We start from the raw sequence: 110288 nt of genomic DNA, 5'->3' as shown, positions 1-110288 counted from the left end.
TGCCGTCCCGGAGACCGCAACGCGATCGCTCACCAACGCCACCCTCCCCTACGTCTCGGCGATCGCCGGCAAGGGCTGGGAGCGGGCGGCCGCCGACGACCCCGCACTCGCGAAGGGGCTGAACGTGCAGGGCGGACGCATCACTCTGGATGCCGTCGCCCAGGCCCACGGCTTCGTCACCGCCTGAGCCGGACCGACGCGAAAGAACCCGGATTCTTGTCGACCTCCTCCCCTCCGCCGCGCCGATGCGGCCGGGTACGCTCGTAACGTGACCGAACGCGCACCCCTCTCCCGCAAGCTGTCCGCCATCGCAGAGTCGGCGACCCTCAAGGTCGACGCCAAGGCCAAGGCCCTCAAGGCCGAGGGCAAGGACGTCATCTCGTACGCCGCCGGCGAGCCGGACTTCGCCACGCCGCAGTTCATCGTGGATGCCGCGGCCGAAGCCCTGGCAGACCCGGCCAGCTACCGGTACACGCCGGCTCCCGGCCTGCCCGCGCTGCGCGAGGCGATCGCCGCGAAGACGCTGCGCGACTCGGGCCTCGAGGTCTCGCCCAGCCAGGTCATCGTCACCAACGGCGGCAAGCAGTCGGTGTACCAGGCCTTCCAGGCCGTCGTGAACCCCGGCGACGAGGTGCTGCTGCCCGCTCCGTACTGGACCACGTACCCCGAGGCGATCCGTCTCGCCGACGGCATCCCCGTCGAGGTCTTCGCGGGCGCCGACCAGGACTACAAGGTGACCGTCGAGCAGCTCGAGGCCGCGCGCACCGAGCGCACGACCGTGCTCGTGTTCGTCTCGCCCTCGAACCCGACCGGCTCGGTGTACACGTCTGACGAGACCAAGGCCATCGGCGAGTGGGCTGTCGAGCACGGCATCTGGGTGGTCTCGGACGAGATCTACCAGAACCTCACGTACGAGGGCGCGACGGCCACCTCGATCGTCGCAGCCGTCCCCGAGGTCGCGAACCAGACGATCCTCGTCAACGGCGTCGCGAAGACCTACGCCATGACCGGATGGCGCGTGGGCTGGATGGTCGGACCCGCCGACGCCATCAAGATCGCCGGCAACCTGCAGTCGCACCTGTCGAGCAACGTGAACAACGTCGCCCAGAAGGCGGCCATCGCGGCGCTGAACGGACCGCAGACCGAGGCCGAGCAGATGCGCGAGGCCTTCGACCGTCGCCGCCGGCTGATCGTGTCGGAGCTGTCGAAGATCGACGGCCTCGTGGTGCCGAACCCCCTCGGTGCGTTCTACGTCTACCCCGACGTGCAGGGTCTCCTGGGTCGCACGTGGGGCGGTGTCACGCCGACGACGTCGCTGGAGCTCGCGGACCTCATCCTCGAGCAGGCCGAGGTCGCCGTGGTTCCCGGCGAGGCGTTCGGCCCCTCCGGCTACATCCGCATGTCGTACGCGCTGGGCGACGATCAGCTTCTCGAGGGCGTTCAGCGCCTGCAGCGGCTTTTCGCCTCCTGAGCGCGATCCGTCTCGCTCCTCGGGTCGATGAGCAAGGAGCGCAGCGACGAGACGACACGCGCCGCCGCGCTCACTCCTCCTGGAAGCCGATCAGCCAGCGGATGCCGTAACGGTCGACGAGTGTGCCGTCGTAGTCGCCCCACGGTCTCTTCTGCAGCGCGTCGATCACGCGGCCGCCCGCCGAGAGCTGATCGAACCAGCTGGTGAGCGTCGTGGCGTCGGCGGTGCCGAGCAACGACAGGAACATGCCGCTCATCTGCACGGCGTCGTCGTCGGCGCCGGCATCGGCTCCTGCGAGCGCGACGGGACCCGAGAGCTGGCCGTGGGCGATCGCATCGCCGGGACCGTCGTGCCGTCCGGCATCCGCGTAGCTCATGGTCTGCAGTTCGCCCCCGAAGACGGATCGATACAGGTCGAGCGCCTCCGCGGCGTTACCGGGGAACAGCAGGTACGGGATCAGTCCGCTCATGCCGCGAGTGTACGACGATCGGACGACGTCGCCTACAGCTCGACGCCCACGAGCACCGGCTCGGGCTGCAGGACGAGCCCGAACTCGGAGTGCACCCGGCTCTGGATGAAGCGCGCGAGCTCCGACACCTCGGCAGCAGTCGCCCCACCGCGGTTGGTGAGTGCGAGCGCGTGCTTCGTCGACACGGAGGCGCGGGAGCGCGGGAGGTGGAACCCTTTGCGGATCCCGGCCTGCTCGATGAGCCACGCCGCGCTGACCTTGACGTCCGGCGCCTCGGTCTTCGTGGCGGGGACGAGGCCCTCGTACGCGTGCAGCGGGATCACCGTCACCGCGTCGAGATCGGGCGTCACCGGCCAGCGAGGGCACTCGGGAGGAAGCGAGCGGGCGACGGCCTCGGGCACGATCGCGTTCTGGAAGAACGAACCGACGCCGTGCGTGTCGGGGTCGTCCGCATCCCACAGCATCCCCTTCGAGGCCCGCGTGGCGAGGATGCGCTCGCGCACCCACGCGAGCGGCACCGGCTCATCGGAGCTCAGCCCGAGCGCGCGACGCAGCTGCTCGCCGCGCACGATCCGCTCCCCGGCGACGAGCAGGTCGACGGTGACGGAGAGGATCACGGCGCGGCGCTGGGGCTCGCTGCCGTAGTGATGCTTGAACACCGAGGTGCGGAAGCCGAGGCCGAGCTCCGCCGCCGGAACGGTCGAGACGTGACCGGTGATCTGGTCGATCAGGTCGACCTCGACGAGCGTCTCCTGGATCTCCTGGCCGTAGGCTCCGATGTTCTGCACCGGAGCGGCGCCGACGGTGCCGGGGATGCCGCTCATCGCCTCGAGGCCGGCGTACCCATGCTCGACCGCGAAGGCCACGAGATCGTCCCAGCCGTGTCCTGCCTCGACGCGCAGGCGGATCCGTCCGGGGTGCGGCGAGGGCAGCTCCTCGATGCCGCGCGTCAGGACGCGGATGACGGTGCCCTCGAACGCCTGGTCCCCGATGAAGAGGTTCGAGCCGCCGCCGAGCACGAGCAGGTCATCGCCGCGCGACCACACCTCGGTGAGCGCGGCGACGAGCTCCTCGCGGGTGGCGGCTTCCAGCATCCTCTCCGGCGCACCGCCGGTGCGCAGGGTCGTCAGCGTCGAGAGCCGTATCGGCTCGACCTCGCGAACGGCGGACTCGCCCATCACGCCGCGATGCGCAGCTGCGCCTTGACCAGCACGGTCGTCCCGCCGAACGTCACGGTGAGATCGATCCGGGTGGCGTTCTCGTCCACGGCCCCGACGGTCGCGAGCACGTGCAGGTCGGCTCCGGACTCGGGGTCGACGACGACCGGCTTCGTGAAGCGGACGCCGTAGTCGAGCACGCGGGCAGTCGGCTCGAGCGCGGCGACGACGACCGACGAGGCGATGCCCATCGTGAGCATGCCGTGCGCCAGCACACCGGGCAGCCCGACCGACGCCGCGATGTCGTCACGGTAGTGGATGGGATTGAAGTCGCCGGAGGCGCCGGCGTAGCGCACGAGGGATTCGCGCGTGAGGTGGACGGTGCGCTCCGCGATCACGTCTCCGACGGCGTACGGCATCACTGCGCTCCCTCTTCCGCACCGACGAGCAGGACGCTCGTGGCGGTCACGACGTGCTCGCCCTCGGCATCCGCGATCGCGGCCTCGCTGGTGATCATGGCGTTGCCGCCCATCATGCGGATGCCGGTGACCCGCAGCTGCGCGGTGAGCTCGTCGCCCGCGACGATCGGCCGCGTGTACGCGAAGCGCTGCTCGGCGTGGATCGTGCGCGCCAGCTCGATGCCGGAGTCCGGCTCGCTCAGGAGCTGCTGCAGAGTTAGATCCTGGATGACCATGGCGAACGTCGGCGGCGCGACCACGTCGGAGAAGCCTGCGGCGCGCGCGGCATCGACATCGGTGTGCTGCGGAGCATCGGCGAACACCGCGCGCGCGAACTCGCGCACCTTCTCACGGCCGACGAGGTAGGGGGAGGTCGGCGGGAACTCCCGACCGATCAGTTCTTGGTTCACTGCCACCCCTCGATCCTACTTTCTCGCCATCGGGACGACGACCGCGAGGACCGGAGGAAAGCGGGGGCTCAGTCCTTCTTGCGGCGGCCCTTGATCGCCTTCATCGCCATCTGCACGGCGATCACCACGAGGTATGCCGCGAACAGCATGTTCGCGGCACCCGGATCGATGATCGTCGCCAGCCAGGCGCCGAGCGCCGTCGTGGTGCACGCCGAGACGCCGACGACGGCTGCCGCGACGATGTCGACGTTGTGGTTCCGAAGGTTTCCGATGGTGCCGGAGATCGCGGTGGGGATCATCATGAGCATCGAGGTGCCCTTGGCCACGAGGTCGCTCGTGCCGAACGCGAGCATGAGGACGGGGACGACGACGATCCCACCGCCGACGCCGATGAGCCCGGAGAGGATACCGGTCGCGACGCCCACCACGACGAGCGCTATCCCGCTGAGGACCGTCAGCTCGAAGACGGCGTCGCGGGAGGGGATCACAAGGAAGAGGCTCACGATCACGACTACCAGGAAGCCCACGAAGAACCATCGCAGGGTCGTCTGCGAGATGCGGGGCAGCAGCCTGGTGCCGATCTGCGCGCCGACGACGGAGCCCGCGGCGAGGATGAGCGCGGGGATCCACGCCACAGAGCCGTGCACGGCATAGGACACGACGCCGACCGTGGCGGTCGGCACGATCGCCGCGAGCGATGTGCCGGCGCCGAGCCTCTGGTTGAAGTGCAGGAACAGCACGAGCAGCGGGACGATGACGGTGCCGCCGCCGACGCCGAAGAGCCCGGAGAGGAGGCCGGCGGTCAGGCCGATGCCGATGAAGGAGACGACGGCGCGGGGCCCTCGGTTCAGAGTCTGCGCATCACTCACCGCAACAGCCTACTCTCGCGGCATCCACGTCGAGATCACCCTGGGACCGAGTGCCCTTTCATGCGACACTGGATCGCACCGGACGACGCCGTCCGACCCGGATCGAAGGAGATCTCATGGTGCGCAGTTCCTATCCCGACGTCGAGATCCCCGCGACGTCCATTCACGAGTTCCTGTTCGGCGACCTCGACGAGGACCGACTCGACGCCGTCGCGCTCGTCGACGGGATGAGCGGGGCGACCACGACCTACCGACAGCTCCTCGCACAGATCGATCTGTTCGCGGGGGCGCTCGCCCATCGCGGGGTCGAGGTCGGAACCGTCGTCGGCCTGCTGTGCCCGAACGTTCCCGCGTTCGCCACGGTGTTCCACGGCATCCTGCGTGCCGGCGCGACCGCGACGACGATCAACTCCCTCTACACGGCCGAGGAGATCGCCAACCAGCTGACGGATGCCGGAGCCACCTGGCTCGTCACCGTCTCCCCTCTGCTCGCCGGGGCGCGGGAGGCCGCCGAGCGCGTCGGCCTCGACGCCGATCACGTCATCGTGCTCGACGGCGCCGACGGGCATCCGTCACTCCCTTCGCTTCTCGGAGAGGGGCGAGGAGCGCCCGAGGTGTCGTTCGATCCGGCCACGCATCTCGCCGTGCTGCCCTACTCGTCCGGCACGACGGGGCGTCCGAAGGGCGTCATGCTCACGCACCGCAACCTCGTCGCGAACGTCAGTCAGTGCCGCTCGACGATCTCGCTCGCCGACGACGACCGCGTGCTCGCGGTGCTGCCGTTCTTTCACATCTACGGCATGACCGTGCTCCTCAATTTCGCGCTCCGGCAGCGGGCAGCGCTCGTCACGATGCCGAAGTTCGATCTCACGGAGTTCCTCCGGGTCGTCCAGGAGCATCGGACGAGCTGGGTGTTCATCGCCCCGCCGATCGCGGTCGCCCTCGCGAAGCACCCGCTCGTCGACGACTACGACCTGTCGTCGGTGAAGGTGATCTTCTCGGGCGCTGCCCCCCTCGACGGCGCACTGGCCACGGCCGTCGCCACCCGTCTCGACTGCGTGGTGTGCCAGGGATACGGCATGACCGAGACGAGTCCGGTGACCCACGCGATCCCCTACGACCGCCCGGAGATCGATCGCTCGTCGGTCGGACTGCTGCTCGCGAACACCGAAGCACGTCTGCTCGCCGAGGACGGCAGCGACGTACAGGTTCCCCCGTCGGGCGCGAGCGAGCCGGGCGAGATCCTCATCCGCGGCCCCCAGGTCATGGCGGGCTACCTCAACCGCCCCGACGCGACGGATGAGATGCTGGATGCCGACGGCTGGCTGCACACCGGCGACGTCGCCACGGTCACGGCCGACGGCGTGTTCCGCATCGTCGACCGGCTCAAGGAGCTCATCAAGTACAAGGGCTACCAGGTGGCTCCGGCCGTGCTCGAGGCGGTGCTGCTGGAGCATCCGTCCATCGCCGACGCCGCCGTGATCGGCGCTCCGGACGACGAGGGCCAGGAGGTGCCGAAGGCTTTCGTCGTCCGCCAGCAGGGCGCCGACCTCGACGCGGATGCGGTGATCGCTCACGTCGCAGCCCATGTGGCGCCGCACGAGAAGGTGCGTCAGGTGGAGTTCATCGACGCGGTCCCGAAGTCGGCGTCGGGCAAGATCCTGCGCAAGGACCTTCGCGCCCGCCCCTGACCCGCTTCTGCGGCCTCGGTCATGTTCTGCGGCCACGACGCGACGTCGTGGCCGCAGAAGTCACCGATGGCCGCAGAACCTGCTGCGGCATACGACGAAGCCCGCCGTCCCTGAGCGGGGCGGCGGGCTTCGTGGTGTGCGAGAGGCTTACTCGGACTTGTTCTCGACAGCGTCCTCGGCGGCCGCCTCAGCGGCCTCGCCCTCGGCCTGCGACTCGGCGCCGGCGTCGGCAGCGGTCTCGTCCTCGGTGGTCTCCTCGGCGGGAGCCTCCTCGGCGGGCTTCTCCTCGGCGGCAGGCGCAGCGGCGGCCGGAGCAGCCTTCTTGGTCGACTTCGCCTTCGGCGTGACGGGCTCGAGGACGAGCTCGATCACGGCCATGGGAGCGTTGTCGCCCTTGCGGTTGCCGACCTTGGTGATGCGCGTGTAGCCGCCCTCGCGGTCCGCGACGAGCGGAGCGATCTCGGCGAACAGCGTGTGCACGACGTCCTTGTCACCGATGACCGAGAGAACGCGACGACGGGCGTGCAGGTCTCCGCGCTTGGCGAAGGTGATCAGACGCTCGGCGAGCGGACGCAGGCGCTTGGCCTTGGTCTCGGTCGTCTTGATGGACTTGTGGGTGTAGAGAGCCGCCGCGAGGTTGGCAAGCAGCAGGCGCTCGTGGGCGGGGCCGCCTCCGAGGCGGGGACCCTTGGTGGGCTTGGGCATAATCGTCTAACTCCTGGTCAGGAAGGGTCGGGTATCAGAAGGACTCGTCTTCGCTGCCGCCGTAGAAGTGGGCGCCGTCGAAACCGGGCACCGAATCCTTGAGCGACAGACCGAGCGAGATGAGCTTGTCGCGCACCTCGTCGACCGACTTCTGGCCGAAATTGCGGATGTTCATGAGCTGCGTCTCCGAGAGGGCGACGAGCTCCGAAACGGTGTTGATGCCTTCGCGCTTCAGGCAGTTGTACGAGCGCACGGAGAGGTCGAGGTCCTCGATCGGCATCGACAGCTCGCTGGAGTTCACTGCCTCCACCGGCGCCGGGCCGATCTCGATGCCCTCTGCCTCGACGTTCAGCTCGCGGGCGAGGCCGAACAGCTCGGTGAGCGTCTTGGCAGCCGAGGCGACGGCGTCGCGCGGGCTGATCGAGTTCTTCGTCTCGACGTCCAGGACGAGCTTGTCGAAGTCGGTGCGCTCCCCGGCACGGGTCGCGTCGACGCGGTAGCTGACCTTGAGGACCGGCGAGTAGATCGAGTCGATCGGGATCTGACCGGCCTCGGCGTACTCGTTGCGGTTCTGGGTCGCCGAGACGTAGCCGCGGCCGCGCTCGATGGTGAGCTCCAGCTCGAACTTGGCCGTGTCGTTGAGCGTGGCGATGACGAGCTCGGGGTTGTGCACCTCGACACCGGCCGGAGCCGAGATGTCGGCGGCGGTCACTTCACCGGCACCGGTCTTGCGCAGGTACGCCGTGATGGGCTCGTCGCGCTCGCTCGAGACGACGAGCTGCTTGATGTTGAGGATGATCTCGGTGACATCCTCCTTCACGCCGGGGATGGTGCTGAACTCGTGCAGCACGCCGTCGATGCGAACGCTCGTGACGGCAGCGCCGGGGATCGACGACAGCAGGCTGCGACGGAGCGCGTTGCCGATCGTGTATCCGAAGCCGGGCTCCAGAGGCTCGATGATGAACCGGCTCCGGTTCTCGACGATCTTTTCCTCGGTGAGTGTGGGACGCTGTGCAATAAGCACTCTGTGTTCCTTTCGATCACATGCCCGCTATATGACATGTGGTGGGTGAGGTCTTGAGTTGTGGAAGTCGATGCCCGCTGACGGGCGTCGAGCCGCTCACCCTTGACGGGCGAGCGGCTCAACGAGCCGGGTCAGACGCGGCGACGCTTCGGCGGGCGGCAGCCGTTGTGCGCCTGCGGGGTGACGTCCGAGATCGAGCCGACCTCGAGGCCTGCGGCCTGGAGCGAGCGGATCGCGGTCTCGCGGCCGGAGCCCGGACCCTTCACGAGGACGTCGACCTTCTTGACGCCGTGCTCCGCAGCCTGACGGGCGGCGGACTCGGCAGCCATACCGGCGGCGTACGGGGTCGACTTGCGCGAGCCCTTGAAGCCCACGCCACCCGACGATGCCCAGGCGATGACGGCGCCGGACGGGTCGGTGATCGAAACGATGGTGTTGTTGAACGTCGACTTGATGTGGGCCTGGCCCAGCGCGATGTTCTTCTTCTCCTTGCGGCGCGGCTTGCGCGCGGCGGCCTTGGGTGCAGCCATGAAAGTGTTCTCCTAGTCCCTGGGGCCGCGCTTAGCGGGCCTTCTTCTTGCCTGCGACGGTGCGCTTCGGGCCCTTGCGGGTACGGGCGTTGGTCTTGGTGCGCTGACCACGGACCGGGAGGCCACGACGGTGGCGGATGCCCTCGTAGGAGCCGATCTCGACCTTGCGGCGGATGTCTGCGGCGACCTCGCGGCGCAGGTCACCCTCCACCTTGTAGTTGCCTTCGATGTAGTCGCGGAGGGCGACGAGCTGGTCGTCGCTGAGGTCCTTCACGCGGATGCTCTCGTCGATCTCGGTCGCCTTGAGGATCTCGACCGAGCGGGTACGGCCGACGCCGTAGATGTAGGTAAGGGCGATCACCACGCGCTTGTCGCGCGGGATGTCAACGCCGGCAAGACGTGCCATGCGGTTCTCCTGAGTGTGGTGGAGGTGTGGAGCAGGATCGGTGCTCGGGCCTCCGCCCCGAGGTGTCCCCCACCGGAGTGGGATCTGATCCTGCCAGTTTCTTTCGGTCGTTGCGCGAGCGGAGCGAGACGAGACGCCTCGACCATCGCGCGACCTGTATTGAGTTGTGAGTCAGATCCGGTCGATCAGCCCTGGCGCTGCTTGTGGCGCGGGTTGCTCTTGCAGATCACCATGACGCGGCCGTGACGGCGGATCACCTTGCAGTGATCGCAGATGGGCTTGACGCTGGGGTTGACCTTCATGATGATTCCTGTTCGCTGTCTTCACCGGGCAGGCACGGATGCCTGGGGTGTTACTTCTCGACCGATCAGCGGTAGCGGTAGACGATGCGGCCTCGGGTCAGGTCGTAGGGGCTGAGCTCCACGACCACACGGTCCTCGGGGATGATGCGGATGTAGTTCTGCCGCATCTTTCCGGAGATCGTCGCCAGGACCTTGTGTCCGTTGGTGAGCTCGACGCGGAACATCGCGTTGGGCAGAGCCTCGGAGATCACGCCCTCGATCTCGATGACACCGTCTTTCTTAGCCATAGCCTCGCTTGCGCTTCTGCAGACCGGTCGATCTGCGTTGTGAGTGGGATTGCGGCGTCTCGCCGACTCGGACACGCCGAATCAAGGCACAAGGCACCAAAGATCTATGTTAGACGACGAAGGGAGTTCCGGCAACCTGAGCAGGATGCCGGAACTCCCGTATCGGAGGTCGAGCCGATCAGCCGAGCAGATCGGTGAACTTCTTGAAGTCCGCCTGGTCCTGAAGGTTGAGGCGCGTGCCGTTGACCTCGACGGTCGGCGTGCCGCTGATCTCGTTCTTCTTGGCCTGCGCCGCACCGAACTTGCGGTACGTCTCGTCGGTGATGCACGCGACCGCGTCGTCTGCGCCGACCTGCGTCGCGAAGTCGGCAAGCTGATCGGTCGTCAGACCTGCGGTGTTCTCGGCGGGCTGGTTGTCGAACAGCGTCTTCGCGTAGTCGAGGTAGAGGTCGGGGTTCGACTCGGCGACACAGACCGCAGCGCCGGCCGAGCGGGACGAGTACTCCGTGCCCTGCGAGTAGCGGTCGAGAATCGCGATCGGGTGGTACTCGAGCGTGATGCGCCCGTCGGCAGCCGCTGCCTCGAGGTCGGCTCCGTACTGCTCCTCGAAGCTCTTGCAGACGGGGCACTGGAAGTCGACGAAGACCGCGACGGTATCCTCGCCGTCGCCGAAGCCGATCGAACCCGTCTCGGAGTTGAACGTGTCATTGCTCTTCGGAGCCGCACCGGGATCGGTCGCCTGGTTGTTGAGGAGGACGACGACGAACGCGAGGACGGCCAGCACGACCACCACGGCCGCCGAGACGCCGATCACGAACCAGTTGGTGTTGCTGCTCTTCGCGGCTGCCATGGGTTTCCGTTTCTGTCGAGGTCCACCCACGGCGGACCCGGCTTGAAGTCTGCGGATGCATGCGCACCCATACAGCTCTATTCTGCCCGCAGAAACCTATGCGCCGGTTGTGACGGCAGCGGCCGATACGACCTCGTTACGCGATCGGGGCGGGGGTCACACCGAAGGGCGCCAGCCCGGCCGCTCCCCCGTCCGGGGCAGTGAGCACCCAGATGCCGTCCGCATGCAGCGCGACGCTGTGCTCCCAGTGCGAGCCATCGGAGCCGTCGGCCGTGGAGACGGTCCAGTCGTCCTCCTCGACGAAGGTCTCCTCTCCCCCGGCGGTCACCATGGGCTCGATCGCGAGCACGAGTCCTGGTTTGACCTCCGCTCCGGGGTCTGGTGTCCGGTAGTTGAACACGCTCGGGGCCTCGTGCATCTTGCGACCGATCCCGTGACCGACGTACTCCCGCAGGATGCCGTAGGTGCGACCGGAGACGGACGAGACGCCCTGCGCCTCGATGTACCCCTGGATCGCCGCACCGAGGTCGCCGAGGTGAGTCGCCGTGGCCATGGCCGCGATACCCGCCCACATCGATCCCTCGGTCACGCGAGAGAGCTCCTCGCGCCGGGCGACGAGTTCGGGCCTCTCAGCGCCGGGCACCACGACCGTGATCGCGCTGTCGCCGTTCCACCCCTGGTACTGCGCGCCGCAGTCGATCGAGACGATGTCGCCGGCTTCGAGCACTCGTTCGCCGGGGATGCCGTGCACGACCTCCTCGTTCACCGAGATGCAGGTCGTGTGACGGTAGCCGCGCACGAGCTGGAAGTTCGACTCGGCACCGCGTTCGAGGATCACGCGGTTCGCCTCGGCATCCAGCTCGAGCGTCGTCACCCCCGGACGGATCAGCGGGCGTACGGCGTCCAGCGCCGCCGCCGTGATGAGGCCAGGCTCCACCATCGAGCGCAGCTGAGCGGGGGTCTTGTAGATCGACCGGCGGAACATCGGGAGGCGATCAGGCGGCGAGGCGGAGGCCGCGCGCGGCCAGCGCCGCGAACACGCGCTCGGTGATCTCGTCGAGCGAGCCGACGCCGTCGATCCGGTCGACGATGCCACGCTCCCCATACACCTCGAGGATCGGAGCCGTCTCGTGCTCGTAGATGTCGAGTCGGTGCGCGACTGCGGCATCCGTGTCGTCGGAGCGTCCCTGCTCCGCTGCACGGAGCTTCAGGCGGGAGATGCTCTCGTCACGAGGCACGTCCAGCAGGATGACGGCGTCCAGCGACTCGCCCCGCTCGCCGAGGAACTCCTCGAGGTGCGCCACCTGCGCGGTGTTGCGCGGGTAGCCGTCGAGCAGGAACCCGTTCGCCGCGTCGTCCTGCGACAGGCGATCGCGCACGATCTCACTCGTGAGCTCGTCGGGGACGAGGTCGCCCTTGTCGAGGATCTCGGTGACCTGCTGGCCGAGGGGCGTGCCCTCCTTGATGTTCGCGCGGAACATGTCTCCCGTCGAGACCACGGGGATGCCGTAGGACTCCGCGATGCGGACCCCCTGCGTGCCCTTGCCCGAGCCCTGCGGGCCGACGATGAGGAGACGAGCGGATGCTGTCATCGGAGGAGCCCTTCGTAGTGACGCTGCTGCAGCTGCGCATCGATCTGCTTGACCGTCTCGAGACCCACACCGACGATGATGAGGATCGAGGCGCCGCCGAACGGGAAGTTCTGGTTGGCGCCGACGGTGGCGAGGGCGATGAGCGGGATGAGCGCGATCAGACCGAGGTAGATCGAGCCGGGCAGCGTGATGCGCGTGAGCACGTAGTCGAGGTACTCGGCGGTCGGACGACCGGCACGGATGCCGGGGATGAAGCCGCCGTACTTCTTCATGTTGTCGGCGACCTCGACCGGGTTGAACGTGATCGCGACGTAGAAGTAGGTGAACCCGATGATCAGCAGGAAGTACGCCGCCATGTAGATCGGGTGGTTGCCCGTGGTGAAGTACGTGCTGATCCAGGTGACCCACGCGGCCGGCTCGGAGCCGTCCTGCGGGGTGTTGAACTGCGCGATGAGCGCGGGGATGTACAGCAGCGACGAGGCGAAGATCACGGGGATCACACCCGCCATGTTGACCTTGATCGGGATGTACGTGTTCGTGCCGCCGAAGGTGCGGCGGCCGACCATGCGCTTGGCGTACTGCACGGGGATGCGGCGCTGCGACTGCTCGACGAACACGACGAGGCCCATCACGATGATGCCGACGAGGAGCACGAGCAGGAAGACCTCGAAGCCGCGGCTCTCCCAGATCAGCCACATGGCACCGGGGAACGTGGCCGCGATGGAGGTGAAGATGAGAAGCGACATGCCGTTGCCGATGCCGCGCTCGGTGACGAGCTCGGCGAACCACATGATGAGGCCGGTGCCGGCGGTCATCGCCATGATGATGAGCAGCTGCGCCCACCACACGTCGTTCGTCAGCAGGTTCTGGCACGCGGCCAGGTCGCTCGTGCCGAAGAGCTGACCGCTGCGGGCCACCGTCACGAGCGTGGTCGACTGCAGGAGCGCCAGCGCGATCGTGAGGTACCGCGTGTACTGGGTCAGCTTGGACTGGCCGGCCTGACCCTCCTTGTGCAGGGCCTCGAAGTGCGGGATCACCACGCGCAGGAGCTGGGTGATGATCGTCGCCGTGATGTACGGCATCACACCCAGGGCGAAGATGGAGAGCTGGAGGAGCGCCCCGCCGGAGAAGAGGTTGACCAGACCCAGCAGTCCCTCGGTGCCCGAATTCTGAGCGAGGCACTCCTCGACGTTCGGGAAGTTCACGAACGGAGCGGGGACGTTGGAGCCGAGTCGGTAGATCGCGACGATGGCGAGAGTGAAACCGATCTTCCGACGCAGGTCGGGCGTGCGGAAGATCCGCGCGATGGCGCTAAACAAGGGACGTTCCTCCTGAAAAGGTTGCCGATCCCTGAAGGACGGCTGAAAGAACAGGCTAACCCATAAGAGGGGCCGGAGAATCTCCGACCCCTCTCATGAAGTGGTTACTTGACGGATCCGCCCGCTGCCACGATCTTCTGCTCGGCAGAACCCGAGACCTTGTCGACCGAGACGGTGAGCTTCACGGCGATGTCGCCGCCGCCGAGAACCTTGACCTTCTCGTTCTTGCGAACCGCACCCTTGGCGACCAGGTCGCTCACGGTCACGTCGCCACCCTGGGGGTAGAGCTCCGCGAGCTTCTCCAGGTTCACGACCTGGTACTCGACGCGGAACGGGTTCTTGAAACCGCGCAGCTTCGGGGTGCGCATGTGCAGAGGCATCTGCCCACCCTCGAACCCGACGCGAACGGTGTTGCGAGCCTTGGTGCCCTTGGTACCGCGACCCGCGGTCTTGCCCTTGGAGCCCTCACCGCGACCGACACGGGTCTTCGCGGTGTTGGATCCGGGGACCGGACGCAGGTGGTGCACCTTCAGGACGCCGGGACGCGATGCCGGAGCATCCGTCTTCGGCGCGGCCTTCTTGGCGGCGGGCTTCTTCGCAGGAGCCTCGGCCTTGGCGTCGGCCGCAGCAGCGGACGACTTCTTGGCGGCGGGCTTCTTCTCGGCGGCAGCCTTGGGAGCGGCAGCCTTCTTCGGGGCCTTCTCGGCCTCGACGGCTTCGTTCTTCTCAGCCATTAGTCGATCTCCTCAACCTTCACGAGGTGCGCGACGGTCTTGACGTAGCCGCGCGTCTGCGCGTCGTCGGGACGGACGGTGCTGTCACCGATCCGCTTGAGACCGAGCGAACGCAGCGTGTCGCGCTGGTTCTGCTTCTCACTCACCTTGGACTTGATCTGCGTGACCTTGAGCCGGGCGGCCATCAGGCACCTACCTTCTGTGCGGCGATGGCATCAGCCTCGGCGCGGACAAGACGCGCGGGGGCGACCTGGTCGAACTCGAGGCCACGACGAGCGGCGACCGCACGGGGCTCCTCGAGCTGCTTCAGCGCCTCCACCGTCGCGTGCACGATGTTGATCGTGTTCGACGAGCCGAGCGACTTCGACAGCACGTCGTGGATACCGGCGCACTCGAGCACGGCGCGCACGGGACCACCCGCGATGACACCGGTACCGGCAGCGGCCGGACGCAGCAGCACGACGCCGGCTGCAGCCTCACCCTGCACGGGGTGCGGGATGGTGCTCGCGACGCGCGGCACGCGGAAGAAGTTGCGCTTGGCCTCTTCGACACCCTTCGAGATCGCCAGAGGGACCTCGCGGGCCTTGCCGTAGCCGACGCCCACCAGACCGTTGCCGTCGCCGACGACCACGAGAGCGGTGAAGCTGAAGCGACGACCACCCTTCACGACCTTCGAGACGCGGTTGATGGTGACGACGCGCTCCAGGAACTGGTTGTCGCCACGGTCGCGCGAGTTGCGGTCGCGGCCGCCCTGGTTGCGGTCACCACGGCCGCCACGGCGACCGTCGCGCTGGTCGCGAGACGGCTCGGACTGCGTGGTGCCCGCAGCGGTCTCGGAAGTGGCAGCAGCCGCTTCGGTCACTTCGTTCTCCTTGTTGTCACTCACAGTGCCAGGCCTCCTTCACGAGCGCCCTCGGCGATGGCGGCGACACGACCCGCGTAGCGGTTGCCGCCACGGTCGAACACTGCCTCGGAAACGCCGGCGGCCTTCGCACGCTCGGCGACGAGCTCGCCGACCTTGCGGGCCTTGGCGGTCTTGTCACCCTCGAACCCGCGCAGGTCGGTCTCGAGCGTCGAAGCCGACGCAACGGTGTGACCCTTGCTGTCGTCGACGAGCTGCACGAAGACGTGGCGAGCCGAACGGTTGACGACGAGGCGCGGACGCACCTCGGTGCCCACGACCTTCTTGCGAAGGCGGGCGTGACGACGCGCGCGGGCGTCAGACTTTGACTTGAGAGCCATGGTTACTTACCACTCTTTCCGGCCTTGCGACGCACGTTCTCGCCGGCGTAGCGCACGCCCTTGCCCTTGTACGGCTCGGGCTTGCGGATCTTGCGGATGTTGGCAGCTGCCTCGCCGACAGCCTGCTTGTCGATCCCGCTGACGGTGAGCTTGTTCGTGCCCTCGACCGTGAGCGTGATGCCGGCGGGCGGGTCGATGAGGACCGGGTGCGAGAAGCCGAGGGCGAACTCGACCGAGCTGCCCTTCTGCGCCACGCGGTAACCGGTGCCGACGACCTCGAGGCCCTTGGAGTAGCCCTGGGTCACGCCGATGATGTTGTTGTTGATGAGAGTGCGGGTCAGGCCGTGGAGCGACCGCGACTCGCGCTCGTCGTCGGGACGGGTGACGAGAACCTGGTTCTCCTCGACCGCGACCTCGATGGGGTTGGCCACCGTGAGGGTCAGCTCACCCTTGGGGCCCTTCACCGCGACCTCACGGCCGTCGACCGAAACGGTCACGCCCGCGGGAACGTCGATGGGAAGTCGTCCGATACGCGACATCTGGGATCACCACACGTAGGCGAGAACTTCTCCGCCCACGCCCTTCTGCTCAGCCTGACGGTCGGTGAGAAGACCGGAGGAGGTGGACAGGATGGCCACGCCGAGGCCGCCGAGGACCTTGGGGAGCTCGGTCGACTTCGCGTACACGCGGAGACCGGGCTTCGACACGCGCTTGATGCCCGCGATCGAGCGCTCACGGTTGGGACCGTACTTGAGCTGCAGCGTGAGGTTGGTACCGACGCGGGCGGGAGCGGTCTCCCAGCCGGCGATGTAACCCTCCTGCTGGAGGATCTCGGCGATGTGCGTCTTGAGCTTGCTCGACGGCAGGGTCACGGAGTCGTGGTGCGCCGAGTTCGCGTTGCGCAGACGGGTCAGCATGTCTGCGACCGGGTCTGTCATTGTCATGGGTGTTTTCCTTCGTTCATGAGGTTCCGGCTGCCGTTACACGACAGACGGCCTGCGATGAGCACGCAATCTTCAATTGTACGTGCACTTCGACGGGCTCAGTGACCACTGGCCGCTGAGCCCGTCGAAGGTGTTACGCCTGGGCGTCGTCCGACCGGAACGGGAAGCCGAGGTGGCGCAGCAGGGCGCGGCCCTCGTCATCCGTCTTCGCGGTGGTCACGACGGTGATGTCGAAACCGCGAACCCGGTCGATCTTGTCCTGGTCGATCTCGTGGAACACGCTCTGCTCCTGGAGACCGAAGGTGTAGTTGCCGTTGCCGTCGAACTGCTTGGCCGACAGACCGCGGAAGTCGCGGATGCGGGGCAGTGCGAGCGAGACCAGGCGGTCGACGAACTCCCACGCGCGGTCACCGCGGAGGGTGACGTGCGCGCCGATGGCCTGACCCTCGCGCAGCTTGAACTGCGCGATGGACTTGCGAGCCTTCGTGACGATCGGCTTCTGGCCGGTGATCTTGGTGAGGTCGTCGACCGCACCATCGATCACCTTGCTGTCGCGAGCTGCCTCGCCGACACCGGTGTTCACGACGACCTTGACCAGGCCGGGGATCTGCATGACGTTCGCGTAGCCGAACTCGTCCTGCAGCGCCTTCTTGATCTCAGCGTTGTACTTCTGCTTCAGGCGGGGCTGGATCTTGCCAGCCTCCACGGCAGTCTCGGTTGCCATCAGAGGTCCTTACCGCTCTTCTTCGCGAAGCGCACGCGGACGGTGCGCTTGACGCCGTCCTTGGTCTGCTCCTCGACACGGTGACCGACCTTGGTCGGCTTCTTGGTCGAGGGGTCGACGAGTGCGACGTTCGAGATGTGGATGGGAGCCTCGACAGTCTCGAGGCCACCCGTCTTGGTGCCACGCTGCGTCTGACCGACGCGCGTGTGCTTGGTGACGTAATTCACGCCCTCGACGACGACGCGGTTGCGCTCGGACAGGATCTCGAGGACCTTGCCCTGCTTGCCGCGCTCGTCCTTGGGTCCGGTGATGACCTGAACCAGGTCACCCTTCTTGATCTTCGCCATGACTTAGATAACCTCCGGCGCCAGCGAGACGATCTTCATGAACTTCTTGTCGCGAAGCTCACGGCCGACCGGGCCGAAGATGCGGGTGCCGCGGGGCTCCCCGTCGTTCTTCAGGATCACGGCGGCGTTCTCGTCGAACTTGATGTACGAGCCGTCGGGACGGCGCGTGGACTTGACCGTGCGGACGATGACGGCCTTGACCACATCGCCCTTCTTGACGTTTCCGCCCGGGATCGCGTCCTTGACCGTCGCGACGATGGTGTCGCCCAGACCGGCGTAGCGGCGGCGCGAGCCACCGAGGACGCGGATCGTGAGCAGTTCCTTCGCGCCGGTGTTGTCGGCGACCTTGAGGCGAGACTCCTGCTGAATCACTTGGCCTTCTCCAGAATCTCCACCAGACGCCAGCGCTTGGTGGCGCTCAGCGGGCGGGTCTCGTTGATCAGGACGAGGTCGCCGATGCCGGCGGAGTTCGCCTCATCGTGCGCCTTGACCTTCGAGGTGCGGCGGATGACCTTGCCGTAAAGCGGGTGCTTCACGCGGTCCTCGACCTCGACCACGATGGTCTTGTCCATCTTGTCGCTGACGACGTAGCCACGACGGGCCTTGCGGTAACCGCGGGCCTCGGCGTCGCGCACATCGTGCGCGGCGTGCTCGACCTCAGCGGCTGCAGCCTTCTTCTCAGCCATCACTCGGCCTCTTCCTTCACGGCGTCGTCAGCGGCATCCGCCTTCTTCGCCTTCGACTTGGACGCCTTCTTGGCCGGAGCCTCGACGGGAGCGGGCGTCGCACGGATGCCCAGCTCGCGCTCGCGGATCACGGTGTAGAGGCGCGCGATGTCGCGCTTGACGGCGCGGATGCGGCCGTGGCTCTCCAGCTGGCCGGTGGCCGACTGGAAACGGAGGTTGAACAGCTCCTCCTTGGCCTTGCGCAGCTCCTCAACGAGGCGCTGGTCTTCGAACGTGTCGAGCTCTGCCGGAGCGAGCTCCTTGGTGCCGATCGCCATTACGCGTCGCCCTCCTCGCGCTTGATGATGCGTGCCTTGAGCGGCAGCTTGTGGATTGCTCGGGTCAGTGCCTCACGAGCGAGTTCCTCGTTGACACCGGCGACCTCGAAGAGGACGCGACCCGGCTTGACGTTGGCGACCCACCACTCGGGCGAGCCCTTACCGGAACCCATGCGGGTCTCAGCCGGCTTCTTGGTGAGCGGGCGGTCCGGGTAGATGTTGATCCACACCTTTCCACCACGCTTGATGTGACGGGTCATCGCGATACGAGCGGACTCGATCTGACGGTTCGTCACGTACGCCGGGGTGAGGGCCTGGATGCCGAACTCGCCGAAGGAGACCTTCGTGCCGCCGGTGGCCTGGCCATCGCGCTTCGGGTGGTGCTGCTTGCGGTACTTGACCTTGCGGGGGATAAGCATCAGGCAGACGCTCCTTCTGCGACGGGAGCCTCGTTGCGGGGCGCGCGGCGGCGGTCGCCACCACGGTCGTCACGACGGGACTTCGGTGCGTTGGCCTGCTCGCGAGCAAGCTCCTTGTTGGTCAGGTCGCCCTTGTAGATCCAGACCTTCACGCCGATGCGGCCGAAGGTGGTCTTGGCCTCGTAGAAGCCGTAGTCGATGTTCGCGCGCAGCGTGTGCAGCGGCACACGACCCTCGCGGTAGAACTCCGAACGGCTCATCTCGGCGCCGCCGAGGCGGCCGGAGACCTGGATGCGGATGCCCTTGGCGCCAGCGCGCTGCGCGCCCTGGAGACCCTTGCGCATCGCGCGACGGAAAGCCACACGAGCAGAGAGCTGCTCGGCGATACCCTGCGCGACGAGCTGAGCGTCGGCCTCGGGGTTCTTCACCTCGAGGATGTTCAGCTGGATCTGCTTGCCCGTGAGCTTCTCGAGGTCGCCGCGGATGCGCTCGGCCTCTGCACCACGACGACCGATCACGATGCCCGGACGGGCGGTGTGGATGTCGACGCGGACGCGGTCACGGGTGCGCTCGATCTCGATGTTCGAGACGCCGGCGCGGTCGAGCTGCGTCTGCAGCAGACGACGGATCTTGATGTCCTCGGCCACGTAGTCGGCGTAACGCTGACCCGGCTTCGTCGAGTCCGAGAACCAGCGCGACACGTGGTCCGTGGTGATGCCGAGGCGGAAGCCGTACGGGTTTACCTTCTGTCCCATTACTTGCTCGCCTTCTTGTTGCTGTCGCCCGCAGCGGCCGGAGCCGCCTCAGGCGTCGAGAGCACGACCGTGATGTGGCTCGTGCGCTTCTTGATCTGGAAAGCGCGACCCTGTGCACGGGGCTGGAAACGCTTGAGCGTCGTGCCCTCGTCCACGTACGCGTTCTTCACGTACAGGTCCTGCTCGTCGAGGTACTCGCCGTCACGATCCGCCTTGACCTGCGCGTTGGCCATGGCCGACGCGACAAGCTTGTAGATCGGCTCACTGGCGCTCTGCTGTGCGAACTTCAGGATCGCGAGAGCTTCCTGGGCCTGCTTGCCCTTGATGAGCGCGACGACACGACGAGCCTTCTGAGGGGTCACGCGGATGTGTCGCACGCGTGCGATGGACTCCACCATTTCTCTCTCCTCTATCGCCCCCGCGTCAGCGGCGGCGGCCCTTCTTGTCGTCCTTCTCGTGGCCGCGGAAGGTGCGGGTGGGCGCGAACTCGCCCAGCTTGTGACCGACCATGGTCTCGGACACAAACACGGGGATGTGCTTGCGACCGTCGTGGACCGCGATCGTGTGACCCAGCATGGCCGGGATGATCATGGACCGACGCGACCAGGTCTTGATGACGTTCTTCGTGCCGGCTTCGTTCTGACCGATCACCTTGCGAAGCAGGTGCTCGTCGACGAAGGGGCCCTTCTTGAGACTGCGAGGCATCTTCTCTTACTCCTACTTGCGCTTCTTGCCGGCGTTACGGCGACGCACGATGTACTTGTCGCTTTCCTTGTTGGCGTGACGGGTACGACCCTCAGCCTGGCCCCAGGGGGTGACGGGGTGACGACCACCGGACGTCTTGCCCTCACCACCACCGTGCGGGTGGTCGACCGGGTTCATCGCGACACCACGGACGGTGGGACGGACGCCGAGCCAGCGCTTGCGGCCGGCCTTGCCCCAGTTGATGTTCGACTGCTCGGCGTTGCCGACCTCGCCGATGGTCGCGCGGCAGCGCGCATCGACGTTACGGATCTCGCCCGAGGGGAGACGCAGCTGAGCGTAGGGGCCGTCCTTCGCGACGAGACGGACGGACGCACCGGCCGAACGCGCGAGCTTCGCACCGCCGCCGGGACGGAGCTCGATCGCGTGGATCACCGTACCGGTCGGGATGTTCTTCAGCGGGAGGTTGTTGCCCGGCTTGATGTCGGCGCCTGCACCCGACTCGACGATGTCGCCCTGCTTCAGCTTGTTCGGCGCGATGATGTAGCGCTTCTCGCCGTCGAAGTAGTGCAGCAGCGCGATGCGAGCCGTGCGGTTGGGGTCGTACTCGATGTGAGCGACCTTGGCGTTGACGCCGTCCTTGTCGTTACGACGGAAGTCGATGACGCGGTACTGGCGCTTGTGGCCACCACCGATGTGACGGGTCGTGATGCGGCCCTGGTTGTTGCGACCACCGGTCTTGGCGAGCGGGCGCAGCAGCGACTTCTCCGGCGTCGATCGGGTGATCTCGGCGAAGTCAGCCACCGACGAGCCGCGGCGGCCCGGGGTCGTGGGCTTGTACTTGCGAATAGCCATGATTGTCCTTTATCCCCCGGATCAGCCGATTGCCGTGAAGATGTCGATGGTGCCCGACTTCAGGGTCACGATGGCGCGCTTGGTGTCCTTGCGCTTGCCGGTGCCGAAGCGGGTGCGACGAGCCTTGCCGACGCGGTTGAGGGTGTTGACCCCTGCGACCTTGACGCCGAAGATCTTCTCGATGGCGAGCTTGATCTCGGTCTTCGAAGCGCGCGGGTCCACGAGGAAGGTGTACTTGCCCTCGTCGATCAGACCGTAGCTCTTCTCGGACACGACCGGCTTCAGGATGATGTCGCGCGGGTCCTTGTTCAGGGCCGTCTGGAGAACAGATGCCTGCTCGCTCATGCGGAGACCTCCTGGTTGGCGCCGGACTTCGAGGAGATGAACGCCTCGAGAGCGGCCTGGGTGAAGACGATGTCGTCGGAGACGAGTACGTCGTAGGCGTTGAGCTGGTCGAACGACAGCACGTGGACGTGGCTGAGGTTGCGGATGCTCTTCAGCGCGAGCTCGTCGCCGCGCTCGATGACCACGAGCACGTTCTTCGACGTGGCGACCTGGGCGAGGAAGCCCGCCGCGGCCTTGGTCGAGGGAGCACCGTCGGTGCCGAACGAGTCGATGGCGTGCAGGCGGTCACCGCGGAAGCGGTCGCTCAGCGCGCCCAGGAGGGCGGCCGCGATCATCTTCTTCGGGGTGCGCTGCGAGTAGTCGCGCGGCTTTGGGCCGTGCACGATGCCACCACCGGTCATGTGCGGCGCGCGGATCGAGCCCTGACGGGCGTTACCCGTGCCCTTCTGCTTGAAGGGCTTGCGGCCGGCACCGGAGACCTCGCCACGACGCTTGGTCGAGTGCGTGCCCTGGCGAGCCGCCGCGAGCTGCGCGACGACGACCTGGTGGATGAGCGGGATGTTCGTCTTGACGTCGAACAGAGCGGCGGGCAGCTCGACGGAGCCTGCCTTCTTGCCGTCTGCCTTGAGGACGTCGAGCGCGAGAGTGGAGTCAGCCATGATCAGGCACCCTTCACTGCGTTGCGGACGTAGACGATGCGGCCACGAGCACCGGGGACGGCGCCCTTGACGAGCAGCAGACCCTTCTCGATGTCGACGGCGTGCACCGTGAGGTTGAGGACGGTCACGCGCTCGCCACCCATACGGCCGGCCATGCGCATGCCCTTGAAGACGCGGCTCGGGGTCGACGATGCGCCGATGGAGCCGGGCTTGCGGTGGTTGCGGTGCGCACCGTGCGAAGCGGAGACGCCCTTGAAGTTGTGACGCTTCATGACACCGGCGGTGCCCTTGCCCTTGCTCGTGCCGACGACGTCGACGAGCTGGCCGGCCTCGAAGGTGCCGTCGACCGTGAGCTCCTGGCCCAGGGTGTAGTCGCCGGCGTCCGCGGTGCGGATCTCGGTGACGTGACGACGCGGCGTGACGCCGGCTGCCTCGAAGTGGGCGGTCAGGGGCTTGTTCACCTTGCGCGGGTCGATCTGGCCGTACGCGATCTGGACGGCGTTGTAGCCGTCCTTCTCGGGGGTACGGATCTGCGTGACCACGTTTGAGGCGAGCTCGATGACGGTGACGGGAACGAGCTTGCCGTTCTCGTTCCAGACCTGGGTCATGCCGAGCTTGGTGCCGAGCATGCCCTTGGAAATCTTTGCGTTGATGTCAGCCATGTCGAACCTCAGAGCTTGATCTCGATGTTGACGTCGGCCGGCAGGTCGAGGCGCATCAGCGAGTCGACGGCCTTGGGCGTCGGGTCGACGATGTCGATCAGACGCTTGTGGGTGCGCATCTCGAAGTGCTCGCGGCTGTCCTTGTACTTGTGGGGCGACCGGATGACGCACACGACGTTCTTCTCGGTCGGAAGGGGCACGGGACCGACGACGGTCGCGCCCGCACGGGTCACGGTGTCGACGATCTTGCGTGCGGACGTGTCGATGACCTCGTGGTCGTACGACTTCAGGCGAATGCGGATCTTCTGTCCCGCCATTGTCTGCTCTCTCTCTTTAAGCGTCTTACCGTCCTGAGCCGGGTGACCCAGGGGCATTGGACGCACGTCGGCGCTGTTCGCGCCTCGGCACTCGATCGGTTCTGCGAACCGGTCTGCGCACCACTGTTCTGCTGTCAGCCCGCCCGCCTCGCGGCGAGCGGATTGCCGACCTCCGCCGCGCACGGCGAAGCCCTCGTGATGAAGGTGTCGGGGGCGTTCTGCCACCCGCGGCCTAGGTCCCTGCGCTGTCGCGCCGCCTATGCACTGCCCTGGTGGTGATCCGGCGCACGCTGAGCGCGCCGAAATGTCGAACCTGTCTATTCTGCCACGGCGGTTTTCCGTTCTGCAAACCCGGGCGTGTCGCGCTCGCTGAGCATCCGCTGAACATGCTCCGTCGCGTGCGCGCGGCGCTGTCAGCAGCGTCGCATCGAGCCGCTATTCAGACGGAGAGCGGGGCGAGGCATCCCCATGCCTCGCCCCGCTTGGGGAGGGCGTTCAGTGCGAGGGGGCACACCGAACGCGAGGACCCCGACGTGAAGGGACGCCGGAATCCTCGACCGAGGGCACGGCGGAGCATCCGCCGTGCAGGCGGGAAGACGCCAGGGCGCACAGAGTGCGCGCGTCGCACGATGATCCCCAAAATCGATTCCCCAGTTGTGACGCGGCGAGCCGCGTGGATACGGGAGGTCGAACCCCTTCGACGTCCCTCGACCGCAAGTTCCCCAGGCGGTCGACTTCATTCTAAAGGCATCCGGCTCCGAAACGCGATACCGCCCTGTGGAATACCCGGTCCCGGATGCAGAGAGGCGGCGGCCCTCCCCCCGGAGAGCCGCCGCCGTGCGTCTGTGCGACGCTGCTCACTCGTTGCCGATGGCCTTGTCGGCGCTGTCGCGGATCTCGTCGATCTTGTCGGCCGCACCCGGCGCGATCTTCTTCGCGAAGTCCGCGACGCCGTCGAGCACCTTGTCGCTGATGTCCTCGGCCTGCTCGCTCTTCACGGCCTCGGCGATCTTGTCCTTGTTCTGCTCGTACAGATCCTTGCCCTTGTTGACGGCGTCTTCGATACCCATGCGGGCCCCCTTTTCCACTGATCGACGACGAGGGATCTCGCGCGTCACGTACATTCTGCACGGAGGGGACTGCACGCGGAAGGAAGAGGTGTGACGGAGCGTCATCGAGCGGCTCCATCGCACCTCTTCCCCGGGGAACTCCTATTCCGCCGCCGACCGGCGACGTCGGTCGGCCAGCAAAAGTCCGCCGACGAGCATGACGAGCGCGGCGAGGAGGGCGAGGCCCCACTCCGGTTCCGCTCCGGTCGTCGCGAGCGGGTCGGCCGCCTGCACGTCGACGTCCGCCGCGGAGACGAGTCGCGCTGCCGACGTCTGCTCGCTCGCGGAGGCGACCGAGACGACGTTCGTCACTGCGGGGTACGCGGCCTGCGCCAGGTTCACTCGCACAGTGAGCGTGACCTCCTCGTCGACCGCGAGCCCATCGGCGAGCATCCAGCTCACGACGCGTCCGTCCACGCGCACCGTCGAGTCGGGCGAGCCGGCGAAGGACATCCCCTCGGGCAGGGCATCGGTCACCACGATCGCACCGGGGTCGGCGGTCGGGCCGTCGTTGCGGACGACGATCCGGTACAGCCCCGTCTTGCCCGCCTGGAAGGTCCCTATGGCCGTCTTCGTGACCGTGAGCGCAGCCATCGGCGGCACGGCGACGGCATCCTCCGCGCTGTTGTCGTCCGGCGTGCGGTCGGGATGCTGATCGCCGATCTCCGCTGCGGTGACCGCCGCCGTGTTGACGACCTCGGGATACGCGCCGACCAGCACGCGCGTGTCGATGACGAGCGGTGCGGCGTCCTCCGCCGGGGCGAGAGGCTGCCCGTACCGCGCGACGACTCGGGTTCCGGCGCTCGGGTCATCCTGGTCGACGGGCTCGACGGCCTCGACGGTCCAGCCGCTGCCGACGTCGTCGCCCACGGCGGTGAGCACCTCGAGTCCGGCCGGGACGGTGTCGGTCACGATGACGTCCGTCGCCTCCGACGGCCCGGCGTTCGCGACCTGCAGGGTGAAGGGCAGCTCGTCGCCGATGCGCACGGCATCCGCGTCATGCTTCTTCACGATCGACAGGTCGACCTCCTTCGCCACGGTCACGTCGGCCGTATCGCCGTCGTTCGCGGGATTCGCGTCCGGAGTGCCCGACGACACGACCGCGGCGTTCGTGAGCACGGTGCCGTGCCCGACCGAGGGGTCCACGAGCGCGTCGAACTCGATGGTCGGAGCGGAGGCCCCGCTCACGAGACCGGTACCGGCCGGAGCGAGCGTGAAGGTCACGGACTGCGGAGCGGACGGATCGACCCTCGCGGTCCAGGCGTCGGCGGCTGCGCCGACCAGACCCGTGAACGCGGTGCCGACCGGCAGCTCGTCGACCACGGAGATCGGGCCGACCGCGTCGCTCGCTCCGAGGTTCTCGACCTCGAGGCGATAGCGGGTGCTCTCCCCCGCGACGGCCGTGGCCACCTCGGCGCCGTCGGCGTCGACCGCGGTCTTCGTGAGGCGCAGATCGGCCTCGGTCGTCACGTCGATGACCGCGGTGTCCGACACCTGATGCGGAGACGTGGCCCGGCTGTCGTTCCACGACAGGGTCGCCGTGTTGGTCAGCGACGTGCCGGTGAGGACGTTCGAGCCGACGAGCGCCACGATGGTGATCGTGCTGTCCCCGAGCGGGTGAGCAGTGCGCTCGCAGCTCTGATCCGAGACGTCGCACGTCCATCCGGCACCCGCGATCGACACGGCTGTGAGCCCCTCGGGCAGCACGTCCGTCACGAACGCATCAGCGACCGAGGGCCCGTCGTTGCGCACCGTGAGCGTGTACTCGACCTCGGTTCCCGCGATCCACGGGCCCGCGGCGACGTCCTTCTCGAGCGTGAGCTCGGCGAGCGTGACGATGTCGATCGACGCCTCGCCGTGGTTGTCGCTCGGGTCGGAGTCCTCCGGTCCGGTGACGTCGGCGGTGTTGACGAGTCGCTGCGGACGCACGTCCGGTGCGACGGCGGCCGTCACCACGATCGCGATCGTCTGCCCTGCCGCCAGCGTGTCGGCGCCGGTGAGGGCTGCCCACGAGAGGGACCGGCCGTCATCCGAGACCGAGGCGGTGGCGGTGCGCGCACCGGCGCCGGCCACGTCGATGGTCGACGAGACGTACGTCAGCCCTGCCGGGAGACGGTCGGAGACGTCGATCGGCGCGCTCGAGATGCTCGGGCCGTCGTTGGCCACCGTGAGAAGGAAGCGCGTCTGGGTGCCGGCCGTCACCTCGGGCACCACGCCGTCGGCGACGGGCGAACCATCGGCGCCGAGCGCCTGCTTGACGATCGACAGGTCGGCCACGCGGTTCGATCCCGTGGTGTCGGCGTCGCGAGGGGTGTTCGTCGAGTTCGTCGCCTCAGCCCTCGCCCGGTTCTCGACATCGGAACCCGGCGTCAGCGCGGAGTCGACGGTGTAGGTGACGACGAACGACCGGGTGTTGTCGCCGGCCGCCGCGGGCACGGTGCCGGCGACGGCGAACGTGTCGTCCGTTCCGGGGCCGGCGGTGCGCGTCCAGCGCCCGTTCTCGCCCTCCACCGAGGCGTAGGCGAGCATGCCGGGCACCTCGTCCACGACGCGGACGTCGCGGGCATCGGCCGGACCGTTGTTGGTCACGACGATGCGGTAGCTGACCGTCTCACCGGCGACGAGAGCGGGGAGCGGGCCGCCGTACTGCGCGGCGTCCTTCCACGTACCGCCCTCACGGACCACGCGGGTCTTCGTGATCGCCAGCGTCGTGTCGTCACCGGGGGTGACCGACGCCTCGCCCGTGTTGTTCGAGGCGACCGGATCGGTCGTCGCGCCGGGGGTGACGACCGCGACGTTGCGCACCGCGCCACCGGTCCACGAGGCGTCGACCGTGCCCGTGAGCGACAGGCCCTGCGCCGGTCCGACCGGCAGTTGGGCGCCCGTGAACGTCCAGGTGACGGTGTCGCCGGCGGCGGCGGGCCACCCGTTCGACGCCGAGACGGTCCACGCCGTCAGGCCGGCCGAAGGATCCTGCACGGCGCTGATGCCGTCGGGGATCACATCGGTGACCGTGATGGGGGACGCGTCGGTCGAGACGGCGACGGACGGACCGTTGTTGCGCACGCTGATGCCCCACGTGACGGGACGGCCTGCGGTGACCTCCGTCGTGTTCACGGTCTTCGTCACCGCGAGGTCGGCCGCGCTCGAGATCGGCTTCGAGACGGAGGTGGCGTTGTCCTTCGTGATGTCAGCCTGGCGCTCGAACGTGCGACCGACGACGTCGGCCGTGTTCGTCGCGGTACCCGTCGCCGGAGCCTGGATCGACACGTTCGCGACGAGCACGATGCGGTCGGTGCCGTCGGCCTTCAGCGTGCGGGAGCGGTCGCCGACCACGAACGGAGCGGATGCCGAGCCGGAGCCCGACAGCGTCAGTGCGACGCCGGTGGTGTCCGCGGCGCTCGCGTAGTACCGGGCTGTGAAGGCACCGGTCGTCACGCCCGCCGGGAGGTCGGCCGTGTCCGTCACGCGGAACGGCCCGCTCGCGGCATCCGGCCCCTGGTTGGTCACCGTGATGCGCCACTGCGGCTGGGTGTATCCGGCCCTTGCTGTGTCGCCGGCGGTCCAGGCACCTTGCGCGTCGCCGCCCACGGCCTGCTTGACGATGCGCAGATCCGCTCGTCCGATGTGGGCGTCGGCGGTGGCGTCGGGACCCGCATAGGCTCCACTCGCGTTGCGCCTCGATCCGGTCGCGTCGGTGGCTGAGCCGCCGACCGTGTTCCGGTGGTTGATCGACAGACCGGCACCGGGCGTGGTCACGGCGCCGGGGTGCGGCACGGTCGCGAACGTCACGAGCAGCGTGCGCTGCGCGAGCGTCGCACCGCCGTCGGAACCGGGCAGGATCGGCTGTCCGTTCGCCGAACCCAGCGTCCAGGTCAGCGTCTGGCGGCCGTTCTGGGCCCCGATGGCCGGAGCGCCCAGGGCGACCGAGGCCGCCGAGCCGACCGTGAGGCGCGGCGTCACGGTCGCGTCGTACTCCCAGTTCGCAGGCAGCGTGTCGGTGAGCGTGATGGTCTGCGCACCCCCGGTCCCGGTGTTCCGCGCCTGGAGGGTCCACGAGAACGACTCGCCGACGAAGGCCTCGGTACCCGAGGTCGCCCGCTTGCTCAGCGCGACCTGCGGGAACCGCGGCGTGATGTCCGCCGTGCCCGACGTGGCGGTGGCCGTCAGCGGCGCACCTCCGGGGCGAGTGCCGGTGCCGGGCCGGTAGGCCCAACCGCCGGTCGATGCCGACTCGTACCTCGTCACGACGACGCTGTTCCCGAGCTTGCCGTTGCCGAGCGACTGCGCGGCGATGAACGTGCCGTCGTAGACGAAGTCGCGGGTGTTCGACCCGGCGACGTTGCTCAGCGGACCGTCGATCGTCCAGGTGATCACTCCGCCTCGTCCCTCCTGCAGGGCGGTGGCGTCGGAGAACGTCGCCCCGGCGAACGCAGGCTGGGCCGTGTCGATGCGGATCCCGGCATCCACCGTGTCGGTCACGACGACGCCGTAGGCCGGTGCCGTGCCGGCGCCGCTCGCGTTCGTGACGCGCACGCGGTAGGTGAACGACTGGTCGGGACCGCCGAGGGAGGCCGAGCCGTAGCTGCTGTCGGGCGCGCCCGTGTTCTTGACCGCCTTCGCGATCGTCACGTCGGGGTTGAGGATCGCCACGGGGGCGGATGCCGTCGCCGAACCGCGCTCGGCGGGATCCGTCGCCCCGTCCACGCGGTTCCAGGCGAAGGTGGCGCTGTTGACCGGAGCGGCCGACGTCACGGCCGTGGTGAGGCGCGCCTGGTAGGTCACGGTGATGGTGCGCGGATCGCCCGCCGCGAGGATGTCGTCGCGATCGATGGTCCACGACAGCATGTTGCCGCGCAGCGTCGGGGCGCCCACGGTCGGCTGGTCCGCCGCGCCCGCCCACTGCACGCTCTCGGTGCGGGAGCCCTCGGGGAGGAACTCCACACCGGCCGGCAGGGTGTCGGTGAGCACGACGTCGTAGAAGTTCGTGCTCGAGGGCAGGGTCGTCGTCACCGAGTAGGTGACGATCTCACCGATCGCTGCGGATGCCGGCGACGCGCTCTTCGTGACGGAGGCGTCGGGCATTCGCACCGTGGCGGCCGCAGAGCGCGTGACGAGGCCGCGGCGCTGGGCCGTGTCCTGATCGGCGCCCACGGCGAGGGGCAGTGTGTATCCGCTCAGCTCGGCGCGGTTGACGAACTGGGAGCCGCCGCCCGCGAGTGCCTCGACCGTGCCGGTGTAGGTCAGGGTGGGGGCCGCACCCGTGCCGCGGACGGCAGGGATGGTCCACTCGATGAGGGTGCCGCTGCCGGTGCCCTTCTGGATCGCCGCGTTCGCCGATCCGGAGCAGGTGTCGGCGAGGATGCGCGCCGTGCCTACGGAGGGCGCGAGTGCGGACGGCGTGATCTGCTGCGGCACGCAGTCGATCACCGTGACGTCGTAGAGCGCCGGGCGGTTCGCCGCGTTGCTCGCGGTGAGCGTGTAGGTCACGGTCCCGTTCGCCGGAACGGTGGCCGACGACGTGGTCTTCTTCAGCGTCGGCGAGGGCTCGACGAAGTCGACGGATGCCGTGTCGGTGCGCGTCAGGCGCGCACCGCCCTGCGCGTTGGGGTCGAGGAACGTCAGCCGTGCCGTGTTCGTGAGAGTCGTGCCGTGGGCGATATCGGCCCGCGAGCTGCCCGCGGTCGAGGCGTCCTTGTCGGTCACCCACACCGTGATGCGCGCCCGGAAGGTCTGCGGCTCCGACGTCTCGTTCGTGTAGACGTCGGGAAAGGTGAGCACGCCGTGCGTCTCACCGGCCCGCTCGGAGGACCGGAAGTCGTCGGCAGTCGCGCCGATCGCCAGCGGTGCGCCCGATGGGCCGAAGAACTCCGCACTGCCCTCGACGTACTGGTATGCCATCGATCCGGAGCCGGGCGAGATGCCGAGCCTGCCGTCGTCGGAGAGTACGGCGCCCCGGACGGTGGTGCGCGCGGGGATCGTCACGGCGTACTCGAACGTCGCCTTCTCACCCTGCACGATCTGCGTCGCGCTGTTGCGGGAGCCGTCGCCCAGGTCGCTGGTCCCGGTCGACGTGTTCGCCGCCGCAGCGACCTCGGTCGACACGAGCCTCTTGTCGACCGCCACATCGGGCAGGTGCACCTCGGCCGTGCCGACGGTGTCGTCGTCGGATGCCGCGACCTCGCCGTCGCGCGGGGCGCGGGTGGTGAGCTGCTGCCCTCCCCCGTCGCCCTGGGGTACGACCGTGGTGGTGCGGCTCGCGGTGTTCTCGACGGCGTAGCTGACGAGCCCCGCGGTGTTGGTGTAGCTCTGCGTCAGCTGTGCGGCGGCTCCGCCGCCCGCGACCCCCGCCGGTACCGTCAACGTGTAGCCGAGAGTCAGCCCGTGCACCTGCGCGCCCGTGGTCTCGGTGGCTGCCGTGGAGCCGGCCACCGAGGCGCCGATCTTCCACGCGATCACCGAGCGCCCGGCGAACTCGCTCGCCAGCGAGATGCCGTCGGGCAGGGCGTCGCCGTCATCGTACGCTGCGACCGTGACGTCGCCGGCCGGGATGGCCGTCGTCGTCCCCGCGGCGTAGAGCTCCGACGCGAACGAGCCGACGTCCGCCTTGGTGACGCCGGCGGGCAGGACGTCCCAGACGACGTAGTCGGTCGTCGTGTTCTGCGGCGCCGTGACGTCGATGCGGTAGTCGACGGTATCCCCTTGCACGACCTGACGCGTGGGGATCCGCGCGCCGAAGTCGTCGCCGATCACGGAACCGTTGACCGCGCGGATGCCCTTGGTCAGTGTCGCGCCCCAGTCGAGGTCGATGCCCGCGTCGTCGCGCAGGAACGAGATCTCCCCGTCGACGTTGACCTGCTGGTACTTGGCGTGGTTCAGCGGGCTGTCGACGTCGTCTCGCGACGCCGACTGCGCCACGACCTCGGCGCGGATGTAGATGATCGCTGCGCTCCCGGCCGGCATGAAGCGGTCGCCGCTGCCATTGCGGTTGTGGGCGCCGAACTCCCAGGTGAGCGAGGTGCCGCTCGCCGCAGTGTTCGGGATGTAGTCGGTCGGGAACGAGCCCGACCCCCATGTCACGGGCCCCGCGGTGTTGCCGAAGCCGGGGATGCCGCGGTAGCCGTACTGGATCTCGGCGATCTCGACGCCCTCGGGGAGGTAGTCGGTGAGGATCGGATTGCGCGTGTCGATGCCCGTGGCGAAGGGCACCGTCACCCGGTACCAGACGTCGTCGCCCGGCGAGAACGGCGTCGTGCTCTCCGCGGACCAGGTCGCGTCTGCATCGGCGGGCGACTGGCCCCGCTCCAGGACCACCTTCTCGAGCCCCGTGTAGTTCGAGGTGATCAGCGCGGACGAGTCGTCGAGCGCGTGACGGGTGCCGCCGACCTCGGCGCTCAGCGCCGGGTCGTTCGCGATCGCCGCGATCGGGGTGGTCTCGGCCGCGACCTGGACCTTGTTGAGGAACCGGTCGCCCGAGCTCGTGCCGCCGTTCGCGCCGGTGTAGTTCGGTCGCTGCATCACGGAGTACTGGCCCGTGAACGAGGCGCCCGCGGCGAGGTCGTCGACGGCGAACGTCGCGGTGAACGTGCCGTCGGTCGTGGTGTAGACGAGGGAGGTCAGGTGGAGTCCTGGCGAGAGCACGGCGCCACGAGCCTCGGTCGGCAGGTTGCACGCGTCGCCGGGGACCTCGAGGTTCCAGCCCTCCTTCGACACGGTGCGGTCGTCGATCTTCAGCACGGCGTCGTCGCCGGAGACCGGGAAGGCGGGGCAGAGACCGTTCGGGATCACGTCGGTCAGCACGATGTTCGAGGCGTCCACGTACTCGCTCACGTCCACGCGCACCGAGTAGGTGGCGACGGAGCCCGTCGTGAAGAGACCGCCCGACTCGACGCCCTTCACGACGCGGATGTCGACCGCCTCGATGATCTCGTCGTCATCGTCGCTGGCGGCACGGTAGGCGGGGTCGCCGCCGAGCACGGGCCCCTGGTAGGTGCCCGCGACGACCGCGACGTTGCGGAACGTCTGAGCGGCCTCGGCGGTGTCGGCGCCGCCGTGGCGCGTGGAGGCGCCCGTGTTGTTGTCGAGGTTCGCAGCCTGCGTGCCCGCTGCGGCCGCCGGAGCGGCGCCGGCGGGCCACAGGGCGTTGGCCAGGAGCGGCACGGCGGCGTGATAGCGGATCTCTGCCGTCGCGCCGGCCGTCAGGTCGCCCAGCGTCCACACGATCTTCGTGTACACGCCTGCACCGGGCAGTCCCAGCGCCGCTGCCTCTGCCGCGGTGACCGCGATCGTGTCCACGCTCTCCCCGGCGGTCGTACCACCGGAGACCGGACCCGCGCCCTGGTATTCCGCACCGGAGGAGTTGTCGATCGCGGCGAGCCCGAGGTACTCGAGACCGGCGGGCAGGTAGTCGGTCACCGTCACGCCGGACGTCGCCCCACGCGTGGTGTTCTCGACTCGCAAGGTGTAGGTCGTGACGTTGCGGTGCACGCCGCGGAGGAGTTCGCTCTCGACGCTCGGCTCGCTCTTCACGATGCGCAGGGCCTGCACGGGTACGTCGTCGGTCGCGGTGCCCGCGCCGGACGTGTGGGTCGTTGTCTTCGCGACGCTGGGCGATCCGTCGAACGTGGGAAGGCGGGAGGGGTCGTCGCTCGTGTACGCGCGGATCGAGAAGCCGACCTCGCCGCCGACGGGGTACAGGTCGGCGATCGGAGCAACCGTGACCGTCGACGAGACGGTCGCGCCCTGCGGAAGGTCGTTGACGTTCGACCACACCCAGACCTGCTGCCCCTCGGGGACGGAGCAGAGCGGGGGATCGTCCGACAGAGCAAGGCCGGCCGCGAGGCAGTCGGTGTCGACCGTGCGCGACCGGTTCGGCAGCACCTCTCCGGCCTGGAAGACCGTCGGGGCGCCGAACGCGCCGGCCGAGACGAAGGAGACGGATGCCGGGAGCGTCGCGACGAGGCTCAGGTTGAACTGCGCTCCCCCGTCGGTGTTCGCGACGGCGATGTCGAAGCCGACGTTCTCGCCCGCGAGCACGAAGTCCTTGCCTGCGGACGCCGGATCGACGTTCTCCGCGGACACCCGCGGCGCCCACGGCGCAGCGGTCGCCACCTGCGCCGACACCCCGAGAGCCAGTGCTCCCGCGATGAGGGAGACGACGGCGGTGATGGCCGTCAGTCTCCGGGCGCGCTGATTCCTCTTTCGACGCAGGGTCGAACGCATGCTGAAACTCCCCTATGACCCCGCACGCCACTCCCCGGCGTGCAGGCACTCCCCTCGCGCATGCACACCATGGATGCGGGACCGCGGCCCCTCGGGGGTCTCAGCGGAGCGCAACGACAGTCGTCATCCCGGCCTTGACCCCGGGAGACGCACACGGGCTGCACGAAGTGCAGCAGGGTTCACGGTATACGACACTTCAAGTTGTATTCAAGCCTATATATCAAACCGTTATATCGGGGAACGACGAAAGGGGCCGGACCCGAAGGTCCGACCCCTTTCGCAGGAAGCAGATGCTTACTTGATGATCTTCGTCACCGTACCGGCGCCGACCGTACGACCACCCTCGCGGATGGCGAAGCCGAGGCCCTCCTCCATGGCGATCGGCTGGATCAGCTCGACCGTCATGTCGGTGGTGTCGCCGGGCATGACCATCTCGGTGCCCTCGGGCAGCGAGATGACGCCGGTGACGTCGGTGGTACGGAAGTAGAACTGCGGGCGGTAGTTCGTGTAGAAGGGGTTGTGACGGCCACCCTCGTCCTTGGACAGGATGTACGCGGTGCCCTCGAAGTCGGTGTGCGGCGTGACCGAACCCGGCTTCACGATGACCTGGCCGCGCTCGACGTCCTCACGCTTGGTGCCGCGGAGCAGCAGACCACAGTTCTCGCCGGCCCATGCCTCGTCGAGCTGCTTGTGGAACATCTCGATACCGGTGACGGTCGTCTTCTGCGTCGGGCGCAGACCCACGATCTCGACCTCGGAGTTGATGGCCAGGGTGCCACGCTCGGCGCGACCCGTGACGACGGTTCCACGACCGGTGATCGTGAAGACGTCCTCGACGGGCATCAGGAACGGCTTGTCGCGGTCACGCTCGGGGTCCGGCACGCTGTCGTCGACGGCCTGCATGAGCTCGAGGATCTTCTCGGTCCACTTCTCGTCGCCCTCGAGGGCCTTGAGAGCGGAGACCTGGACGACCGGAGCGTTGTCGCCGTCGAAGCCCTGGCTGGAGAGCAGCTCGCGGACCTCGAGCTCGACGAGCTCCAGGATCTCCTCGTCGTCGACCATGTCGGACTTGTTCAGCGCGACGAGCAGGTACGGAACGCCGACCTGCTTGGCGAGCAGCACGTGCTCACGCGTCTGAGCCATGGGGCCGTCGGTGGCGGCGACCACGAGGATCGCGCCGTCCATCTGAGCCGCACCGGTGATCATGTTCTTGACGTAGTCGGCGTGGCCGGGCGCGTCGACGTGCGCGTAGTGGCGCTTCGGGGTCTCGTACTCGATGTGCGAGATGTTGATGGTGATTCCACGCTGGCGCTCTTCCGGCGCCGAGTCGATGGAAGCGAAGTCGCGCTGCACGTTGGTGTCGGAGGGGTACTTGTCAGCAAGCACCTTCGAGATCGCTGCGGAGAGCGTGGTCTTGCCGTGGTCGACGTGACCGATCGTTCCGATGTTGACGTGCGGCTTGGTCCGCTCGAACTTGGCCTTAGCCACTGGGTCCTCCTCAGGACGTCGTTGTAGAGGTGCCGGGCACTGGATTGCGACCGGTTCTCTACGGGTTTGATTCTCAGTTTAGTAGAGAGGGAATGTGAAGTTGTAGGTGACCTGGGAGCCGGGCCGGAACCCGGCTCCCAGAAAGGGTTACTCGCCCTTGGCCTTCTGGACGATCTCGTCGGCCACGGCGCGCGGGACCTCGGCGTAGCTGTCGAACTCCATGGAGTAGACGGCACGGCCGGAGGTCTTCGAACGCAGGTCGCCGATGTAGCCGAACATCTCGGACAGCGGCACCGACGCACGGACGACCTTGACGCCTGCGGCGTCCTCCATCGACTGGATCTGGCCACGACGCGAGTTCAGGTCGCCGATGACGTCGCCCATGTACTCCTCAGGGGTACGGACCTCGACGGCCATCAGCGGCTCGAGCAGCACGGGGTTGGCGCGACGAGCGGCCTCCTTGAAGCCCATGGAGCCCGCGATCTTGAACGCCATCTCCGAGGAGTCGACGTCGTGCGCCGCACCGTCGACGATGGTCGCCTTGACGCCCACCATCGGGTAGCCGGCGAGCACGCCGACGTTCATGGCGTCCTGGAAACCGGCGTCGATCGAGCCGATGTACTCACGCGGGATGCGACCACCGGTGACCGAGTTCACGAACTCGTAGGTCTTCTCGCCGTCGAGCTCGAGCGGCTCGATGTTGAACTGGATCTTGGCGAACTGGCCCGATCCACCGGTCTGCTTCTTGTGCGTGTAGTCGTGCTTCTCGACGGCCTTGCGGATCGTCTCGCGGTACGCCACCTGCGGCTTGCCGACGTTCGCCTCGACGCGGAACTCGCGCTTCATGCGGTCGACGAGGATGTCGAGGTGCAGCTCGCCCATGCCCTTGATGGTCGTCTGACCGGTCTCGGGGTTGAGCTCCGTGCGGAAGGTCGGGTCCTCCTCGGCGAGCTTCTGGATCGCGAGACCCAGCTTCTCCTGGTCGGCCTTGGTCTTCGGCTCGATGGCCACCTCGATCACCGGCTCCGGGAACGTCATCGACTCGAGCACGACCGGCGCGTCGATCGCGGCGAGGGTGTCACCGGTGGTGGTGTCCTTCAGGCCGATCACGGCGTAGATGTTGCCGGCGGTCAGCTTGTCGACCGGGTTCTCCTTGTTGGCGTGCATCTGGAAGATCTTCCCGATGCGCTCCTTCTTGCCCTTGGTCGAGTTGATGACCTGGGCGCCCGACTCGAGCTCGCCCGAGTAGACGCGCACGTAGGTCAGACGACCGAAGAACGGGTGCACGGCGACCTTGAAGGCCAGGGCCGCGAACGGGTCCTTCGCGTCGGGGTGACGCTCGATGATCTTCTCTTCGTCCTTCGGGTCGTGCGCCTCGATGGCAGGCACGTCCAGCGGGGACGGGAGGTAGTCGACGACGGCGTCCAGCATCGGCTGCACACCGCGGTTCTTGAACGCCGAGCCGCAGAGCACGGGGTAGATCTCCGAGGCGACGACCATCTTGCGGATGGCGCCCTTGATCTCGGCGACCGTGAGCTCCTCGCCGCCGAAGAACTTCTCGAGAAGCTCCTCGTCGGTCTCGGCGACCGTCTCCAGCAGCTGCTGGCGGTACTCCTCGGCCTTGTCCTTGAGGTCGGCCGGGATCTCCTGGATCTCGTACGACGCACCCATGGTCACGTCACCCTTGGCATCGCCGGGCCAGACCAGCGCGCGCATCTCGACGAGGTCGATGACGCCGACGAAGTCGTTCTCGGCACCGATCGGGAGCTGCAGCACCAGCGGCTTGGCGCCGAGGCGGTTGATGATGGTGTCGACGGTGAAGTAGAAGTCCGCGCCGAGCTTGTCCATCTTGTTGACGAAGCAGATGCGGGGGACGTTGTACTTGTCGGCCTGACGCCACACGGTCTCGGACTGGGGCTCGACGCCCTCCTTGCCGTCGAACACGGCGACCGCGCCGTCGAGGACGCGGAGCGAGCGCTCCACCTCGACCGTGAAGTCCACGTGACCGGGGGTGTCGATGATGTTGATCTGGTTCTTGTTCCAGAAGCAGGTCACGGCGGCAGACGTGATCGTGATGCCGCGCTCCTTCTCCTGCTCCATCCAGTCGGTGGTCGAGGCGCCGTCGTGCGTCTCGCCGAGCTTGTGGTTGACGCCCGTGTAGAACAGGATGCGCTCGGTCGTCGTGGTCTTGCCAGCATCGATGTGCGCCATGATGCCGATGTTCCGAACCTTGCTCAGGTCGGTGAGCACGTCTTGTGCCACAGGAGTGTCCTTATCTTTTCTGGCAGTCGTACTGCGAAGAGGGGGTGCCCGCCCCCGGCGGGTGGCCGGGGGCGGGCGAAGCTGTTACCAGCGGTAGTGAGCGAACGCGCGGTTCGACTCGGCCATCTTGTGGGTGTCCTCGCGGCGCTTGACCGCGGCACCGAGGCCGTTCGAGGCGTCGAGGATCTCGTTCTGCAGACGCTCGGTCATCGTCTTCTCACGACGACCCTTGGCGTAGCTCACGAGCCAGCGCAGCGCGAGGGTGTTCGCACGGTGCGGCTTGACCTCGACCGGCACCTGGTAGGTCGAGCCACCGACGCGGCGGCTCTTGACCTCGAGAGTCGGGCGGACGTTGTCGAGCGCCTTCTTCAGCGTGGCGACGGCATCCTGACCGTTCTTCGCCTCGACGCCGCGGAGGGCGTTGTAGACGATCGACTCGGCGAGCGACTTCTTGCCGTCGACCAGGATCTTGTTGACCAGCTGGCTGACGATCGGAGCGCCGTAGACCGGGTCGTTGACGACGGGACGCTTGGGGGCGGGACCCTTACGAGGCATTGGACTCAGCCCTTCTTCGCGCCGTAGCGGCTGCGAGCCTGCTTACGGTTCTTCACGGCCTGGGTGTCCAGGGCGCCACGGACGATCTTGTAACGGACACCGGGGAGGTCCTTGACACGACCACCGCGCACGAGCACCAGCGAGTGCTCCTGCAGGTTGTGGCCCTCACCGGGGATGTACGCGGTGACCTCGGTGCCGTTGCGGAGCTTCACACGAGCGACCTTGCGCATCGCCGAGTTCGGCTTCTTCGGCGTGGTGGTGTAGACGCGGGTGCAGACCCCGGCCTGCTGCGGGTTCGACTTGAGCGCCGGCGCCTTGGTCTTCGAGACCTTGGGCGAGCGACCCTTGCGAACCAACTGCTGAATGGTTGGCACGTTCTCTCCTCATAGTGCTGCACGGTGACAGCGTGATGGGTTTCACATCATGACCCACCGGCACGCCGGAACCGGCGAGCTTTTGCGGTGGTGGGTATGCCGTGGGGGCGGACCGGCCATGGAGCCGGCGCCCAGCGCGCACGTCAAGACGTGCACACACCTGATCAAGTGTAATGCCGCGTAACGTGACCGGTCAAATGGCGGCGCGCCCCGCCCTGCTAGGAGGCGTCCGGATCGAACGGGGAGTCCAGCGACTGCGTCAGCTCGGCCAGCAGCGCCTCGATCTGCGGCTCCACGTGCTGCGAGATCGCGGCCTGGATGCGGATGCGGTGACGGAGCAGGATGCCGCAGATCTCCCGCCCCACCATGTTGGCGTACTCGTCGGCCAGTGCGACCTCCTGCCGCAGGGCCGCCTTCGCCTCATCGGTCAGCGGTGGGAGCGGAGGGAGCGCTGCGGACTCGTCGTCGGCCATGCCGGCGATCGTGAAGAGGAACGGCGCTCCGGGAACCGGCTCCGGGTCGAGGGGCAGCCCGTCGAACTCCGGGTCGAGGTCGTCGGCCGGGCGGTACGTGCGGGCCCGGTTGCGCGCCGCCTGCTGGTCGAGCTCCCGCTGCAGCATCGGCAGGTTGCGCGTCGTGTACTCGGCGACGGCGTGGTCGACGATGGTCTTCATCCGCGTGGAGAGGCCGTGCTGCACTCCGTGCGGGGCGTTCGCGCCGATGCCCGCCGCGGAGAGGATCGGCGACCCGAGGCACCGTCGGCAGGGCGCGACGCGCCCTCGGTGGGTGGCCGGCTCCCAGCGCGGCACCCAGCGCAGCCAGGCCTCGACGGCCTGGTCGACCTGCGTCTCCAGCGAGCGCTCCACACGTAGAGCGTACGATGCGCACACCCCGAGCGCGGCGATTTCCCGCAGGACGGCGGGGTGTCACTCCTCGTTCTCGTCCTCCCAGGGCCATCGAGGACGGCGCGACCTCGTGCGGCGCAGTGCCACCCCGGACCATGCCGCGATCGCCGCTGCCGCGAGGAGCACGGCACTCGCTCCCCCTCGCACGAGGTCTCCGGCCACGGCCGTCGCGATCACGACGTCGCCCCGCGCGACGAGCACGGCCGCCCAGAGCATGATGAGGTGGGAGAGGGCGGTGGCGAGAGCGGTCGCCGGCACGGAGAGGAACGACGGATGCTCTCGGCGCAGCGACGACCACAGCATGAGCGCGAAGCCGAGGAGGGCGGCGAGCATCCCGGCCACTCCCGGCACCTGCCCGAGACCGCGCACCGCGATGATGTCGGTGTCGGTCGCCACGCTCAGCGCGCCGAGCCCGAACACCGCGAGCGCGAAGAAGCCGATCGTCGCGAGGGTGAGCGCCAGAACGCGCGAAACCCCCGCGGACTCGGGTCCGCGGGGGTTCGACGACGGGGTGTCCGTGGTCACCTCGAGAGGGTCGGGCCCGCCTCGAGCGTGCGCTCGTACTCGCGCTGCGCCTCGGCGTTGAGCTCGGTCTTGCGGGCACCGCTGCGGGCGACCCAGGCCCCGAACCAGATCGTGAGCTCACGTCCGAACACGAAGGCGGCGATCGCGAGCGGCGCGAACAGCTGCTCGCCGATCAGCTCGCTTCCCTCACGGGCGGTGAGCAGCCAGAACCGCTCCTCGAACAGCTGGCCGAGCAGGTGGCCGCCGTAGGCGAAGACGCCGACGATGATGCCGAACACGACCCACAGGCCCCAGCGGCCACGGTTGATGAACGCCCCGAGCAGCCAGAAGCCGAGGAAGAACACCACGACCGGAACCCAGAAGCCCCAGGTCGTCAGCGGTGCGAGGGCCGATTCGCCGATGTTCTCGGCGGTGACGTCTCCGGTCCACGCCCCGAGGCCGAGGGTCGTGCCCAGGTAGAGGATCGCGAACGCCAGGGTGGCGAGGAGGCCGATGGCTCCGGCGGTCCCGCGGTTGCCGCGCTCGCGCGGCGGCTCCGGGGCCTGGACGAAGATGGGCTGCTGGGCGAAGGCCGGCGCTCCGACGGGCTCCGCCGCCTCGGCCCGCTCGGCGACGACCGGCTCCGACGGCACCACGCGGGTCTCGGTGTCGTCCGGCGCGGAGTAGGCGGCGGACGCCATGCTCGACTCGCTGTGCGCGACGGGCGCGGAGTGGACGGCCGTGGCGTCGGCATCCCGCTCGGGGAACGCGGAGTCGCGCTCCTCGGACCGCGCGAGGTCGTTCAGCTCCGGCGTGGAGAAAGTGCCGGGGTGGTCGCGTTCGGCCGCTTCGAAGGCGGCGAGATCGGGATCGGCGGCGGGGTCGCTGCGCGATGCGGGCACGTCGTCCACCGCGGCATCCGTCGTCGAACGTCCGGGGACGTCCGCTCGGGCGGCCTCGGCGGCGTCGAGACCAGCGTTCGCGCTGTCGACGACGTCATCGACGTCCTTCCGCCGCTCGGGCTGGGGAACCTCGGGGTCACTCATGGGTGCGCCTCTCATCGGATGTGTGCTCTGCGAGATTACCGCCGCCCGTCGGCGCGCCATCGGAGGCGTGCCGACGTGTCGTCCGACCCGTCGCGGCGCGGATCTCCGACTCGCCGACGTCAGGGAAGGAGCGTCCGCAGCGTGTCGCCGGCGAACGCGGCAAGGGTCGGCACGATGGGGATGGCGAACCAGATGAGCCCGACGACGACGCCCGCGCACAGCACACCCGCGATCCAGCTCATCGCTGGATTCCGTCCCCCGACCCTCGCCATACCCCCCACGGTACGACCGGCGTGCGCGCGGACGGGGTAGCAACGCCGACGCGTGCCCCGCGCGTCGGCGATCGTTACACTCTCTGTATGGCTGACAGTTCCTTTGACATCGTCTCGAAAGTGGATCACCAGGAGGCTGAGAACGCCCTCAACCAGGCCCGCAAGGAGATCGAGCAGCGCTACGACTTCAAGGGCACCGGTGCCTCGATCGCGTGGAGCGGCGAGCAGGTCCTGATCACAGCCAACACGGAAGAGCGCGCGAACGCGGTGCTGGACGTGTTCCAGTCGAAGCTCATCAAGCGCGGCATCTCGCTCAAGAGCCTCGAGTCCGGCGATCCCTTCGCGAGCGGTAAGGAGTTCCGCATCGTGTCCTCGCTCAAGGACGGCATCTCGTCGGAGAACGCGAAGAAGATCGGAAAGATCATCCGCGACGAGGGCCCGAAGGGCGTCAAGAGCCAGATCCAGGGCGACGAGCTGCGGGTGCAGTCGAAGAGCCGTGACGACCTCCAGGCCGTCATCGCGCTGCTCAAGGGCTCGGACCTCGACATCGACCTGCAGTTCATCAACTACCGGTAGACCCCGCCTCCTCTCCCTCTTCTGCCGCGCGGAGAGCGACCCCCTCGACGCGGTCATCCACAGGCGTCAAGCGCATACCGGTATGCCGGTCACAGCACAGGACACTTGCTCTGTCGCATCTCGATGCGGCGGGTGGCGAGTCCGTGCGTGCGCGCGCGCTCGCCGTCGTTCCGCTCCACGCGCGGCCCGCTCGACCACTCCTGTGAGAGCGCGGTGTTCACACGTGGTCACTGGCAAGGTGAACGACTTCGTGATGTAGTGGCCGTCTGGGCGCTCATGGGCACGGATCGGGGACCGCACTGGGGGGTATTCCATGACAAGCAGGACCAACACGATGACGACCGCGCGGGAGGGCAAGCAACTGCTCGCCGAAGAGGTCTTCCAGCACATCGCCGCCCAGATCATCGAAGGCGAGCTGCCTCCCGGGTACCGGGTCCGCGATATCGACGTCGCGGAGGAGCTCCACGTCTCGCGCACTCCCGTCCGCGAGGCACTCCAGCGGCTCGAACGCCTCGGACTCGTCACGATGTATCCGAGCCGCTACACCGAGGTGACCGCGGTGACCCCCGACATGGTCGAGCAGACCCTCGAGTTCGCCGGCTACCAGGCGGGCATCGCTGCGCGCATGGGCGTCGCCCGCATGTCGGAGGAGGATCGGAACCTGCTCGCGGCGCTCGTCGACGAGATGACGACGGGGGTCGCACCCCACGAGCACGTGTTCGAGAGCCGCTGGGCTGTGTTCGCTTTCCTGAGCGGTCGCAGCCGCAACGGGCAACATCAGTCCCTCCTGAACGACGCGAGCATGGCCATGGCCAGGAACCTCCGCGCCTGGCGCGTGCCGTTCAGCGACCATGAGCGGATGCTCGGCATCTATCGCGACTTCCGCGAAGCAGTCCTCACCGCCGATGCCGACGCCGCGGAGCGCCTCGCCCGAGCGATGCACTACGTCTGATCGATCGCCGCGGGTGTGCCGTGCTCAGTGAACGGCGACCCAGCCGGATACCCACCGCTCAAGTCGCGCATAGGCCTCTTCGCGGGCCTCATGCCGGGAGAGGAACACGTCGTGCAGGGCGCCGTCGATCCGCTCGACCGTCACAGACGGCCCCAGCTTGAGTGACGCACGGGCGATGTCATCGACCACGAGGACGGAGTCGACGCGAGTGAGATCCTCCGACCACCGCGTCGGCGGAGCCGACCTCGCCGAGAGCAGGACGCACACGGGCGCATCGATCGCGAGTCCTGCCGCCACGGCCCCGTGCCCGACGAGGATCGCGTGGAACCACCCCGCGTGCACCGCCATGGTCTGCGACGGCCGCCAGGTGAGATCGATGTCCATCGGGTCGGTGTCGTCCGCGACCTCCTGCTGGGCGCGCGTGTAGAACCCGAGGTCGACCTGCGGCGCGACGTCTCGCGGCGCCCACCGAGCTTGGAGTTCGGCGACCGGCGCGATGAGCGGTCGAGCGGACGCGACCTGGAATTCCAGCCAGGGACTGTTGAGGATCACGGCATCCGCCGTCTTCGGATGCCGTGACGCCCAGAGGCTGAGGGTCAGACCACCCGTTGAATGTCCGAGCAGAACGAGCCGGCGCCCCGACGCCCGTCCCTCTCCGCCGCGGCCCATCGCGTCGAGGGCGGCGCCGATGTCCTCGTCGTATGTCGACAGGTCGGTGATGAATCCGGGAGTCTGCCCGTCTCGCAGGCTGCGACCGTACTTGCGGAGGTCCAGTGCGAAGAAGCGCGCGCCGCGCGCCGTCCAGAATCGGGCGAGGCGCCTCTGGAAGAAGTAGTCCGACCAGCCGTGCACATAGAGCACGTCGACACCGTGCAACGGCTTCGCGCGGCCCAGAGCCCGATGCCACCAAGAGGCCTCCTGCGGGAGTGCGCGCACGAGCGTGGCGACCACAGGGCCCTCGTCATCGGAACCGAGGTCGAGCGTCAGTTGCTCGAACTCGTCGCCGAGGACGTCGGGGATCCAGTCAGCCATGCGGCCAGGCTAGCCGACCTCACTCGGACTACTGCGGCGCGGCGACCCCGACGGTGAGGCTCCGTACGATCATCTCGGCCAACGGACGAGGATCCGCAGCTCCCGAGCCGTTGTCATAGGTGACGAGGCGGATCCAGTCGGCACCGACGCGGACGTCCAGGATGTTCTCCGCGTAAGGGCCGACGCTGGCCTTCGCGCTCTCCGCACCCTCGACCTCGGCGGGCGCACCATCTTGGATCTCGTAGGCCCAGGCGCCCGCCGGGAGCGCGGTGATCATGAGGTAGCTGGTTCCGCCTACCTCCGCTGTGGCGTAGTAGCACATGCGTGAGCCGTTCACGACGTGATAGACCTCGGCCGGAATTCCCCACCCTCCGAAGGCAGTGATGAGCCGCGCATCGTCGACGGCCACGATGGCATCGACCTGCTCGGGCGTGATGTAGCGCTCACACGCCGCACCCACGAGGTCGCTGTCGATGTAGTCCACCTCGTGGATACTCGCCGCGGCGGTCGCCGCCAGGCGTCGCAGCACCTCACCCACCCTCTCGGTGTCGCTCTCGCCCAGGGCGGGCTCGAGGATGGATGCGGAGAGGAGGACGTCGCCGTCCGGGAGCTCGAAAGAACACTCGCCCTGACTGCACTGAGCGATGTCACCCCAATAGCCCTGGCGCTCGGTGGCCCCGGCGATCACCGTCGCCGCGTCGGGCACGATCGTGACCTCCCAGTGCCGATCCGTATCGCCCGCCGAGCAAGCGATGCCGTTCGCGCGCTGGAACATGTACTGGGCAGGCCCGGGCAACCAGCTCATCCCGGAGACGATACTCATCTCCGGCTTCATCGGCGCGGAAGGTTCCCCGACGAGCCCCGACATCTCGGCGGCCACGTCATCGCAGGTCACGTCGAAGGCCGCCTCCGGTTCCACCACCGCCTCGGGCGTGGGGGTCGGGGACGGAGTGGGCGCGGGGGACGACGACCGCGTCGGCGTCGGACTCGGCGAGGGCTGCGGGGCGCATGCCGTCACGAGGAGAAGGACGGTTGCGCTGAGAACGAGCAGGGGACGCAATCGCATGCGCCCAGCCTATTGACGAGTCGCCTCCGACGTGCGGAGGGGCGGCAACGATCCGATGACGTTCACTCGCCCCGGGAGACGCGCACCATCTCGTCGCGCGGCACGACCTTGACGCGCGCACGCTCGTGCGGCGCGCCGAGCGAGATCTCGTGCTCGTCGAGACGGTGCCAGCCGTCGAGATCGGTCCACTTCACGTCGCGCTCCTGAAGCAGCGCGACGACGGCATCCTCGGACGGGTCCTCGGGATGCCACCACGACCCCTGGTCGTTGATGATGTGGCGCACGGTCTCCATGGCATCCGACTTCGTGTGGCCGATGAGGCCGACCGGTCCGCGCTTGATCCAGCCGGTCGCGTAGACGCCGGGCAGCTGCTGGTTCGAGTCCTTCGCCAGCACCTGGCCCTCGCGGTTCGGGATCACGCCGTGCTTCTTGTCGAACGGGACGCCAGGCAGCGGCGACCCGAAGTAGCCGATCGCGCGGTAGAGGGCCTGCAGCGGAACCTCGCGCATCTCCCCGGTGCCCACCGCGCCTCCCTGGCCGTCGGGCTGAGTGCGCTCGTAGACGAGCGCCGCCACGCGGCCCGACTCGTCGGTGCGCACCTCGACCGGACGCGCCCAGAAGTGCAGGTGCAGACGGCGGGATGCCGTGCCGCCGGCGTTGTTCACGGAATCGCGCTTGCGCCACGACTGCAGGATGCGGTCGATCACCATGACCTGCTTGTTGCTGGCGACGGCGTCCTTCGAGGCGTCGTCATAGTCGAAGTCCTCGTCGTAGACGACCATGTCGACGTCGCGCAGTTCGCCGAGCTCGCGCAGCTCGAGGGGCGTGAACTTCACCTGCGCCGGGCCGCGACGGCCGAACACGTGCACATCGGTCACCTGGCTCGCCTGGAGCCCCTGGTACACGTTCTCGGGAACCTCGGTCACGAGCAGATCCTCGGCGTGCTTCGCGAGCATGCGGGCGACGTCGAGCGCGACGTTGCCGTTGCCGAGGACGCCGACGGATGCCGCATCCAGCGGCCATTCGCGCGGCACGTCGGGGTGGCCGTCGAACCAGCTCACGTAGTCGGCCGCGCCGTACGAGGCGACCGCGTCGATCCCCGGGATGTCGAGCGTCGTGTCGCGAATCGCCCCGGTCGCGAAGATCACCGCGTTGTAGTGCTTCTTGAGGTCGTCGAGAGTGATGTCCTCGCCGAACCGGACATTGCCGAACAGGCGGATGTCGCCGCGGTCGAGCACGTCGCGCAGCGCCGTGATGATGCCCTTGATGCGCGGGTGATCGGGCGCGACGCCGTAGCGCACGAGGCCGTAGGGCGCCGGAAGCTGCTCGAACAGGTCGATCGAGACGTCGAACTTGCGCTCGGCTTTGAGGAGGATGTCGGCCGCGTAGATCCCGGCGGGGCCCGCCCCGACGATGGCCAGTCTGAGCTTGGTCATGGTGATCCTTTCGTATGCCGTCACGTCCGGCGCGGGCGGCCTCGCGGCCGCGCATCGTCAGCTGGAGCGTTCGACGAGGGTCTCTGCGAAACGCGTCAGCGCCTCGCGCACGGTTCCCCGGGGAAGCGCGGTGAGCGCGTCGATCGCATCGCGCGTCCAGGAGTGCGCGAGCGCGAGGGTCTTCTCGGTGCCGACGTGATCGCGCAGCTCGGCGAGGGCGTCGTCGAGGATCGAGGGATCCTCCCCGGCGGCGATGCGAGCCACGCCGTCGTCGATGCGCGCGGCGAGATCGATCGACGCCGCGTCGGTCTCAGCCTTCAGCAGCAGGTACGGCATCGTCGGAACGCCCGCACGCAGATCGGTGCCGGGCACCTTGCCGGTGTCTTCCGGCTTCGCCGACAGATCGATGACGTCGTCGAGCAGCTGGAACGCCACGCCGATCTTCTCGCCGTAGACGCGCAACGGCTCCTCGTACTCGGCGGGGGCGTTCGAGAAGATCACTCCGCCCTGCGTCGCCGCGGCGATGAGCGAGCCCGTCTTGTCGGCGAGCACCTGGATGTAGAAGTCGATGGGGTCGTCGTCGGGCTGCGCCCCGATGGTCTCGTGCATCTGACCGAGCACGAGACGTTCGAACGTGTCTGCCTGCAGGCGGATCGCCCGCTCCCCGAGCCGCGACATGAGCTGGCTCGCGCGGGAGAAGAGGATGTCGCCCGTGAGGATCGCGATGTTGTTGCCCCACACCGTCTGCGCGGCAGGGACGCCGCGTCGGCGGTCGGCTCCGTCCATGACGTCGTCGTGATACAGCGAACCGAGGTGCGTGATCTCGAGCGCCTTCGCGACGTCGATGACCTGCTCGGTGTTGCCGTCGCCGAGCTGCGCGGCGAGAAGAGTGAGCACCGGGCGGATGCGCTTGCCGCCCGCCTCGTACAGGTAGCGGCTCGCGGCATCGGCCAACGGGTCGGCGACTCGCACGTCGTCCGCGAGACCCGTCTCGACGAGCTCGAGCCCGTCTTCAATGGCCTGGGCGATGCGACGACCGGCGGTGCCGATGAAGATGCGGTCGCTGAAACCGAGACGGCTCGCCAGTCGCGAACCCGGGGCTACGCGGCTCGAAGTCACGGGTTCAGCCTACCGTCGTCCGCTGGGCGGATTCGCGCGTCACGGTCACGCCGTCACGCCGGACTTCGGCTTGCGCGCCCGATGCAGGGCGACGATCCCGAAGGACAGGTTGCGGTAGGCGACGTCGGTCCACCCGGCATCCCGGATCCACGCGGCGAGCGTCTTCTGGTCCGGCCACTCCCTGATCGACTCGTTGAGGTAGTCGTACGCGGCGCCGTTCGTCCCGGCGACCCGAGCCACACGGGGCAGCACCTGCGCGTTGTAGAAGCGGTACGCCGAGCGGAAGAGCGGCCGAGGGGGCGTCGAGAACTCGTTGATGACGAGGCGGCCGCCGGGCTTGGTCACGCGGAACAGCTCGCGCAGCGCCTTCTTCGGGTCGTTCACGTTGCGCAGCGCGTACGACATGGTCACCGCATCGAACTCGTCGTCGGCGAACGGCAGGTCGGTCGCGTCGGCCTGCACGAACGAGAGGTTGCGCATGCGCCCGTGGCGGCGCTGCCCCTCGGCGAGCATCCCCGGCGAGAAGTCGGCGGCGACCACCTCGGCACCGCTGCGTGCGAGGGACGCGGAGGACGACGCGGTGCCTGCGCCGAGATCGAGGATCTTCTCGCCCGGCTTCGGCGCGACGGCCCGCGTCGTGGCGGCGCGCCACAGCGCATCGTTGCCGACCGTCATCGCGGTGTTCGTGCGGTCGTAGCCCGCTGCGACCTGATCGAACATGCCGCTCACGCGGGAGGGGTCCTTGCCGAGGTCGGCGCGGTTGTCATCGTTCGGGGTCACGCGTCCAGTCTAGGTGCGGGGCCTGGGCGCGAGCCGCAGAGCCTCCAGCCGATCCAGCCAGGCGTCGGCCGTCGCGTCGTCGAACGGAGCGACCTGCGCGCGCACCCGGTGCTCGAGGTCGAGGGCGAGGTCTTCGAGCTGGGCCCGTACATCGGCGGGATAGCCGAACTGCACGCTGTGCTCCGCCCACTCGTCGCGGTCATCGACCCAGGTGCCGCGCTCCCCCACGACCCGCACGACGTCGAGATCCATGTCGATCCCCGTCGCGAGCAGCGGGTCGTCGGACCACCGCACATCCCAGCCGAGATCGATGTACACGCGCATTCCCCGGGGATGCTCGCGGTTCACCGTGAGCGCGAAGTCCGTGCGCCGCGGGATCAGGGTCACGTTCGGCGTCTCGGCGATGAACGACGCGCCGGGACGGGCACTCGGCCAGCCCGTGGGCTGCCCGATCCAGTCGCCCCACTCGTCGGCGCCCAGGTACACGCACTCATGACGCCAGTGCGGAGAGCCGTCCCACTTGCGCCACTGGAAGATCATCTCGGCGCCGGGAGAAGGACGGGCATCGCTCATGTGCTCAGCGTAAGCCGAGCGGCGGGGCTCCGGGGCGACGCGCGGAACTAGGCTGGGAGCGTGAGCAGCAGGCTTGTCGTGCGGACCCGAGAGATCGACCCGATCGAAGACCCCCTCGCCTACGCCGACCCCGCTCGTCCGCTCGCCTGGCTGCGACGCGGTGACGGCATCGTCGCCGTCGGCGACGAGGTCGTGCAGACCATCACGGTCAGCGCCGGCACGGGCCGCCCTCGCTCGGGCGCGATCGCCGACGCCTGGCGCGAGCTCAGCGCCGACGCCGACATCGACGACCCCCTCTCGCTCCCCGGCAGCGGGCTCGTGGCGTTCGGGGCACTCGCCTTCGACGAGGACTCCGCCGCCGACAGCGTGCTCGTCGTCCCCGCCCTCGTGGTCGGACGCCACCGGGGCCGCACGTGGCTCACCACCATCCGCTCCTCCGACGACGATCGCCCACGGGATGCCGCGCCCCGGCCGTACGGCCCGCACTGGGCGGGCACCGTCGGGCCCGGAGCACAGACCCCGCAGGGCTACCAGGACTCGGTGCGACGCGCGCTCACGCGCATCGCCGACGGCGAGCTGAGCAAGGTCGTGCTCGCCCGCGATCTCACCGGCAGCATCCCGGCCGGCTCCGATCTGCGCCGCCTCGTACGGGCGCTGTCGACCGGCTACCCCGACACCTGGGCGTTCGCTGTCGACGGCCTGATCGGCGCGAGCCCCGAGACGCTCGTCACCGTGCAGCAGCGCACCGTGACCGCGCGAGTGCTGGCCGGAACGATCGGACGCGGGGCGGATGCCGACGCCGACACCGCCGCATCCGCTCATCTCGCGTCCAGCACGAAGGATCTCGACGAACACCAGTACGCGGTCCACAGCGTGCTCGCGTCGCTGCGCCCGCACACGCGGGCGCTCGCGGCGAGCGAGCAGCCGTTCCTGCTGAAGCTTCCGAACCTCTTCCACCTTGCGACCGACGTCGAGGGGGAACTGGCCGAGGGCGGGTCGTCGCTCGATCTCGTCGGCGCTCTGCATCCGACGGCGGCCGTCGCCGGCACACCCACTCCCGTCGCCATCAAGGCGATCCGCGAGCTGGAGCCCTTCGACCGCGGACGCTACGCGGGTCCGGTCGGCTGGGTCGACGCCCACGGCAACGGCGAGTGGGCGATCGCGCTGCGCTGCGCGCAGTTCACGACCGACGACGAGGGCATCGCCGTCACCGCGTACGCCGGCGCCGGGATCGTCGCGGGCTCGGATCCGGAGTCGGAGCTGCTGGAGACGCGGGTGAAGTTCCGCCCGCTCGTCGACGCGCTGGCCTGACCGGCGCGTTCCGTCTCGTCGCTGCGCTCCTCGCTCGACGACCCGGAGCCGACGCGGTCGCCGAGCGAGCGAATCGAGAGGAAACGCGGCGAGGGATCAGCTGGCGGCGAGGCGCTTCTTCTCGGCCTCGACATCGAAGTCGGCGGCCGGCCACTGCGGGTCGATCTGCTGCAGCGCGTCGAGCAGCAGCTCCTGCACGGCGAGGCGCGCGTACCACTTGTGATCGGCGGGGATCACGTGCCAGGGCGCAGCCTCGGTCGAGGTGCGGTCGAACACGGCCTGGTACGCCTCCATGTACTGCGGCCACAGCATCCGCTCGTCCACGTCGCCGGGGTTGTACTTCCAGTGCTTGTCCGGACGGTCGAGGCGCTCCATGAGGCGCGATTTCTGCTCGTCCGGCGAGATGTGCAGCATGACCTTCACGATGCGGGTTCCCGACGCGGCGACCCGCGCCTCGAACTCGTTGATGGCCCAGTAGCGACGCTCGATCTCGTCGGCCGGCGCGAGCTGCCGCACGCGACCGATCAGTACGTCCTCGTAGTGCGACCGGTCGAACACCCCGATGAAACCCGGTTCAGGCAGCCGACGTTCGACGCGCCACAGGAAGTCGTGCGAGAGCTCCTCAGGCGTCGGCGCCTTGAACGCGGTCAGCGCGACGCCCTGCGGATCGACCCCTCCGACGACGTGACGCACGATGCCGCCCTTGCCCGCGGAGTCCATGGCCTGCAGGATCAGCAGCACCGAATCGGTCGCGACCCCGACGCGACTCTCGGCGAACAGGCGCTCCTGCAGACCGTTCAGCTCGTCGAGCCCCGCCGCGAGGTCGCGCGTGCCGTCGGACTTGCGACCGTGATACCCCGGCGTGCTCGACGGGTCGACGTCGGCGAGGCGGAAGCCGTCGCCCACCTGCAGGGTGCGGGACCAGGAGTGCGCGTTCATGTGCTCATCCTGCCACCGCCCGTCGACACCGGGCGGGACACCGCCCGACCGGGCCCGGTCACCGACTCAGAGGCACCTCGATCAGCTGGCGCCCTCCCGCGGGCGTCGTGAGAGCCTGGTCGAGCGCGGCGCGCGTCGTGATGCGCTGATACTCCCAGCCGTAGGCCCGCGCGAGGTGCTCGAGGCGCACGGTGTGCGGCGTGTAGAACGCGCGGTCGAGCGCAGCGCGACCCGCCGTACCGGCGACCTCGAGGCCGTCGAAGATCGTGCCGCCCCCGTCGTTGCCGACGATGACCTGCAGCCGCGGCTCGCTCTCGTCGGGCGGGAGGAGGAGGGAGCCGACGTCGTGCAGGAAGGCGAGGTCGCCGAGCAGCACCCGCGTGACGCCCGGCGCTCCCCCGGCCTGACTCGCGAGCGCGACGCCCGTTGCGGTCGCGATCGTGCCGTCGATGCCGGCCAGGCCGCGGTTCGCGTGCACGGGCACCTTCTTGCCCCCGAGCACCGCGTCGGCCACGCGCACCAGGCGGGAGGAGCCGAAGACCAGCCGGTCGTGCGGCCAGGTCGCGCGCCACACGGCGTCGACGAGCAGCTCGCGGTCGAGCGGTCGGCGGACGGCGGCCAGCTCGGCCCGCATCGCCTCACGACGGGCCGACGGATCGGCCGAGGAAAGCCCGCTCTGGTCGGGTGCGCTCTCGCTGAGGTCGACGACGTGCGAGGCGGATGCCGTGAGCCATGCGCCGAGCCACTCGCGGTCACTCTCTCCCGCGGCCACGGACACCGCTGCGACCGAGGTCGTCCGGCCGTTGAGGTCGAGCTCCTCGCCGCCGCGGCGCACCGCGACGACCTCGACCTCGGGGCGCGACAGCAGTCGGGCGACTTCGCGGCTGAGCGTCGGATGCCCGAGCACGATCGCGCGTTCGACCCTGCCGCCGAGCTCGGGATCGCCGAGGAGGGTGCGGTAGCCGTGCACGAGGTGGCGGCCGAAGCGCGCTCCGCTGACGATCTCGGCGATGAGCGGCCAGGATCCGGCGTGGGCGATCTCCTCGGGATCCGGCCCGGCGTCCGCGCCGGCGATCACGACCGTGCGCGGACCGCGCTCGACGACGAACGCGTCGCCCACGGCGCGCGGCGGCGCGTCGCCCTGCACCAGCGGAAGCACGGGGAGCTCGCCGGACAGCGGCTCGCGTGAGGGGAGGTTGAGGTGCACGGGACCGGCGACTCCGGGAAGACCGCGCGGGGCGTCGCCGCCCATCGCCGCAGAGATGGCGCGCGCCCCGAGACCCGCCCACTCGCCGTCACCCGGCACGGGCGCGTCGATCTCGTCGCGCACCCACGGGGAGAACATGCCGGGCTGGATCGTCGCCTGGTTCGCGCCGACTCCGCGCAGCTCGGGCGGACGATCGGCGGTCAGCAGCAGCAGCGGGACTCCGGAGTGGAACGCCTCGAGAGCCGAGGGGAGCAGGTTCGCGACAGCCGTACCCGACGTGCAGATCACCGCGGCGGGGACGCCGGTCTCCCTCGCCAGGCCCAGTGCCGTGAACCCGGCGACGCGCTCGTCGATCCGCACGTGCACGCGCAGCGCGCCCGCGTCAGCCGCTCGCACCGCGGCGAGCGCCAGCGCCTGCGATCGGGAACCGGGCGAGAGCACGACGTCGCGGACGCCGTGGCCGACGAGTTCCGCGATGAGGGATGCCGCGGCATCCATCGCCGGCGATGACGTCACGGACGCGGGTCCGGGGCGGCGCCGTCGTCGGTCTCGTCGTCGAGGCGCGCGAGCTCCTCTTCCAGACGGCGGATGCGCGCATCCTGCTCGCTCTTGCTGATGCTGCGGAGGAACTGCGGGTCGTCGTCGGGCGCGACCGTGCGGATGGTGCCCTTGTCGTTCGCGCGGCGACGGCCGATCGTGAACCAGAGGATGCCGCCGATGACGGGGATGAGCACGACGATCGCGATCCAGGCGGCCTTGGGCACGCCCCGGTGCCGCGTCGACGGCTGCACGGCGCAGTCGACGATGCTGTACACCCAGAACACGGCGGCCAGGAAGCCGCCTACGATCAACAGTCTCGCCACGTCTCCAGTCTAGGCGCGCGGGAAGCCGACGGCTCTGGGCGCAGGGTCTCGGACAGCACCGAGGCCGGATCGTTAGACGACGAGAGGCCGCGGTCAGCGCTGGGCGAGCGCCTCGGCCATCCGGTCGACGGCCTGCTCGATGATCGGGCGGGACGTCGCGAAGACGAACCGCAGGAAACCGACTCCGGCTGCCCCGGTCGCCGACCCGTCGGTGAGGGCCACGCCCGCCTGCTCGCGGAAGAAGTCGGCCGGGGTCGGCCCCAGGTCGAGGGCCCTGGCGTCGAGCCACCCGATGTAGGTGCCCTCGGGAGCGCGATAGGCGATCTCGGGGATGCGCGCGGCCAGCGCCTCGCCGAGGAAGCGGCGGTTGCCGTCGAGATACTGCACGACGTCGGCGAGCCAGGCCCGGTCGTCGCGGTAGGCGGCGGTGTTCGCGATCACTCCGAGGTTGCTCGCGCCGTGGGACTCCATGGGTCCGATCGGCTCCCAGATCGCACGATCGGCGTCGTTGGTGAGGATCAGCTGGGCGGTCTTCAGGCCGGGGAGGTTCCAGGCCTTCGACGCCGAGGTCGCGGTCACGGTGTGCCCTGCGGTGACCGGCGAGACCGAGGCGTACGGCGTGTGCGCTCCCGGCGCGTACACGAGCGGCGCATGGATCTCGTCAGAGAACACGCGGCCGCCGTGGCGCGCGACGACGTCGCCGACCGCCACGAGCTCGTCGCGGTCGAACACGCGGCCCACCGGGTTGTACGGGTTGCAGAGCACCAGCAGATCGGCGCCGGCACGGAACGCCGCGTCGATGCCGTCGAGGTCGAGCGTGTACCGCCCCTCGGTCACGATCATCGGCACCTGGATGACCTCGCGCCCCGCGGCGATCGGCACCGTGAGGAAGGGCATGTAGGCGGGCGTGGGCACGATGACGGGAGCGCCGGGGCGCGAGAAGTGCTCCATCGCCAGCTTCAGACCCTGGATCACGTCGGCGATCGGATGGATGTCGGATGCCGGGACGACCCAGCCGTAGACGTCGCGCATCCATTCGGCTGCCGCCTGCGACATCTCGTCGGACACCGACGACGGCAGGTACCCGAACAGCCCCTGGTCGACCGCGGCGTGCACGGCCCGGGAGATGCCGGGGGCGACCCCGAAGTCCATCTCCGCGACGAAGGCGCCCACCGCGTCGGGGAACGTCGACCACTTGAGGCCGCCGATCCGTCGGAGGTGCTCGACGTCGATGGCGTCGAAGGATGCGGCGAGGGTCATGCGGGCTCCTTGTCAGGGATCGGAGGGGTGCCTCCATCTTCCCGCGTGCCGCGGACACCGGGCGCGCGGAGATCGTCAGTCGAGGTCGATCCGCACGATCCGGTCGTCGCCGTCGCGGGGACTCCCCCGGCCGTCGGTGTTGTTCGTGACGACCCAGACGCCGCCGTCCGGTCCCGCGACGACGTCCCTCAGCCGGCCCAGCTCCCCCTGCAGCAGCTCCGTGCTCGTGCCGAGATCGTCGAGCGGCACGACCCGCAGTCGCTCCCCGCGGAGGTTCGCGACGACCAGGTCGGCGCCGATGACGGCGACGCCGCTCGGACTCGCGGCATCCGGCTCCCACTGCTGCACCGGGTCGATGAAGTCGTCGTTCCCGGCGATGCCCTCGACCTCGGGCCACCCGTAGTTGCCGCCCGGTTCGATGACGTTGAGCTCATCCCACGTGTCCTGCCCGAACTCGCTCGCGTACATCGTGCCGTCGGCATCCCACGCGATGCCCTGCGGATTGCGGTGGCCGAGGCTCCACACCGGCGAGCCGTCGACCGGATTGTCGTCCGGCACGTCGCCCTCGGGGGTGAGCCGGAGGATCTTCCCCGACAGGGCGTCCGGATCCTGCGCGCTGTCGCGGTCGCCGGCGTCGCCGGCGGTGACGTACAGCATCCCGTCCGGTCCGAAAGCGATGCGTCCGCCGTTGTGGGTGCGCGCGGCGGGGATGCCGTCGATCACCGTCGTCGCCGGTCCGAGCGCGAGGGCGCCGGCGTCGCCGCGGATCTCGCGCCGCTCCACGCGGTTCTCACCCTCCGCGGTGAAGAAGGTGAACAGCTCGCCCTCGTGCACGGCCAGTCCGAGGAGGCCGCCCTCGCCGCCCGGCACCACTCCCTCGATCGTGCCGACCTCGCGGGGTCCCTCGTCGCCGAGCTCCAGGACCCGTGCACTGTCGCGCTCGCTCACCAGCGCGACGCCCTCGTGGAACGCGACGGACCAGGGAGCGTTGAGCCCCTCGGCGACGGAGCCGGCGGCGGCCGGCGACGCCGGACGAGGGGCTGCCGAGCATGCGGCCAACAGGAGAGCGGATGCCGTCGCCACCGCGGCGAGCGCGCGACGTCGCGCGGGGCGAAGCGTGCGGGCTCCGGGTGTCATGCCTCCATCCAACGCCGCGGCGGCTCCGGCGACAAGGGCCCGGTCACGGGACCGGCACCGCCCTCCCGTGACCGCTCCCCCGTCGCTACGCTGAGCGCATGACCGAGGCGCGCAGCACCCCGCATCCCGTTCTGGCCGTCGTGCGCCGCATCCCCGCGACGCTGACGATGGTGGCGCTGATCCTCGCGGTGGGCGTCGTGTCGCAGGGGCTGTGGCGCCCGTTCGAGGACTCCCCGCTGTTCGGAACCGTCGCCTACGGCCTGCCCCACCTCGCCGAGGGCAAGTGGTGGACGCCGCTCACCGGCACGTTCTTCGTCAATGAGCCGTGGGTGTACGTGTTCACGATCGCCGGCTTCTGGGGCATGGCGTACCTGGAGTACGTGCGCGGCAGCCGCGTCGCGCTCGCCTACTACTGGATCGGCCAGCTCTTCGCGATCCTCGCCACCGCCCTGCTGCTGTTCGTGCTCGCGCAGTTCCCGTGGGCGTGGGCGAGCACGCAGGCGCAGGCCCTCGACGTCGGCGCGTCCGGCGGCACGATGGCCTGCATCGCGGCCGCGGTGGGCCGGTTCCGCCCGCCGTGGCGCGTGCGCGGCTGGCTCATCCTGCTTGGCTTCGTGTTCATCGCGATGCTGTTCTGGGGCAAAGTCGCCGACCTCGAGCATCTGCTGGCCGTGCTGCTCATCCTCGCGGTCGACCGTTCGCTGCGGGTGGCACGGACGACGGTGCGCGAACAGCGTCTCATCGCAGTCGTCGCGATCCTCGTGCTCGGCGCGGTCGAGATCATCACGACACTCATCGCGACCGACGGCCCGTTCGGGCCCACCGAGCCGGTGTCCGGCGGGTTCATCGATCTCGCGATCGACCTCGTCGTGATCCTCGTGCTCGTGAACGGGCTGCGTCGCGGGCGCCGCTACGCGTGGGTGCTCGCGATCCTGCTCGGGCTCTTCAACGTGCTGATCGCCGCGCTCGTGCTCACCCTCATCACGGTGTTCAGCCAGGCCCAGGTGGACTTCCGGTGGGACGGCGAGACCGAGCTCGCGCTCGCGAACGGCTTCCTGTGGATCATCATGCTCGCCTACCTCGTCGGCGTCCGTCGGGCGTTCCGAGCCAAGCGGCGCTCGCTGCTCGGCGTCCAGCCCGCGCCCACCGTCGACGACGTCAAGACCGCCTTGCGTGCGCACGGCGGCGGCACGCTGTCGTGGATGACGACGTGGGAGGGCAACAGCTACGCCCGCCTCTCGGGCGGCGGCATCGTCGCGTATCAGCGACGGGCGGGAGTGGCGCTCGCCCTCGCCGACCCGATCGGCCCCGCCGAGAGCCGCGGCGAGGCGGTCGCCGACTTCGTCCGCACGGCCGAGCAGGCCGGACTCGTGCCCTGCTTCTTCAGCGCCGACGAAGCCACGCGCGACGCGGTGCCGGAGGGATGGCGCAGCCTCGTCGTCGCCGACGACACGATCGTCGACCTGCCGGGGCTCGAGTTCACCGGCAAGCGCTGGAACGCGGTGCGCACCTCGCTGAACAGGGCGGGCCGCGAGGAGATGACCTTCCGGATGACGCGCCTCAAGTCGGAGTCGTGGGGCGTGCAGCAGCAGGTGCGCGCGATCTCCGAGGCCTGGGTCGGCGACAAGGACCTGCCGGAGATGCGCTTCACCCTCGGCACCCTGGAGGAGGCGGAGGATCCCGAGGTGCGGCTCGCCCTCGCCCTCGCGCCGAACGGCGACGTCGACGGATTCCTGTCGTGGCTGCCGGTCTACGGCGAAGGGGGCGTCGTGCGCGGCTGGACTCTCGATCTCATGCGGCGACGCGACGGCGGGTTCGGACCGGTCATGGAGTTCCTCATCGGCTCGTCGGCCAGGCAGTTCTCCGACGAGGGAGCGCAGATCATGTCGCTCTCCGGGGCACCGCTCGCCCACGACTACCCGCCGGACGCCGGCATGATCGCCGCGCTGAGCGACCGCCTCGCCGACGCGCTCGAACCCGTGTACGGCTTCGGGTCGCTGCACCGCTTCAAGCAGAAGTTCCACCCGCGCTACGAGACCATGTACCTGCTGTTCCGCGATGAGAGCGACCTCGCCGCGATCGGGCCGGCGCTCACCCGCGCGTTCCTCCCCGACGCCACCCTGCGGCAGTTCGCCGGTGCCGGGCTCGAGCTCGTGCGCGGAGGCGGGAAGGACTGACGGTGGGGGTGGACCCGCGTCGCAGATGTACGCGCGCGTCGCAGGTTCTCGGGGGCATCCTGCGACGCGGGTGCACAAGTGCGACGCGCGTCAGACGTCGCGCGGCCGACGCCGCATCTGCTTGACGTCCGTGCGGCGGTGCTTCGCGGTCAGGCGACGCTCCTTCGACCCCCGGCTGGGTTTCGTGGGGCGTCGCGGCGGAGCCGGAGGTCGGAGCGCGGAGGCGACGAGGGCCGCGAGACGCTCGCGCGCGGCATCCCTGTTGCGCAGCTGCGCGCGGTGCTCGGATGCCGCGATCGTCACGACTCCGTTGACGAGCCGCGATGCGAGCCGGTCGAGGAGACGCGCGCGCTGCTCGGGAGTGAGCACGGGGCTGCCCGCGACGTCCCAGCTGAGCTCGACCCGCGAGTCCGCCGTGTTCACGCCCTGACCCCCAGGCCCGGAGGAGCGGGAGAAGCGCCACGACAGCTCCGTCTCGGGGATCGTGAGCCCCGGCGAGACGCGGAGGCCGGGGCGGAGGGGTGCGGCCATGTCATCCATCTTCCCGCTCGCGGCTCGCTAGCGCCGCATCCGCCCGTCGTCAACCCGCTCGGCCGCCGGGGCGGGGCTCTCGTACCGTCGACCGCAACGACGACGAGTGAGGAGCAGGATGATGAGCACGGGCATCGAGGCGGAGGCACGACGGGCGATCGTGACGGCGGCGGACTCCGGGATCGGACGGGCGACGGCGGTCGCCCTGGCCGCGGCGGGGATCGACGTCGGCATCACCTGGCACTCCGACCAGGCGGGAGCCGAGGAGACGGCCGCCGAGGTTCGGGCTCACGGGGCGCGCGCGGTGGTGACGCAGCTGGACGTCTCCGACGTCCCCGCGTGCGGCGATGTGATCGACGGACTGATCGCCGAGCTCGGAGGCGTCGACGTGTTCGTCAACAACGCCGGCACCGGTGCGAGCACGCGCTTCCTCGACCTGTCGCTCGACGACTGGAACCGCGTCGTCGACACCGACCTCACCGGCGCGTTTGTATGCCTGCAGCGTGTGGCGAGGGCCATGGTCGCGGCCGGACACGGCGGGCGCCTGATCTCGGTGACGAGCGTGCACGAGCACCAGCCCATGGTCGGCGCCAGCGCGTACGACGCCGCCAAGCACGGACTCGGCGGACTCATGAAGAACCTCGCCCTGGAGCTGGGCTCCTCCGGCATCAGCGCGGTCAGCGTCGCGCCGGGCGAGATCGCGACGCCGATGACCGGGAACGAGGACGTGGACCCGCACACGGTGGACCGCCCTGGCATCCCGCTCGGGCGTCCGGGCGACGCGCGCGAGGTCGCCGCTCTCATCGCGTTCCTCGCCTCGCCGGAGGCCGCGTACATCTCGGGAGCGTCGATCGCGATCGACGGCGGGATGCTGCAGATGGGCCCGCAGGCGGGGGCGGCGATCACGGACCACAGCTGGCGAACCGTCTGACGCCTCCCCCGACCCGGCTGTTCAGCGCGCGGCGGGGCTGGGCTCCTCGACCGCCGCATCGACCGCCGCCTCGTCGGCCGGCTCGCCGCCGTCGCCGGGGGCGTGTTCCCGCTTCGCGGTGTTCGCGATGTGCGCACGGCCGACGACGATCGCCGCGACGATCATGAGGACGACGCCGAGCCAGTAGGGCGCGGCGTGGCTGACGGTCGTGTAGAGCGCGGCCGCGATGAGCGGCGCGACCGTGCTCATCGCGGCGTTGAGCGACTGGGTCGCTCCGCCGAGCCACCCCTGCTCGTCGTCGCCGACCGTGTTCGACATGGCGCCGTCCATCGCGGCCTGCGATGCCCCCTGGCCCGCCGCCAGCAGGAGGGCGCCGACGATGAACACCCAGGGCTGGGCGAGGACCGACGCGACGATCGCGAGTCCGGCGAGACCGATCATCTGCGCGACGATGCCGCTCACGATCACGCCCCTCTCGCCGATGCGCGGGAGCAGGATGCCGAGCAGCACGCCCTGGATCAGGATGTCGATGATGCCGACGCCTGCGGTGAGCAGACCGATCTGCGTCGGTCCCCACTGGATCGAGTCGAGCGCCAGCACGCTGAAGTTGTTCACGAAGAACCCGAACGGCAGGGCCAGCAGGCCGAAGCCGATCATGAGGGCGCGCAGCTCCTTCCGACCGAAGGCCTCTGCGAAGACCGCGAAGGGCTGCACGTCACGCGCGCGGATCGCGGGGATGCGGTTCTCGGGCTTCAGGCTCTCCGGAAGGAGGAACAGGCTGAGGATCGCGATCACGAGCGACACCGCCGCCGTGAGGAACACGGGCAGCTGCAGGCTGACTGCGGCGAGGAGGCCGCCGATGGCCGGGCCGAGCATCATGCCGATGCCCGAGAGCGCGCCGAGCAGTCCGAACCGCTGCGCCCTCTTCTCGGGCGGCGTGATGTCGGCGAGGTAGGCGAAGAGCGCCGGCATGTCGCCGGCCGTGAGGCCCTGGATGACGCGGGCGAGCACGAGCACCCAGATCGCGCCGCCGATACCGAACAGCGCCATCGAGAAGGCGGCTCCGAACGCGGCGGCGATGATGATCGGGCGGCGGCCGAACCGGTCGGAGAGGCGGCCGAGGAACGGGGCGACGAGGAAGGCGCACAGGCCGTTGATGGCCTCGAGCACTCCGACCCAGAGGGCGAGATCGTGCTCGTGGGTGACGTACTGCAGCACGACGAACGGCAGCACGGGGAGGACGACGGTCATGCCGATCACGGTGAGCATCGTCAGCACGACGAGCATGATCCAGGCGCGCGTTCCGCCGCGCGCAGACGAGTTGAGTGAAGTCACTCCGTAACTGTATCAATACCAGTTTCGGTGTCAAGCCAGTTTTGTATCGTCTTCGCGATAGGCTGTCGACATGACGACTGCCGAGCCGGTGGGCCGCCGCGAACGCAAGAAGGCCGCCACCCGCAAGAACATCTCCGACGTGGCGACGATGATGTTCCTGGAGCGCGGATTCGACAACGTCAGCATCCGGGAGGTGGCCGACGCGGCCGACGTCTCCCCCACGACCGTCTTCGCGCACTTCCCGCAGAAGGAGGCGCTCGTCTTCGACGAGGACGACGAGCAGCGCGATCGCCTCGTCGCTGCCGTGCGCGACCGGACGGACGGTGTGACGATCAGCCGAGCCATCCACGACTTCTACCGGGGCGAGATCGGCGTGAACCTCGACGAGCACGGCGAGGACGTCGCGCGCACCTTCATGCGCTTCCTCAACGAGACCCCCGCGCTGCGCGACTACGCGGCGAAGATGTGGCTGCGCCACGAGGATGCTCTCGCCGAGGCCATCGCCGACGAGCTCGGCCTCGACGCACCCACCGCCGAGCTGCGCGTCTTCGCCCGTTTCGTGCTGCAGATGCAGCTGCTCGTCACAGACAGCGATGACCAGCTCGCGACACTCGAAGCCGGCTTCGCCGTGCTCGAGGGCGGGTGGGATCCCATCGAGCAGCGGCTCGCGCAGGGGTCCTGAGGCGGTGGACGCGACGGCGGGAGTCGAACCCGCAACGCCGTCAGATATGAGCTGAGGCCCGGGACCGCCCGGATCGCCGCGATGGGGTCGACGTTACCCGGCGGTGGCGGGGCGCACCAGGATCATTCCCCGGATTTACCCCTCGTGTCGCCCCGTGACGGCACGCGACGTTCTGCGACGCCGCGCGACCTCCGACGACGTCGGCGGGTTCGGTGTACCGTCACGACCATGGCCGCCTCTCCCGCTCCTCCGACGACCGGCCAGAAGACGCACAGGTACCTGCGGCTGTCGCTCGCGCTCGTCGTCGCCGCACTGCTGATCGCCGTGTCGCTGCAGAGCGTCGTCGCGATCTGGCATCCGTTCCAGTTCGGCTGGCACCCGCTCCCGTCGATCAGTCACGCGTTCTACACGCCGATGCGCGACGTCTTCGCAGGATCGCTGATCGCGGTCTCCGTGGCCCTGCTCGCACTGTCCGGGCGGAACCGCGCGACGACCCTGCTCGACGTATGCGCGGTGTTCGCACCGCTCATCGCGATCGTGCCCACAGGGATAGCGGACTCCCGCGCGCAGGACCACCTCCCCTGTCCCTCCACGGCCGACTGCATCCCGGCCGGGGCCTTGGAGTCGGCGAAGGCGGGGATCGCGGTGTATGCGATCGTCGTCGTCGTGACGGTGATCGTGATGGCGGTGGTCCGGGCGCGCACGCGCACGCCGAACCGTTCGGCGGTGCTCGTCTCGGTGATAGCGGTGGCGACGGCGTCCGTCGTCTGGGCTCTCGCGTTCGTCCCGTCGGTGAACGAGCTCTTCCCGTTCAACTTCTGGCCGGTGCACAGCATCCACTTCGTCGTCACGCTCGTGTTCTTCGGCGTGTTCACCGCTGTGCCCCTGCTCTACGCGGGCGGGCCGCTGGAACCGGGCGAGACCCCGCCCACGCCGCGACAGCGCTCGATCTACCGCTGGATCGCCGGGCTCCTGATCGTCGACCTGCTGTTCCTCGCGGCGGCCGTGCTGTTCCGGCAGGTGTTCGGCGAGACGCCGGCCGTGCTGATCGGCGAGGTCGTGGCGCTGCTGCTGTTCGCGTGGTTCTGGCTCATGCAGACGATCCAGCGGTGGAACGACGCGAACCCGCCGTCGATCGTCGCACCGCGTCGCTGACTCCCGGGCGGCGCCGGGTCAGCGCCGGATCGAGTCGTGGAAGGGATTCGGTTCGAGGGTGAAGTCGGTCGTCGCGTCGGCCCAGGTGCCGCCGTCCGATGTCACTCGTCCGCGGCGCGCCCGACCGAGAGCCGCCGTCGCAGGCACCCCGATCGCCAACGCGGCAGCACCGCTGAGTGTGCGGTCGTGCCTCCCGAGCACGCTCGCGCGATGCCATGCCTCGTGCAGCGCTCCTCCGCGCGGCGCCGGCACGGTGCGGGCCGGCAGGCGGCCCGCACGCCGCCTCGCGACGAGCTCCTCGACCCGGCTCCACCAGGTCGACTCTGCCGGGTGGTGGAAGTAGTTGTCGCGCAACCACGCGGGGAGCGGATGCCGGAACCTGCCCGCGATGACCTCGCCGCGTCCGCCGAGCAGCCCGCTGCCGACGAACACCGTGTTGAGGAGGGTCTTGCTCACCCCGAAAGAGTCGAGGGCGATGACGGGGATGCCGAGCGCGACCGCCTCGACGGCCGCGGTCGAGCTCACGGTCACGAGACCGGCCGCGGTCGACAGGGCTGCGCCCATCGAGTCGTACGACACCACGAGGTTGTCGGGCCTGCGGTCTGGCAGCAGGTCGAGATAGGGATCGCGTTCGACGTGCGTCTCGGACTCGCCGGGCCGCGAGCGCAGCTTCACGACCACGCGACGGTCGGGGTCGGCGTCGGCGGCTCGCACGAGGGTCGCGGTGATCTCGGCGCGCTCCTCGCGGGCGGTCGGCACGAGCGCCTGCGCCGCGAAGACGATGTCGGTGGCCGGCTCGCGCTTGGCGCGGGGTTCGTGTGCACTCGGACGCTCCGCGAGCAGGGTGGTCGCCGGCCGCGCCGTGCCGGCGGCGAGCGCCCGTGCCCGGTCGAGCGCCAGCATCCGAGATCGGGGCTGCGCGAAGGGCAGCGTCGCGAGCGCCGTCGGCACGTCGACTCCGATGCGCCGCCCGAGCTCGGCGAACGCGCGCTCCTCGCGGTGGGAGTGCACGACGAGCAGGTCGGCGTGACGGCGGTAGTCGAGCGCACCGCGCTGCGCCGGGATCGCCATCCCGGGAAGCCCTGCCACCACCACGGGCCGGCGGGTGAGCCGATCGATCACGCGGCCGAGGAGCCGGACGAACGGCCCGCGGCCCGCCAGCAGCACCACGTCGGGGCGCTGCCCCTCGAGCCACGCCTGCACGGCGGCGAAACCGAGGCGTGTGACGTCGCGCTCCTGCATCCCGGTGCCGGCCAGAGCCGTGCGCTGCTGGGCGACGCTGGCGGTAAGCGGTGTGCGCACGATGAGGAGATGGCGGCGGATGCCGTCCACACCGCCCAGCAGCGACGCCGCCCACTTCACGAAGGAGTCGGCGTCGGCGATCGCGACGACGCGGAGGGAGTCCCCGCCCTTACCCGCGGCTGCGCTCATGCCGGGATGCGGCGGAGCTTCGCCATGGGAGCGCGCTCGCTCTCGAACACGCGCTTGACACCATCGCCGAGGGCCTTCTCGATCACGCGGATGTCGCGCACGAGGTGCTCCAGCCCTGTGGGCTCCAGGGATGCCGCGTGGTCGGAGCCCCACATCGTGCGGTCGAGCGTGATGTGCCTTTCGACGGCGACGGCGCCGAGCGCGACGGCGGCGAGCGAGATCTGCAGCCCGCGCTCGTGGCCCGAATAGCCCACCGGCACGCCGGCGTAGCGGTCGCGCAGCGTCGAGATCATGCGGAGGTTGGCCTCCTCGGGCTCCAGCGGGTACGTCGACGTGGCGTGCAGCAGGACGACCCGGTCGGTGCCGAGGGTGTCGAGCGCGCGGTCGATCTGCTCCATGGTCGACATGCCCGTGGAGAGGATGACCGGCCTGCCGGTCTCGCGCAGCGCGACGAGCAGCTCGGTGTCGGTGAGGCTCGCTGACGCGACCTTGTGGGCGACCACGTTCAGGTCTTCGAGGAATTCCACGCTCGGCACGTCCCACGGCGAGGCGAACCAGTCGAGACCGAGCATCGTCGCGTGGTCGCCGATCTCGACATACTCGTCACGACCGAACTCGATGCGGTGCCGGTACTCGAAGTAGGTCATGGTGCCCCACGGCGTCTCGCGCATCACGTCGCGCATGTGCTCGGGCGTCGAGATCTCGGGGGTGCGCTTCTGGAACTTCACCGCGTCGGCACCCGCCTTCGCCGCCACGTCGATCAGCCGCTTCGCGATGTCGACGTCGCCGTTGTGGTTGAGGCCGATCTCGGCGATGACGTAGGCGGGACGACCGCCTCCGATGACGTGCGATCCGATGCTGACAGTCATGGTTCCTCCGGTCGTCGAATGGCCCTCCCTCCTGAGTACGCGCCGGGGGTGAACACCGCGCGACAGGAGGGTTACCGGCTCCCGTCAGGCGGGCAACACCCGTTCGACGAGCTCGCGCACGGCGCCGCGACCGCCCCGCCGCGACAGCACGACCCGCGCCTCGGCCCGCACGCGCGGGTGCGCGTCGGCGACCGCGATGGGCCACCCGACGATGCGCATCGCCGGCAGGTCGTTGACGTCGTTCCCGAGGTAGGCGATCTCGTCGAGGTCGATCGCGTTCTCCTCCGCCCACCCGCGCAGCGCCGACTCCTTGTCGTCGATGCCGTGCAGCACGGGCACCCTGAGCTTCTCGGCCCTGGCACGCACGACCGCATTGACCTCGGTGGAGAGGATGAGCATCGGGACGCCGGCCGCGCGCAGCAGCGACACCCCCATCCCGTCCTCGCGGCTCACGCGTACCCGCTCGACCCCGTCGGCGTCGACGCTCGCGGTGTCGTCGGTGTGCACGCCGTCGAAGTCGGTGACGACCGCGCGCACGGGGATGCGCTCCGGCGTCTCGTGCAATGGGGCGAGCGCCCTGGCGATCTCGAGCTGATGCTGGTCGTCGATCTCGATCGCCGACCACTCGGGCACCTCGGCGATGCGGATGCGTCCGAAGAACCGGTGCTGCGCTTCGCGGAATCCGTCCGCGCGGAAGACGTAGAACGCGCCCGTCTCGAGGTAGTGGGGGTCGCGGTCCTGCCTCCGCGGACGGTGGCCCGCCTCGTGGTTGAGTGCGACCGCGGCGTCGTCACCCGTGCGTCCCCAGAGGAAGCCGTAGGTCTCGAAGGCCGAGAACACGCTGTCGGCACGGTCCTCGCGCACCTCGCGCACGGCCTCGGCGAGCGCCGCCGAAGGGATGAACGGCGATGTCGCCTGCAGGAAGGCGACGACGTCGACCGGCTCCCCGACGGCCTCGATCTCGTCGAGTGCGTGCAGGATCGCGCTCTCGGATGAGGCGGTGTCGCCCGAGAGCTCGTCGGGTCTCCGCACCACGAGCGCGCCCGCGGCTGCGGCCACCGCCGCGATCTCCGCGTCGTCGGTCGTGACCGCGACGAGGTCGATCCCGTCGGCGGCGAGCGCCGACCGCACCGCGCGTGCGATGAGCGGCACTCCGCCCACGCGCTGCACGTTCTTGCGGGGCACGCCCTTCGACCCGCCTCGGGCGGGGATGATCGCGACCGTGCGGCCGGTCGTCGTCGCAGGGTTTGTCATCGTCATCGTCCTCTCAGGGCGCGCCATGCCCGTCTGATGCGGCGTCGCGCGCCGAGCGCGGTGAGCCGCAGCTCCTCCACGCGCCCGATCCCACCGGCGGGGCGCAGCGCGCGGTCGGTCAGGGTCGGCGCCGGAGCCCCCGGCAGCCGCAGCTCGGCGAGTCGCTTCGGCGAGAAGTAACGGTCGCGGTCGGAGGGGCGGATGCTGCGCAGCAGCGCCTCTGCGCGCGGGCGCAGGTGCGCGGCGACCAGCGGCTGCATGGCGTAGCCGACCGCGTCGATCAGCAGCTGCAGCTGCGCGGGCTCCCGGTAGGCCGAGTCGTGGCGAGTGAGCACGTCGACGATGGTCGCCGGGATGCGGTTGCTGTTCTCGAACGGGGTGAGGCGGCGCAGCACGGCGTCCGTGCCGACCGCGTCGATGTCGCGCTCGAAGAGGGCGCGCACGGTGGGCAGGGCCGTCGAGAAGCCGGCGATCACGGCCTGCGCGTCGAGCCGCTCCGCGAGCACCTCGGCCGAGAGCGGGCCGCGGTACTCGACGAGGTCGAGCCCGTGGAGCCCGGCTCGTTCGCGCAGCGCGTCGGTCACGCGCGGCGGCGCCGAGGGGTGCGGTTTGAAGACGATGCGCTGCGGGTGCCGGTTCGCGGCGAGGTCGATCATGTCGCGCTGCAGCGCGACCTCCTCGCTGTCGGACACGAGGCCGAGAGCGGCGAGATACTGGCCGAGCACGAGCACGACCGGTCCGTCGCCGAGCGGCGGGTCCTCCCCCGGGGACGCCTCGAGCAGCGCCTGCCGGAACAGCGCGGGCGGCACGGGCACGAGCTCGGCGCCAGGAGAGCCGACGAGAGGCGTGACTCCCTCCACGACGTCGGCGTGCACGACGCGGCCGATCCGCGCTGCGATCGTGTGCGGGAGCCTGATCCGCATCGGCGAGTAGGTCATGAGCCCGTCGCCCACGATCGTGATCCTCGCCCGGGGGAACAGACTCATGAGGGTCAGCGCCGGGGCCACCTGCGGGCTCTGCACGAAGAGCTCCAGATCGTCGCCGAGATCCCACGCCCGCGTGATCAGCCGCTCGAGCACGACGAGATCGGCCGGCTCGGGGGTCCACGAACTCGGGTGCAGCGGCCCCAACAGCGCGTCGAGGTCCTCGACCCGGTCGAAGCGGGTGCGCAGACGCGCGAGCGACGGGTCGGCCCCGATGCCGACGGTGGTCTCCGGCACGCGCGACGACACGAACGGCACGAGGACGCGGTCGCCGCCGTCACCGAGCAGCCCGCCGTCGATCGCCGCCGCCGCCGTCGCGAGCGCGTACGCGCTGTGCAGCGCGAAGAGCTGGGTCATGCCGTGCGCTCCACCGCCCGCAGCAGCGGTGCGAGGACGCGGCGCCGCGGCCCGTCGAGACGGGCGAGCACGGCCTCGGTCTCGCCGGACGGGAGACGACCCAGCAGATCGCGGATGCCGGAGCGCATCTCCGCACGCAGGGCCGGCGTCATCCGCCGCGCCCGCACGAGGTGGCGGGAGCTGAGAGCGAGCACCGTCCACACCGCCTTCGGCAGGAAGCGGTCGGCTTCGGCATCCGCCTCGACGATGTCGATCAGCTCGCGCATCGCCGTGACGAAGTCGATCTGTCGACGATCGCGCACCTGGGTGAGCGAGGTCGAGACGCCCCGGCGGTAGAGCAGCGCCGGGGCGTCGACCACCGCGAACGATCTCGCCGACAGGTGCAGTCGCCAGATCCACGGGCGGTCCTCGGCGGTGAACAGGCCGGGCGTGAAACCGGCGATGCCCTCGTCGAGCACGCGGCGGTGCAGCATCCCCGCCCACGCGAACGGGTAGTCGACCATGGTGGGTTCGTTTTCGGGGAGGATCGCGTCGCGCGGCGACACCACACGCTCACGCCACGGATGCGGCGCCCGCACGAGAGCCCGCGCGCCGTCCCGGACCGTCACGTGGTCGGTGCGCACGAAGTCGCAGTCGAGATCCCGCAGACGGCGGGAGAGCACATCGAGGCGGCGCGGCTGCATCCAGTCATCGCCGTCGAGGAAGCAGAACGCCTCCCCCTCGACCTCCGCGAGACCCTGGTTGCGCGCGCTCGCCAGGCCCCGGGGGCGCGGGTTGAAGATCACCGTGGCGTGCGGCAGCCGTTCCGCGTAGGTGCGCATGATCGCGCCGGTATCGTCGCGGGAACCGTCGTCGATCGCCACGAGCTGCAGAGCCGCCGGGTCGTCGAACTGCCTGGTCAGCGTCTCGAGCGTGGTGCCGATGAACGCTCCCGCGTCTTTCGCGGGCAGGATGACGGTGACGAGCGGTGTGCGCACGGAGCTCCCGGTGGTGGACGGTCCCGGCATGGTCGCAGGCGCTCGTTGCCGGGCGGCGACGCCCAGGTGAACGGGCGGTGACCTCGTGCGACGCGCCCTGACGCATTCGCACCAGAGGGAGGGATCGGCGACGATGGGGGGATGCTCTGGCCGTTCGGAACCACCTGGCGCCCCGTGCGGCAGAAGCGTCGCGACGCGGTCGACCTGCACTGGCTGACCGCCCGCTCGTGGACCAGACGCTGGTACCCGCAGGGCATCGATCTCGGCGTGTGGCACGGACGGCGCACGCTCGCGGTCAGCTGGTTCCGCCAGCGCCTCGACGGGCACCACCTCGCTTCCCGGGTCGCCCTCGTCGATCTCGACCGCTCCCGCCACCTCGACGTGCTGCTCGCGGTCGAGGAGGACGGCGAGCTGCAGCCCGCGCCCATCCACGCCGGAGGGCTGGCGTGGTTCGACGACCGGCTGTTCGTCGCCGCCACCCGCGACGGCATCTGGGAGTTCGACCTCTCGCGGGTCCGCCGGGTGCGCGGCGCCCTCGCTCGGCGCCTGGCCGGGTCGACACGGCGCGGTCCGCGCGTCACGGCTCTCGTCGCAGTGCGCACCCGCGTGCACCCTGTCGCGCTGCGCTGTTCGTACATCGGCCGCGTGTTCGACGCCGACGGGGCGCCGCTGCCGCGCGTGCTGATCGGCGAGTACCGGAAGGACGACGACGGCCGGATCGGCGAGTTCGCGCTCCCCGACGCAGGGGAGGGACGCTTCACCGAGATCGAGCGCACAGCCCCCGGCATCCCGCGCATGCAGGGCGCCGTGCGCTGGGGCGAGCGGCACTTCGTGTCGCAGTCCGACCTGCTCCGGCCAGGCGCCCTCTGGACAGGTCGGCGCGACGCCCTCGAGCGCAGCCCCGTCCCACTGCCGGTCGGGTGCGAGGACCTCGCCCTCGACCTCGACGCCGGCTACCTGTGGACGCTCGGCGAGCACCCGTGGCGACGCGTCGTGCGCGGCATCCCGCTCTCCTCACTCGGCCTCTGAGGCCGCACTGCCGCCGGTCGCTCTCAGCCGGCTGATCGGCACCCGAACGTAGACTGTCCTGGTGAAGAAGCCTGCACCCCTCCTCGTCTACACCGTGCTGCGGCTGCTGGCGTTCCTCGTCCCGCTCGCCGTGATGTGGTTCTTCTTCCCGATCTTCCGCGAGTTCTGGTGGCTCGCCGCGATCTTCGCCGCGCTCATCGGGGCCAGCATCTCGATGATCTTCCTGCGCGCGCCGCTGTCGGACGCGTCTGCACGCATCCACGAGCGCCGTGAGGGACGTCCGGTGGCCGGGCAGGCCGATGCCGACGTCGAGGATGCCGCAATCGACGCTCGAACCGACGACACCGACCGCGCCTGACGCCGCGCCCCCGGATCGGCCTCAGCCGGCGAAGGCCCAGAACAGCGCGCCCGCGTAGAGCAGCGCCGTCAGCGACGTGAGAGCGAGAGCGATCACGAGCTCCTTCGGCTGCCGATACGTCCACACGATGAGGATCGCCGGAAGGCCCGCGAGGAGAGCGAGCAGGCCGATCCACGCGATCGGGTACAGCAGCGCGAGGAAGATCAGGATGCCGAAGGGCGCCAGCACGAACAGCGTGAACAGCATCTGGGTGGGGCGACGGCCGATCAGCACGGTGAGCGTGCGCTTGCCGACCACGCGGTCCTGATCGATGTCGCGGAGGTTGTTCGCGAGCAGCACCGCGCAGGCGAAGAGTCCGGCGGCGACGGCGCCGAGCCAGGCCTGCTGCGGCAGCTCGAACACCTGCACCCAGGTCGTGCCGAGGGTCGCCACCAGACCGAAGAACACGAAGACGAAGACCTCGCCGAGACCGAAGTAGCCGTAGGGGCGCTTGCCGCCGGTGTAGAACCAGGCGGCGACGATGCACGCGGCCCCGACCGCCAGCATCCACCACTGCTCCGTGCGGATCACGATCGCGACGCCGACGGCCGCGGCGAGCGCGAAGAAGACGAGGCCGATGATCAGCACGGTGCGAGGCTTCACGCGGCCGGAGGCGGTGAGGCGGGCGGGTCCGACCCGCACGGCATCGGTGCCGCGGATGCCGTCGCTGTAGTCGTTCGTGAAGTTCACGCCGATCTGCAGCAGCACGGCGACCGCGAGGCAGGCGAGGGCGATGACCCAGTGGAACTCCGGCCCGGTGCTGCGGGCGGCACCGGTGCCGATCACGACCGGGGCGATCGCCAGCGGAAGAGTGCGCAGCCGCGCCGCGCCGATCCAGTCGCGCGCGGTGATGGGGCCGGCCTCGACGATCGGCTTCTTCGCGGGGTTGCCGCTCGTTCCGGACCGGGTCTTCTTCTTGCGCTGGGAGGATGCTGCCACGGAGGGAATCCTACTGGCCGCGGCTTTCCCGCCCTCTCACGGATTCGGGTTCGAGTCCTTGCCGTCGAGCCACAGCGTGTCGCTCTTGTCGGCGTGCGCTCCGCCCGTGCCGACGTGCTTGTCGCTGATCTTCGGTCCCTTGAGGATGACGTGCACCATGGCCTGGGCGTGCCCATGGCCGAGGGAGTACTCCTCTTTCAGCCAGTTCAGGACGACGGTGGACTTCGTCGTCTCGTCGAACCCCTTCTCCCGCGCGAGTTCGATGAACTGACGAGGGGTGAGGCCGGTCTGGGCCTCGACCTTGTCGAGATAGGCCTGGAATGACATGCGTGCTCCTGAGCGTCGGTTGCGGTCACAGTACCGCGCCGCGACAGCCGCGCACTATCCCGCCGCGACCGTGACGATCGGCCGGTGCTCGTAGTAGGTCTGCAGCACCACGGTCGTGCGGGTGTTGACGTTCGCGGCGAGGCGGATGTCGCGCACGAGCTCCTCCAGGTCGCGCGGAGTCGCCACGCGCACGAACAGCATGTAGCTGGCGTCGCCCGCGATGGAGTGGCAGGCCTCGATCGCCGTGAGGTGCTCGAGCAGCTCCGGAGCGTCGTCGGGCTGGGCTGGGTCGAGCGGCGTGATCTCGATGAACGCCGACAGCGGAGCGCCGACCTGCTCCGGATCGAGCACGGCGCGGTATCCCGTGATGACGCCACGGGTCTCGAGGCGGCGGAGCCGGGATTGGACGGCGGACACCGACAGGCCCACCGTCTCCGACAGCTGGGCGAGCGTCGCGCGCCCTTCTCGAGAGATCTCGGCCAGGATCGCGCGATCGACAGAATCATCCATAGATGTAAGATTATCGTCAGGATTCCGTGATGACCGGAATTTTTCCGCCTGTTGCCCCGATCGGAGGTTCCATGTCCACTCCTACCCTGAACTCTCAGGCCATCGTCGGCGAGCCAGAGGTCGTGGAGGACGCGTCGACCGCCGAGCAGTCCGCCGCCTGGGCGCAGCTCAAGGAGGCGGCCATCGCGATCCGCGAGATGCAGGTGAAGGACGGCTCGATTCCGGATGCCGCGCACCACGCCGCCGCCCGCGACCTCGTCTCCGCGATCACCGCCGCCATCCGCGCGCTGGCTCCGGCCTTCCCGCACGACGCCGAGTACCTCGCGGCCTCCGTCGTCGACTTCGAGCGCTGGTCCGCCTCGGACTTCGGCACCCCCGACTTCCTGGACTCGCTGAACGCGTTCCAGCCGCAGCAGCACCGCGTCGACGGCATCCGTCATCTCGTCGTCTTCCCGATGTACACGCAGAACGGCTCGAGCGAGCGGCTCGTCGAGGCGCTCATCGTGGAGACCATCTGGCCGGAGTTCATCGCCGCCCTCGAAGCAGGCGATTACGGCAACAAGCTGTTCGTCTCGCTGCGTCTGGTCGACTTCACCCCGGGATACGACACGAACTCGGCCGTGCTCTTCCCCGAGACCGTCGCGATGCGGGAGATCCCCTCGTTCACCTGGGGCGCGATCTTCCAGGACCGCGAGGCGGCCCGGTACCGCCGCGTCACGCGTGCCGCCGCCGAGATCACGAAGCTCGACCTGCCCGAGCGCGCTGCCGCGATGCTCGACGACCAGGCCCTCACCGAGCGCGCGTTCGTGATGTGGGACATCATCCACGACCGCACCCACATGCGCGGCGACCTGCCGTTCGATCCGTTCATGATCAAGCAGCGCATGCCGTTCTTCCTCTACTCGCTCGAAGAGCTGCGGTGCGACCTGACCGCGTTCCGCGAGTCGGTGAAGATCCAGCGCAGCCTGTCGGCGCGGGTGGACGCGGGCGACGAGGTCACCGCCGCCGAGCGGGAGATGCTCGAGCACGCCGACCTCGTGCAGTACGCGGTGATCTTCGACCGGATCTTCCGCTTCGCGATCACGGGATCGCGAGTGCGCAACTACGACGGCCTCGGCGGGCAGCTGCTGTTCGCGTGGCTGCACCAGCGCGGCGTGCTGCACTGGACCGACACGGCCCTCGCGTTCGACTGGGACGCCGTGCCCGACGCGGTCGTCGCCCTCGGCGACGCGATCGACGAGCTGTACTGGCGGTCGATCGACCGCCCGAAGACCGCCCACTGGCTCGCAGCCTACGACCTCGTCCGTTCGGTGCTCACCCCGAACCCGGCGTCGCAGTGGGCGCGCGGGCTGCCTGACGAGATCCTGGCCGGTGCACCCAAGGGCTACACGGATGCCGTGCTCGACGACGAGTTCCCGCTGTCGATGTTCTTCGAGGCCCTCGACAAGAAGATGAAGCCCGTCATCGAGTCGACGGTCGGCATCCGCGGCACCGACGTCTGACTCGGAGCCCTCTGCCTGGATTCGGCGCGCTTTCTGCGGCCGAACACAGGTTCTGCGGCCATCTCGTCCCAGGATGGCCGCAGAACCTCCTCATCACCGCCGAAATCGACCGTCCGCGAAGGGAATCACATGAGCGTCGATGGCCGCACCATCGTCCTGGCCGGAGCCACGAGTGCGTCGGGCCTCGCCGTGGCGACGTCGCTCGTCGCAGCGGGTGCCCGCGTGATCGCGACCGGTCGATCGGATGACCGGCTCGCGCCGCTGCGGGAGCGGGGCGCCGAGACCGTGGTCGCGGACGCCACGTCCCTGACGGAGATGAGCGGACTCGCGTCGGGCCTGGAGGCCGTCGACGGTGTGATCCCGCTCGTGGGCGGCTGGCGCGGGGGCGGCGGCCTGGCCGGGCAGTCGGACGAGGATCTGCACGCGCTCCTTCCCGCTTTCGAGGCGGTGCGGGCCACGAGTCGCGCGTTCGAGGGACTGCTGAAGGTGTCGGACACCGGGCGCTTCGCGCTCGTGTCGTCGACGGCCGTGGCCCGCCCGCTCGCCGGGGGAGCGAACTACGTCGCGGTCAAGGCCGCGAGTGAAGCCTGGGGACGCGCGGTGGCGCAGGGGTTCACGAAGGCGGCGCGCGATGCCGGGGGGCCTCTGCGCGCCGCCTCCGTGATCTTCCGGGCGAAGGCGCTGGATGCGGACGCGCTGGCACCGGCCGTGACCGCCCTGTGGGATGCCGAGGCTGACGCCCTGAACGACCGGATCATCGAGCTCTGAGCCGCCGCACCCCGCCTCACCCGGGGATGACGTCGCCTCACCCCGGGGATGATGTCGCGGTGCCGTCGCCGTCAGAACTCGCGACGCATGACGACGCGGCGCGTGGTGGGATGGCTCACCTCGACGAAGCCCGCGGCTGTGAACGCCCCGACCGATCCGACGTTCATCTCACCCCAGGACACGGTCGACCCGCCCGTGAGCATCGGGTATCCCTCGATCACTGAGGCTCCCCGTTCGCGTGCGTGCTCGGCAGCCGCGGCGACGAGGGGGTGCGTGAGGCCGCGACCGCGGAATCCGGGTCGGACGATCAGGCAGACCACCGCCCACACCCGCTCATCGCCTGCGTCTTCGTCGCGCCCCTTCCACGGCACCGACGAGCCGCGCAGTCGCCCGTAGACGCTGCGCCGGTCGACCGCGCACCAGGCGACCGGCTCGGCATCGAGAGAGGCGATGAGGCCGATGGTCTCGGTCGCGCGCGGGTCGTCGCAGTGCGCTTCGCTGCGCAGCAGGTTTCGGCGCTCATCGACCGGCATATGCCACCAGTCGCCGTCGCCCAGCCGCTGCCGTTCGCACTGGCAGCGACCGGCGGTGCCGGTGAGGATCGTCTGCAGGTCGTCCCAGCGCGCCTCGTTCGCCGGCACGATCCGAAGGCCGGGGAAGGGCTCCGGTGCCTTGCCGTCCCCGTGTTCCCTCAGCTCAGTCCGCGCCACGGTCCCGCTCCGGAGGGACCGCGTCCTCGGCCGAGGCGCGCCCTCCCCGCGCTGACACGGGGTCGACGAGGGCTCCGGTCTCGGCCAAGCCACTGGCATCGGCCAAGTCACCGGCATCCGTAAAGCCACCGGCATCCGTCGAGCCACCGGCATCGGTCGACGCCCAGGCATCCGTGGCGTCCCCGTCCGTCGTCGTCTCCCCCGCATCAGCGGCGTGGCTCGCGTCGCCCTGGGGATCCTGCTCCGGAGCGTTCGCATAGAGGTCGGTCAGCCTGCGGTACGACTTCGTGAGGAAGGCGAGGCCGCCCACGACGACCATGATCAGTCCGGCGAAGAGGCAGATCAGGGCGATGCCGCGTGCGTCGCCTTCGCCCAGCAGCCACCCCCACTGGCGCTGACCGGCGGGCGAGTCCATGTACGGGATGATCAGGAACTCCGCGATCGGGGCGATGAGGAACGCCGTGATCGGCGCTGCCGCTGCCTCCATGGCCGCCGCGACCCCGAACACGCGCCCCTGTCGGTCGTACCTGACCACCTTCTGGATCACCGTCTGCTCGGCCGCCTCTGCGGGCGGGACGAGAGCCATGTACACCCACATGCCCAGCACGTACAGCGGCCACCACTCGCGCAGCATGAAGAGCGAGCCCAGCAGCCCCATCGCGATGACCACGAGCAGCAGCGTGCGCATGGGTTTCGCGCCGAGACCGAACTTCGCGACCAGCGCCCCGCCGATGATGAAGCCCGTCGACGAGAACGCGAGCGCGAAGCCCCACATCTGCGCGTCGAACAGCGTGAGCCCGTACGGGTCCATGAGCGCCATGTAGACGCCGCCGATGAGGTTGTTGAAGGTCGAGAAGACGATCAACGCGAAGAGCCCGGGGGCGAGCCTGATCGCCGCCACGCTTCCGCGGAAGTCGAGCGCGCTCGGCGCGTTCGGATCGGGCTGGGGCGCCCCCTCGGGGATGCGGATGAACAGCAGATGCACGAAGGTCAGAACCATGGCCACGATCGCGATGCCGAGGGTCCACCCCATGCCGAGGAATCCGATCGAGAGCCCGGAGAACACGCTCGTGACGAGGAAGGCCAGGCCCTGCACCGTGCCGACGAGCCCGTTGGCGTTGGCCCGCCGCTCCTCCGGCACCAGCAGCGTCACGGTCGTGGACAGCGCGATGTTGCGCAGCTGCTCGATCACGCCGCCGAAGAGGATCACGAGCGAGAACATCCAGAACCACGGCCCGCCGAGGTCGAGCAGGGCGGACTCCGGCTGCCAGACGTAGAGCACGCCGGCGACCAGGAACGCCGCGGCGGAGATCACGCTCGACAGCAGCATGACCGTGTGCTTGCGGTGCCGGTCGACGATGGTGCCGAAGATCATCGCGAAGAACGCGATGAACAGCATGTACGCACCGCCGATGATGCCCGTGGCCAGCACCGACTGGGTCTCGATGTAGACCCAGAACGTGAGCGCGAACCAGAGGAAGCTCGTCGTCACGTTGGCGATGAGCGTGTTGACGAGAACGTTCGCGAAGGCCCGCTGGGCGGCTGTGCGTTCCATGGCTCCGAGGGTAGGACTCCCCTCCGACATTGGGTAGGGGCATCTGCGGCGCCGATTAGGCTTGACCGGTGAGCATTCAGCATGATCCCGCGATCCGCGGCTTCGCCAGCGACAACTACTCCGGCGTCCACCCCGAGGTCCTCGCGGCCATCGCGGAGGCCAACGGCGGGCACCAGATCGCCTACGGCGAGGACGCCTACACCGAGCGTCTGCAGGAGGTCTTCCGCTCCCACTTCGGCGAGGGCGTCGAGGCCTTCCCCGTCTTCAACGGCACCGGGGCCAACGTCACAGCGCTGCAGTCGATGCTGCCGCGCTGGGGCGCCGTGATCGCGGCATCCTCCGCCCACATCAACGTCGACGAGGGCGGTGCTCCCGAGCGCATCGGCGGGTTCAAGATCCTCGCCGTGCCCACCGACGACGGCAAGCTCACCCCCGAGCTCGTCGACCGCGAGGCCTGGGGCTGGGGCGACGAGCACCGCGCGCAGCCGCTCGTGGTGTCGATCACGCAGTCGACCGAGCTGGGCACCCTGTACACGGTCGACGAGATCCGCGCCCTGGCCGACCACGCCCACGAGCGGGGAATGACGCTGCACCTCGACGGCGCCCGCATCTCGAACGCCGCGGCCGCGCTCGACCTGCCCTTGCGCGCCTTCACCCGCGACGCGGGAGTCGACGTGCTGAGCTTCGGCGGCACGAAGAACGGCGCCATGCTCGGCGAGGCCATCGCGGTGCTGAACCCCGAGGCGTCGACCGGACTCACGTACTCGCGCAAGTTCAACATGCAGCTGTCGTCGAAGATGCGCTTCGTGTCGGCACAGCTGATCGCGCTGCTCGACGGCGACCTGTGGCTGCGCAACGCCCGGCACGCGAACGCGATGGCGCAGCGCCTGCGCGGCTCCATCGAGGCGGGCATCGCCGACGGATCGATCGCCGGCGTGGCCTTCACGCAGCCGACCCAGGCGAACGGCGTCTTCGCGGCCCTGCCCGACGGCATCGCGGACAGCCTGCGGGAGAGCTTCCGCTTCTACGACTGGGATGCCGCGCGCAACGAGGTCCGATGGATGTGCGGCTTCGACACCGAGGAGGCCGACGTCGACGCGTTCGTCGCCGAGCTCGCGCGTCTCACCACCGCCTGAGCGCGGCGCAGGAGCGCGGCGCGGGTCGGGGCGGACCGGTCAGCGCAGCAGGCCGAGGTTCGCGAGCGCCTGGCGGATGAGGGTGCCGCGGCCGCCCTCCATCTCGGCGGCGACGGCGTCGGAGCCCGCCGCCTCGGGCGAGAACCAGGTCACCTCGAGCGCATCCTGACGCGGCTCGCACGTGCCCGTCACCGGCACGACGAAGGCGAGCGAGACCGCGTGCTGGCGGTCGTCGTGATAGGCGCTCACGCCGGGGATCGGGAAGTACTCGGCGACCGTGAACGGCAGCGGCTGCGGCGGCAGCAGCGGGAAGGCCATGGGTCCGAGATCGTTCTCGACGTGACGGAACAGCGCGTCCCGGATCGTCTCGCCGAACCGCACCCGACCGGAGACGATCGTGCGGGTGATCTCGCCGAGCGGAGTGGACCGGAGCAGGATGCCGATCTCGGTGACCTGACCCGATCCGTCGGTGCGTACGGGGATGGCCTCGACGTAGAGCATGGGCAGGCGACGGCGCGCCTCCTCCAGCTCGAACTCGCTCAGCCACCCCGGGTTCGCATCGGGCGCCGGGGGCTTCGCGTCGCCGAACCCGCCGATGCCGTCGTCGGGTTCTGGTTCGGGATCAGGTGTGCGGACGGCCATGTGTCCTTTCTACCAGCCGCCTCCACGGGCGGACAGTGACGACCGGCATGCAGCCGCCCGTGCCGACGTCGGACCCCGCTGGCAGGATGGAGGGGTGAGCGAGGAACTGAGGCTCGACGGCGCGCTCACGCGCTGGTCGACGGGCGAGAGAACGGATGCGCCGCTGCTCGTGCTGCTGCACGGCTACGGCGCCGACGAGCACGACCTCTTCGGGCTGGTGCCGTATCTGCCCGAGGGCATCGCCGTGGCATCCGTCGCCGCCCCGCTGGCGCCGCCGTGGCCGATGCCCGGCCGCTCCTGGTACCCGATCGAGGGTCTCGACGGCCGCAGCTCGACCGCCGTGACCGCGGCCGCGCAGGCGTTCCTGCACTGGCTCGGGTCGGAGCGGGAGGATGCCGCATCCGTCGCCCTCCTGGGCTTCTCGCAGGGCGCCGCCGTCGCTCTGCAGACTCTGCGTCTCGCGCCCGAGAAGGTCGACGCCGTGGTGGCGCTCAGCGGTTACGCCGCCCCGGGCGAGCTGCCTCGCGACGTCGAGCTCGCCGAGCTCCGGCCGCCGGTGTTCTGGGGGCGGGGGACGAACGACGACGTCATCCCCGCCGCCCTCGTCGCGCACACGGCCGAGTGGCTGCCCGCGCACTCCGAGCTGTCGGGGCGCGTGTACACGGGGCTCACGCACAGCATCTCGGAGGACGAGCTCGGCGACGTGCGCACCTTCCTCGACAAGTGGGTCGACCGCACACGGACAGCGGGCGCTTAGCGCGGGGTCGGATCCTCGCTGTCCGTCCGATCGTCGGGGTCGCCGACCGGATCGTCGGCCGGCGCGCTCCGGCGCCCCCAGGGCGCCTGGCCGATCGCGACCGAGAGCGACAGGCCGATGATCACGCCGATGCTGATCCCGAGGATCCAGTTGTCGAGGGAGACGCCGAGTGCGACCCCGATGCCCATGCCGACCGCGAGGCCGGCGCCGAGGCCGAGTCGGGTGCGCATCTCCTGAGGACTGGGTTCGCGATCTGCCATGCCTCCACGGTACGGACCTCGCTGACATCCGGCATCCCCCGTCCGAAGGACGCCGGTCGGGCCGGTGCGACACGCCCGGGGTTGCGCCGTCGCGACACGCCCGGGTATCGTCAGGGAGTCCTGTCCGCCGTGTCTGGAAGTCCTTTGATCTGAATCGTCGCCTCCGCGCTCTCTCATCCGCGCGCTGACCCGACGATCGCCGACTCCACGGCCGACCATCGCCCTCCGTCGTTCCGACGGACGCCGCTCCTCGCGGTCTCCCCTCGGGGATCCCGTTCCGGGAGCAGGGCGACCCGGTGTCAGTGCACCCCGCACTCGACAGGAGACCCCATGACCACCCCCACCCTTCATGCATCCGTCACGCTCGACCGCGTGACCTTCACCTGGCCCGACGGCTCGACGGCGCTCGACTCCGTGTCGGGCTCCTTCGGATCGGGCCGCACCGGCCTCGTCGGCCGCAACGGCGCAGGCAAGTCCACACTGCTGCGGCTGATGGCCGGAGAGCTCGAACCGACGTCCGGGACCATCTCGACGACGGGCGAGGTCGCGTACCTGCCGCAGCAGCTCACCCTCGACGTCGACCGCCGTGTAGCCGATCTGCTGGGCGTCGCGGAAGCACTCGACGCGGTGCGCGCGATCAGCGCCGGCGACGTCGACCAGGCCCGTTTCGATGCGGTCGGCGACGACTGGGACATCGAGGCGCGCGCCGAGGTGGCTCTCGCCGATGCAGGACTCGCGCCCGAGTTCCTCGACCGACGCGTCGGGGAACTGTCCGGAGGGGAGGCCGTGCTCGTCGCGATCGCCGGCATCCGTCTGCGTCGAGCGCCGATCACGCTGCTCGACGAGCCGACCAACAACCTCGACCGGGAGGCGAGGACGAGGCTCGCCGCGATGGTGCGCGCCTGGAAGGGCACGCTCATCGTCGTGAGCCACGACCTGTCGCTGCTCGAGCTCATGGACGACACGGCCGAGCTCTACGCGCAGACGCTCAGCGTGTTCGGCGGACCGTACTCCGAGTGGCGCGCCTGGTTGGACGCCGAGCAGGAGTCCGCTCGGCAGGCCGAGGCGACCGCGAAGCAGGAGTTCCGCAAGGAGAAGCGCCAGCGCATCGAGGCGGAGGTCAAGCTCGCGCACCGTGCTCGCACCGCCAAGAAGGCGGAGATCGAGAAGCGGGTGCCGAAGATCATCGCGCACGGTCGGCGGATGGCCGCCGAGGTGTCGGCCGGTCGACTCCGCACCGAGGTCGGTGCGAAGGAGGAAGCGGCCAGGGCATCGCTCGACGAGGCGGGGCGGCGCATCCGCTCCGACGCGTCGATGAAGATCGAGCTGCCGGATCCGCAGGTGTCGCGCACCCGCCGCATCGTCGAGATCGGCGACGGCGAGCGCTCCTGGGTCGTGCAGGGCCCGGAACGGGTCGCGGTGATCGGACGGAACGGCGCCGGCAAGACGACGTTGCTCGAGGATCTCGTGCACCACCGCGTGCGGGAGCCGCTGACGGCCTTACCGCTGACGGATCGCGTCGGGTACCTGCCGCAGCGGGTCGACGGGCTCGACGAGACGCGGTCGGTGTTCGAGAACATCGCGGATGCCGCACCGCACGTTCCCGAGAAGGAGCTGCGCAACCGACTGGCCCGGTTCCTGATCCGCGGAGCGACGGCCGACCGTGCGGTGGCCGCGCTGTCGGGCGGGGAACGGTTCCGCGTCGCGCTCGCGAAGCTGCTGCTCTCCGACCCCGCCCCGCACCTCGTGCTGCTCGACGAGCCGACGAACAACCTCGACATCGACACCGTCGACCAGCTCGTCGAGGCCCTGAAGGCGTACCGGGGCGCGGTGCTCGTCGTGAGTCACGACGACGCGTTCCTCGCACGGCTGGACCTCGACCTCACGCTCGAGATCACCGGGGACGGGATGCTGCAGCAGGTCGAGTGACGCGGAGCGCGACGCCCGCGCTCAGGCCCGCCGGCTCCGCATCGCCCTCGTGTGGGCGAGCGCGGGGTCGGCGGCACGGAGCGCATACTCCTCGGACTCGCGCGCCACGAGGGCGACGCGCCCCTCCGCGTCGTGGTCGATGCCCCAGCCGTAGCGCTTGCCCAGGGGAGAGGAGCGCAGGCACGGCTGCCCCTTCGCGAAGAAGGCCTCCCGCGCGGCCTCGTCGTCGGGGTCGATGCCCTGTCGCAGCGCATGGGTGGCGAAGATCACGTCGTCGGACGTGCGCCCGTACGGCTTCTCGGTGATCAGCCGGTAGTGCAGCGCGGCGATCGTGGGCGTGTCGCCCTCGGGCGGCTCCTGCGCATGGTCCGTCGGGCAGTCCTCGGCGACCTCGATGAACGTGGAGCGGTAATCGGTGGTGTGCGACGCCATGCCTACAGCATGCTCCGGGGGTCGGACAATCCGGAGGCCGATGTCGGTGGCCCGGGTGATGATGGAGGGATGAGCGACGCTTCGACGGGCTCAGCACACGACGTGCTCGACCGCTTCACCCCCGCGACCCAGGACTGGTTCCGCGGGGCGTTCAGCGCGCCCACCCCCGCGCAGGCGGGAGCGTGGGAGGCCATCTCGGCCGGCAAGCACGCCCTCGTCGTCGCTCCGACCGGTTCGGGCAAGACGCTGTCGGCGTTCCTCTGGGCGATCGACAGCGTGTTCCGCGAGCGCATCGCGACAGAGGCGGCACAGCCCCGGGGCCCGCAGCCGCAGGGCACGAAGCCGCAGGGCACGGCAGGGAAGAAGAAGGCGCCGAGGGATGCCGAGGCGTCGCGCACCCGCATCCTCTACATCTCCCCACTGAAGGCGCTCGGCGTCGACGTCGAGCGCAATCTGAGGTCGCCGCTCATCGGGATCGGGCAGTCCGCCAGACGGCTGAACATGTCCGCGCCCGCGGTGACGGTCGGCGTGCGGTCCGGCGACACCACGTCGAGCGACCGCCGCAAGCTCGTCGCCGATCCGCCCGACATCCTCATCACGACACCCGAGTCGCTGTACCTCATGCTCACGAGCCGGGCGGGCGAGACGCTGCGCGATGTGCACACGGTGATCATCGACGAGGTGCATGCGGTCGCCGCGACGAAGCGCGGCGCCCACCTCGCCGTGAGCCTCGAACGACTCGACGCGCTCCGCCAGACCCACGGCCACGACGAACCCGCCCAGCGCATCGGGCTCTCGGCGACGGTGCGGCCGATCGACGAGGTGGCGCGGTTCCTCGGCGGCGCGGCACCGGTCGAGATCGTGGCTCCCCCGGCGTCGAAGACCTTCGAGCTCGGCGTGGTCGTCCCCATGGACGACATGACGAACCCGCCTCCGCCGCCCGGCGCCGCCGCGTCCGCCGACGACGACGGCTCGGCCGAGTACACCGAGGTCACGGGGTCGATCTGGCCGCACGTCGAAGAGGCGATCGTCGACCGCATCCTGCAGAACAGCTCGACGATCGTGTTCGCCAACTCGCGGCGCCTCGCCGAGCGTCTGACGGGTCGGCTGAACGAGATCTACTCCGAGCGCATCGGCGTCCCCCTCCCCGAGGCGACCGTCCCGGCGGGCATGATGGCGCAGGCCGGTGCCACCGCGGGCGCCGACCCCGTGCTCGCCAAGGCGCACCACGGCTCCGTCTCGAAGGAGCAGCGCGCCCAGGTCGAAGAGGAGCTGAAATCCGGTGTGCTGCGCTGCGTCGTCGCCACGAGCAGCCTCGAGCTCGGCATCGACATGGGCGCGGTCGACCTCGTCATCCAGGTCGAGGCCCCGCCGTCCGCGGCCTCCGGCCTGCAGCGCGTCGGTCGAGCCGGTCACCAGGTCGGCGAGATCAGCCGCGCGGCCCTCTTCCCCAAGCACCGCGGCGACGTGCTGCACACCGCGATCGTCACGGAGCGGATGCTGGCGGGCAAGATCGAGGCCATCCAGGTGCCGCGCAACCCGCTCGACATCCTCGCGCAGCAGACCGTCGCGGCGAGCGCGCTCGGCGCCATCAGCGTCGAGGAGTGGTTCGAGACCGTCCGACGCTCCGCCCCGTTCCAGTCGCTGCCCCGGTCGGCGTACGAGGCGACGCTCGACCTGCTCGCCGGGCGCTTCCCCTCCGACGAGTTCGCCGAGCTGCGGCCGCGACTCGTGTGGGACCGCGACGCGGGAACGCTCACCGGTCGACCGGGCGCGCAGCGCATCGCCGTCACGAGCGGCGGCACGATCCCCGACCGCGGACTCTTCGGGGTCTTCGTCGCGGGCGAGAGCACCGGCGCGCGTGTCGGCGAGCTCGACGAGGAGATGGTCTACGAGTCCCGCGTCGGCGATGTGTTCACCCTCGGCACCACCAGCTGGCGGATCGCCGAGATCACGCACGACCGCGTCAACGTGATCCCCGCCTACGGCCAGCCGGGCAAGGTGCCTTTCTGGCACGGCGACGGCATCGGCCGCCCGTTCGAGCTCGGCGAGGCGCTCGGCAGGTTCTCGCGCGAAGTGTCGTCGGCGAGCCCCGAGAAGGCCGCCCAGCGACTGATCGACGCCGGACTCGACGAGCAGGCCCGCGCCAACCTCATGGCGCATCTCACCGAGCAGCGCGAGGCGACCGGCACGCTCCCCACCGACCGCACGCTCACGGTCGAGCGCGGTCACGACGAGGTCGGCGACTGGCGGGTCATCCTGCATTCGCCGTACGGCATGAAGGTGCACGCGCCGTGGGCGCTCGCGATCAACGCCCGCGTCCGCGAGCGTCTGGGGGTCGAGGGATCGGCGGTCGCGAGCGACGACGGCATCATCGTCCGGCTCCCCGACGCCGAGTCGGAGCCGCCCGGTGCCGAGCTGTTCGTGTTCGACCCCGACGAGCTCGAACAGCTCGTCACGCAGGAGGTCGGCGGCTCCGCGCTGTTCGCCTCCCGTTTCCGCGAGTGCGCGGCGCGCGCGCTGCTCATGCCGCGCACGAACCCCAACCGTCGCACGCCGCTGTGGCAGCAGCGGCAGCGGTCGGCCCAGCTGCTCGAGGTGGCACGGCGGCATCCGACCTTCCCGGTGATCCTCGAGACCCTCCGCGAAGTACTGCAGGACGTTTACGACCTGCCCTCGCTGCGCCGTCTCGCCACCTCGATCGCCGACCGCAGCATCCGTCTCGTCGAGACCCAGCCCGGCCAGCCCTCCCCCTACGCCCGCGACCTGCTGTTCGGCTACGTCGGCGCGTTCATGTACGAGGGCGACTCGCCGCTCGCCGAACGCCGCGCTGCCGCGCTGTCGGTCGACCCGGCGCTGCTCGGTGAACTGCTGGGCACGGTCGAGCTGCGCGAACTGCTCGACCCCGCCGTCATCGCGCAGTTCGAACGCGAAGCGCAGCGCCTCGACCCCGAGCGTCGCGTGCGCGGCCTCGAGGGCGTCGCCGACCTGCTGCGGATGCTCGGACCGATGGGTGCCGATGAGGTGGCCCTCCGTCTCGAACCAGCGACGGAGACAGCGACCGCGACCGCAGAGACTGCCCCCGCCGCCCCTGCGACGCGGGAGCCCGCGCACGCGACGCGGGAGGAGGCCGCCGCGCACCTCGATGCCCTCGTCACCGCGCGACGCGCGATCCCCGTGACCATCGCCGGCGCGACCCGCATCGCAGGGATCGAAGACGCCGGCAGACTGCGCGACGCCCTCGGCGCGGCGCTGCCCACCGGCATCCCCGTCGCCTTCCTCGAGCCGCTCGCCGACCCACTCGGCGACCTCGTCGCCCGGTACGCCCGCACCCACGGCCCCTTCACGACAGACGCCCTCGCCACCCGCCTCGGCATCGGAGCCGCGGTCGCCCGGCACACCCTGCAGCGGCTCGAGCACGCCGGACGTCTGACGAGCGGCTACTTCCTGCCGGAGGCCTCCGGCACCGGCACCGAGATGGAGTGGTGCGACACCGAGGTGCTGCGGCGGCTGCGCATGCGCTCGCTCGCCGCGATCCGCGGCAGCGTCGAACCGGTCTCCCCCGAGGCGTACGCGCGCTTCCTCCCGGACTGGCAGCACCTCAATCGCCCTGTGGAGGGCCTCGACGGCGTGCTCACGGTCATCGAGCAGTTCGCCGGAGTGCCGGTGCCCGCGAGCGCCTGGGAGTCCCTCGTGCTCCCCTCCCGGGTGCGCGACTACTCCCCCGCCCTGCTCGACGAGCTCACTGCGGCGGGCGAGGTGATCTGGTCGGGCCACGGCACCCTCCCGGGTCGCGACGGGTGGGTGTCGCTGCACCCCGCCGACCTCGCGCCGTTCACGCTCCCCGAGCCCGACGACGAGATCGCCGCGGATTCCCTCGAAGCCCGTGTGCTCGACGCCCTCAGCGCGGGAGGCGCGTACTTCGCCTCGCAGCTCCGCGATATGGCGGGGGCCGAGAACGAGCAGTCCGTGCTCGAAGCCCTCTGGTCGCTCACCTGGTCGGGGCGGGTCACCAACGACACGTTCGCTCCCATCCGGTCGCTGCTCGCCGGCGGCTCGCAGGCCCACCGGGTGACGCGCCGCGCCCCGCGCACCCGCGCGTACCGGGGCATGTCGCTCGCCCGCTCGACGCCGCGACCGGCATCGGTCGGCGGGCGCTGGTCACTCCTGCCGACGATCGAGACGGATGCCGCGCGCCGCGCGACCGTCACCGCGGGGCTCCTGCTCGACCGCTACGGCGTCGTGACGAGGGGCGCCGTGCAGAGCGAGGGCGTTCCCGGCGGTTTCGCCCAGACCTACCGGGTGCTGGCGGGATTCGAGGAGGCCGGTCACTGCCGCCGAGGGTACGTGATCGAGAAGCTCGGCGCCGCCCAGTTCGCAGCCTCCGCGACCGTCGACCGGCTCCGCACCTTCGCCGGCCTCGCCGACCCGCCGCCTCTCACCGCGTCGACCCTCGCGGCGACCGACCCGGCGAACCCGTACGGCGCCGCGCTCGGCTGGCCCAAGCGGGCCGACGTGTCGCACCGACCGGGTCGCAAGGCCGGCGGCCTCGTCGTTCTCGTCGACGGCTCGCTCGTGCTGTACCTCGAGCGCGGCGGCAAGACGGTCCTGTCGTTCAGCGACGACCCCGACGTGCTGCGCGCTGCCGCCGCCGACCTGGCCGCGACATCGCGCGCCCGCCGCCTCGACACCCTCACGGTCGAGAAGGTCGACGGAGACGGCGTCTACGGCACGGCGCTCGCCACCGCCCTGCAGGAGGCGGGCTTCGTCGCCACCCCGCGCGGTTACTCGCTGCGCAAGGCGATCTGAGCCGCCCTCAGCCAGGTCGCCGCGTCAGCGACGTGCCCTGCAGCGACGCCTGCACCTGGAATGACATGACGTCGGGGAGGTATCGGTCGTCCCCGGTCTCGATCGCCCGGCCGTCGGCCGCATAGCTCACCCGTCGCACCCGCAGCAGCGGACTCGACCGCCGCACGTCGAGCAGCCGTGCGTCCTCGCTCGGCGCGGCGATCGCGTCGATCGAATGCTCTCCGTGCACCATGCGCACACCGTGCTGCGACTCCAGGGCGCCGACGACAGAGGGCTCGTCCGCGGGCAGCGCCTCGATCAGGGGCGCGATCCACGGCGGATACGCCGTGCGCTCCAGCATCACGACGCGCCCGTTCAGGGTCCGCAGCCGCACGACCTCCAGCACCTCGGTCTGGCCGTTCCCGCCGCCGCCGTGCCCGCGCAGCGTGCGCAACTCCGTGGGCGTCGCAGGACGGCGCTGCTGTGCCACGACCCGTCCGCCCGGTTCCATGCCCCGGCTGCGCGCCCACTGCGCGAACGACCGCACTTCCGAGAACCTCTGGCTCAGGGCGGCCGTGCGCACCAGCCACCCCGACCCGCGGCGCGGTGCGATCGCACCCTGCCGCGCCATGAGCACGAGCGCGTTGCGCACCGTGCCGCGCGACACCGCGAAGGTCTCGGCGAGCTGGGCCTCCGCGGGCAGCATGCCGGTGGCGTCGAAGTCGCCGTCGGCGATCCGGATCGTCAGGTCGCGGGCGATCTCGCGGTACCGGTGCACGGCTCGCTCCCCTCTCGCGTCGCCGGGCTCGGGTTCCAGCGCATCAGGCGTCAGCGTAACCCCGCGTCCGCACTCCGCCCCGCGGCTCAGGGCCGAGACGTGCACACGTGCACGCACCTGTCCGGAGGGTTTCCCTCTCCGTCTCCCTGCCGTTCACCCGTCGTTCGCCGGAGCGCCCCGGCGCGGCCTCCTCCTCGCGAGCGGATGGAGTCGGCGGTCCGGTCGGGATCGACGCGACCGGAGGAGGACGATGTCGGGCGAGCAGTCTGCCGGATGGGCCGTGCTGAGCGACATGGACGGCACGCTCCTCGACACGGAGAGCACCTGGCTCCGTGTGGTCGAGCGGTTCGTGCACGATCACCCGCCGTCGGGACGCGAGAGAGCGGATGCCGAGGACCTCGTCGCGACATCCGAAGGGCTCGACCTCGTCCGCACCGCCGCGCTGCTGCGCGATCGGCTGGACCTGCGGTCCGACGTCGACGCCGTCGCGCACGCGCTCGACCGCCGAGCACTGGCGGCCTACGGAGACGAGGTCTCCTGGCTCCCCGGCGCACGGCGGCTGCTGGCGGAGCTCGCGGCGGCCGGCATCGCGCTGGCGCTCGTGACCTCGTCGCCGCGGCACTGGGTGGAGCATTTCGCGCAGCACGTCGACCTGTCGCCCTTCCGGGCGTCGATCACCGCCGACGACACCCCGCGCACGAAGCCCGCACCCGACCCCTACCTGCTCGGCGCGAGCGCCCTGGGAATGCCGCCGGAGCGCTGTCTCGTGCTCGAGGACTCGGTGGTGGGCGCCGCGGCCGCCGTCGCCGCCGGCTGCCCGACGCTCGTCGTCGGAGATCTCGAGCGCGTCGTGCCGCCGGGGGTGCACCGTGCGGCATCCCTCGCGGAGGTCGACGTGACGACCCTGCTCGCGATCGTGGGAGCGCCCGTCTCCTAGGCTGGACGCATGATCCGCGAGTTCGGCGAAGGCGTCCGCATGCTCTTCCGCGGCTTCGGCACGTGGCGGCGGCGCCCCGGACTCATGGCGCTCGGCCTCGTGCCGGCCGTCATCGCGGGGGTGCTGCTGCTCGCGGCGCTGATCCCTCTCGCGTTCTCGCTGTGGACGATCGCCGACTGGGCCACACCCTTCGCCGACGGATGGGCCGAGCCGTGGCGCGACCTGTTCCGCGGGGTCGTCGGCATCGTGCTGTTCGCGGCCGCTCTCGCCCTCGCCGGTGCAGTGTTCAGCGCGCTGGCGCTCGCGATCGGCGACCCGTTCTACCAGCGCATCTGGCGCGCGGTCGAGGCCGACCTCGGAGACCCGCCCGCGTCCGACGGCGGCGGGTTCTGGTCGGCGCTGGGCGAGGGCATCCGCCTGGTCCTGCTCGGCCTGCTCGTCGCGATCGTGGTGCTGCTGCTCGGCCTCATCCCGCTCGTCGGCGGCATCCTCGGGCCGGTCTTCGGCGTGCTGCTGTCGGGGCGCGTGCTGGCTCGCGAGCTCACCGGGCGAGCCTTCGACGCCCGCGACCTCTCCCCCGCCGACCGAGCCGCGCTGTTCCGGGGCAGCCGCGCCAGGGTCCTCGGGTTCGGCGCGGCCACCCAGCTGTGCTTCCTCGTGCCCGGCGGCGCGGTCGCGGTCATGCCGGCGGCCGTGGCCGGGGCGACGGTGCTCGCGCGCAGCCTGCTCGAGCGCACGCCGATCGCGGCGGTCGCGCACCCGCCGGCACCTCACCCGCCGACACCTCACCCGCCGGCACCTCACCCGCCGACCGGGAGCGCCTGATGCCCGAGGGCGACACCGTCTTCCGCACGGCCCGCCGTCTCGAGGAGGCCATCGTCGGCGCCGAGGTGACGCGCTTCGACCTGCGGGTCCCGCGCTTCGCGACGGTGGACCTGACCGGGCAGCCCGTCGTGGCCTCGGTCGCCCGCGGCAAGCACCTGCTGCTGCGCATCGGCGAGACCACCCTGCATTCGCATCTGCGCATGGACGGCGCCTGGCTGGTCTACCGGCAGGGCGAGAAGTGGCGGCATCCGGCGTTCAAGGTGCGCGCTATCGTGGGCACCGCCGAGCGCGACGCGGTCGGCATCGACCTCGCCGAGATCGAGGTCGTGCCGACGCGCGACGAGGAGGAGCTCGTCGGCTACCTCGGTCCGGATCCGCTCGGCACGGACTGGGATGCCGTGGAGGCCGCGCGCCGCGTGAGCGCCGACGTCCGCAGCATCCACGTCGCCCTGCTCGACCAGCGCAATGTCGCGGGATTCGGCAACGAATACGCGGCTGAACTGCTGTTCCTGCGCGGCGTGCTGCCGACGACGCCGGCCCCCGAGGTCGACGTGCCCGCGCTGCTCGCGCTGGGTGTGCGCACGATCAGGGCGAACCGCGACCGCCGCCACCGCACCTTCACGGGCGTCGATCGGCCGGGTCAGGGCACGTGGGTGTACGGGCGCGCCGGCCGCCCGTGTCGACGATGCGGCACGCCGATCAGGAAGGGCGAGCTCGGCGCCGATCCCACCCGCGAGCGCATCACGTTCTGGTGCCCCATCTGTCAGCGATGATGTCAAGCCCCCATCCATTCCGGGGAATGAATCCGAACATCCTGTGGTTGTTGATATATCCGGAGGTCTCCGGAACACGGGAGGAACAGTGGGCAAGAACTACGTCGACATCGAGAACGACCAGGGAGCGACGCTGCGATACCGCAAGCACGCGAACGGTCGGGGTCTCGTCGCGCACGGCGCGAAGGTCCATCCGAAGGCGCACATCGAAGCGGGCGCCTACATCGAACCCGGTGCCCGAGTGGGCGCGGGGGCGACCATCGCCCGCGGCGCATGGATCGAACCGGATGCCGTGATCGGCGAGGGTGCGCACATCGAAGCGCACGCGCACATCGGAGAGGGCGCGGCCGTGGGCGACCACGCGCACATCGGCGTCCGCACCGAGATCGGAGCTGGAGCACGCATCGTCCGCGGTGCTCGCATCGGCGACGACGAGACGGTGGCCGCAGGGCTGACCATCGCGACGAACCCGAAGGGTCTCTGGCTCGCCGCCTGAGCGGTGTACTTTTTGCGGCCTTGGCGAACTTTCGCGGCCTCACCGCGCGAGCGTGGCCGCAGAAGTCACTTCGTACCGCAGAACTCGCCGCCGCGGCGACGAGCGCGGCGCAGGTACCCTGGAGCGCATGGGCACCCAGGGACGACGACCGCCGCGCGGCTCCGGCAAGGGCACTCCCGCACGACGGAACAAGGCCGCCCCCGCACAGCGCTTCCCTCCGCCCAAGCCCCCGCGCAAGACCGCGAAGGTGGTCTTCGATGCGGCGGGCGAGGCTCCGGAAGAGCCGCGCACGTTCCGCCTCGGCGCGGTACCGGGAGCCACGCCCGGCAAATGGATCGACGCGTGGAAACAGCGGATGCCGCACGTGCGGCTCGAGCTCGTGCCGATCGCGGTCGCCGAGCAGCGCGCGGCTCTCGACGCCCTGGACGCGGCGATCGTGCGCCTGCCCCTCACGGATGACCGTCTGCACGTGATCCCGCTCTACGAGGAGACTCCGGTCGTCGTCGCGGCCGTCGACTCGCACCTGCAGGCCGCCGACGAGCTGACGCTGGCTGACCTGGCCGGCGAGGTCGTGATCCCGCTCTCCGACGACGCCCTCGGACCGATCGACGTGCCAGGCGCCGCCACGCCGCGCTTCTCTGCGGTGACGACCGCCGACGCGATCGCCACGGCCGCCGCCGGCACGGGCGTCGTGATCGTGCCGATGTCTCTCGCTCGCCTGCACCACCGCAAGGACGTCGACCACCGACCGCTCATCGACGGTCCGACCTCGCCGGTCGCGCTCGCATGGGTGCGCGACCGCACCACCGACGACGTCGACACCTTCATCGGCATCGTGCGAGGCCGCACGGCGAACTCCTCCCGGTGACGGCTGCGTCGGGCCACGCCCATACCGCTCGTTAGACTCGCGTGGTGGTCTCGCTTCTCTATGTCTGCGTGCGCCCCGAGCTCGGGGCAGCGGATGCCGAGCACGCCTCGTTCCGGCGGGCGCTCGGCGTCGACGTGGTCGACCGCCTCGACCTCCTCGCGGATCGCCTCGACACCGTCGATCTGAGCCGGTACCGCGGCGTCGTCGTCGGCGGATCGCCGTTCAACGTGACCGACGCGACCAAGTCGAGCGAACAGCTGCGGGTCGAGGCCGACCTCGAGACTCTGGCACGGCAGGCGATCGACGGAAGCATCGCCGCGTTCTTCACGTGCTTCAGCATCGGGGTCGTGACGAGGATGCTGGGGGGCGAGGTCACGACGTCGACGCCTGAGGCCGCGAGCGCGACCGTGATCCGCACGACCGTCGCGGGTGACTCCGATCCGGTGTTCGGGCCCAGCGCGCCCGCGCTCACGGTGTTCACGGCGCACAAGGAGAGCGCGGTCGCGCTGCCCGCCGGTGCCGTGCTGCTCGCCACGAACGAGGCATGCCCGGTGCAGGCCTACCGCGTCGGGTCGCACCTCTACACGGCGCAGTTCCACCCCGAGCCCACACCCCGTGACTTCGCAGACCGCATGACGTTCTACCGCACGACCGGATACTTCGACCCCGAGGAGTTCGACGTCGTGCAGCGGCAGGTGCTCGCGGCATCCGTCACCGAGGGCGCGGCCCTGTTGCGGCGCTTCGCGGAGACGTTCGCCCGCTGACGCAGTGACCGGCTGTCACCTCGCCAGGAGCTCGAGGCGCTCGCGGAGATATACCCTCAGCGGCATCCACCCTCCGGCGCTGCTCCAGTGCACGGACGCCACCCCGTCGACGACGGCGAGCGGACCGGATGCCCCGCCGGCGTCCACCGCCTCCACGTCGATCACCGACCACCCGACGTGCGCGACCTCGCCGTCGGCGAATCCGCCGCGCAGCGCCTCGGCGCGTCTCTCGGCCCGCTCGCGAGCCGACTCGGCCGTGTAGCCCCGCCGCCCGGGGTCGGCCGCGCGCAGCACCTCGGCCGTCGCGAGCGTGTGCGTGTCGGTGAGCAGCAGCACACCCAGGTGCCAGGCTTCGCCGATCCGGACGATGCGCCTACCGCGCCAGCGCGAGACGTGCTCCTCGCCCAAGCCCTCGCGCGGAGCGCCGACGAGCGCGGCTCGCGCCTCGGCGAGCAGCTGCGATGCGGGCGGCGCGACCTCGTCCATCCCTCCAGGGTAGGGCCGCGATTCGCCCGGGGGCCCGCAGGCACGGCAGAATCGATGCACACCCCGAGGAGTCCCCATGCCCCAGCCCGACACCGCCCGCCTGCTCATCGCCTGCGACGACCAGCCCGGCATCGTCGCCGCCGTCGCCGGCGTGCTCTCCCGCCACGGCGCGAACATCATCTCGCTCGATCAGCACTCGACCGACTCCGAGGGCGGACGCTTCTTCCAGCGCACCGTGATCCATCTGCCTGGTCTCTCCGCCGCGCGCACGGCGCTCGAAGCGAACCTCGCCGAGGTCGCCGAGCGCTTCGGCATGGAGTGGTCGCTGCACGACACGGCGCGCCGCAAGCGCGTCGCGATCTTCGTCTCGAAGTACGACCACTGCCTCATGGAGCTGCTGTGGCGCACGCAGCGCGGCCAGCTCGACATCGACATCACGATGGTCGTCTCGAACCACCCCGACCTCGCCGAGGCGGTGCGCTCGTTCGGCGTGCCGTTCGTGCACATCCCCTCGGGCGACAAGCAGGTCATGGAGGAGCGACAGCTGGAGCTGCTGCGCGGCAACGTCGACCTCGTGGTGCTCGCCCGCTACATGCAGATCCTCACCGACGACTTCATCAACCGGCTCGAGGCGCCGGTGATCAACATCCACCACTCGTTCCTGCCGGCCTTCATCGGCGCGAACCCGTACGCACGGGCCAAAGAGCGCGGCGTGAAGCTCATCGGCGCGACCGCGCACTACGCGACGGCAGACCTCGACGAGGGGCCGATCATCGAGCAGGACGTCACGCGCGTCACGCACTCCGAGTCCGCGGCCGAACTGCAGCGTCGGGGCGCCGACGTCGAGCGCCTGGTACTGGCCAGAGCCGTGCAGTGGCACGCCGAGGACCGCGTGATCGTGCACGGCCGCTCGACCGTCATCCTTTAGCCGTCGCGCGCTGTCACCGAGACGCGGTGGCGCGATCGATCACATCGATCGCGAGGCCTCGCGACGCCGCGAGCAGCCGGCGGTCGTTGGTCCAGAGCTCGGTACAACCCGCCAACTGCACCGCGGCGAAGTGCACGGCGTCCGGGTCTTGATGCCGGCGTCCGCCCGGAGTTCCGCCGCACGAACGAAGACCGCCTCGTCGAGCGGGATGCTCCGGAGATGGTCGAAGAGCGCCAGGTACCGGTCGCGCACCCTCGAGGTTCCGCTCTCGAACGGGCAGGACGCGGCACTCCTGCAGCGCCAGCGCACTCGACGCCACCGTCCCCTCGGTGTCTCCGTGCAGGCGACGTTGTGGGTCGACCTGTGCAGATCCTGGCCAGGTGCCTAGCCAGACGTGCCTCCGTTGGCCTGCGGCACTCCGGCGAGCAGTTCCCGGAAGGCCTCCGACGCCGTACGCGACTGCGCGAGCGACGCGGCCTGGCCCATCCACAGCGACTGCAGCTCGCCGAGCCCGTGCTCGTTGGCGACCGCGCGGAACCGACCCGTCAGCCAGTTCTGCATCGGGAACGGCGCGATCATGCCGCCCGCCTCGATCGCGCGCACGGCCCGGTTGCGCGCTCCGCGGGCGAGACGGCCGCTCATCGCCCTCGTGAGCACCGTGCCCTCGGCCGCAGTGATCCGGATGGCGTCGCGATGCGGATCGGTCGTCGCCGATTCCGCTGTCGCGAGGAATGCCGTGCCGACCTGCACGCCCGAGGCGCCGAGGGCGAAGGCCGCGGCGACCCCTCGTCGATCGGCGATGCCACCGGCCGCGATCACGGGAACGTCCACCGCGTCGACAACCTGAGGCACGAGCGCGATGGTGCCGACCAGCGATTCCTCGGCGGGTCTCAGGAACGACACCCGGTGACCTCCGGCCTCGAGGCCGGAGGCCACCACGGCATCCACCCCCGCTTCCGCGAGCGCGACCGCCTCGGCGACCGTGGTCGCGGTGCCGACGACGCGGATGCCTCGGCGTCGCGCCTCGTCGATCATCTCGCCCGACGGCACCCCGAACACCACGCTGAGCACGGGTGGCGCAACGTCCCAGATCGCGTCGAGCTGCTCGTCGAGCGGCGGCAGGTAGCGCTCCGGACGGCCGGGCACGTCGAGTCCCACGGCCTCGGAGAACGGTTGCAACGCCTGCGCGAAGACCGTGTGCTGCGGGTTCGGCAGGACCTCGTCTCCGGTAGGCAGCCAGATGTTCACCGCGAACGGGCGCGCGGTCGCCTCGCGCAGCTGCGCCACCGTCGCGTGGATACGGTCGCCGTCGAAGCCGTAGAGCCCGAAGCCGCCGAGGCCACCCGCCTCGCTCACCGCGGCGGTCAGCGCCACCGAGGAGAGTCCGCCAAACGGACCGAGGACGATCGGATGCTCGACGCCGAACAGGGCACGCAGATCACTCATGCTCCGAGGCTACGCCCGCAGCGGACGGGCGGCTCGCGCCCGGCATCCGTCCGATCGCCGATGCTACGCTCGCCCTGAGGGAGGCGCGCATGAGCGAGTGGTTCAGCCAGATGCTGTCGTTCGTCGCGTCCGCGCTCGGGCTCATCGCCGTCCCGGATGCGGCTGCGCTCGGCCTCGCAATCGCCGTGATCGCGCTCACCACCCTCACGATCGCCGTCGCGCTGAGCGTCGCCCCGCCGACGCCGCGCACCGCCCCGCACCCGCTGCGGGCCATCGACGTGTCGACCCTGCTCGGGCAGAGCGATCCGGATGCCGCGGGGCATCCGCGTCCGCGTGCGCCGGGAGTCGCCGCCGCCGCGTAGTCCGTCTCACGTACGGGACTGCGCGACTTCCGCCGACCCCTCCCGACCCACGAACGGACCCCCATGGACATCTTCACGTTCCCTCCCCTCGCCGCCCTGCTCGACGCCGCCTACGGCGCGCTGGCCGGCCTCGCCACCCTCGTCGAACCCTTCGCCGGAGCATCCGCGGCCGCGCTCGCGGTCGTGCTCGTCACCCTGCTCGTGCGCGCCCTGCTCATCCCGGTCGGGGTGTCGCAGGCGAAGGCCGAGCAGGTCAGGGCGCGGCTGGCCCCTCGTCTGCGCGACCTGCAGAAGCGCCACAAGAAGAACCCCGAACGGCTGCAGAAGGAGATGAAGGAGCTCTACCGCTCCGAGAACACCTCGCCGTTCGCCGGCATGCTGCCTGTGCTCGCGCAGGCGCCCGTCGTCGGCTTGATCTACACGCTGTTCCTGCGCCCGGAGATCGCCGGGCATCCGAACGACCTCCTCACGCACGACCTCTTCGGCGCGCCGTTGGGCACGAGCCTCGTGTCGGCGGTCTTCGGAGGCACGGCGACGCTCGAGACGTTCCTCGTGTTCGGCGTGCTGCTCGCGATCATCGTCGCGGTCGCCGAGGTCTCACGGCGCGTCTTCCGCCCGGTGCCGGTCGAGGGCGCGGAGGAGTCCCCGCTGAACTCTCCGGCCATGATGCGCGTCGCGGGTGCGCTGCACTACCTCACGGCGGTGTTCGCGGCGTTCGTCCCGCTCGCCGCGGCGCTCTACCTCACCGTGACGGTGGCGTGGACACTCGTGCAGCGGATCCTGCTGCGTCGCCGCTATCCACTGCCCGTGCCCGTCGCAGCCCGCTGACGGCGTCGACCCGCCCCGGTCAGCCCGGGAGCGGGTCGTCGCTCAGCAGGCCCATGAGGATGGCATCGACCCATTCGTCATCCCAGCGCAGCGCGTGCCGTGCGCGACCCTCGACGCGGAAGCCGATCTTCTCGTACGACCTCTGCGCGCCGGCATTGAAGCTGTAGACCTCGAGCGAGATCCGGTGCAGACCGACCACAGCGAAGGCCCACTCGACGACGGCGCGCCCGGCTTCGGTGCCGTACCCCTGCCCCCGGTGCTCTGACGCTGCGAGCGCGATGCGATAATTCATCGCCCGGTCGTCGACTTCGAGGTCGTTCAGCACGACCTCTCCCAGGAAGGCGCCGTCCGACGCTCGGATGATCGCGAAGTCGGCGCGGTCATCCGCAGCGGGCAGACGGTCGAGGTGAGCGCGGACCTGCTCATCCGTGAACGACTCTCGCGTGCCGGTGAGGCGCATCGCTTCGCTATCGCCGAGCGAGGTCAGTACGTCGTCGAGGTGCTGTGGCCCGAGCTGTTCGAGACGCAGACGCGGAGTGCGCAGGGTCGGCTGTTCACGGAGGCGTCGTTCGATCATCACGGTCCATCGTGACACGACGCGACACCATCAGCCGTTCTCAGTCCGGCAGCGGGATGGGAGCCGTGAAGGGGCCGTCCTCGTCGCGCCGCCGCTGACGCCGGACGCCCAGGGTGGTGCCGACGCTGGCGAGCACCACCAGGGCGACGGCCAGCATCCGCAGCGGCGTCGCCGACTGCCCCAGCACGAGCCAGCCGGCGAGGGTCGCGAACGCGGGCTCCAGGCTCAGCAGCACACCGAACACGCGCTGCGGCAGTCGGCGCAGCGCCGCGAGCTCGAAGCTGTACGGGATGACCGACGACAGCACCGCCGTGAGCGCGGCGAGCAGCAGGAGGTTCACGTCGCCGGCCACCGTGACGGCGGCGGGCACCCCGACGGGGATGAGGAGGACCGCCGCGACGACGAGCCCCATCGCGAGACCGCCGCTGCCGGGGATCACGGCCCCCACCCTGGCGCTCATGCGGATGTACATGATCCAGAACCCCGCTGCCACGAGCACGAACAGTACGCCGAGGGGGTCGAGGGGCTCGGCTCCGACCAGACCGTCGACGGCGAGCAGCGCCATGCCGACCAGGGCGACCCCGACCCAGGCTGCGTCGGCGAGCCGTCTGGTGAGGATCGCGGCCAGCACGAGCGGGCCGAGGAACTCGATGGCGACGGCCGGACCGAGCGGAATGCGGTCGATCGCCGCATAGAAGAACGCGTTCATGGCGGCGAGCGAGAACCCGAAGAGGACGGCGGCCGTCCACTGACTGCGCGTCCACCGACGCGGCCGCGGGCGCACGATGACGACGAGCAGCAGCGCGGCGATCGCGACGCGCATCGACGTGACACCCCAGGGACCGAGCACGGGGAAGAGCTGGGCGGCGACCGCGGCACCGAAGGGCAGAGACAGGCACGACCCGATGACGAGGGCCACGCCGACCAGCGGACGGGACGACGCTGACTGCTGCACCACCCAAGCCTAGGGCTCGGATCCCCAGGAGATGCTCGCGATGCGAGTCGGGATGAGACCCGGGCCACGGCGCCGTCCACCGTGGCCCGGGGGCCTGGGTCAGAGGTGCTTGCCTCCGGTGACGGGAAGCACGGCTCCCGATGTGTACGACGCGTCGCCCGATGCGAGGTACACGTAGGCGCCGGCGAGCTCGGCCGGCTGACCGGCGCGGCCGAGCGGGGTGTCGTCGCCGAACGTGTTGAGGCGCTCCTCGTCCCACCCGGTCGCCGGGATGAGCGGCGTCCAGATCGGGCCAGGCGCGACGGCGTTGACGCGGATGCCGCGTTCACCCGCCTCCTCGGCGAGCGCCTTCACGAACGCGACCTGCGCGGCCTTCGTCATGGCGTAGTCGATGAGACCGGGAGACGGCTGGTACGCCTGCACGGATGCCGTGACGATGATGCTCGATCCGGGCGCGAGGTCGGGGTAGGCGGCGCGGGCGGTGTACAGCATCCCGATCAGGTTCGTGTCGAACACGCGCCGCATGCGCTCGGTGCTGAGGCTGCCGAAGCTCTCGATGTCGTGCTGGTAGGCGGCGTTGAGCACGAGGATGTCGAGGCCGCCCAGAGCGCTCCTCGTGCGGTCGACGATCTCGGTCGCGAACGCCTCGTCGCGCACGTCGCCGGCGAGGCTCAGCCCCTGGCGGCCTTCCGCCCGCACGAGCGCGAGGGTGTCGTCGGCGTCCTGCTGCTCCTCGGGCATGTGCACGATCGCGACGTCGGCGCCCTCTCGCGCGTAGGCGATGGCGACGGCGCGGCCGATGCCGGAGTCGCCGCCGGTGATGAGCGCGCGCCGGCCGCCGAGGCGGCCATGGCCGATGTAGGTGTCCTCACCGTGGTCGGGGTCGGGGCGGGTGTGCTCGGTCAGTCCCGGCTGGTCCTGCTCCTGCCCGGGGAAGCCTTCTTCGCGGTGCTCGTTGCGGGGGTCGGTGGTGTTCTCGGCCATGGCGCTGTCGCTCCTCTCGATGGGTGTCCATCGAGAGTCTCGGCCGAGACCTGCAGGGGGCAGGGGGTTGACAACGCCCGCCCGCACCCTGGATCACGCGACGCAGATCAGGCAGGGGGCGCGGCGGCGACCTCTCCCGATGAACCGGGAACCCCGGGGCCGTCCTGCGGCTCGGGCACGAGGTAGAGGCCTCCCGGCGAGTTCGCGGTGAAGGCCAGCGCCTCGATCCACGCCCGGTTGATCGTCGGCTGGCGACTGCCGAAGTACTTGAAGACGAGGGAGCTGCCCGGCTGCATCCACACGGTCGTGCGTCCACCGCCGACGCTCGCGTCCTCGCGCCAGCTGAACGGGAACGGCTCGGCCCGACGCAGCTTCGCCGTGATCACGAGCTGCAGGTGCGTGAGCGCCCGGTCCTCGATCTCGCTCTTGACGCTGCCTTCGTAGATGAACTTTCCCATCCCGCCCTCTCCTGTCCGCATGGCACGGCCTCTCTCCACGATACGCCTGTCGCCACCGTGCGTTCCGGCGTACCGTGCCGGTATGGGACTGATCTATTACGACGGCACCGACAACCCGATCCACATCGAGGACCGCGCCCTGGCTCATCTCAAGGTCGTGATCGCGACCAAGCTCCGCCGCAACGAGAGCTTCACGCTCAGCTGGGCGCACCCGGATGGGCAGCCCCCTGGCCGCACCACGATCTGGCTGCATCCGTCGATCCCGTTGCGGTTCGTGTTCGACCACCCCGAGCCGGTCGAGCTGCGCGCGGACTGGATCGCGGCGATGGCGAACTCCGCGAACAGCAGCGGCGGCATCACGCTCCTCCACGAGGACCTCGTACCGGCGGCAGAGCTCACGGCCGCGGGCGGAGCGGCGGGAGACCACGCCGACGGAAGTCAACCCCCTGACAGCGACGGGCGCACCGCGTAGGGTCGAATTCTCGACCCGAGGAGGCCAAGACCATGAACGCACGGCACATCGACGACCGCTCCGACGAGGGCTACGCGCCCACCACCACGCACGCCGAGTTCGGCGCGGGGAACCCTCGCCTGCGCGTGACCCGCGACGACGAGCGGTCGGAGTTCGCGCTGGAGTCGGACGTCGTGCGCATCGGCTCGGCCGCCGACGCCGACCTGCGCCTCGCCGACGCCGACCCCGTGCACGCGACCATCACCCACGACGACCGTGACGAGTACGTGCTCGAGCTGCACGGCGAGGGCGAGATGAACTCGAACCCGGATGCCGACGCGACCCACCCCGGCGAGCGCAGCCAGACCCTGCGCACCGGCGCCCGCTTCACGGTGGGCCCGTGGACCCTGGTGTATGCGCGCGACGAGTTCGCCGATCACGGGCGCCCGTACGGCGGACGCCTCGGCGGAGAGTACTCCGACCAGCCGCTGCAGCCGCCGCGCCCCGACTACTCCGACGAGGCGACCATCGAGTCCGATGCCCAGACGCACGAGGACTCCGCCGACCAGGTCTGACCTCTCGACGGTGACGTTGTCAATCCCCACTCGCCCGCCGGGACGGCGCCTCTAACGTCGGGATCACGCCTCGAGCGCATCAGCGCCCGGGGCGCGATCGACCGAGGAGGAGCAGGACCATGACCACCGTGCGAGACATCACGACACCCGAGGCCCGTGTCACCGGGGCCCGCCGCACCGAGGGCTTCGCGCAGTGAGCGCGGTCGACGAGGCGCTGCAGCGACTGGGCGAGCTCGCCGCCGAACGAGGACTCCGCGTCGCGGTGGTCGAATCCCTCACCTCCGGGCGCCTGGCCAGCACAGTCGGTGCCGCGGAAGGGGCGGGCGACTGGTTCGCGGGCGGTGTCGTCGCGTACCTCACCGACGTCAAGGAGCGGGTGCTGGGCCTGACCCCCGGCACCGATCCCGTCTCGGCGACCTGCGCGGAGCAGCTCGCCGTGGGCGCGAGACAGCTGTTCGACGCCGACCTCAGCATCTCGACGACGGGGGTCGGCGGGCCGGGGCCCGACGGCGGGCACCCGGCCGGCACCGTCTTTCTCGGCTGGGCGACGCCGGAGGGCATCGGACATCGGATGCTGGCGCTCACCGGCGAGCCGGAGGAGATCCTCGACGAGACGGTCGAGACCGCCGTGCGTCTGCTCGCCTTCCACGCCGAGGGTCTTCGCGCGGCAGGACCGCGTCGCGGAGCCGCCGTCGAGTGAGCCGTGTCAGCGCCCGGGGACGAGGCCGATACGCAGCGGAGCCCCCGGTCCCGATGCCGCGGCGAGCGCCTCATCGACTCCGGTGAGCGGACGCACCTCGCCCACGGCGTCCGCGAAGGGATAGGCGCGCCCGCGTCCGGCCAGGAAGGCGACGGCCTCGACGAGGTCGTCGCCGGTGTAGTTGTGCACACCGGCGACGGTGACGAGCCGGCGCACGATGCTCTCGGCGTCGAACGCCACGGGGTCGGCGGGGAAGACGCTGCCGACCAGCACGACCGTGCCTCCCGTCGCGACTCCGGCGAGCGCGTCGACGACGGCATGCCCCCACGCCTCGATCACGACCTCGGGCTCACTCTCCAGACGCGTGGCGCCGAAGCGTGCGGCGAGCGCTCGACGCGCAGGGTTCGGATCGAGCACCTCGACGACGGCTCCCTGCTCGACCGCGATCGCCGCGGCGGTCAGTCCGACGAGACCCGCGCCGTGGATGCGCACCGCCGCGCCGTCGAGGTCGTGGTCGCGGGCGGCCCTCGCCACCGCCGCCCAGGCCGTCGCGGTGGCGCACGATGCGGGCGCGAGCACCGACGCCGGCAGCGACTCCGGCGCACGGACGATCGCCGTGCCGCCGCGCACCTGCACGTGGCTCGCGAAGCCGCCGGTGAGATCGCCGTGCACGCCGACGCGGTCGTGACCGTACTTGGTGAGCGTGCGGCACTTCTGCGTGAGGCCGCGCGCGCAGCGGTCGCACGCGCCGCACGAGACGGTCACCGACCACACGACGCGGTCGCCGATGCGCAGCGGGGCCCCGTCGACCGTGGTCGCTCCGGAGTCGCCGGTCGCGATCACGCGGCCGACGCTCTCGTGCCCGAGCACGAGCGGCACCGGCGCGGAACGGCGCCCCTGCACGGTGTGCACGTCGGAGCCGCAGATGGTCGAGAGCTCGACGGCGACGAGCACGTCGTCGTCGCCGAGGGCCACGCCGGGCACGGCGATGGTCTCGTGCGGGTGCCCCTCGCCGATCCAGACCATGGCCGTGGCGGCAGGTCGGAGCGCGATGTCGCGGCGATGGCCGGGAGGACGGATCAGCAGCGTGCCCATGTCGTCCCCCTCACGGGGTGGCGGTGACGGCGCCGAGGAGACCGTGCTCGGCGAGCGATCCGCGCAGAGCCGTGACGTCGGACAGCACGGCATCCGCCCCGGCGGCGGTCAGCGCCCGCACGTCGTGGGCACCGGTGAGCACGCCGGCGACGAAGCCCGCGCCGGCTCGGCGTCCGGACTGGACGTCGCTGACCGTGTCGCCCGCGACGGCGACGGCGGCGACCGAGGAGGTCCCCGTGCGCAGCAGGGCCGTGAGCACGAGGTCGGGCGCGGGACGCCCCCTGCCCGCATCCACCGGGGAGAGGGCGAGGTCGACCAGTCCGCGCCAGCCGAGACCGTCGATCAGCGCGTCGCGGGTGACGGGCGCGAAGCCGGTCGTCAGCGCGACCGCCAGGCCGGCATCCTTGAGGCCCTGGATCGCATCGGCCGCGCCCGCGATCGGGGTGACGCCCTGCTCGGCCACGATCTCGGCGTACGCCTCCTCGAACGCGGCGGTCGCGCGGTGGGCGGCTGCCACGTCACCGTCGGCGAGATAGGTGAAGACGTCGATCTTCGACTGCCCCATGGTGTCGCGCACATATGCGAGAGCGTCGTCCCACGGCATCCGGTCGGCGACGCCGGTGCGCTCGGCCGCGCGCTGGAACGCGCTCTCGACGACGCCGTCGTCGCGCACCGTGGTGCCGGCCATGTCGAGCACGACGACTTCGACGGGCACGGCCTCGGGTGTCGGGGATTCGAACGGAGCGGTCATGGTGTTCCTTCCATCGCTGGTGCCCACCCGAAGGCGGCGGTGAGATTCTCTTCGGCGAGCCCCAGCCCCGTCGTCATGCCGATTCCCGTCGTCGCGGCGAGCACGAGCACCCCCTCGGTGCTCGTGTCGACGAGGAAGTCGCCCGGTGCCTTCGCGTAGACCCCCTGCCACCGCTCGAGCACGCGGGGAGCCGGCATCTCGAACAGCTCCTCCGCCTCGGCCAGGAAGGCGGTGAACGCCGCCTCCGGCTGGAAGGGAGCCGGCGCGGTGGCCGTGGCGTGCGAGTCGCCGAGGATGAGCGTGCCGTCCGGCAGCTGCGTGTACATCTGGTTGAGGTCGAGGGCGGCGAGCTCGGGGCGCTCGGAGTGCAGACGGTCGCGCAGCACGGCCGCGGCCGGCCCCTCGGCGAAGCGCCCGTACCGGACCAGCGACCAGCCCGTCAGCAGCGGTGCGACGAGCGGGCGGTCGAGATGGACGGCCGCGCGCATCATGTCGAGGGCGCAGCGTTCGACGCCGTGGCTCTCGGCGACCTCGGGGAGCAGCTGGTCGATGTCGTGATTGGCGGCGACCACGATCGCGTCCGCCGCGATCGCGCCCCGCGTCGTCCTGACCTCGCCGGCCGACAGGCCGGTCGCTGCGGTGCGGAAGCGGAAGTCCACTCCCGACGCGGCGAGGTGGTGCACGATCGCCGGAGCGGCCGCCCGCGGGTCGGTCTGCAGGTCCGTCTCGATGTGCGCACCGCCGACGAGACCCCCGGCTCGGAGCGGGGCGAGCCGACGCAGCTCGTCGGCATCCAGCATCCGGATGCCGCCATCCTCCGCCGCGTTCTCGAGCACCGCCATCTCGTCGCTGTGCCGTGCGGCGACGAGCGTGCCCGACTCCCGCAGCCAGAAACCGGCGTCGCGGGCGAGGCGCAGCCAGAGCTCGCGCGATGCGTCGGCGTAGCGGCGGGCCTCTCCGGACTGCGCGCCGATGCAGAGGTGGCCGAAGTTGCGGATCGTCGCGCCGACCGGAGCGTCGCTGCGGTCGACGACGATCACGCGGAGTCCGCGCCGGACCGCGGCGTACGCGGCGCCGAGACCGACGATGCCCGATCCGATCACGAGCAGGTCGGCCGTGTCGTGAGCGCCGGTCATCGGAACACCTTCCGCATCCACATCGCGAGCCCTTCGACGACGAGCACCGTGACGAGGATCATGAGCACGATGGCCGTGACGGTCTCGTAGCGCGACCCCTGACTCGCGTTGAGCAGGTAGTAGCCCACTCCCCCGCCGCCGACGATGCCGAGGATGGTCGCCGCACGGATGTTCGTGTCGAGCATGTAGAAGCTGTGCCCGATCAGAGCCTGCATCCCCTGCGGGACGGTCGCCGAGGCATAGGTCTGCAGTCGCGTGGCTCCGACGGCGCGCAGCGCCCGCTCTGGTCCGCCGTCGACCTCCTCGAACGAGTCGGCGATGAGCTTGCCGAGCAGCCCGATGCCTCCGATCGCGAGGGCGATCACACCGGCCTGCGCACCGAGCCCCGTGATGACGACGAGCACGATCGCGAGGATGAGCTCGGGGATGCCGCGGATGCCGACGAGCAGCAGACGAGCCGCACCGCGGATGCCGGAGCTCGGCGCCACATTGCGCGCGGCGAGAGAGCCGAGCAGCAGCGAGGGGAGGAGCGTGAGCACGGTCGCCGCGAGCGCGATCGCCACGGTGTCGCGCATCGCGAGGAGCATGGCGGATGCGTCGTAGCTGCCGAAGGACGGCGGCCAGAACCTCGCGGCGACGTCGGGCAGCTTCGCCCAGAACGTGAAGAGGTCCATCCAGGTGATCTGACTGACCACGACGCTGCCGACGATGACGAGCACCGCGACGACCATGCCGGCGGTGTTGCGTGCGCGCTCGGCGGTCCACGGTCGGCGCACCGCGGTCTGCGGCGAGGCGGCCCACGCCGGTCGTGCGGGGACGGGCGCCACGGCATCCGCATCCCGCAGCCGCGGGTGGATGATGCGGTCGATCCATGAGCGGGTGTGCTTCCGGTTGCCGAGCATCGCGCCGCGCACCATGCTCGACACGATCTCCATGACGATGCAGAGCACGAAGATCACGAGCGCGATGCCGAGACCCTTGCCGTAGTTGAGGGCTTTGAACGCGTAGGACATCTCGAGTCCCAGCCCCGCGACGCCCACGTAACCGAGCACGACGCTTCCCCGCAGGTTGATGTCGTTGCGGTGCAGTACGGTGGCGACCCAGCTCGGCAGGACCTGCGGCAGGATGCCGGCGACGAACTCCTGCATCCTCGATCCGCCGGCCGCGCGGATCGCGAGGCGCGGCCCCTCGTCGATCTGCTCGATCGCATCGGCGAACATCTTCGAGATCATGCCGATCGAGTGGATACCGATGGCGAGGATGCCCGGGAGCGTGCCGAGCGAGAACATGAGCACGAACGCCATCGCGAGCACCACGTCTGGCAGGGCGCGGGTGAGCACGCCCACGAAGCGCGCGGCGGCGCGCCACCCTGTACCCGGGGTCGTGTTGGAGGCCGCCAGGTAGGCGATCGGCACCGACAGCACAGCGGCGAGCAGCGTTCCGACGAGCACGAGGCCGACGGTGAGGGCGATGAGCCAGACGAGGTCGCCGAACTCCGGGAACGACAGACTGCCGACGCGGGCCATGAAGTTCTCGGCGTTGCCCCAGCTCTGCACCATCGCGGGGATCGAGATGCCCACCTCGTTCACCGCGAGGATGCCGAGCACGACCAGTGCGATCAGGGTGAGGCCGGCCGCGATGCGCTCGGGCGAGACGGGGCGGCGCGGGGCGCGGTCGGCGATGCCCCGGTTCCCGGCACCGCTCGCGGTGTTCGAACCCTCCCGCGTCGCTGAGCCTGCCGACGGACCGGCGATCGTCATGGCGTCGTCACCCTCTCCGCGGGCGTGAGCGCCGCATCCGCGAGCTCGTCCTGCACGGCGCGCAGCTCGGCGGTGGTCGTCGCGACCCTGCCGTAGATCTCCATGACCTCCGCCTTCGTGAGCGCGGTGGTCGGGGTGTCGAGCACGATCTCGCCGTGCCGCAGGCCGACGATGCGGTCGGCCCACGAGATCGCCAGGTCGACCTGGTGCAGGCTGCAGACGACGGTGAGGCCCTCGTCGGCGGCGATCTGGCGGATCAGCGCCATGACCTGCTCGCTGGACTCAGGATCGAGCGAGGCGACGGGCTCGTCTGCAAGCAGGATGTCGGGCTTCTGCATGAGCGCCCGAGCGATCGCGACGCGCTGCTGCTGTCCGCCCGAGAGCGTGTCGCTGCGCTGGTAGGCGCGGTCGAGCAGTCCCACGCGGTCGAGGTGCTCGAGGGCGCGCAGCTTCGATGCCCTCGAATACCCCCACAGCCCGAGCCGCGGGCCGCGCACCGTCGAGAGCGAGCCGGTGAGCACGTTCTCGAGCACGGTGAGCGAGGGCACGAGCTCGAACTGCTGGAAGATGAACCCGACGCGGCGGCGCAGTGCGCGCAGCGCTGCGCCGCTGAGCGAGGGGACCGCTGCGCCCAGCACCTCGACCGTCCCCGAGGTGGGGATCTCGAGGCCGTCGAGGTGGCGGAGCAGGGTCGACTTGCCCGAACCCGACAGGCCGAGCAGCACGACGATCTCGCCGCGCGCGACCTGCAGCGAGGCGCCGCGCAGGGCCGTGGTCGAGCCGAAGGTCTTCGTCACGCCGTCGAGGCGGATCAGGGCATCGGATGCCGTGTTCATGACTGTTCTCCTGAGTCGGGTCGTCGAGATCGTCGAGCGGGCGGAGTCCGCCGGCCCGTCGAGCGAGCGGAGCGAGACGACACGCGGTGGCCTGACCGCGCCCGCGTCGCCTCGATCAGGCCGGGTCAGCCCTGGCACTGCTCCGCTTCGGTCTCGGTGCAGATGTCGCGGATGAGGTCGTAGTACGCGTCGTCGACCGGCTTGGTGGCGTAGAAGACGCTGCGGAACGAGTCGGTGTCCGCTCCGTCGATCCCGGCGGCGATGATGTCGTCGATGGTGATCTCGCCGAGTCCGCCGATGAGCTTCTGGGAGACGTCGTCGGGCAGCGTCGAGGAGTAGACGAGCGGAGCGCCGGGGACCATGGTCTCGTCGACGACCTTCACGGCATCCGACTTCTCGACCTCGGAGTCCTCCGCGAAGCCGACCTCGCACTCGACGCCCTCGCCGACCTTCTGCACGCTCACGTCGTGCTTGCCCGCGAAGACGGGCGTGATGTCGGTCTTCGGGTCGATGCCCGCCTCGAGCAGGTTGTACGAGGGGAACAGGTAGCCCGACGTCGACGACGGGTCGACGAAGCAGACCTTCTCGCCCGAGAAGTCCTCGATGCTCGAGATGTCGCTGTCGGCGGGGACGATGGCCTGCGAGTAGTAGCCCGGCTCCTGCCCCTCCTCGGTCACGATGGACGAGATCGGGGTGAGCTTCGCGCCGTTGTTCGTGGCGGTGACGTAGGTGAAGCCCGAGAACGATGCGACGTCGACCTTGCCGGCGACGGCCGCTTCAATCAGCGCGGCGTAGTCGGTCGACTCGTGGTATTCGACGGTCTTGCCGGTGATCTCGGCGATGTAGTCCATGAGGGGCTGGTAGTTCGTCTCGGTGTCGACCGAGTCGGGCACGACGCCGAAGACGAGCGTGTTCTCGTCGACCGCGAACCCGCTGCCCGCCTGCGCGGAGTCGGCGTCGGTTCCGGTCGCCTCGGCGGCGCCGGAACACCCGGCGAGGCCGAGCGCGAGGACCGCCGCACCGGCGAGAACGGAGAGAGCGCGAAGCTTCATGAGGACCTTTCAGAGGTGGGAGGGAGTGATCCACGAGCAACTCTGACAGGGCGGATGCCGAGGTATGTACCTAACTCAGAAGAGTTCAGAGGTCGTTCACCGACCATTTCCCCGGATGAACTCCCACGGAACAGCACCTCAGCGCGCGGTCTGGTCAAGTAGTATGCCTATGTGGCTGAAGCTGTGTACACCCAGATCGCCGATGAGCTGAGGGAGCAGATCGTCTCCGGCGCCCTCCGCCCCGGAGACGACGTGCCGACCGAGGCAGAGCTCGCCGAGAGGTGGCGCACGTCTCGCGGACCGATCCGCAACGCGCTGGCCCGCCTGCGCACCGAGGGGCTGATCGAGACCGGCCGCGGACGACCGGCGCGCGTGGTCGCCGTCAAAGCCAATCAGGCGGTCGACGTGTCGGTGCCGTTCACGCGCTGGGCGCGCGACCTGGGCGTGACGCCCGGGGCGGAGACGCAGGAGCTCAGTCTCCGGCGCGCGGGTGAGCGCGCCGAGCTGCTCGGCGTCGCGCCCGACGACACGATCGTCAGCGTCGTACGACTGAGGCTGCTGGATGGACGTCCGACCATGCTCGAGCGTCTCTTCTATACGGAGGTCCCTGGTCGACGCCTGTTCGAGGTCGACACCGACGAGGTCTCGATCACGGAGTACCTGGCGTCGATCGGGCATCCCATCGTCGGCTTGGAGCACCAGATCGACGCGGTGGCGGCCGATGCTCAGGATGCTGCGCTGCTGCGCGTCGCGCAGGGAACGCCGATCCTGCGGCTCAGCCGGATCTCGCGGGACGCTGACGGGCGGATCTTCGAAGCATCGGAAGACAGGTATCTGAGCGAAGTCGTGCGTTTCACCGTGGCTGCGTCCGGCATCTCGACCGATGGGCATTACATGCGCGCGGTCGGCGGCTGACGCGGGAGTTCCGGGGCGACGGGCTTCTCGTTAAGAAGCTGATCGCGAGCGCGATGGGGATCAGATTCCAAGGATCGCGCTCGCGATCACAGCGCTGGGGATGCGCTATTTCTGGGGTATTACCAAGGTAAGCGGCAGGATGCACCATGGAACACCGTCGAACGTCGAGATCTTGCTTAGACTTTCGTCTAGTTCTCAGACGGAGTTGTTCCCGAGGGGCGGCTCGTTCCTGCGACTCTACCTGGTGCGCGGTGGATTCGGTGGAGCCGGTGCGGGCTCCTCCGATGCGCGCACGGCCTGACGTGCGATGGGCAGGCGCGCGGCGACGACCCATCGGCCGTCGACCTCGCCCGCGTCGAACTCGCCGCTGGCGCCGAGTACTCGCTCGGCCATGCGTCCGATCCCCGTGCGGCTCGATGACAGCTCGCGGCGAGGGGTGGCCGAGAGGGGGCTGCTGATGGTGAGCGCGGCGGACTCATCTGTGACGTCGAGAAGGATCTCGATCTCGCCCTGGCCCGCGTACTTGAGCGCGTTGGTGGCGGACTCGCGCATGATGCGCGCGAAGATGATCTCCGCTGCGCGCGGGATGCGTTCGTCTGCGGGGTCTCCGCCGAGGCGCACGGAGTGACCGGCGGATTCCAGTTCCTCTTTCGCCTCGGTGATCGAGGCCGCGAGGTCGCCCGCGGGCATGCCCGACGAGCGCGGTCCGTCGTCTGCGAGGTCGATGACGAAGCGGAGGTCGGTCATCGCCTTGCGCGCGGCGATGCGGATCGCCTCCTGGGACGACTCGCTCGCCTTGTCGTCGTCGAGCATCTGCACATGCAAAGACACCACCGTGAGGTGGTGCGCGATGCTGTCGTGGAGCTCGCCGGCGATCCAACGCCGCTCGGCGAGCACTGCCTGACGTTCTTGTTCGGCCTTCTCGGCCAGTTCGATCTCGAGCTTGCGCCCTCGGGCGAAAGCCAGGCGCAGTGCGTAACCGACCGCGCCGGAGACGGCAGCCCCGATGAGGAAGATGCCGACGCTGATGTTGGCCGGGCCTTCTGAATCCGCCGTCACGACGATTGCGGTCGCAACGAGGAAGAGCCCGGCATAGGAGAAGATCAGGGCGTTCCACCCCAGACGCATGATCAGTCCCGCCGCGAAGGCGGCGGCGATCAGGACCTGGGACTCACTGCCCGTGAGGAACGAGAGCGCGAACACGAGTGCGAGCGCGCATGTCGCATAGAGAGGCGACCAGAGATACAAGGCGAGCGACAGTGTCGTGGCGACTCCGATTGCGGCGACGAACGGGTCCACCCCCGGAGGGACGAAGTACCCGATCACATCGACGGTCAGGATCGTCACGAGGATCGCGAGAACGAAGAAGCGTTCTACCGCGATCAGCTTCTCACCCCGTCCGAGTCGTAGCGCGCGTGTTCCGCGGTCCCTTCTCGGACGATAAGCCATGCTTCAGTATCTCCTATTCGCCAGGTAGATTAGCGAGTAAAGCCAAAGAACTTACCAACACCCTGCCAGAAAGTCATAGTTGTTCACCTCCAAAGTTGGTCTTTTGTGAAGTCGTGAACTCATCTTCTCGGGGTTCGAAACGGCGCACATCTGTCTTTCGGCTAGAGCTCGCTAGCCAAACGTCTAGTTCTTCGCTCTACGGCGCGCCGCAGGTAGGCTCTCTTCATGCCGGAAATCCGCGTTGTGATCGTCGATGACGACCCCCTGGTGCGCTCTGCGCTCTCCCACTTCGTGTCGCGCGACCCCGAGATCACTGTGATCGCCGAGGCCGAGACCGGCGTCGAAGGTATTGCGACGGTGGAACGGGAGAAACCGGACGTCGTGATGATGGACGTCCAGATGCCGGAGATGGACGGCATCGAGGCGACGTCTGTGATCGCGGAGCGCTGGCCGGAGGTGCGGGTGCTCGCCGTGACGACGCTCGATGGCAGTGACACCGTTCTGCCGATGCTGAGTGCGGGGGCGTCCGGGTACATGCTGAAGGATTCGAGTGCGGCCAGCATCGTCGCTGCGGTGCGCGAGGTGTACAGCGGTGCCAGTTCGCTGTCGCCGCGGATCGCGTCGCTGCTGATCAAGCACGTGCGCGATACGGAGCCGGCGCGCGGCGACGGCACGCTCGAGGAGTTGACGGAGCGTGAGCGTGAGGTGCTGGAGCGGCTGGCACAGGGCATGTCGAATGCGGAGATCGCGCGCTCGCTGATCGTGTCTGAAGGCACGGTGAAGGCGCATCTGGGCCGCATCATGTCGAAGTGGCACGTGCGCGATCGCGTGCAGATCCTCGTGACCGCCGCTCAGGCGGGTCTCGTCGAGTTCCGCTGAGGCCGCGCGGGGTGGCTGGGTTCCATCACGTCGAACTGTGGGTCGCTGATCTGGCAGAGGCTCGCGCCGAGTGGGGATGGCTGCTGGAGCGCGTGGGCTTCGAGCGCGTGAGCTCGTGGCCCGAGGGCGAGTCGTGGGAGGCGGGTAGCGCATATCTGACGCTGACCACGTCTCCGAATCTGTCCGGTGCGCAGCATGACCGTCGGGCACCGGGCGTGAATCATGTCGCGTTCTCGGTCGACGACGGGTCCGAGGTCGATGCGGTCATGGTCGATGCGTCCGCGCACGGATGGCGTCCGCTGTATCAGGAGCGCTATCCGCATGCGGGCGGCCCCGACCACTACGCCGGCTGGCTGGCGAACAGCGCCGGGTTCAAGGCCGAGATCGTTGCGACGAGGGCGACTCCCGCCGACGGCTGATCGCGGTCGGTGCTCCTCCGACAGTCGCGGTCGCAGTCACAGCGGCAGTCACGCTCGCGGTCCCGCTCGCGGTCCGGCTCGCGCCGCAGGTCACCGGTCGTGTCACGTCGAGGTGGCGTCGATGACGTCGGGGGTGTTGCCACTCACCCCGTGCGTGGCCACCCGTCATCGACGCCGGTGAGACCTCGGCCGGTCCTGATCGAGAG

Annotated in this window: 118 protein-coding genes and 1 pseudogene (1 of these 119 running past the window's edge); 33 read left to right on the top strand and 86 right to left on the bottom strand. The window is 69.8% G+C overall.

The window, feature by feature from the left end; genetic code table 11:
- Together ald and RAC69_RS06375 are read left to right on the top strand one after the other, a co-directional pair.
- Window positions 1-187, top strand: the end of a protein-coding gene (ald, locus tag RAC69_RS06380) for an alanine dehydrogenase (RefSeq protein WP_375085938.1). The gene continues 908 nt to the left of window position 1, outside the view; 187 of the gene's 1095 nt are visible here — the last part of the coding sequence; its start codon lies beyond the left edge, outside the window; it ends in the stop codon at window positions 185-187.
- Between the two features lie 81 nt (window positions 188-268).
- Entirely contained in the window at window positions 269-1471 is a 1203-nt protein-coding gene (locus tag RAC69_RS06375; protein WP_375085937.1) for a pyridoxal phosphate-dependent aminotransferase, read from the top strand.
- A 70-nt stretch (window positions 1472-1541) separates the two neighbouring features.
- Here RAC69_RS06375 and RAC69_RS06370 read toward each other — a convergent pair whose 3' ends face one another.
- From RAC69_RS06370 to RAC69_RS06350, 5 genes are all read right to left on the bottom strand, one after another.
- Window positions 1542-1940 carry a VOC family protein gene (locus RAC69_RS06370; RefSeq protein ID WP_375085935.1) on the bottom strand — a complete coding sequence of 133 codons (399 nt, stop codon included), beginning with the start codon at window positions 1938-1940 and terminating at the stop codon, window positions 1542-1544.
- A gap of 32 nt (window positions 1941-1972) precedes the next feature.
- The gene (locus RAC69_RS06365) at window positions 1973-3118 is read right to left on the bottom strand and encodes a UDP-N-acetylmuramate dehydrogenase (protein WP_375085934.1); all 1146 of its coding nucleotides are present in this window, start codon (window positions 3116-3118) and stop codon (window positions 1973-1975) included.
- Window positions 3118-3516, bottom strand: coding sequence for a MaoC/PaaZ C-terminal domain-containing protein (locus RAC69_RS06360; RefSeq protein WP_375085933.1), 399 nt, complete (start codon window positions 3514-3516; stop codon window positions 3118-3120). Before RAC69_RS06360 ends, RAC69_RS06365 begins: the two co-directional genes overlap by 1 nt.
- Complete coding sequence (locus tag RAC69_RS06355; protein WP_375085932.1) at window positions 3516-3971, bottom strand: MaoC family dehydratase N-terminal domain-containing protein; 456 nt, start codon at window positions 3969-3971, stop codon at window positions 3516-3518. The genes RAC69_RS06360 and RAC69_RS06355 overlap by 1 nt, the downstream gene beginning before the upstream one ends.
- A gap of 62 nt (window positions 3972-4033) precedes the next feature.
- Window positions 4034-4834, bottom strand: a complete 801-nt coding sequence (locus RAC69_RS06350) for a sulfite exporter TauE/SafE family protein (protein WP_375085930.1) — start codon at window positions 4832-4834, stop codon at window positions 4034-4036.
- 116 nt (window positions 4835-4950) lie between these two features.
- Between RAC69_RS06350 and RAC69_RS06345 the strand changes: the two genes are divergently transcribed.
- Window positions 4951-6525, top strand: a complete 1575-nt coding sequence (locus tag RAC69_RS06345; protein ID WP_375085929.1) for an AMP-binding protein — start codon at window positions 4951-4953, stop codon at window positions 6523-6525.
- Window positions 6526-6672: 147 nt separating this feature from the next.
- Here the strand turns inward: RAC69_RS06345 and rplQ are convergent, their stop codons facing one another.
- The 40 genes from rplQ to RAC69_RS06145 form a co-directional block, all read right to left on the bottom strand.
- Entirely contained in the window at window positions 6673-7230 is a 558-nt protein-coding gene (gene rplQ, locus RAC69_RS06340; protein ID WP_375085927.1) for a 50S ribosomal protein L17, read from the bottom strand.
- A gap of 34 nt (window positions 7231-7264) precedes the next feature.
- On the bottom strand, window positions 7265-8254 hold the full coding sequence (locus tag RAC69_RS06335; protein ID WP_144874247.1) for a DNA-directed RNA polymerase subunit alpha: 990 nt from the start codon (window positions 8252-8254) through the stop codon (window positions 7265-7267).
- 131 nt (window positions 8255-8385) lie between these two features.
- On the bottom strand, window positions 8386-8784 hold the full coding sequence (gene rpsK, locus RAC69_RS06330) for a 30S ribosomal protein S11 (protein WP_050722515.1): 399 nt from the start codon (window positions 8782-8784) through the stop codon (window positions 8386-8388).
- Between the two features lie 31 nt (window positions 8785-8815).
- Window positions 8816-9190, bottom strand: a complete 375-nt coding sequence (rpsM, locus tag RAC69_RS06325; RefSeq protein ID WP_050722514.1) for a 30S ribosomal protein S13 — start codon at window positions 9188-9190, stop codon at window positions 8816-8818.
- A gap of 185 nt (window positions 9191-9375) precedes the next feature.
- Window positions 9376-9492: a 50S ribosomal protein L36 gene (gene rpmJ / locus RAC69_RS06320; protein WP_005050492.1), complete on the bottom strand. Its 117-nt coding sequence runs from the start codon at window positions 9490-9492 to the stop codon at window positions 9376-9378.
- 65 nt (window positions 9493-9557) lie between these two features.
- Window positions 9558-9779, bottom strand: coding sequence for a translation initiation factor IF-1 (gene infA, locus RAC69_RS06315; RefSeq protein ID WP_028496510.1), 222 nt, complete (start codon window positions 9777-9779; stop codon window positions 9558-9560).
- Window positions 9780-9957: 178 nt separating this feature from the next.
- On the bottom strand, window positions 9958-10629 hold the full coding sequence (locus RAC69_RS06310) for a DsbA family protein (RefSeq protein WP_375085925.1): 672 nt from the start codon (window positions 10627-10629) through the stop codon (window positions 9958-9960).
- A 136-nt stretch (window positions 10630-10765) separates the two neighbouring features.
- Window positions 10766-11614: a type I methionyl aminopeptidase gene (map, locus tag RAC69_RS06305; RefSeq protein ID WP_375085923.1), complete on the bottom strand. Its 849-nt coding sequence runs from the start codon at window positions 11612-11614 to the stop codon at window positions 10766-10768.
- 10 nt (window positions 11615-11624) lie between these two features.
- Window positions 11625-12221 (bottom strand): adenylate kinase, encoded by a 597-nt coding sequence (locus RAC69_RS06300; RefSeq protein WP_375085921.1) that lies wholly within the window; start codon window positions 12219-12221, stop codon window positions 11625-11627.
- Window positions 12218-13540: a preprotein translocase subunit SecY gene (gene secY, locus RAC69_RS06295; protein ID WP_375085919.1), complete on the bottom strand. Its 1323-nt coding sequence runs from the start codon at window positions 13538-13540 to the stop codon at window positions 12218-12220. Before secY ends, RAC69_RS06300 begins: the two co-directional genes overlap by 4 nt.
- 104 nt (window positions 13541-13644) lie before the next feature.
- Entirely contained in the window at window positions 13645-14274 is a 630-nt protein-coding gene (gene rplO, locus RAC69_RS06290) for a 50S ribosomal protein L15 (RefSeq protein ID WP_341933626.1), read from the bottom strand.
- The gene (gene rpmD / locus RAC69_RS06285) at window positions 14274-14459 is read right to left on the bottom strand and encodes a 50S ribosomal protein L30 (RefSeq protein ID WP_067121122.1); all 186 of its coding nucleotides are present in this window, start codon (window positions 14457-14459) and stop codon (window positions 14274-14276) included. The genes rplO and rpmD overlap by 1 nt, the downstream gene beginning before the upstream one ends.
- The gene (gene rpsE, locus RAC69_RS06280; RefSeq protein ID WP_096715100.1) at window positions 14459-15160 is read right to left on the bottom strand and encodes a 30S ribosomal protein S5; all 702 of its coding nucleotides are present in this window, start codon (window positions 15158-15160) and stop codon (window positions 14459-14461) included. The genes rpmD and rpsE overlap by 1 nt, the downstream gene beginning before the upstream one ends.
- A complete protein-coding gene (gene rplR, locus RAC69_RS06275; RefSeq protein ID WP_096715099.1) occupies window positions 15157-15516 on the bottom strand; it encodes a 50S ribosomal protein L18 in 360 nt (119 codons plus the stop codon). The genes rpsE and rplR overlap by 4 nt, the downstream gene beginning before the upstream one ends.
- A gap of 2 nt (window positions 15517-15518) precedes the next feature.
- A complete protein-coding gene (gene rplF / locus RAC69_RS06270; RefSeq protein WP_341933625.1) occupies window positions 15519-16055 on the bottom strand; it encodes a 50S ribosomal protein L6 in 537 nt (178 codons plus the stop codon).
- Between the two features lie 6 nt (window positions 16056-16061).
- The gene (rpsH, locus tag RAC69_RS06265) at window positions 16062-16460 is read right to left on the bottom strand and encodes a 30S ribosomal protein S8 (RefSeq protein ID WP_096715097.1); all 399 of its coding nucleotides are present in this window, start codon (window positions 16458-16460) and stop codon (window positions 16062-16064) included.
- A 133-nt stretch (window positions 16461-16593) separates the two neighbouring features.
- Entirely contained in the window at window positions 16594-17184 is a 591-nt protein-coding gene (gene rplE / locus RAC69_RS06260) for a 50S ribosomal protein L5 (protein ID WP_096715096.1), read from the bottom strand.
- Window positions 17184-17531, bottom strand: a complete 348-nt coding sequence (gene rplX / locus RAC69_RS06255; protein ID WP_050722503.1) for a 50S ribosomal protein L24 — start codon at window positions 17529-17531, stop codon at window positions 17184-17186. Before rplX ends, rplE begins: the two co-directional genes overlap by 1 nt.
- 3 nt (window positions 17532-17534) lie before the next feature.
- Entirely contained in the window at window positions 17535-17903 is a 369-nt protein-coding gene (rplN, locus tag RAC69_RS06250) for a 50S ribosomal protein L14 (RefSeq protein ID WP_053097479.1), read from the bottom strand.
- The gene (rpsQ, locus tag RAC69_RS06245) at window positions 17900-18217 is read right to left on the bottom strand and encodes a 30S ribosomal protein S17 (RefSeq protein ID WP_096715095.1); all 318 of its coding nucleotides are present in this window, start codon (window positions 18215-18217) and stop codon (window positions 17900-17902) included. Before rpsQ ends, rplN begins: the two co-directional genes overlap by 4 nt.
- Window positions 18217-18534 carry a 50S ribosomal protein L29 gene (gene rpmC / locus RAC69_RS06240; RefSeq protein WP_050722500.1) on the bottom strand — a complete coding sequence of 106 codons (318 nt, stop codon included), beginning with the start codon at window positions 18532-18534 and terminating at the stop codon, window positions 18217-18219. The genes rpsQ and rpmC overlap by 1 nt, the downstream gene beginning before the upstream one ends.
- The gene (rplP, locus tag RAC69_RS06235; RefSeq protein ID WP_045275476.1) at window positions 18534-18953 is read right to left on the bottom strand and encodes a 50S ribosomal protein L16; all 420 of its coding nucleotides are present in this window, start codon (window positions 18951-18953) and stop codon (window positions 18534-18536) included. Before rplP ends, rpmC begins: the two co-directional genes overlap by 1 nt.
- Window positions 18953-19708 carry a 30S ribosomal protein S3 gene (rpsC, locus tag RAC69_RS06230; protein ID WP_050722499.1) on the bottom strand — a complete coding sequence of 252 codons (756 nt, stop codon included), beginning with the start codon at window positions 19706-19708 and terminating at the stop codon, window positions 18953-18955. Before rpsC ends, rplP begins: the two co-directional genes overlap by 1 nt.
- Window positions 19708-20106: a 50S ribosomal protein L22 gene (gene rplV / locus RAC69_RS06225; protein WP_025102404.1), complete on the bottom strand. Its 399-nt coding sequence runs from the start codon at window positions 20104-20106 to the stop codon at window positions 19708-19710. Before rplV ends, rpsC begins: the two co-directional genes overlap by 1 nt.
- 25 nt (window positions 20107-20131) lie before the next feature.
- Window positions 20132-20413 carry a 30S ribosomal protein S19 gene (gene rpsS / locus RAC69_RS06220; RefSeq protein ID WP_045249922.1) on the bottom strand — a complete coding sequence of 94 codons (282 nt, stop codon included), beginning with the start codon at window positions 20411-20413 and terminating at the stop codon, window positions 20132-20134.
- 12 nt (window positions 20414-20425) lie between these two features.
- Complete coding sequence (rplB, locus tag RAC69_RS06215; protein WP_251586864.1) at window positions 20426-21265, bottom strand: 50S ribosomal protein L2; 840 nt, start codon at window positions 21263-21265, stop codon at window positions 20426-20428.
- Window positions 21266-21286: 21 nt separating this feature from the next.
- Complete coding sequence (gene rplW / locus RAC69_RS06210) at window positions 21287-21610, bottom strand: 50S ribosomal protein L23 (RefSeq protein WP_017829206.1); 324 nt, start codon at window positions 21608-21610, stop codon at window positions 21287-21289.
- Window positions 21607-22269 carry a 50S ribosomal protein L4 gene (gene rplD, locus RAC69_RS06205; RefSeq protein WP_341933623.1) on the bottom strand — a complete coding sequence of 221 codons (663 nt, stop codon included), beginning with the start codon at window positions 22267-22269 and terminating at the stop codon, window positions 21607-21609. The genes rplW and rplD overlap by 4 nt, the downstream gene beginning before the upstream one ends.
- Window positions 22270-22271: 2 nt before the next feature.
- Window positions 22272-22931 (bottom strand): 50S ribosomal protein L3, encoded by a 660-nt coding sequence (gene rplC / locus RAC69_RS06200; protein ID WP_096715092.1) that lies wholly within the window; start codon window positions 22929-22931, stop codon window positions 22272-22274.
- Window positions 22932-22939: 8 nt separating this feature from the next.
- Entirely contained in the window at window positions 22940-23248 is a 309-nt protein-coding gene (gene rpsJ, locus RAC69_RS06195) for a 30S ribosomal protein S10 (protein WP_017201594.1), read from the bottom strand.
- An 857-nt stretch (window positions 23249-24105) separates the two neighbouring features.
- Window positions 24106-24318 (bottom strand): hypothetical protein, encoded by a 213-nt coding sequence (locus tag RAC69_RS06190; RefSeq protein WP_341933621.1) that lies wholly within the window; start codon window positions 24316-24318, stop codon window positions 24106-24108.
- A gap of 141 nt (window positions 24319-24459) precedes the next feature.
- Window positions 24460-33579 carry an isopeptide-forming domain-containing fimbrial protein gene (locus RAC69_RS06185; protein WP_375085916.1) on the bottom strand — a complete coding sequence of 3040 codons (9120 nt, stop codon included), beginning with the start codon at window positions 33577-33579 and terminating at the stop codon, window positions 24460-24462.
- 294 nt (window positions 33580-33873) lie between these two features.
- Entirely contained in the window at window positions 33874-35067 is a 1194-nt protein-coding gene (gene tuf / locus RAC69_RS06180; protein WP_096715090.1) for an elongation factor Tu, read from the bottom strand.
- A gap of 147 nt (window positions 35068-35214) precedes the next feature.
- On the bottom strand, window positions 35215-37329 hold the full coding sequence (gene fusA, locus RAC69_RS06175) for an elongation factor G (protein WP_341933619.1): 2115 nt from the start codon (window positions 37327-37329) through the stop codon (window positions 35215-35217).
- Between the two features lie 84 nt (window positions 37330-37413).
- A complete protein-coding gene (rpsG, locus tag RAC69_RS06170; RefSeq protein WP_050722490.1) occupies window positions 37414-37884 on the bottom strand; it encodes a 30S ribosomal protein S7 in 471 nt (156 codons plus the stop codon).
- A 5-nt stretch (window positions 37885-37889) separates the two neighbouring features.
- Complete coding sequence (gene rpsL / locus RAC69_RS06165) at window positions 37890-38258, bottom strand: 30S ribosomal protein S12 (RefSeq protein ID WP_013584051.1); 369 nt, start codon at window positions 38256-38258, stop codon at window positions 37890-37892.
- A 218-nt stretch (window positions 38259-38476) separates the two neighbouring features.
- Window positions 38477-39124, bottom strand: coding sequence for a spermidine/putrescine ABC transporter substrate-binding protein (locus RAC69_RS06160; protein ID WP_341933618.1), 648 nt, complete (start codon window positions 39122-39124; stop codon window positions 38477-38479).
- Between the two features lie 60 nt (window positions 39125-39184).
- Window positions 39185-39688 carry a hypothetical protein gene (locus RAC69_RS06155; protein ID WP_375085915.1) on the bottom strand — a complete coding sequence of 168 codons (504 nt, stop codon included), beginning with the start codon at window positions 39686-39688 and terminating at the stop codon, window positions 39185-39187.
- Window positions 39685-40713, bottom strand: coding sequence for an ABC transporter (locus RAC69_RS06150; RefSeq protein WP_375085913.1), 1029 nt, complete (start codon window positions 40711-40713; stop codon window positions 39685-39687). Before RAC69_RS06150 ends, RAC69_RS06155 begins: the two co-directional genes overlap by 4 nt.
- A 119-nt stretch (window positions 40714-40832) precedes the next feature.
- Window positions 40833-40955, bottom strand: a complete 123-nt coding sequence (locus RAC69_RS06145) for a hypothetical protein (protein ID WP_375085911.1) — start codon at window positions 40953-40955, stop codon at window positions 40833-40835.
- A 117-nt stretch (window positions 40956-41072) separates the two neighbouring features.
- On the opposite strand from RAC69_RS06145, the gene RAC69_RS06140 reads away from it, so the two are divergent.
- Both RAC69_RS06140 and RAC69_RS06135 read left to right on the top strand, forming a co-directional pair.
- Complete coding sequence (locus RAC69_RS06140) at window positions 41073-41561, top strand: YajQ family cyclic di-GMP-binding protein (RefSeq protein WP_251586850.1); 489 nt, start codon at window positions 41073-41075, stop codon at window positions 41559-41561.
- A gap of 313 nt (window positions 41562-41874) precedes the next feature.
- Window positions 41875-42513: a GntR family transcriptional regulator gene (locus tag RAC69_RS06135; RefSeq protein WP_375085909.1), complete on the top strand. Its 639-nt coding sequence runs from the start codon at window positions 41875-41877 to the stop codon at window positions 42511-42513.
- Between the two features lie 24 nt (window positions 42514-42537).
- Here RAC69_RS06135 and RAC69_RS06130 read toward each other — a convergent pair whose 3' ends face one another.
- The 6 genes from RAC69_RS06130 to RAC69_RS06105 all read right to left on the bottom strand — a co-directional run bounded on the left by RAC69_RS06130 (window position 42538) and on the right by RAC69_RS06105 (window position 48519).
- Complete coding sequence (locus RAC69_RS06130) at window positions 42538-43545, bottom strand: alpha/beta hydrolase (protein ID WP_375085907.1); 1008 nt, start codon at window positions 43543-43545, stop codon at window positions 42538-42540.
- A gap of 28 nt (window positions 43546-43573) precedes the next feature.
- Window positions 43574-44350 (bottom strand): hypothetical protein, encoded by a 777-nt coding sequence (locus tag RAC69_RS06125; RefSeq protein WP_375085905.1) that lies wholly within the window; start codon window positions 44348-44350, stop codon window positions 43574-43576.
- A gap of 323 nt (window positions 44351-44673) precedes the next feature.
- Window positions 44674-46047, bottom strand: a complete 1374-nt coding sequence (locus tag RAC69_RS06120; RefSeq protein ID WP_375085904.1) for an FAD-dependent oxidoreductase — start codon at window positions 46045-46047, stop codon at window positions 44674-44676.
- Between the two features lie 57 nt (window positions 46048-46104).
- Window positions 46105-47166: a polyprenyl synthetase family protein gene (locus RAC69_RS06115; protein ID WP_341933610.1), complete on the bottom strand. Its 1062-nt coding sequence runs from the start codon at window positions 47164-47166 to the stop codon at window positions 46105-46107.
- Between the two features lie 45 nt (window positions 47167-47211).
- A complete protein-coding gene (locus RAC69_RS06110; protein ID WP_375085902.1) occupies window positions 47212-47946 on the bottom strand; it encodes a class I SAM-dependent methyltransferase in 735 nt (244 codons plus the stop codon).
- Window positions 47947-47955: 9 nt separating this feature from the next.
- Complete coding sequence (locus RAC69_RS06105; RefSeq protein ID WP_375085900.1) at window positions 47956-48519, bottom strand: hypothetical protein; 564 nt, start codon at window positions 48517-48519, stop codon at window positions 47956-47958.
- Between the two features lie 60 nt (window positions 48520-48579).
- Between RAC69_RS06105 and RAC69_RS06100 the strand changes: the two genes are divergently transcribed.
- Complete coding sequence (locus RAC69_RS06100; protein ID WP_375085898.1) at window positions 48580-49830, top strand: isochorismate synthase MenF; 1251 nt, start codon at window positions 48580-48582, stop codon at window positions 49828-49830.
- Between the two features lie 96 nt (window positions 49831-49926).
- Here RAC69_RS06100 and RAC69_RS06095 read toward each other — a convergent pair whose 3' ends face one another.
- The 5 genes from RAC69_RS06095 to RAC69_RS06075 all read right to left on the bottom strand — a co-directional run bounded on the left by RAC69_RS06095 (window position 49927) and on the right by RAC69_RS06075 (window position 55236).
- Window positions 49927-50769 carry a polyphosphate kinase 2 family protein gene (locus RAC69_RS06095; RefSeq protein WP_375085897.1) on the bottom strand — a complete coding sequence of 281 codons (843 nt, stop codon included), beginning with the start codon at window positions 50767-50769 and terminating at the stop codon, window positions 49927-49929.
- Window positions 50770-50827: 58 nt separating this feature from the next.
- A complete protein-coding gene (gene menD, locus RAC69_RS06090; RefSeq protein ID WP_375086132.1) occupies window positions 50828-52474 on the bottom strand; it encodes a 2-succinyl-5-enolpyruvyl-6-hydroxy-3-cyclohexene-1-carboxylic-acid synthase in 1647 nt (548 codons plus the stop codon).
- A 14-nt stretch (window positions 52475-52488) separates the two neighbouring features.
- Entirely contained in the window at window positions 52489-52839 is a 351-nt protein-coding gene (locus tag RAC69_RS06085; RefSeq protein WP_375085896.1) for a PLD nuclease N-terminal domain-containing protein, read from the bottom strand.
- 93 nt (window positions 52840-52932) lie between these two features.
- The gene (locus tag RAC69_RS06080) at window positions 52933-54099 is read right to left on the bottom strand and encodes a MalY/PatB family protein (protein ID WP_375085894.1); all 1167 of its coding nucleotides are present in this window, start codon (window positions 54097-54099) and stop codon (window positions 52933-52935) included.
- 75 nt (window positions 54100-54174) lie between these two features.
- Window positions 54175-55236, bottom strand: coding sequence for a PQQ-dependent sugar dehydrogenase (locus tag RAC69_RS06075; RefSeq protein WP_375085893.1), 1062 nt, complete (start codon window positions 55234-55236; stop codon window positions 54175-54177).
- A gap of 98 nt (window positions 55237-55334) precedes the next feature.
- On the opposite strand from RAC69_RS06075, the gene RAC69_RS06070 reads away from it, so the two are divergent.
- Entirely contained in the window at window positions 55335-57413 is a 2079-nt protein-coding gene (locus RAC69_RS06070; RefSeq protein ID WP_375085891.1) for a bifunctional lysylphosphatidylglycerol flippase/synthetase MprF, read from the top strand.
- Between the two features lie 90 nt (window positions 57414-57503).
- Here RAC69_RS06070 and arfB read toward each other — a convergent pair whose 3' ends face one another.
- Entirely contained in the window at window positions 57504-57944 is a 441-nt protein-coding gene (gene arfB / locus RAC69_RS06065; protein ID WP_375085889.1) for an alternative ribosome rescue aminoacyl-tRNA hydrolase ArfB, read from the bottom strand.
- Window positions 57945-58065: 121 nt separating this feature from the next.
- Between arfB and RAC69_RS06060 the strand changes: the two genes are divergently transcribed.
- Complete coding sequence (locus RAC69_RS06060) at window positions 58066-58875, top strand: SDR family oxidoreductase (RefSeq protein WP_375085887.1); 810 nt, start codon at window positions 58066-58068, stop codon at window positions 58873-58875.
- A 21-nt stretch (window positions 58876-58896) separates the two neighbouring features.
- Here RAC69_RS06060 and RAC69_RS06055 read toward each other — a convergent pair whose 3' ends face one another.
- The gene (locus tag RAC69_RS06055) at window positions 58897-60210 is read right to left on the bottom strand and encodes an MFS transporter (RefSeq protein ID WP_375085885.1); all 1314 of its coding nucleotides are present in this window, start codon (window positions 60208-60210) and stop codon (window positions 58897-58899) included.
- Window positions 60211-60280: 70 nt separating this feature from the next.
- Here RAC69_RS06055 and RAC69_RS06050 point away from each other — a divergent pair, with 70 nt between their 5' ends.
- Window positions 60281-60892, top strand: coding sequence for a TetR/AcrR family transcriptional regulator (locus tag RAC69_RS06050; protein ID WP_375085883.1), 612 nt, complete (start codon window positions 60281-60283; stop codon window positions 60890-60892).
- Window positions 60893-60897: 5 nt separating this feature from the next.
- On the opposite strand, the pseudogene RAC69_RS06045 reads toward RAC69_RS06050, so the two are convergent.
- Window positions 60898-60973, bottom strand: a pseudogene (locus tag RAC69_RS06045).
- A gap of 147 nt (window positions 60974-61120) precedes the next feature.
- Here RAC69_RS06045 and RAC69_RS06040 point away from each other — a divergent pair.
- Entirely contained in the window at window positions 61121-62047 is a 927-nt protein-coding gene (locus tag RAC69_RS06040; RefSeq protein ID WP_375085882.1) for a hypothetical protein, read from the top strand.
- A gap of 18 nt (window positions 62048-62065) precedes the next feature.
- On the opposite strand, the gene RAC69_RS06035 is transcribed toward RAC69_RS06040, so the two are convergent.
- From RAC69_RS06035 to RAC69_RS06015, 5 genes are all read right to left on the bottom strand, one after another.
- On the bottom strand, window positions 62066-63478 hold the full coding sequence (locus RAC69_RS06035) for a DUF6716 putative glycosyltransferase (RefSeq protein WP_375085880.1): 1413 nt from the start codon (window positions 63476-63478) through the stop codon (window positions 62066-62068).
- The gene (locus tag RAC69_RS06030; RefSeq protein WP_375085878.1) at window positions 63475-64347 is read right to left on the bottom strand and encodes an N-acetylneuraminate synthase family protein; all 873 of its coding nucleotides are present in this window, start codon (window positions 64345-64347) and stop codon (window positions 63475-63477) included. Before RAC69_RS06030 ends, RAC69_RS06035 begins: the two co-directional genes overlap by 4 nt.
- Window positions 64348-64431: 84 nt before the next feature.
- On the bottom strand, window positions 64432-65607 hold the full coding sequence (locus tag RAC69_RS06025) for a cytidylyltransferase domain-containing protein (RefSeq protein ID WP_375085877.1): 1176 nt from the start codon (window positions 65605-65607) through the stop codon (window positions 64432-64434).
- Window positions 65604-66941 (bottom strand): polysialyltransferase family glycosyltransferase, encoded by a 1338-nt coding sequence (locus RAC69_RS06020; RefSeq protein ID WP_375085876.1) that lies wholly within the window; start codon window positions 66939-66941, stop codon window positions 65604-65606. The genes RAC69_RS06025 and RAC69_RS06020 overlap by 4 nt, the downstream gene beginning before the upstream one ends.
- Entirely contained in the window at window positions 66938-67948 is a 1011-nt protein-coding gene (locus RAC69_RS06015; protein WP_375085875.1) for a glycosyltransferase family 2 protein, read from the bottom strand. Before RAC69_RS06015 ends, RAC69_RS06020 begins: the two co-directional genes overlap by 4 nt.
- Before the next feature lie 111 nt (window positions 67949-68059).
- Between RAC69_RS06015 and RAC69_RS06010 the strand changes: the two genes are divergently transcribed.
- Window positions 68060-68947 (top strand): hypothetical protein, encoded by an 888-nt coding sequence (locus tag RAC69_RS06010; protein ID WP_375085873.1) that lies wholly within the window; start codon window positions 68060-68062, stop codon window positions 68945-68947.
- Between the two features lie 61 nt (window positions 68948-69008).
- Window positions 69009-69305 (top strand): DUF4229 domain-containing protein, encoded by a 297-nt coding sequence (locus RAC69_RS06005; protein ID WP_341933590.1) that lies wholly within the window; start codon window positions 69009-69011, stop codon window positions 69303-69305.
- A 21-nt stretch (window positions 69306-69326) separates the two neighbouring features.
- On the opposite strand, the gene RAC69_RS06000 is transcribed toward RAC69_RS06005, so the two are convergent.
- From RAC69_RS06000 to RAC69_RS05990, 3 genes are read right to left on the bottom strand one after another with little or no spacing between them, the layout of a single operon-like run.
- Entirely contained in the window at window positions 69327-70283 is a 957-nt protein-coding gene (locus RAC69_RS06000; RefSeq protein ID WP_375085871.1) for a 1,4-dihydroxy-2-naphthoate polyprenyltransferase, read from the bottom strand.
- 36 nt (window positions 70284-70319) lie between these two features.
- Window positions 70320-70610: a DUF4287 domain-containing protein gene (locus RAC69_RS05995; protein ID WP_341933588.1), complete on the bottom strand. Its 291-nt coding sequence runs from the start codon at window positions 70608-70610 to the stop codon at window positions 70320-70322.
- Between the two features lie 54 nt (window positions 70611-70664).
- Window positions 70665-71120 (bottom strand): Lrp/AsnC family transcriptional regulator, encoded by a 456-nt coding sequence (locus RAC69_RS05990; RefSeq protein WP_375085869.1) that lies wholly within the window; start codon window positions 71118-71120, stop codon window positions 70665-70667.
- 71 nt (window positions 71121-71191) lie between these two features.
- Between RAC69_RS05990 and RAC69_RS05985 the strand changes: the two genes are divergently transcribed.
- Both RAC69_RS05985 and RAC69_RS05980 read left to right on the top strand, forming a co-directional pair.
- A complete protein-coding gene (locus RAC69_RS05985; RefSeq protein ID WP_375085868.1) occupies window positions 71192-72622 on the top strand; it encodes a DUF6421 family protein in 1431 nt (476 codons plus the stop codon).
- A gap of 129 nt (window positions 72623-72751) precedes the next feature.
- Window positions 72752-73390 carry an SDR family NAD(P)-dependent oxidoreductase gene (locus RAC69_RS05980; RefSeq protein WP_375085866.1) on the top strand — a complete coding sequence of 213 codons (639 nt, stop codon included), beginning with the start codon at window positions 72752-72754 and terminating at the stop codon, window positions 73388-73390.
- A 71-nt stretch (window positions 73391-73461) separates the two neighbouring features.
- Here the strand turns inward: RAC69_RS05980 and RAC69_RS05975 are convergent, their stop codons facing one another.
- A complete protein-coding gene (locus RAC69_RS05975; RefSeq protein WP_375085864.1) occupies window positions 73462-74031 on the bottom strand; it encodes a GNAT family N-acetyltransferase in 570 nt (189 codons plus the stop codon).
- Between the two features lie 55 nt (window positions 74032-74086).
- A complete protein-coding gene (locus RAC69_RS05970; RefSeq protein ID WP_375085862.1) occupies window positions 74087-75655 on the bottom strand; it encodes an MFS transporter in 1569 nt (522 codons plus the stop codon).
- Between the two features lie 68 nt (window positions 75656-75723).
- Here RAC69_RS05970 and RAC69_RS05965 point away from each other — a divergent pair, with 68 nt between their 5' ends.
- Complete coding sequence (locus tag RAC69_RS05965) at window positions 75724-76791, top strand: threonine aldolase family protein (RefSeq protein ID WP_375085860.1); 1068 nt, start codon at window positions 75724-75726, stop codon at window positions 76789-76791.
- 39 nt (window positions 76792-76830) lie between these two features.
- Here RAC69_RS05965 and RAC69_RS05960 read toward each other — a convergent pair whose 3' ends face one another.
- Window positions 76831-77433, bottom strand: a complete 603-nt coding sequence (locus RAC69_RS05960) for an NUDIX hydrolase family protein (protein WP_375085859.1) — start codon at window positions 77431-77433, stop codon at window positions 76831-76833.
- Between the two features lie 94 nt (window positions 77434-77527).
- Between RAC69_RS05960 and RAC69_RS05955 the strand changes: the two genes are divergently transcribed.
- Window positions 77528-78190: an alpha/beta hydrolase gene (locus RAC69_RS05955; RefSeq protein ID WP_375085857.1), complete on the top strand. Its 663-nt coding sequence runs from the start codon at window positions 77528-77530 to the stop codon at window positions 78188-78190.
- Here RAC69_RS05955 and RAC69_RS05950 read toward each other — a convergent pair.
- Window positions 78187-78450 carry a hypothetical protein gene (locus RAC69_RS05950; RefSeq protein WP_375085856.1) on the bottom strand — a complete coding sequence of 88 codons (264 nt, stop codon included), beginning with the start codon at window positions 78448-78450 and terminating at the stop codon, window positions 78187-78189. The two genes, RAC69_RS05955 and RAC69_RS05950, sit on opposite strands and share 4 nt — an antisense overlap.
- Before the next feature lie 330 nt (window positions 78451-78780).
- Between RAC69_RS05950 and RAC69_RS05945 the strand changes: the two genes are divergently transcribed.
- Window positions 78781-80379 (top strand): ABC-F family ATP-binding cassette domain-containing protein, encoded by a 1599-nt coding sequence (locus RAC69_RS05945; protein WP_375085855.1) that lies wholly within the window; start codon window positions 78781-78783, stop codon window positions 80377-80379.
- A 21-nt stretch (window positions 80380-80400) separates the two neighbouring features.
- Here the strand turns inward: RAC69_RS05945 and RAC69_RS05940 are convergent, their stop codons facing one another.
- Window positions 80401-80811 (bottom strand): DUF6157 family protein, encoded by a 411-nt coding sequence (locus RAC69_RS05940; protein ID WP_375085853.1) that lies wholly within the window; start codon window positions 80809-80811, stop codon window positions 80401-80403.
- A 69-nt stretch (window positions 80812-80880) separates the two neighbouring features.
- Between RAC69_RS05940 and RAC69_RS05935 the strand changes: the two genes are divergently transcribed.
- On the top strand, window positions 80881-85620 hold the full coding sequence (locus RAC69_RS05935; protein WP_375085851.1) for an ATP-dependent helicase: 4740 nt from the start codon (window positions 80881-80883) through the stop codon (window positions 85618-85620).
- A gap of 7 nt (window positions 85621-85627) precedes the next feature.
- Here RAC69_RS05935 and RAC69_RS05930 read toward each other — a convergent pair whose 3' ends face one another.
- Window positions 85628-86377 (bottom strand): GntR family transcriptional regulator, encoded by a 750-nt coding sequence (locus RAC69_RS05930; protein WP_375085849.1) that lies wholly within the window; start codon window positions 86375-86377, stop codon window positions 85628-85630.
- Between the two features lie 250 nt (window positions 86378-86627).
- Between RAC69_RS05930 and RAC69_RS05925 the strand changes: the two genes are divergently transcribed.
- The 6 genes from RAC69_RS05925 to RAC69_RS05900 all read left to right on the top strand — a co-directional run bounded on the left by RAC69_RS05925 (window position 86628) and on the right by RAC69_RS05900 (window position 91040).
- Window positions 86628-87314: an HAD-IA family hydrolase gene (locus tag RAC69_RS05925; protein ID WP_375085848.1), complete on the top strand. Its 687-nt coding sequence runs from the start codon at window positions 86628-86630 to the stop codon at window positions 87312-87314.
- Window positions 87315-87323: 9 nt separating this feature from the next.
- A complete protein-coding gene (locus RAC69_RS05920; RefSeq protein WP_375085846.1) occupies window positions 87324-88139 on the top strand; it encodes an EI24 domain-containing protein in 816 nt (271 codons plus the stop codon).
- Entirely contained in the window at window positions 88139-88912 is a 774-nt protein-coding gene (locus RAC69_RS05915; RefSeq protein WP_375085844.1) for a DNA-formamidopyrimidine glycosylase family protein, read from the top strand. The genes RAC69_RS05920 and RAC69_RS05915 overlap by 1 nt, the downstream gene beginning before the upstream one ends.
- Before the next feature lie 88 nt (window positions 88913-89000).
- The gene (locus RAC69_RS05910; protein ID WP_096715048.1) at window positions 89001-89408 is read left to right on the top strand and encodes a DapH/DapD/GlmU-related protein; all 408 of its coding nucleotides are present in this window, start codon (window positions 89001-89003) and stop codon (window positions 89406-89408) included.
- Window positions 89409-89535: 127 nt separating this feature from the next.
- The gene (locus RAC69_RS05905) at window positions 89536-90276 is read left to right on the top strand and encodes a LysR substrate-binding domain-containing protein (protein WP_375085843.1); all 741 of its coding nucleotides are present in this window, start codon (window positions 89536-89538) and stop codon (window positions 90274-90276) included.
- Between the two features lie 44 nt (window positions 90277-90320).
- Window positions 90321-91040 carry a GMP synthase gene (locus RAC69_RS05900; RefSeq protein ID WP_375085842.1) on the top strand — a complete coding sequence of 240 codons (720 nt, stop codon included), beginning with the start codon at window positions 90321-90323 and terminating at the stop codon, window positions 91038-91040.
- Window positions 91041-91055: 15 nt separating this feature from the next.
- On the opposite strand, the gene RAC69_RS05895 is transcribed toward RAC69_RS05900, so the two are convergent.
- Complete coding sequence (locus RAC69_RS05895) at window positions 91056-91526, bottom strand: glutaminase (protein WP_375085841.1); 471 nt, start codon at window positions 91524-91526, stop codon at window positions 91056-91058.
- 76 nt (window positions 91527-91602) lie between these two features.
- Here RAC69_RS05895 and purU point away from each other — a divergent pair, with 76 nt between their 5' ends.
- On the top strand, window positions 91603-92454 hold the full coding sequence (gene purU, locus RAC69_RS05890; protein ID WP_375085840.1) for a formyltetrahydrofolate deformylase: 852 nt from the start codon (window positions 91603-91605) through the stop codon (window positions 92452-92454).
- A 384-nt stretch (window positions 92455-92838) separates the two neighbouring features.
- Here purU and RAC69_RS05885 read toward each other — a convergent pair whose 3' ends face one another.
- Window positions 92839-93900 carry an NAD(P)H-dependent flavin oxidoreductase gene (locus RAC69_RS05885; RefSeq protein ID WP_375085839.1) on the bottom strand — a complete coding sequence of 354 codons (1062 nt, stop codon included), beginning with the start codon at window positions 93898-93900 and terminating at the stop codon, window positions 92839-92841.
- Window positions 93901-93989: 89 nt separating this feature from the next.
- Here RAC69_RS05885 and RAC69_RS05880 point away from each other — a divergent pair, with 89 nt between their 5' ends.
- A complete protein-coding gene (locus tag RAC69_RS05880; protein ID WP_341933565.1) occupies window positions 93990-94262 on the top strand; it encodes a DUF6412 domain-containing protein in 273 nt (90 codons plus the stop codon).
- A 63-nt stretch (window positions 94263-94325) separates the two neighbouring features.
- Window positions 94326-95090, top strand: a complete 765-nt coding sequence (locus RAC69_RS05875) for a YidC/Oxa1 family membrane protein insertase (protein WP_375085837.1) — start codon at window positions 94326-94328, stop codon at window positions 95088-95090.
- 19 nt (window positions 95091-95109) lie between these two features.
- Here RAC69_RS05875 and RAC69_RS05870 read toward each other — a convergent pair whose 3' ends face one another.
- From RAC69_RS05870 to RAC69_RS05855, 4 genes are all read right to left on the bottom strand, one after another.
- Window positions 95110-95667: a GNAT family N-acetyltransferase gene (locus RAC69_RS05870; protein WP_375085836.1), complete on the bottom strand. Its 558-nt coding sequence runs from the start codon at window positions 95665-95667 to the stop codon at window positions 95110-95112.
- Between the two features lie 40 nt (window positions 95668-95707).
- Window positions 95708-96622, bottom strand: coding sequence for a DMT family transporter (locus RAC69_RS05865; protein ID WP_375085835.1), 915 nt, complete (start codon window positions 96620-96622; stop codon window positions 95708-95710).
- A 99-nt stretch (window positions 96623-96721) separates the two neighbouring features.
- On the bottom strand, window positions 96722-97606 hold the full coding sequence (locus RAC69_RS05860) for an SDR family oxidoreductase (RefSeq protein WP_375085834.1): 885 nt from the start codon (window positions 97604-97606) through the stop codon (window positions 96722-96724).
- A gap of 107 nt (window positions 97607-97713) precedes the next feature.
- On the bottom strand, window positions 97714-98064 hold the full coding sequence (locus tag RAC69_RS05855) for an ATP-dependent DNA ligase (protein ID WP_375085832.1): 351 nt from the start codon (window positions 98062-98064) through the stop codon (window positions 97714-97716).
- An 82-nt stretch (window positions 98065-98146) separates the two neighbouring features.
- Here RAC69_RS05855 and RAC69_RS05850 point away from each other — a divergent pair, with 82 nt between their 5' ends.
- From RAC69_RS05850 to RAC69_RS05840, 3 genes are all read left to right on the top strand, one after another.
- Window positions 98147-98536, top strand: coding sequence for a hypothetical protein (locus RAC69_RS05850; protein WP_375085830.1), 390 nt, complete (start codon window positions 98147-98149; stop codon window positions 98534-98536).
- Window positions 98537-98568: 32 nt separating this feature from the next.
- A complete protein-coding gene (locus RAC69_RS05845; protein WP_375085828.1) occupies window positions 98569-99090 on the top strand; it encodes an FHA domain-containing protein in 522 nt (173 codons plus the stop codon).
- Between the two features lie 193 nt (window positions 99091-99283).
- Window positions 99284-99790: a CinA family protein gene (locus RAC69_RS05840; protein WP_375085826.1), complete on the top strand. Its 507-nt coding sequence runs from the start codon at window positions 99284-99286 to the stop codon at window positions 99788-99790.
- A 6-nt stretch (window positions 99791-99796) separates the two neighbouring features.
- On the opposite strand, the gene RAC69_RS05835 is transcribed toward RAC69_RS05840, so the two are convergent.
- The 6 genes from RAC69_RS05835 to phnD form a co-directional block, all read right to left on the bottom strand.
- A complete protein-coding gene (locus tag RAC69_RS05835) occupies window positions 99797-100885 on the bottom strand; it encodes an alcohol dehydrogenase catalytic domain-containing protein (protein ID WP_375085825.1) in 1089 nt (362 codons plus the stop codon).
- A gap of 10 nt (window positions 100886-100895) precedes the next feature.
- Complete coding sequence (locus RAC69_RS05830) at window positions 100896-101636, bottom strand: HAD family hydrolase (RefSeq protein ID WP_375085823.1); 741 nt, start codon at window positions 101634-101636, stop codon at window positions 100896-100898.
- Window positions 101633-102772: a TIGR03364 family FAD-dependent oxidoreductase gene (locus tag RAC69_RS05825; protein WP_375085821.1), complete on the bottom strand. Its 1140-nt coding sequence runs from the start codon at window positions 102770-102772 to the stop codon at window positions 101633-101635. The genes RAC69_RS05830 and RAC69_RS05825 overlap by 4 nt, the downstream gene beginning before the upstream one ends.
- On the bottom strand, window positions 102769-104532 hold the full coding sequence (phnE, locus tag RAC69_RS05820) for a phosphonate ABC transporter, permease protein PhnE (protein ID WP_375085819.1): 1764 nt from the start codon (window positions 104530-104532) through the stop codon (window positions 102769-102771). The genes RAC69_RS05825 and phnE overlap by 4 nt, the downstream gene beginning before the upstream one ends.
- A complete protein-coding gene (phnC, locus tag RAC69_RS05815) occupies window positions 104529-105368 on the bottom strand; it encodes a phosphonate ABC transporter ATP-binding protein (protein ID WP_375085818.1) in 840 nt (279 codons plus the stop codon). Before phnC ends, phnE begins: the two co-directional genes overlap by 4 nt.
- A 125-nt stretch (window positions 105369-105493) precedes the next feature.
- Window positions 105494-106420 carry a phosphate/phosphite/phosphonate ABC transporter substrate-binding protein gene (gene phnD, locus RAC69_RS05810; protein WP_375085817.1) on the bottom strand — a complete coding sequence of 309 codons (927 nt, stop codon included), beginning with the start codon at window positions 106418-106420 and terminating at the stop codon, window positions 105494-105496.
- Window positions 106421-106591: 171 nt separating this feature from the next.
- On the opposite strand from phnD, the gene RAC69_RS05805 reads away from it, so the two are divergent.
- The gene (locus RAC69_RS05805; RefSeq protein ID WP_375085815.1) at window positions 106592-107335 is read left to right on the top strand and encodes a GntR family transcriptional regulator; all 744 of its coding nucleotides are present in this window, start codon (window positions 106592-106594) and stop codon (window positions 107333-107335) included.
- A gap of 237 nt (window positions 107336-107572) precedes the next feature.
- Here RAC69_RS05805 and RAC69_RS05800 read toward each other — a convergent pair whose 3' ends face one another.
- Window positions 107573-108784 carry a sensor histidine kinase gene (locus RAC69_RS05800; RefSeq protein WP_375085813.1) on the bottom strand — a complete coding sequence of 404 codons (1212 nt, stop codon included), beginning with the start codon at window positions 108782-108784 and terminating at the stop codon, window positions 107573-107575.
- A gap of 225 nt (window positions 108785-109009) precedes the next feature.
- Here RAC69_RS05800 and RAC69_RS05795 point away from each other — a divergent pair, with 225 nt between their 5' ends.
- Both RAC69_RS05795 and RAC69_RS05790 read left to right on the top strand, forming a co-directional pair.
- Entirely contained in the window at window positions 109010-109663 is a 654-nt protein-coding gene (locus RAC69_RS05795) for a response regulator transcription factor (RefSeq protein WP_341933547.1), read from the top strand.
- Window positions 109664-109674: 11 nt separating this feature from the next.
- A complete protein-coding gene (locus RAC69_RS05790) occupies window positions 109675-110082 on the top strand; it encodes a VOC family protein (RefSeq protein WP_375085811.1) in 408 nt (135 codons plus the stop codon).
- Window positions 110083-110288 lie beyond the last annotated feature (206 nt).

Source organism: Microbacterium sp. LS_15 (assembly GCF_041954735.1).
Classification (GTDB): Bacteria; Actinomycetota; Actinomycetes; order Actinomycetales; family Microbacteriaceae; genus Microbacterium.
This window is presented reverse-complemented; position numbering and strand designations above follow the sequence as displayed.

Bases quoted from the DNA above. Each gene is read 5' to 3' on its own strand.
- rplO (WP_341933626.1), bottom strand. From the start codon at position 14,274: ATGGCTGAGAAGAACGAAGCCGTCGAGGCCGAGAAGGCCCCGAAGAAG.
- RAC69_RS06080 (WP_375085894.1), bottom strand. From the start codon at position 54,099: ATGACCCTCGCCGCATCCTTCGACGCCATCGACGTCGAGCACCTCCGA.
- RAC69_RS05850 (WP_375085830.1), top strand. From the start codon at position 98,147: ATGGGACTGATCTATTACGACGGCACCGACAACCCGATCCACATCGAG.
- RAC69_RS05990 (WP_375085869.1), bottom strand. From the start codon at position 71,120: ATGGATGATTCTGTCGATCGCGCGATCCTGGCCGAGATCTCTCGAGAA.
- RAC69_RS05880 (WP_341933565.1), top strand. From the start codon at position 93,990: ATGAGCGAGTGGTTCAGCCAGATGCTGTCGTTCGTCGCGTCCGCGCTC.
- RAC69_RS06015 (WP_375085875.1), bottom strand. From the start codon at position 67,948: ATGCCGGGACCGTCCACCACCGGGAGCTCCGTGCGCACACCGCTCGTC.
- map (WP_375085923.1), bottom strand. From the start codon at position 11,614: ATGTTCCGCCGGTCGATCTACAAGACCCCCGCTCAGCTGCGCTCGATG.
- rplP (WP_045275476.1), bottom strand. From the start codon at position 18,953: ATGCTTATCCCCCGCAAGGTCAAGTACCGCAAGCAGCACCACCCGAAG.
- rpsC (WP_050722499.1), bottom strand. From the start codon at position 19,708: ATGGGACAGAAGGTAAACCCGTACGGCTTCCGCCTCGGCATCACCACG.
- rplR (WP_096715099.1), bottom strand. From the start codon at position 15,516: ATGGCTCTCAAGTCAAAGTCTGACGCCCGCGCGCGTCGTCACGCCCGC.
- RAC69_RS05860 (WP_375085834.1), bottom strand. From the start codon at position 97,606: ATGGCCGAGAACACCACCGACCCCCGCAACGAGCACCGCGAAGAAGGC.
- RAC69_RS05855 (WP_375085832.1), bottom strand. From the start codon at position 98,064: ATGGGAAAGTTCATCTACGAAGGCAGCGTCAAGAGCGAGATCGAGGAC.
- rpsH (WP_096715097.1), bottom strand. From the start codon at position 16,460: ATGACAATGACAGACCCGGTCGCAGACATGCTGACCCGTCTGCGCAAC.
- RAC69_RS05915 (WP_375085844.1), top strand. From the start codon at position 88,139: ATGCCCGAGGGCGACACCGTCTTCCGCACGGCCCGCCGTCTCGAGGAG.
- RAC69_RS05950 (WP_375085856.1), bottom strand. From the start codon at position 78,450: ATGGCAGATCGCGAACCCAGTCCTCAGGAGATGCGCACCCGACTCGGC.
- rplX (WP_050722503.1), bottom strand. From the start codon at position 17,531: ATGGCGAAGATCAAGAAGGGTGACCTGGTTCAGGTCATCACCGGACCC.
- phnE (WP_375085819.1), bottom strand. From the start codon at position 104,532: ATGACGATCGCCGGTCCGTCGGCAGGCTCAGCGACGCGGGAGGGTTCG.
- RAC69_RS05835 (WP_375085825.1), bottom strand. From the start codon at position 100,885: ATGGGCACGCTGCTGATCCGTCCTCCCGGCCATCGCCGCGACATCGCG.
- RAC69_RS05945 (WP_375085855.1), top strand. From the start codon at position 78,781: ATGACCACCCCCACCCTTCATGCATCCGTCACGCTCGACCGCGTGACC.
- RAC69_RS05920 (WP_375085846.1), top strand. From the start codon at position 87,324: ATGATCCGCGAGTTCGGCGAAGGCGTCCGCATGCTCTTCCGCGGCTTC.
- RAC69_RS06370 (WP_375085935.1), bottom strand. From the start codon at position 1,940: ATGAGCGGACTGATCCCGTACCTGCTGTTCCCCGGTAACGCCGCGGAG.
- menD (WP_375086132.1), bottom strand. From the start codon at position 52,474: ATGGATGCCGCGGCATCCCTCATCGCGGAACTCGTCGGCCACGGCGTC.
- rpmJ (WP_005050492.1), bottom strand. From the start codon at position 9,492: ATGAAGGTCAACCCCAGCGTCAAGCCCATCTGCGATCACTGCAAGGTG.
- RAC69_RS06185 (WP_375085916.1), bottom strand. From the start codon at position 33,579: ATGCGTTCGACCCTGCGTCGAAAGAGGAATCAGCGCGCCCGGAGACTG.
- RAC69_RS06190 (WP_341933621.1), bottom strand. From the start codon at position 24,318: ATGGGTATCGAAGACGCCGTCAACAAGGGCAAGGATCTGTACGAGCAG.
- RAC69_RS05795 (WP_341933547.1), top strand. From the start codon at position 109,010: ATGCCGGAAATCCGCGTTGTGATCGTCGATGACGACCCCCTGGTGCGC.
- RAC69_RS05845 (WP_375085828.1), top strand. From the start codon at position 98,569: ATGAACGCACGGCACATCGACGACCGCTCCGACGAGGGCTACGCGCCC.
- RAC69_RS05830 (WP_375085823.1), bottom strand. From the start codon at position 101,636: ATGACCGCTCCGTTCGAATCCCCGACACCCGAGGCCGTGCCCGTCGAA.
- RAC69_RS06125 (WP_375085905.1), bottom strand. From the start codon at position 44,350: ATGAGCTGGTTGCCCGGGCCTGCCCAGTACATGTTCCAGCGCGCGAAC.
- RAC69_RS06070 (WP_375085891.1), top strand. From the start codon at position 55,335: ATGACCGAGGCGCGCAGCACCCCGCATCCCGTTCTGGCCGTCGTGCGC.
- rpsG (WP_050722490.1), bottom strand. From the start codon at position 37,884: ATGCCTCGTAAGGGTCCCGCCCCCAAGCGTCCCGTCGTCAACGACCCG.
- RAC69_RS06345 (WP_375085929.1), top strand. From the start codon at position 4,951: ATGGTGCGCAGTTCCTATCCCGACGTCGAGATCCCCGCGACGTCCATT.
- rpsK (WP_050722515.1), bottom strand. From the start codon at position 8,784: ATGGCTGCACCCAAGGCCGCCGCGCGCAAGCCGCGCCGCAAGGAGAAG.
- RAC69_RS05925 (WP_375085848.1), top strand. From the start codon at position 86,628: ATGTCGGGCGAGCAGTCTGCCGGATGGGCCGTGCTGAGCGACATGGAC.
- rplC (WP_096715092.1), bottom strand. From the start codon at position 22,931: ATGGCTGACATCAACGCAAAGATTTCCAAGGGCATGCTCGGCACCAAG.
- RAC69_RS06020 (WP_375085876.1), bottom strand. From the start codon at position 66,941: ATGACCCAGCTCTTCGCGCTGCACAGCGCGTACGCGCTCGCGACGGCG.
- RAC69_RS05970 (WP_375085862.1), bottom strand. From the start codon at position 75,655: ATGGAACGCACAGCCGCCCAGCGGGCCTTCGCGAACGTTCTCGTCAAC.
- RAC69_RS06040 (WP_375085882.1), top strand. From the start codon at position 61,121: ATGGCCGCCTCTCCCGCTCCTCCGACGACCGGCCAGAAGACGCACAGG.
- RAC69_RS05875 (WP_375085837.1), top strand. From the start codon at position 94,326: ATGGACATCTTCACGTTCCCTCCCCTCGCCGCCCTGCTCGACGCCGCC.
- rplB (WP_251586864.1), bottom strand. From the start codon at position 21,265: ATGGCTATTCGCAAGTACAAGCCCACGACCCCGGGCCGCCGCGGCTCG.
- RAC69_RS06365 (WP_375085934.1), bottom strand. From the start codon at position 3,118: ATGGGCGAGTCCGCCGTTCGCGAGGTCGAGCCGATACGGCTCTCGACG.
- RAC69_RS06035 (WP_375085880.1), bottom strand. From the start codon at position 63,478: ATGAGCGCAGCCGCGGGTAAGGGCGGGGACTCCCTCCGCGTCGTCGCG.
- RAC69_RS06150 (WP_375085913.1), bottom strand. From the start codon at position 40,713: ATGAGTGACCCCGAGGTTCCCCAGCCCGAGCGGCGGAAGGACGTCGAT.
- RAC69_RS05870 (WP_375085836.1), bottom strand. From the start codon at position 95,667: ATGATCGAACGACGCCTCCGTGAACAGCCGACCCTGCGCACTCCGCGT.
- RAC69_RS06120 (WP_375085904.1), bottom strand. From the start codon at position 46,047: ATGACCAAGCTCAGACTGGCCATCGTCGGGGCGGGCCCCGCCGGGATC.
- purU (WP_375085840.1), top strand. From the start codon at position 91,603: ATGCCCCAGCCCGACACCGCCCGCCTGCTCATCGCCTGCGACGACCAG.
- rplQ (WP_375085927.1), bottom strand. From the start codon at position 7,230: ATGCCCAAGCCCACCAAGGGTCCCCGCCTCGGAGGCGGCCCCGCCCAC.
- RAC69_RS05885 (WP_375085839.1), bottom strand. From the start codon at position 93,900: ATGAGTGATCTGCGTGCCCTGTTCGGCGTCGAGCATCCGATCGTCCTC.
- rplD (WP_341933623.1), bottom strand. From the start codon at position 22,269: ATGGCTGACTCCACTCTCGCGCTCGACGTCCTCAAGGCAGACGGCAAG.
- RAC69_RS06130 (WP_375085907.1), bottom strand. From the start codon at position 43,545: ATGGCTGACTGGATCCCCGACGTCCTCGGCGACGAGTTCGAGCAACTG.
- RAC69_RS05895 (WP_375085841.1), bottom strand. From the start codon at position 91,526: ATGGACGAGGTCGCGCCGCCCGCATCGCAGCTGCTCGCCGAGGCGCGA.
- RAC69_RS06095 (WP_375085897.1), bottom strand. From the start codon at position 50,769: ATGAACGCGCACTCCTGGTCCCGCACCCTGCAGGTGGGCGACGGCTTC.
- infA (WP_028496510.1), bottom strand. From the start codon at position 9,779: ATGGCTAAGAAAGACGGTGTCATCGAGATCGAGGGCGTGATCTCCGAG.
- RAC69_RS06140 (WP_251586850.1), top strand. From the start codon at position 41,073: ATGGCTGACAGTTCCTTTGACATCGTCTCGAAAGTGGATCACCAGGAG.
- arfB (WP_375085889.1), bottom strand. From the start codon at position 57,944: ATGGCCGCACCCCTCCGCCCCGGCCTCCGCGTCTCGCCGGGGCTCACG.
- RAC69_RS06135 (WP_375085909.1), top strand. From the start codon at position 41,875: ATGACAAGCAGGACCAACACGATGACGACCGCGCGGGAGGGCAAGCAA.
- RAC69_RS06300 (WP_375085921.1), bottom strand. From the start codon at position 12,221: ATGACAGCATCCGCTCGTCTCCTCATCGTCGGCCCGCAGGGCTCGGGC.
- RAC69_RS06105 (WP_375085900.1), bottom strand. From the start codon at position 48,519: ATGAGCGATGCCCGTCCTTCTCCCGGCGCCGAGATGATCTTCCAGTGG.
- RAC69_RS05905 (WP_375085843.1), top strand. From the start codon at position 89,536: ATGGGCACCCAGGGACGACGACCGCCGCGCGGCTCCGGCAAGGGCACT.
- RAC69_RS05980 (WP_375085866.1), top strand. From the start codon at position 72,752: ATGAGCGTCGATGGCCGCACCATCGTCCTGGCCGGAGCCACGAGTGCG.
- RAC69_RS06025 (WP_375085877.1), bottom strand. From the start codon at position 65,607: ATGACGATGACAAACCCTGCGACGACGACCGGCCGCACGGTCGCGATC.
- rpsM (WP_050722514.1), bottom strand. From the start codon at position 9,190: ATGGCACGTCTTGCCGGCGTTGACATCCCGCGCGACAAGCGCGTGGTG.
- RAC69_RS05985 (WP_375085868.1), top strand. From the start codon at position 71,192: ATGTCCACTCCTACCCTGAACTCTCAGGCCATCGTCGGCGAGCCAGAG.
- RAC69_RS05940 (WP_375085853.1), bottom strand. From the start codon at position 80,811: ATGGCGTCGCACACCACCGATTACCGCTCCACGTTCATCGAGGTCGCC.
- RAC69_RS06310 (WP_375085925.1), bottom strand. From the start codon at position 10,629: ATGGCAGCCGCGAAGAGCAGCAACACCAACTGGTTCGTGATCGGCGTC.
- RAC69_RS05995 (WP_341933588.1), bottom strand. From the start codon at position 70,610: ATGTCATTCCAGGCCTATCTCGACAAGGTCGAGGCCCAGACCGGCCTC.
- RAC69_RS05935 (WP_375085851.1), top strand. From the start codon at position 80,881: ATGAGCGACGCTTCGACGGGCTCAGCACACGACGTGCTCGACCGCTTC.
- RAC69_RS06030 (WP_375085878.1), bottom strand. From the start codon at position 64,347: ATGACTGTCAGCATCGGATCGCACGTCATCGGAGGCGGTCGTCCCGCC.
- phnD (WP_375085817.1), bottom strand. From the start codon at position 106,420: ATGAAGCTTCGCGCTCTCTCCGTTCTCGCCGGTGCGGCGGTCCTCGCG.
- rpsQ (WP_096715095.1), bottom strand. From the start codon at position 18,217: ATGGCTGAGAAGAAGGCTGCAGCCGCTGAGGTCGAGCACGCCGCGCAC.
- RAC69_RS06060 (WP_375085887.1), top strand. From the start codon at position 58,066: ATGAGCACGGGCATCGAGGCGGAGGCACGACGGGCGATCGTGACGGCG.
- RAC69_RS06075 (WP_375085893.1), bottom strand. From the start codon at position 55,236: ATGACACCCGGAGCCCGCACGCTTCGCCCCGCGCGACGTCGCGCGCTC.
- rplF (WP_341933625.1), bottom strand. From the start codon at position 16,055: ATGTCGCGTATCGGACGACTTCCCATCGACGTTCCCGCGGGCGTGACC.
- rpmC (WP_050722500.1), bottom strand. From the start codon at position 18,534: ATGGCGATCGGCACCAAGGAGCTCGCTCCGGCAGAGCTCGACACGTTC.
- rplE (WP_096715096.1), bottom strand. From the start codon at position 17,184: ATGGCAACCGAGACTGCCGTGGAGGCTGGCAAGATCCAGCCCCGCCTG.
- RAC69_RS06050 (WP_375085883.1), top strand. From the start codon at position 60,281: ATGACGACTGCCGAGCCGGTGGGCCGCCGCGAACGCAAGAAGGCCGCC.
- RAC69_RS06145 (WP_375085911.1), bottom strand. From the start codon at position 40,955: ATGAGCTGGATCGCGGGTGTGCTGTGCGCGGGCGTCGTCGTCGGGCTC.
- phnC (WP_375085818.1), bottom strand. From the start codon at position 105,368: ATGAACACGGCATCCGATGCCCTGATCCGCCTCGACGGCGTGACGAAG.
- RAC69_RS05800 (WP_375085813.1), bottom strand. From the start codon at position 108,784: ATGGCTTATCGTCCGAGAAGGGACCGCGGAACACGCGCGCTACGACTC.
- RAC69_RS06010 (WP_375085873.1), top strand. From the start codon at position 68,060: ATGCTCTGGCCGTTCGGAACCACCTGGCGCCCCGTGCGGCAGAAGCGT.
- rplW (WP_017829206.1), bottom strand. From the start codon at position 21,610: ATGAGCGAGCAGGCATCTGTTCTCCAGACGGCCCTGAACAAGGACCCG.
- rplV (WP_025102404.1), bottom strand. From the start codon at position 20,106: ATGGTGGAGTCCATCGCACGCGTGCGACACATCCGCGTGACCCCTCAG.
- RAC69_RS06360 (WP_375085933.1), bottom strand. From the start codon at position 3,516: ATGCCGTACGCCGTCGGAGACGTGATCGCGGAGCGCACCGTCCACCTC.
- RAC69_RS05960 (WP_375085859.1), bottom strand. From the start codon at position 77,433: ATGGCCGTCCGCACACCTGATCCCGAACCAGAACCCGACGACGGCATC.
- rpsJ (WP_017201594.1), bottom strand. From the start codon at position 23,248: ATGGCGGGACAGAAGATCCGCATTCGCCTGAAGTCGTACGACCACGAG.
- rpsS (WP_045249922.1), bottom strand. From the start codon at position 20,413: ATGCCTCGCAGTCTCAAGAAGGGCCCCTTCGTCGACGAGCACCTGCTT.
- RAC69_RS05825 (WP_375085821.1), bottom strand. From the start codon at position 102,772: ATGACCGGCGCTCACGACACGGCCGACCTGCTCGTGATCGGATCGGGC.
- rpmD (WP_067121122.1), bottom strand. From the start codon at position 14,459: ATGGCCGCCCGGCTCAAGGTCACGCAGATCAAGTCCAAGGTGAGTGAG.